This is a genomic window from Paenibacillus sp. P5_B5 (assembly GCF_056400365.1).
In genome coordinates this window covers 115,343-227,116 of sequence record NZ_JBFULK010000007.1, presented here as the reverse complement: position 1 = coordinate 227,116, position 111,774 = coordinate 115,343, and the positions used below count along the sequence as shown (strand labels likewise).

Sequence of the window (111,774 nt, the reverse complement as noted above, 5' to 3'; positions counted from 1 at the left end):
ACCGTTATCGTAAATGATGGTAATGGTGGAACAGCAACATCTTCAGTTAAAATTACAGTTGAAGAAGTAGTTCCTGAAAACCAAGCACCAACAGTAGGGGATTATAACGAAACAACACCGGAGAACACGCCAGTGTCAGGTAACGTGGTGGGAGCAGATCCGGATGGAGATACGTTAACGTATGCCGAGGGAACAGCACCAACAAACGGAACTGTGGTTGTAAAACCAGACGGTAGTTGGACATATACACCAAATAAAGATTATGTAGGTAATGACAGCTTTACGGTAACCGTAAATGATGGTAACGGCGAGAGCGTAACATCGACAATTACGATTACAGTTGAAGAAGTAATTCCTGAAAACCAAGCACCAACAGTAGGGGATTATAACGAAACAACACCGAAGAATACACCAGTAAGTGGACAAGTTGTAGGGCAAGATGCAGATGAAGCAGATACATTAACGTATTCGGAAGGAACGCCACCGGCTAACGGAACAGTAATAGTAAACCTAGATGGAAGCTGGGCATATACACCTAATGAGGATTATGTGGGTGAAGATAGCTTTACGGTAAATGTAAGTGATGGCACAAACGAAAGTGTGACATCGACAATTACGATTACAGTTGAAGAAGTAATTCCTGAAAACCAAGCACCAACAGTAGGGGATTATAACGAAACAACACCTAAGAACACACCAGTAAGCGGACAAGTTGTAGGACAAGATGCAGATGAAGCAGATACATTAACGTATAGTAAGGGCAGTGATCCAGGCCACGGAACAGTAGTAGTAGGATCAGATGGAAGCTGGACATACACACCTGCTGAGGATTATGTAGGTGAAGATAGCTTTAATGTAAACGTAAGTGATGGTAAAGGCGGAAGTGCAAAATCTACAGTTAAGATTGAAGTAACTGAAGTAGTTTCCGAAAATCATTTACCTACAGTGGGTAACTATAATGTAAGCACGCAGCAAAACACACCAGTATCTGGGCAAGTTGTTGCAGCAGATCCGGATGAAGATCTACTAACATATGTAAAGGGCAGTAATCCAAGCCATGGATCAGTAGTAGTAAACGGAAACGGAAGTTGGACATATACACCGGATACAAATTATGTAGGGAACGATAGCTTTACGGTAGTAGTTAGTGATGGTAAGGGTGGAACAGCAACTTCAACCATTACAATTACAGTTACTAGAATTCCAGTTAGACCAAATCCAGATGATAATACGACAGACAATAATTCAGGCTCAGGATTTAATCCATTGCCACCTCTGCCACCACTACCTGCAGTGCCGCCAAAGCTAGAGTTTGATCTTCACTTTGACTATATTGCAGGTTACCCAGATGGGACGATTAAGCCTGAGAATAATATTAGTCGTGAAGAGGTAGCTGCGATATTCTACAGATTGATGGAAGATGACAGCCGTAAAGAATATCTAGCTAGCACAAATTCCTTCTCAGATGTAAGTAGTGACCGTTGGTCTAACAAGCACATTTCAACAATGAATAAAGCAGGAGTAATCAGCGGATACTTGGATGGCACCTTTGCACCAGGCAAAGCGATTACAAGAGCTGAGTTTGCAACAATAGCTTCTAAGTTCGATGAGCTTGATCTAAGAGACAATGATTTCTTCACGGATATCAAAGGACACTGGGCAGAGAAGTATATCGCATCGGCTGCAAACAAAGGTTGGATCAAAGGCTATGCAGACAAGACCTTCAAGCCTGACCAGAACATTACTCGTGCAGAAGCAATGGCTTTTATCAATAGTGTATTGAATCGTAAAGTTTCAGTCGATGGTATTCATAAGGATACAAAACAATGGCCAGATAATACATCAGATAAGTGGTACTATAGAGATGTATTAGAAGCGACTAACTACCATGATTACACTAGGGAAGATGATGATTTAGAATCATGGGATCAAATCAAACCTAATCGTGTGTACCCTTAATAACTAAATGACAAAACTCCAATCCGGTTAACTTAAACCAGGTTGGAGTTTTTCTTTTGCAAACAACAAAGTTCCTCCTTTACCATTTAACCTGGTATTAGAGGAACTTCTATTTGTATGACATTCAATTAAAGGTTCGTGAACAGCTTGTCCAAGAAATCGTAAGTTAGAGGCATGTCTTTCTTAAGTCCATCACGTGTCTTGTCATTGTATAGATATAAGGTAGCTACTTCTGCAAAATACTCCGTTGGATAAACCGATACGTAGCCATCGTCTTTATACTTCACGTTAGCTTCTTTCTTCCATACTTCTTTGAATTCTGCAGTAGCACTAATCTCATTAAGAACGATGCGATCAACGGCATGTAAGGTTTCGTGAAGCTCTAGATTGTAACTGTTATGACCTTTGCCCTTCTTACTGTGGCCAATACTTACAATTACATTGTTAGTGCTAACGCCAGGAACATCGTCCCAAGTAAGGCCAGTGCTTTCCCAACCTCTTGGCGTAACACCTTTATATTGTGCAAATTCAGGATCGTCTGTAATTTTGCCATTAACGAGTTTAACTTTTACGCCTTTAGCGTCTAAACCCTTCAATAAAGCTGCTGGTATCTTAGCTAGACGTTCCATCATTGCTGTAGCTTCAGTTTCGTTATAGTCACCTTTAGGTAGAACTACGATATTATCAACATAACCATTTGCATTGGTTTCAGCAAAAGCAGGTGTTGCTATAAAAGCTGTGAATATGAAGGTAGCAGCTACAACTGCAGTTAATAGACGTTTCATTGTAATTCCCCCGTTACTTGTCGGTTAATAATAAGAAATCTTCACCGAAAGGAAGGGGTCGAAAATGAAACCAATCTTCCATACCGGTAACTGGCTGGCATAACAGATGAACCGTCTTAGCCCCTATAGCTTTGCGTCTCCATTTTTCAATGGATTTGCCTTTATCAATACGTTGCATATGTAGTTAGTTATAGAAAAAATAAAAAACACTTCTTTACCAAGCAAAGAAGTGTCAAATAACGTAGTTAACGTTAAGCTTCAATACCGGTAACTGGCTGACTTAGCGAATAATCGCTGTAGTCCCTATAGCTTTGCGTCGCCATCTTTCGATGGGTTTGCCTTTATCAATATGATAAATTATGTAGTTGATAAATCTATAAATCTATTAATAGATTAGTACTATTTTACTAGAAAGTCAAGCGGAATATTTTGAAAATTATGTAATTTGCCACGTATCCAAAATGCCAGTTGCACCTTTAAAAATCCGAATATTAGATCCGTATAATTGTTCACCAACTTAATTTACTAACAGAAAAAAGACCCAAATAAATTTGGGCCTTTCAACTCAGTTGCGATTGATTAGTTTTTCTTCTTGCGGAACAAGAGGACAAAGCCACTAATGATCAAAATGAGTGAGACTACTGATATGTTGAAATAATCACGTATCAAATAATAATAGTTTGTATTACCGAAGACTTTTTCATAAAGTAGCGGGCTTATCCGATCAAATACAACGTACAGACCAAGAAGCAGCATGCCGACTCCTATCCATCTATGGTAGTTTTGAAGTCCGCTCACAATAGGTATATCTTTGACCTCACCGTGTTCCAGTCGGGAAATACCCTGCAGAGCATCGAAGAAGGAGAAGAACCAGAACACCGGGATTAGGAACAGGAAGAAAGAGAGACGCAATACATCCAGCATATACAAGGAAAGTAAGAAGCCGATCATTAGCTGAATACCACGAATTTGCATCCCAATATATAGGTGACCGGCGCCAGGGAAGATGGACAGTAATGTAGCGACTGTACGATTCTTTTGGTTGGAACGATTATGATAGAAATCATCAAAGAAAGAACAGTCAATCAGTTCAAGGTTTGCTTGTTTGCGTTTAAGAAGATTAAGCGCATCGTACATCCCATAGAATAAGATAACAGGTAATGCTAGTAAGAAGGCTAGAAACGAGTCTCCCCCAGTCATTCCAACGACGAAGAAGATGAAAATAGGAATTCCGAAGAACAAGACCATTATCGATAATCCACGCTTCATGAGTCCGAGATGGAAATGAGCAAGACCAGGGATGAACGACAGTAGCAATACCTTGGAGCGTTCAGGATCGTACACTGGTGGACTAGCTGGTGATAGGTGTTGATAAGAAGGTCCCTTCATAAATGGTGGTTGCTGCGCTGCCTGATTGGAGCTATAAGCTGCTTCAGGTGCGAATGGATCTCTTCCATAACCTGTTGTTGTGTACGTTTGTTGAGCTGGGTTAATGAAAGCTTGTGCGTGATATGCCTTTAACTTCCGTATGGTGAGTATCATATCAATGAAACAAATACTCCATAAGATAACACCACCTGCAAACAGTAAGAGTAATGGATCAAAGTCAGGGCTATCAAATAAGATAACAAAAAACATTAGAACTGCCGTCCAGAACGGAATGCCATAACCCAGTGCTTTCACAGGTCGTTGCATATATAAATGCCCCAGACCAGGAAACAGGGAAATAAAATAAGGGAAGAACCCTTGTATTTGAACCATGATGAAACCTCCTTCACTCAATTAAAATTTATTATTTAAGGCTTCTTGGGATGTATATCATTTAAAAAGATAGCGGTCTGATCCACTAGTTTCTCAGATACAGAAGTTTCTCGTTCAGCTGTACGGCTCTGTAGACCATCAACTTGCTCAAACAGTCCATTGAAGACACCTGTAACCATGAGAATAATCGTTGCTGCTGCAGCAATTAGATAGTTGCGAAGTGAACGCCAGTGATCGATCCTTACAGGTTCGATGTTAGAAGAAGGGGTCTCAATTTCTACCTGCTCTATATTTGGGCCGAATATTGTAGTTAGAATGTCGTTTGTTAACGCATCACCATCTAATGGACTAGGCAGGCGTGATGAATGAAGCTCCAAATAGGTTGTATAGGTGAATAAGCAGACATCACACTGATAAAGATGATCCTCAATTTCAACTGCAAATTTATCTGGCAGATCTCCTCGAATGTAGCTTTCCCATATGTCTTGCTCGTAATGGCTCATTCAAAATCCTCCTCCTTCCAACGTTTACGCATCCACTGTTTGGCACGGTATAGCTTAGATTCTACTGTTTTGGTTGCTACGCCTTGCTCGTCAGCAATTTCTACATAGGTTTTATTCTCAAAATAATAGGCTTCGACGACTTCACGATAATTGTCCGGCACTTCTTGAAGTTGCGCATGCACAAGCTGCCTTGTTTCTTTCATAACTACTTGTTGCTCGGTTGTAGGGTCAAGGTCGAGATATTGCCTTTCGAGATCTGAGGCGGTTAATTGATTCGGATCTGTCAAAGCATTCTCCCGCAATTGTATACGTTCGGACTTCCGCAGATGATCGATTGCTTTATTCATTGCGATGCGGCTAATCCATGTCTTGAACCCCTTGAACTCGTACTGAGGGAGGGCGCGATAGATTTTCACAAAGGTTTCTTGTGTGACGTCTTCTGCATCGGCATGATTCTTAACTACGGAAAACACGAGCTTGTAAATATACGCTTGATACATGTGTATCAGTGTGCTGAAAGCACGTTGGTCGCCGGACAAGATTCGTTCGATCAGAACGTGTTCTTCGATTGCGTCTCCCCCCTCTCCAATTTAATAGACGTACATATATTTAGATAACCCTGCACTTACTTTTACTTCTATTATATTTGCTTGTATACCCACACTTTTGATGTTACAGATTCATATTTTATTAGTAGGATTTAGGATTCTATAATCAGAAGAGGGGAGTATGATGCAAGTGAGTACTAATTATCGTCAATGCCAAAAGTATCTCAATAAAGAAGTGCAAATTAGAACGACACAAGGTGTATATGAAGGAACAATTACTAAAGTAGATAGAGATAAAGTATACCTGAAAGTTAATTCGGGTAATAGAGATGATAGAAAAGCCTATACATCGTGGTTCTTCGCTCCTTTTATTTTACCTCTTGTATTGTTTGATTTACTTGCAATTGTGTTGTTAGAGCCTAGGAACCGCTTTAGAAATGATCGTCGACACCAATGCTGCTGCTCTAGATGTTGCGGTCGTCGTTTTTAACAAAAAATCCCTCAGCTAAGAGGGATTTTTGTGTTTGATCATTAAGTTATTCAGCCACGTTTCCCTGAAAAGTGACTACACCTTCTGAGGCAGGGATTTGTCCGATAACCATATGTATGAGTAAATTGCCTAGCTCACTGTTACATTGAATAACCGAACATTGACCGAGATCAATCTGCATATGAATAGGTGGGAAGAGTGTAGAGTTACCTCTCTTTTTGGAAACATGCTCGAGTTTAAGTAAAGCCATAGTGGAATCGCGCCATTTATAAGATTAGTTGTGAACAAAGTCAGGGTAACCTTGAATGACGCCATACGTCAATAGAAGATTGAATGAAATGAATAAATAGAAAAAGAAGGAGAAATGAACGATTCTGTTGAAAACACTTTCATCTAAGTATTCCTAAAATTTCCTGATAGGGGATGGATTAATAATGACTAGACAGCATGTGCAAATGGGTTATGCACCGGAAGATAAATTGCTAATCATTAACGCAGACGACTATGGAATGTGCCACTCGATGAATGATGCTGCGCAGCAACTGCTATTAGCAGGAGCCATATCATCTGCAACGCTTATGGTGCCATGTGCATGGGCTAAGGAAGGAGCTGCCTTTGCTAAAGCGTATCCTGGGCTTGATATTGGTGTTCATCTCACATTTACAAGCGAATGGGAGCATTATAAATGGGGTCCCGTTACACGGAATACAGAAGTAGGAAGCCTTATAACAGATGATGGATTCTTTCCTGAGGATTGCTTGACATTCGAACTGAATGCGGATGACGAGCAAATACGAACGGAAATTAGGAATCAAATTGAGCAAGCAATTGCATGGGGTGTTGATCCATCACATTTAGATATTCATATGGGTAGTTTATATGGACTAGCGACAGGTAGAGACTTTCTCGAAATTGTTCTAGAGGCTTGCGAACATTACGGATTACCACTTCGACTCCCGCGCGGTTTCACGGCTATGGCAGAGCTTCCGCAGGTGTTGAAGGATATGGCTTCCGCAAGGATTAAGCTAGCTGAGGAGAAGGGAATCATGATTCTAGATGATCTTCTTACACATCCGTTTCATTATACACCTGGAGAAACCTATGATGAGATGAAGCAAGGGATGATGCAGATGATTCGTGGCTTAAGACCTGGAATTACGGAAATTTACATTCACCCTGGATTTGCTACTGAAGAGCTGAAGGCGATTCAACCAGATGCACCTAAACGTGATATGGAAGCGCGATTGTTCCTTGATGAAGAGATTCGTGCGTTAATTGTTAGTGAGAACGTACGCATGATTACTTGGAAAGAACTACGCGATCATCAGCGCCAAATAAAGGTGGAGCGGGACTAGCTGGTCTAATTGTATTGATGGATGTCATGCTAGCTGAAATTATTGATGAAGATGAACGAAGAACAGGTGAGCGTAGAGAAGGTATGTTCTTCGGTATGAACGGCTTTATTATCCGCTGGGGGGTATCCTTGCAAGCTGTCATCATGGGGCTTATATTAGAATGGACGAAATATAATTCTGATCTATCGTCGATAGATACGAAGAAGAAACAGACTGGCAGGCCAGTTTAGGAGGACTAAGGATGAAGAGAGCCATACTGGTTACAATTAGCTGTGTATTATCTATTATGACTGCTTCAGGTGCTGCTAAGGCCGAGGAGTCGATTCAATTTACTGATGTACCAAGCAGTCACTGGGCGATGAAGTCTATTAAATGGGGCATAGAGAAGCAATCAATTAGTGGTTATGGTGATGGGAAATTTATGCCGGATCAATATGTAACTGAAGCTGAATTTATAAGAATGTTGCTGTCGACCTATCAATTACAGGCCGAAGGCAGTAAGGATGACCACTGGGCTAACAAATACTATGACTATGCGGAAGCTAATCAATGGATAGCACTCACAGGACTTAGTGATGCAAGCGTTAAGGACAAGCCAATTAGTAGAGGCAATACAGCTATGATCATGAATAATGCACTTGGTATTGATCCACAGTCAGTTGATACTGCGATTCTTAAATTGTATGAGTTGAATCTATCGAGTGGTAAGACAGAGAAAACAATCGTTGGCTTTCAGGCAAACCAATATCTCACTCGTGCTGAGGCCATTACGTTCATTCGTAATTATGCGAATCAGTATGATGGGGTTAAATCTGTAAAACGTATGATTCGTGAAACATCAGTTGAAGTAAGAAATAAGTTAACCATCTTTGGAGTTACGGATCTTGTTCAGCGAATCGCGGCGCAGAAGCAGTACCGTGTCACCGTATCTGGGGTGACGATCATTGGCAATGAAACGGTCGTACCAAATGCCAAAACGATATATGTAGAACGAGTTGGAGATGCGAATGAAGTAACGCAGCTTGTCACGATCAATATGAATGCAAGTCCGAGTGATCGTAAGCTTATATTCACATTAAGTAATGTAAATGGGACGAAGAAAGAAAGTCTGCAATTCGTATATGAACTCATTAAGGAGCTTGCAGTTGGCGGCTTAGTTTCACAGGACGAGATCTATAAAGCCCTAACGGAGAATAAAGAAGCTTATATAGGTGGTATCTATCTACAGTCACATCCTAATGAGGATGGAACATACCCTGTGTTTACAGCTGATCGAATTGTAAGCGAGACGATAGGGAGCGTTGAAATTGTACAATAAAGGAATAACCATACTGATAGGTGCTGCTTTTCTATTCGTAACCTATGCAACTAAGGATGCGATTGGAACGAACTTAATATTCATTTACTTAGCTATTATTAATGTCATCGGCTTAATGATTATGGTAAATGACAAGAAGAAAGCTCAGCGTAATAGCAGACGTATACCTGAACAGGTGATGTTTAGAGTGGCTGCAATTGGCGGTGGAATTGGATCGCTGGTCGGAATGAATATGGCACGCCACAAAACAAAAAAGTGGTATTTTCGATTGTTTATCCCCTTACTTATGATTGTTGATTGTGTTTGGATTATATATTGGTACCTGTAGGGTTAATAGAAATACGAATCATGATGTAGTCACATAGAACAACGAGCGTCGAAGTCGGAGCTCGTTGTTTTTGTTTTTCATTATCACGGTATCATTGAGTCATTTGTGAAGTAGATTAAAGTAGATTAAAGTAGATTTACAATAATAGCTGTCGAAAATTGACAAAACTTTCTAATCTAGTATACATTTATTATATTATTTTGAAATTAAAAAATTATTTGGAGGTAATGTTATGAAAAAATCTTTAAAAATGATCGCAGCTACTATGGTGCTATCCCTGAGTATCTCAGGAATTGTTAGTGCTAAGACTGTAGACTTCACAGATGTAAGCAGCCACTGGGCCAAAGAAGCTATTAATTGGGGCGTAGAACATGGTGCTGTTAATGGGTATGAGGACGGCACGTTTAAACCTGATGCGAACATTAATGAAGCTGAGTTCTTGTCGATGTTCTTACGTGCATTCGGTGCGGAAATCGCAAAATCAGATACTAATTGGTCAGATCCAGTCTATGAAACGGCTAAATCTCTCAACTATCCCGTATTAGGTGAGAAAGACAATGCAATTCGCAATCAACCGATTCTTCGTTCACAAGTGGCTGAAATTATTGCAGGTGCAAATGGTGAGAGCTTAACAGGTAACGATGCAATCACTTATTTACTAAACCAAGGTTATACAGCTGGTAAAACTGCACCAACAGTTGAAGGTTATGCAGGTGGAGATTCACTAAGTCGTGCGGAAGCAATCCAGTTTATTAAGACACTAAATTCCAAAGGATTTACGGAGTTGCAGGCACGTCCTGAAGCAGGTAAGACAGAAGAGGTAAAAGAGCCAACAGAGGCAACAGCTTTTGGCAAAACTGTTATTGCACTTGTTAACAAGCTTGTAGCAAATCAGCCAGCGTATAAAGTGGTTGAACACCCTACTTATCTTGAAATCCAAAAAGATGATAAACTGATTGCTTCATGGATATGGTATGCTTTTGATCGTGAGTGGAATGAGATTGGCTTAAGTGATGCGGGTAATAAAGAAAGCATTGCATTTGTAACCAAGTTAGCTCAACAAGGCGGCATTCCTGTCGATGATAAATTCGGCGAGGTTATTGCTCAAGTAAATAAATCTGGCAAAGATCAGAAGGTTGAAGCTGGTCAGTTTAGTATTAATGTAATTGCAGGCTATGTGAAAGATCAAGTCAGTATCGTAATGTATATTAAACAAAAATAGATGGAATCATAGAGTTGTAAAATTAGATGTAACGAATGGGATCCTCTAGGGGATCCTTTTGTTATATAGAGGTACTTGCAATTCGTTACAAATTGTCTATTAAACTATTTAATATTAAAGTTAGGTCGATCTATCATTGTAAAATAGTCTGTCATCATGATACCATTTAGAATGGGTCAATTAATTCAAATATTTGTAATTGTATTGAAACCTTTTGGTCTTGTTATTCGTCTAATATAGGGCTATGTGTCTCTAAAGAGAGGGTGGTGAAAGGATGGGGTGGCTAGCTAAGGTTAGAAATACCATACATAAAGAAAAAGAGTCAGAACAATCAACTCAAATAGTAACCGAAATAACAGCTGATATAACAAATGACATAGCTAATGACATAGCAACTGAAACCGTAACTGACCTTGTAGATGATAACGCAGCAAACCGTGCAGAGAAGATTACAACAGAAGAGACTGTAGAAGAGACTTTAACCAAAGAGATTGCAGAAGAGACTATAACCCAAAAGACTGTAACCAAAGAGGATTTGAAGAAGGCTAAGAAAGAAGCTAAGAAAGAAGCTAAGAAAGACAAGAAAACTTCTAAGAAAGCATCCAAGAAGAATGCTGATAGTGAGGACGTATCTGAGGATTTAGAGATGAGTGCTTACGATCAGGCACCTATTGATGAAACACAGCCTCTGCTTACAATCAGAGATGTTGAACGCTCATTTCAAGTGGGTAGCCAGAAGCTTGAAGTGTTAAAAGGAATAAATATGACACTGTATCCTAAGCAGTTAATTATGCTGCGAGGGCGATCGGGTTCGGGTAAAACGACACTCCTTAATATTCTCGGGGGATTAGATCAACCGAATGAGGGTGAAGTGTTATTTCGGGATCATCCTTTCCATTTATGGAACGATGATCAACGAACAGAAGTAAGACGTAGAGAAATTGGGTTTATTTTTCAGACTTTTGCACTAATGCCATTACTTTCTGCTTATGAAAATGTTGAATTAGGATTACGTATGGCCGGTGTACCTCGCCATCTTTGGAAATATAGAGTTCGACATTGCATGCAGTTGGTTGGTCTTGAAAAAAGAATGCATCATCGCCCTTTCGAAATGTCAGGGGGAGAACAGCAGCGTGTAGCAATTGCCAAAGCGATTGTTCACCGTCCTAATTTACTCTTAGCGGATGAGCCGACGGCTGATCTTGATTCACAAATGAGTGCGCAGATTATGTCTGTATTTCGCTCAATTATAGAGACGGAGAAAGTCACAATTTGTATGACGACTCACGATCCAACAATATTGGAGGTTGCAGATCATGTCCTTGAAATGGTGGACGGGAAATTCAAGCAAGTCTAAGCTGCATAAAGGAAAAGTGCTGCTAGTCAGCATGCTTAGTCTTGTGCTAGTACTTACTTCGGGGTGCTCTTTGCTGCCTAAAGAGGCTGATGAGGAAGTACTTCCAACGATTAATCCGCCGAAGCTTTCCAAGAAGCCTGAGTATGAAGTGAAGCTTGGAACCATGGAGACTGCCGTTAAAGGTGTAGGCAGGGTTATGTCGACAAGGGAGGAACAGCTCTCCTTTACGCAAGATAATAAGCGTGTTAAAGCTGTACATGTGGAGTCTGGTCAACAGGTGACAGCAGGGCAATTAATTGCTGAACTCGATATTGCGGATTTGGAGTCGCAATTACGAGTTATGCGCCTGGAGAGGAAGAAAGCTGAGCTTACACTCAAAGAGTCTTATCGTAGCAGTGAGAAAACGATTGAACAACTAGAACAGGATAAGCTTGATCTCGAAATGCAGTTAGAGAAGCTCACTGAAATGGAAGAAACGGTTAACAGCGCGAAGATTTATGCTCCATTCGATGGAACGATGTTTGGTGTATACATACAAAAGGGTGATACAGCCAAAGCTTACACACCAGTAGCTGTTATCGCTGATCTATCGGTTCTAACCATAGGGGTTACAGTTAGTAACGCTGATGATTTGAAAAAAATCACACTGGGTATGGATGTTACGGTAGATATTAACTCGGCCGGTAAGGTACAAGGGAAAGTGAAGCAGCTTCCAAGTCCTAAGTCCGAAGATAGTAACAACAACCAAAATAAATTTGGTTCAGATAAGCAATCTATTACTGATTTTCTCTTGATTGATGTTGACCAAATGCCTGAGGGTGTAACACGTGGAACGCCGCTTGAAGCCAAATTCGTCATACAGAAGAAAGAAAATATTGTTGTGATTCCTCCTTCAACTCTTCGTACTTCTGGTGGTCGAAGCTATGTGCAGGTCGTTGATAAAGATGGCAATAAACAAGAAGTAGACGTAGAAGTTGGACAGCAGGAAGCAACACAAGTTGAGATTATTAAGGGATTAACAGCCGGGCAGAAAGTCGTAGGTCGATGAGCGTATGTTGATGCTGCGGTTTCTTTTTCGAAAAATGTGGAAAACCCGTTGGCTGACAGTTAGCACGTTCTTGGGACTTATCGTGGCAGTTGCATTTACGACAAGTATTCCTATGTATGCGGATGGGGCACTCAAAAGAGTCGTAGCCAAAACATTGGAAGAAAGCGAAAGTGGTATGCCTCCAGGCTCGCTGTTGATGCGTTATCAGGCAACAGGCTCTGTACGTGCTGAGATGGATGCTTTTAATGATGTAGATACATACATACGTGAGGAAATTCCAACAGATATTGAATTTCCACAACAAACTTATATACGTGCTCTATCCTTACGCGGTGCAACAATAACGCCCACCGATCCAGCTAAAATCGATGGTAGCAAACGCAGACAAATGTCAATTGCGACCTATAGTGGTTTTAAAGATAAGGTGGAATTAGCTTTAGGTAGATGGGCCTCCGATAAAGTCACGGATGGTGTTATTGAAGCCGTAATTCTTGAAGAAACGATGTTTCGTCTGGATATGCATGTAGGGGATATTTATAACTATCCGATTACGGCAGTTTCCAAAGGTAAGCCGCTTAAGGTCAAAATTGTCGGTACGGTTAAGCCAATTAATGAGAATGATCCCTACTGGTTCCAAGGGTTTGAGGCCATTCTTGCAAACTTAATCGTAGATGAACAGATGTTTATCGATCAATTACTGGTGAAGGATAAAATTCCGCTTAATTTAGCTAACTGGTATTATGCTTTTGATCTTAAGGAAATCCAAACCAGTAAAATTCCTGCACTAGAGAAAACACTAACTCGTCTGGATATGAATTTATTTGCCAAGTTAACGGATACGAAGGTAGATCAGTCGTTCCTTGGCTTGCTAAGCGAGTTTAAGACGCAGGGCCTTCAGTTGCAGCTCTTATTATTTACACTTGCAGCCCCAATTCTGGCAATGGTGCTCTACTACATTGTTATGAATGCCAAGCAATCACTTGATCGGCAAAGAACAGATATTGCTGTAATCAGGTCGAGAGGTGGAAGTACCAAGCAAATTATTTGGATTTATTTACTTGAAGGGCTAATCCTTGGTGCTATTGCTATGATCATTGGTCCTATCCTTGGATGGTTCTTAGCCAAAAGTATTGGATCAGCGAATGGGTTCCTTACATTTGTTGATCGCAAATCCATTCCTGTAGCATTCACATTAGATGCTGCGTTATACGGTTTAGGTGCGGTTGTTCTAGCTATTGTAGCAAGTGTTGTCCCTGCTATTATGTACGCTAAGTCCTCTATTGTTGGGAATAAACAAAAGCAAGCACGAACCGATCGCAAGCCTTTCTGGCAAAGATGGTTTATAGACATCATATTAATCGGGTTAGTGTCATATGGGTGGTATTTATTCAATAGCCAGCAGATGCTATCACAGCAGACAGGGTTAACCACGGATCAAATGCAAGTACAGCCTGTATTATTCTTTGTACCTGCGCTCGCTATTTTTGCATTAGGTATGTTCTTCTTAAGAATCTTCCCGTGGATCCTTAGGTTTTTTAGTTGGATTGGCAAGAAGGTTCTACCTGTATCTATGTATTTAACCCTAACTCAGCTATCTCGAAGCAGCAAATCTTACTATCCACTTATGCTGCTCCTTACACTAACAATAGGTCTTGGCGTTTATAACGCTTCAGCAGCCAGAACGCTGGACTTAAACTCCACAGAACGAACGCTTTACAGTTATGGTACTGATGTAGTATTGGAGTTAGGCTGGGAAAGTGTAAGTGATGAAATACCTACTGGTCAAGGTAATGGTCAGAATGGTAACGGTGGTAAAGGTAATGGCACAGGCGGTAACGGAAGTGGCGGCAATGGCGGCACTGGTGGTGGTAACAACGGTGGCACTGGTGGAGGTAATGGTGGTAATGGAGGAGGCAACGGCGGTGGAACTGGCGGTGGCGGACAGAAACCAGGTATTGAAGCTCCGAGGAAGGTTCGATTCATTGAACCTCGCTTCCAAATGTTTAGTGATTTAGACGGCGTTGAGCATGCAGCACGAGTGTTACGTACCAAAGGAAATGCAGTTGCTGCAGGTAAATCGCTAGGACAAGGAAATGTTATGGGAATTGATAATGATCAATTTGCTCAGGTTGCTTGGTTCCGTAACGATTTATTCCCAACTCATCCGTTTAAATATTTAAATTTACTTGGGACGTACGAGCAAGCAGTAATTGTCCCTGAATCTTTTGCAGAGAAGAATGGACTTAAGCAGAATGATGTTATAACGATATCGATTAATCAACAACCGCTTGAGTTTGTCATTGTTGCAACTTTGCCTTATTGGCCAAGTGAGTATCCAGATGATAAACCATTCTTTATTACGAATTTAGAATACATCTATGATCAAATTCCTGTTATACCTTATCAAGTTTGGTTAAAGGTCAAAGAGGGTGCCTTGGTAGGACCGATGATAACTGAATTGCAGGATAAAGGTGTAGTGCTTGCATCGGTTAAGGATGTAAATAGCGCACTTGCTATTCAAAGTAAACATCCGTCTAGAGGCGGCGTGTTTGGTATTCTGAGCTTAGGATTCCTAGTGTCAGTATTAATCTCCCTGATCGGTTACTTGCTCTACTGGTATTTCAACCTGGCGAGCAGGGTTGTACAATTCGGTGTACTTCGTGCGATGGGACTTAAACGTAAACAGCTAACCGGTATGCTTCTGTTAGAACAAATACTGACTGGTGGGCTCGCTATCGGAATTGGGATTGGTGTTGGTAGACTTGTGAGCTTACTCTTCCTGCCATTCTTGCAAACGGCAGATAATGTAAAAACACAGGTACCTCCATTCCGAATTATATTTGAGGCCAAGGATACCCTTCAATTGTACATTGTCGTCGCCGTCATGATGGTGACAGGTGCAAGTCTACTATTCGTGCATATTCGTAGCTTACGTGTTCATCAAGCTATTAAACTCGGAGAGGAGCGGTAAGGGATGATTGAATGCGAAAGTTTAGTCAAAATCTATAAAACCGATGATATCGAAGTCGTCGCTTTGCAAGGCCTGAACATTAATGTTAAGCCTGGTGAAATGATGGCTATTATCGGTAACAGCGGTAGCGGTAAATCTACCTTACTTAACATATTGGGCGGTCTTGATCGCCCTTCCGCAGGGCAAGTACGCGTAGGTGAATGGGATCTACTCAAGGTAACCGATGAACAGCTAGTAGAATATAAACGCAATACAGTTGGTTTTATCTGGCAGAATAATGCGCGTAACTTACTTCCGTACTTATCTGCCTTGGAGAATGTTGAAATGCCCATGCTGCTTAGTGGCAAAGTAGATCGTCCATATGCTAAGCAACTGCTCGAATGGGTTGGGCTTAAGCATCGGATGAATAATAAATTACAGCAGCTATCTGGGGGAGAGCAGCAGCGTGTGGCTATTGCGATTTCACTTGCAAATCGCCCGCAGATGCTGCTTGCCGATGAACCAACTGGCTCAGTAGATTCACAGACATCCGATATGATTATGGATATTTTTCGTCGTTTGAATCAGGAACTGCAAGTCACGATTGTTATTGTTACGCATGATTTAGCTTTAGCAGGTAAGGTTGATCGTGTAGTTGCCATTCGAGATGGACTGACCAGTACGGAATTTATTAAACGCAATCAGCACTTAGATGATCCACTTACTGGATTCCATGGTGGTTTAAACGAAGCGCATGAGGAATATGTTGTACTTGATCGAGTAGGACGTTTACAAATACCAAGAAATCTTTTGGAAGCCTTGCAGATCAGCAATAAAGCAACGCTGGAGTTCGATGGTGAGAAGATTTTGATTAAGCCACCTAAGAACGCTGAATAGCTGGTAAACCAATAACAACTTTTAGAGGGGGAAACGCAAATGAAAGGGAAGAAGTTAGCTTCTATCATCTTAACAGCTGTCATGGTCGTACCGTTACTTGCTGCTTGCTCAATGGGAGCTAAGGGTGATGATAAGACAGAGCGTGTTCTGCGTATTGCAACAAGTGATGGTTATAGTGGAGATGATGAATATTTCCGCCAACAATTCACCGATATTTTTGAGTTCAATAACCCGAATATCAAGATTGAAATCATTTCCACCCGTGATGATAGTGAAAGGTATAACTACAACAATGGCAGTGGCAATGAGCAACCTAAGACTTTCAAAGATCCTTTTGTGAAAATGCAGGAGTTAATGGAGGGCGATAATCCACCTGACATCGTCATGATGAACTATGATCAAATGTCTGAATTGCTGGAGAAGAATTTACTTGCACCTCTCGATAGCAAAATGACGGAAGATAAGTTTGATACGACTGATTATGTGCCAGTCGTTTATGATGGTATTAAGAGCTTGAGTCCGGACGGCAAAATCTATGCGTTAGCACCACTCTTTAATTCGTCTGCCCTTGTATATAATAAGCAGCTTTTTGCAGATGCTGGCGTTGAGCCTCCAACAGATAATATGAGCTGGGATGATGTTTTTGCACTGGCTTCGCGTGTGTCTAAACCAGAAGGCAATAAGCCTGTATATGGATTCTCTTTTAACTCGCAGAAGTGGCGCGATCCTTTCAACGAATTTAATATGTACACAGCTCCATTGAAATTAAGTTATTTTGACGAGGCCGCAGAGAAAATGACGGTTGATACAGATGACTGGGAGAAAGTATGGAATAAGATGTATCAATTGCAGCAAGATAAAACAGTTCCACCGATGCAAGATCCGAACAACCCTAATAGTTTTCAGGAGAATCCTGAAGAACAGGGTCCATTCTCTTACGACAGCTTTATGATGGGCAAATTAGGAATGACGATCATGAGCTATGGTCAACTCGCACAAATTATTGATGCTAACAAGCATGCAGAACAAATCAAGAATTATAAAGCGATCGATTGGGATGTAGTGACGATGCCAAGTCATCCAGAGCAACCAGGCGTTGTTCCTGGCGTGTATATTAGTGGATTAATGGGGATTAACACGAAGGCGACGAACGTAGATGACGCATGGAAATTCATCAAATTTATTAATAGTCCGGAATGGGCTAAATTAAAATCAAATGGCTCTTATCAGTTGCCTGCTCGTAAAAGTTATATTAAACCCAAAGACGGAGCGGACTTCCATATTGAAGCCTTCTATAACATCAAGCCATCTACTTTCTCGGAAAATGATTACTATAAGCTGTATCGTGAAAAACCAAGCATAGGCATGGCAATCGATCCAGGTCGTAATCTACTGCAAGAGGTTCTGCTTGGTAAGAAGAAAGCTCGTGAAGCGCTGAAAGAATGGCAAACACAAGGGGATGCGGTCCTGCAGCAAATTAAAGCAAATCCGAATGGTCCCATTAACATGCAACAAGGCGCCTCAAGTACAATGATGAGATAAATGATGATGGAATAAATAATACATGACAGAGCCACTGAATCTATTTCAGTGGCTTTTGTGTTCTAGGATATGTTATATACAACCACTGGCTAGGCAGACTGAATCTCTCATGTGCTAGAATAGAAGATAATTGGATTACATGCGAAGTATGCAATAACGAGGTGTGAAATGAACAAAACGATAGGATTATTTGCACATGTAGATGCTGGCAAAACGACATTTGCTGAGCAGTTGCTTTACTATACACAAAGTATCGGACAACCCGGGCGTGTCGATCACCGGGACGCCTTTCTTGACAGTCATGCGATTGAAAAAGAACGAGGCATCACGGTATTTGCCGATCAAGCAGTTATGAACTTTCAAGGATCGACATACTATTTGATTGATACCCCGGGTCATGTTGATTTCTCACCAGAAATGGAACGCTCTATTCAAGTCATGGATTATGCAATTGTTATTGTTAGTGCTGTTGAGGGTGTTGAAGGACATACCGAAACTGTATGGCATCTACTAAGAAAACATCAAGTACCGACGTTCTTCTTTATTAATAAAACCGATCGAATCGGTTCCGATATCAACCGGGTACTAGAAGAGATTCAGGTCCAGTTGACAGAGAACGTCTGTGATATGAAGCAATCTTTGGAACAAGGCATGCAAGAAGAACTGATTGAGTTCCTTGCTGAACGAAGTGATTCCTTATTAGCAATGTATATGGATCAAGGTTATGATGCGCAGGTATGGCTTGCAGCCATGTCAGCCATGATTCGGGATAATCAAATATTCCCTTGCTTCACTGGTTCCGCCTTACACAATGTTGGGGTTACAAGCTTCATGGATTCTCTGGAACTACTTACTTCAACGGAGTATGAGGAGCAAGCACCGTTTGCAGGGCGAGTGTACAAGATACGGCATGATGAGAATGGGACTAGGGTTACGTTTATTAAGGCTTTAAGTGGTTCCTTACAGGTCCGAGATGAGCTTACATATGGCAACGGTGAGAATCGAATAACCGACAAGGTAACTCAAATTCGAATGATCAATGGGAATCGAATGAAGCCGGTGAATCAGGTGATAGCGGGTGATTTATTTGCTGTGACGGGATTGTCATCGGCAGTGACTGGTGATGGATTAGGAACATTAGAGAATAGTGCCACTTATGAGCTAGTTCCAACTCTACAATCTAAGGTGCTGTTTAGTCCCACGGTTCATGCCAAGGATATGCTAAAATGTTTTCGGATACTCGATGCTGAAGATCCATCACTCCACGTGATGTGGAATGAACAGCTACAGGAAATTCATATTCATGTCATGGGAATGATTCAACTAGAAGTTCTTGAGCGGATTGTTAAAGAACGATTTGGCTATATCATTACGTTTGGTAGACCCGAAATCCTATATAAAGAGACGATTGCAAATGCGGTTTATGGCTGTGGACATTTTGAGCCGCTCAAGCATTATGCTGAGGTGCATCTAAAGTTAGAGCCAGCGGATCGTAATAGCGGCATTACATTTGTGAATGCTTGCCATCCAGATGTATTAGGGGCCAATTACCAGAACCTTGTGGGACAGCATCTGTTAGAACAAGACCATCATGGTCTATTAACAGGTTCAGCGGTTACAGATTTGAAGGTTACGCTTCTTAAAGGTCGCGCGCACAATCAGCATACGCATGGCGGGGATTTCCGTGAGGCGACATTTAGGGCGCTGAGACAAGGGCTTGAGAAGGCAGAGAGTATCTTACTTGAACCGTATTATGACTTTAAAATTAAAGTTCAATTAGACCATATAGGCAGAGTCCTTGCAGATATTCAACATGCAAGTGGGAGTTTTGATCCGCCTGAAACAATGGGGAATAAAGTTATTTTGACAGGTAAGGTTCCTGTAGCAACCTTTATGGACTATAGCATAGAGCTTGCTGCTTTTACCCAAGGCAAAGGGGCAATTAGCTTCTTATTTGGCGGCTATGATCGTTGCCACAATCGGGGTGAAGTGATAGAGAAGAGGGGATACGATAAGAATGCCGACCCTGAATACTCTTCTTCATCGATCTTTTGTTCGAAGGGACTAGGCTATACCGTCCCATGGGATCAAGCAGAACAACAAATGCATGTGTGAGCGAACTGGAGGTAGGGGAGCATCTAATCAGTGCGTCGTTCCTCCACCCTGGGCAATATCTACCGGATGCTTAATAGTAGCCTCAATCACGATGCGCAGTGCTGTTACAATCGTACCGAGCTCCATGCTTGGTTGATGTGGGCGATCAATTACTTGTTCAGGCAGGAATGGAATATGGACAAATCCGCCTCGTGACTGATTCTTACTATGAGCCAGTTCATGCATTAAACTGTAGAATAAATGGTTACAGACGAATGTTCCGGCAGTATTCGATACCGAGCTGGGAATGCCATTCAGCTTGAGTGCGCTAACAATGGCTTTGATCGGAAGCGTTGACCAGTAGCCAACAGGTCCATTAGCTATAACTTCCGTATCAATAGGCTGATTGCCTTTGTTATCTGGGATGCGAGCATCATCCTTGTTAATGGAGACACGTTCGATACTAATATCAGCCCTTCCGCCTGCTTGACCCACACAGATGATAAATAGGGGATTAAGCTCTCTTACATAATCGATGAGCTGTGCAGCAGATTCTCCAAATACGGTTGGAATTACACGTGAAATAACGGTATGCCCCTCTATTATTTCTCCCTCTAATTTCATCACTGCTTCGAGTGATGGATTGGCTGTCTCCCCACCGAATGGATCGAATCCAGTAAGTAATATGGAAGTCATCTTCTACATCCTCCAACTTCGTTATTAGCTCAAAAGCATCCCAACTGCCTAATTAAGGCACATACTTAAATATTTCAACCATCAATATCGTGTCATCGTTTAAATCCTTTTGCAATCTCTTCTTGCCACGCGCGTTTATGCTGTTCTTTGAAGGTATCTATATCATTCCCATTGCTATAAGCTTCACTCTCTATCAACCGTAAGTCTGGATTTCCATAAGTAGTTTCAAAAATATCAATCATATAAATATTAACTTAATTCCAAAATAAAATAAAGTATGCTAAAATTAAAGTTAGAACAAGCTAATCCAGAACAATTGGAGTGGGTAAACATGTATGATAATTTCAAAAAGAACTTAAGTGTTTTGTTTCAAATTTTCACAACCTTTGCCAAAATAGGCCCCGTAACCTTTGGTGGCGGTTATGCGATGATTTCAATGATCGAGAAGGAGGTTGTCCATAAGAAGGGTTGGGTCAAAGAAACCGATGTTGCGGATGTATTTGCACTATCACAATCTATTCCAGGCGCGATTGCAATTAATTCGGCTACATTTATTGGATTCAAAATTAGGAGAACACTCGGTGCTATTGCTGCTCTACTAGGCATCCTATTACCTACCTTTTTAATCGTATTGGCACTATGTATGGCTTTTATATATGTTCAGGATAATCCCTATATTGTTTCGGCCTTTAAAGGCATTGGGGCAGCAGTCGTTGCACTCATCGCTTACGCAGGTTTCAAGACAGCTCGTACAGGTGTAATTGATAGAAGCACGCTATTCATCACCATAGCTACAATCGTGCTTCTCTTATTTTTTCATGTGAACTCTATTATTGTGATTGTATTAGGCGCTTTGGTAGGGATAATTGTCATGCAAATGAAGAATCTCCGAACAATTAAGCTGCACGGAGAGAACGGTAAGGAGAAGAGCATATGATTTTGTGGGAGTTATTTTTTACTTTTGTAAAAATAGGATTTGTGTCCTTTGGTGGCGGCTATGCGATAATTCCAGTTATCCAACAACAAGTCATTCAGAACGGTTGGATGACGACGAAGAATTTTACAGATGTAATTGCCGTTTCTGGCATGTCCCCAGGTCCGATTGCAACGAATAGTGCGATTTTTGTAGGTTATCATACGGCTGGACTAGGGGGAGCTATCGTATCTGCAGTAGGTATGGTCATTCCATCTCTACTCATTGTGATTCTAGTAGCTACTTTCTTCTATAAAATAAATGATAATGTTTGGGTGCAGAATGCTATGTATGGCTTGCGTGCGGTTGTTACAGGTTTAATCTTCTATGGCGCCATTCAGTATGCACAGAGTAACGGGATAATTGGTGAGATTACAACTACGTCTGTGCTTCTAATTGGTCTATTCGGCGTTTGTTTATTTGTACTAGCTAGTACGCGTGTGCATCCCCTAGTTATCATTCTAGCTTCAGGTCTTGTAGGGGTTATGGTGTTCTAAACATCATTTGCTCACACACCATGTCGTCATACAGCGTTTTCCCGCCACAATAGTCGTCTTAATCGGTTCGAATAAAGTACTCTTTAGCGACTCTGTCATCCCTATCAGCAATTCCTCATCTACTAAGAAGCGAGTACTCCCATCAGGCAAGCGATAGCGGCCATTCTGCGTAGGTATTACTAGCTGCTCCATACCAATAGAGGATGCGAGACGTACAAATAGACTTCCTCCTGGTTTAAGCACACGCCACATTTCATGAACCATCCGCTCAAAATGATGCTTATCTTCAGCAAAATGCAGCACAGCGCTACTGATCACCCAGTCAAAGCTCTCTTCCGCAAAGCTTATGTGATCTACAGCCTCGACACGAGCCTGTTCGCTCGACCAGTTAGGTGATAGCTTCTCTCCGAGTAATTGAACCTCCCAAATAGCCTCTTCTGATTGATCAATCGCATAGACATCATAACCATTTCGCAGCAAATAAACGAGATTACGACCCGTACCGCATCCAGCATCCAAAATTCGCATATCAGGTGTAATCCGCCCTTTTAACAACTGATCGAACAAGTAAATATCTATATTGCCAAACTGCTCATGAAGACTCTGCATCATATTCAACTCGCTTTCCGTATAGGATTTACTTGTATTGTAATACATGTCTTATTGTCATCATACAAAAATAGCTAATTAGGCATTATGACGTCGGTGCTAAGGTCCATCAACGAGTTTAGTATGAGTTAAACACCGAATGGGTTGAGTTGATATTTCCTTTGGTTCTAACAATGATTTATGATATAATATCAATTGTTGTGGCTCCGTAGCTCAGGGGATAGAGCGACGGTTTCCTAAACCGCAGGTCGGAGGTTCAATTCCTCTCGGGGCCGCCATATTGAATACTGTGAACCCTTATCGCATAAGGGTTCTTCTTTTTTATTAGGAACCTCTAAAGTAGCCGAATGACTAAGCCAATTAAGAAAATAATTAATTTCAGAAGTCACTCCTAACCGAGTGGCTTTTTTATATACTTATAGAGGAAAATCCTTCCTAATGTCGAAGTGTGACCGTATAGGAGGTGTAATGGATGTTAGATGAGAATCGCACCATAGTTGTTACCTTTACTTTTATCAATGGCATGAAAAAACAAACACAGTTTCATAACACAACTTTACAATCAGCAATGGAGAATTATTTACAAAATAGTACTGGTACGGTGTATGCACAAATTAATCTTGGAATAATTTATTTAGATAAAGTTTTATATGTCGATTTTGAAGAATATTAAGCGCCCAAGCGGTGCTTTTTCTTTTTGCATAAACCTAAACGGCTGAATAACCTGTACTTTCATCCAATCAAAATCATTTCAAGGACATATTATGTTATTAGTTGGAGAAAAGGAGGTATTTCAAATGGGTGAATGTTGTCGTGAAGAAAGACGTGAAGAAAGACATCATGGTATGTTTACTAATACAGGTGCGATTCTAGTTTTATTTATCCTTTTAGTTATTATATCTAGAGCATTTTTATTCTAAGAATGAATAGTTGAGAAGGTAGGATGTAATACGACTACATTTATAACCTTCATAGGGCATTCTCTCAATTGATTTCCGATTGAGTTTGTAGCAATCAAAGAAACATCAATTCATCCTTAAAGCCGCTCTTAACCGAGTGGCTTTTCTTCTTTTCTTGATTGCATGTTCTATTTGGCAAAATGCTTCAACGCTTCCCTCTGGCTTAACGCAGCGAGTGGAGTTTGCTCTACAAACTGCCGCACCCGATTAGGATCGGTCTTCGCATATTCACGCAGTGCCCAGCCAATGCTCTTTTGGATGAAGAACTCTTTGGATGACGAGCAGTGCTTTACATAACGAAATAAACGCTCTGCATCTGTCCGTCCTTTATATTTCAGTTGAAATAGAATGGCTGAACGCTGCAGCCAAATGCTATCCGATGTAATCCAAGCTTCAGCATAAGGCTCAATAAGATCGGGGTATCTGGTGAATAAATCACCAACCAAGTTGCTTGCTAAGAAGTCTACGGTGTCCCACCAGGAACGGGTGACAATGAGGTGTTGGGCTAACTTTATATGCTCACGTTCAAGCTGCTTCGCACGTTTACCGAGAAGATGCATCGCCATATTAGCATATTCGCGCTCAGGTAGAAGCCATAGCTCACGCGCAATGGTATCCAGTTCAGATACATCAGGCAGTCCGTGCAACTTCGTAAACTCACGAATGAGTGCTTCGCGTTCGGGTGTTTTAATGCCGAGAAAAGGGAAAAGATTTTTCATATATTTAGCCATTGGTTCTGCTTTCTCCGGATTGCGATGCGGTTCCATGTGGGCTTGCAGGGCTTGTACATAGGGATGAGTCATACGGATTTCCTCATTTCAAATGGATTGGCGGACAGTAGCAGACAGTAGCATGACAAATCAATTTAAATTGATTTGATTTCATTGTACAGATGAGTTGATGGATTTGCTAGATAGGTTATTACTTGTTAAGTACAATGTGCTTAATTTCCTGAGTTTAGTCCTTTAGTTGTGCTAGTAGCCTTCATGAGATAGACGTATAGACCTATCTTTGGGTGTAAGACCTTGATATGACTTGACCGACAGGAATCGCCCTCGTTAGAATTGTCTGGTAACAATAAGAAGATTTAGGGGGATTAGGAATGTCAAGGTTTCGTACATTTTGTACATATCTGCTGTCGGTAGTTTTATTTGTGATAGGCGTGGGAAATGCATCTGCGGAAGTAGTGTTTCGTGATACGGATAATCACTGGGCTAAGACGACGATTGAATGGGGAGTTTCTAAAGGTATTGCATCAGGGTATGGTAATGGCACATTTATGCCTAACCAGAATGTCACGGAAGCAGAGTTTATTCGGATGCTGATCGTTGGGATTACGGGTAAGGATCTGGAGAATACGTTCCTGACGGATCGTTGGTCGGACAAGTATTACAACCTGCTTCATTTTAAAAATTATCCCGTAGCTGGATACGCTGAATTAGAGCTGCGTGGGAAGTTCATCACTCGTAAGAATGTAGCGGAGCTGGTGTCTAGCGCAGACGGGGTCAATTATAGCGGCGATCAAGCTATTCAATATGTACTCGGTAAGAAGTATGCGTTAGGACGAGTTGCTGGAGAAAATACAGTGAGCAGCTTTATGGGGAATGAAACAATTACACGTGCTGAAGCCTTACAGCTTATCAAAAATTTAACGAATCACGGCTTAATTAATTTATATGATCGCCCATTAGAACCGACTTCGGCGGAGAAGTTGCCTAAGCTGCCAACAGCTTGGGATGTATTCCGTGATGAGATGCATATGGTGATTCGTCAGAAGGTTTTTGCTAAATATGATGGCTACCGGGTCTATGATGATGGTGACGCTAAGATTATCATGACGAAGTCTGAGCAACTAGGGCAAATGGATAACGCGGTGTCTGTTGAATTTGAGCAGCAAATTAAAGCCTTCAGCGGAGTTACAGTAACCGATATTAGCGATAAGCAGCAGAGAGGCATGCTGACGGATATCTTGAATCTGTATGGCTTTAAGGCGGATGACACGCTGCTTACGAAGATTGATGCAGTCGTGAAGGATAAGAAGGAAGCTGAGTTAACCATTAGTGGCAAGAAGCTAGTCATCGCACCGAAGCTAACGGGTCCTTCAGGTCAGGTCACGATCTATCATAAATGGTGGGAAGTCGCACGCTCGTAATAAGACAGTTTTAATTAATAGTTCTAATCAAACAAAAGACGCTTTAGAAGCACTTATGTGCTGCTAAAGCGTCTTTTTTACATAGAGTTTATATCGCTGAACATATCGCATTGAAACCGTCTCTTCGTGTATCCTCGAAAACTACTTCGCTACCGTCTTATTATAAACGTCTATCTTCTTCGTAATATTGCTTGCCGCACCGTCCAGGGCATCCTTAGGTGATTTTTTGCCTGTGATAGCCTCTTCCATTGCGCCTTCCATGATTTGTCTTGCTTCAGGGAATACGCCCATTACAGCACCTTGTGTAGCTTTGCTTATTTTGGTTGCATGAAGCTGATCGACTGCTGTTTTGAATTGTGGGAACTTCTTCATGTTCTCTTGAATCGCTGGTTGCTCATATGCTTTTTTGGTAATTGGGAAGTAGCCTGTTTTGGTATTCCAGAAAGCTTGCTGCTCAGGCATAGCCAGGAATTTGATGAATTCCCATGCGGCATTCTGTTCAGCTTCGGGGCGGTTGTTCATCATGTATAGACTTGCACCTCCAACAACTACGCCGCCATCCTTGGCATTCGCAGGTTTAGGTAGGAAAGCTGTTCCAACTTCGAATTTACTGCCAACAGCATCAACGATTCCACGTAGTGAAGCAGTTGAATCAAGTGTGATGGCTACTTGGCCGGCAACAAATGCTTTTTTGGTATCATCGGTTTTGCGGCCGAGGTTAAGTGCTGTTTTGTTATCTACCATTGATTTGAGCCAAGTAAGCGTCTGTACACCTGCTTCTGTGTTTGCAAGTGATTCTGTTGCGCTACCGCCTCTACCATTTCCGTTATTGATATATTCAGCACCTTGGTTAGCAAAGAATTGCTCCATGAACCAGCCATAAAGTGCGAATGAAGCGCCAGTAACACCGTCTTTGGTAAGCGCTTTGGTTGCTGCGGCTACTTCTTCATAGGTTGCTGGTGGTTTCTCTGGATCGAGTCCTGCAGCTTTAAACAACGTTTTGTTGTAGTACATGATTGGATTCGAAGTGTTGAACGGTACGGAATACAATTGACCATCGAATGTGTAGTAGCTAAGAATATTTTCTTCTAGCTGTGTTAGGTCAAACTTATCTTTATCGATAAATTTCTGCATCGGTGTAATCGCTTTGGAGTCGATCATGAACTTGGAGCCAATTTCGTATACCTGAATCATAGTAGGACCGCTTTTGGAGTCTAGTGATGCTTTCATTTTGTTCAAGCTCTCGTCATAGGTGCCTTGGAAAATTGCTTCAACTTGAATTTCCTTGTGTGAGCTATTAAAGTCACCAACTAATTTATCTACTGCTTTACCAAGCTCACCGCCCATGGAGTGCCACCAAACGACTTTAGTCGCTTCCGTACTCGCTGCTCCTTTTTTAGGCTCGGGTGTTGGTACTTCTGGGGTTGATTTAGTTGCGCTGTTTGAAGGTGAGCTTGCTGGTTTCTCTTGTGCAGTTTGACCACATGCGGATACGAATAACATCATGAATACCGTAACGAGTAAGACCCAACTTTTAGCTTGCAATTTTCTCAATTTCTTTCACTCCTCAGTAGTTGTTTAGGATTGGTTGTTTATATGAAGGTACACCTAGAACAGGGTGGACCGAATAGTTCTATCCTTTAAGCGCTCCGGCTGTAATGCCTTGAACGAGCTGCTTGAGGCCAAATATGAGCATGATAAAAGATGGCAGCAGCACTAATGTGACTCCTGCGAGTACGAGATTCCAGGAGGTGAATTCTTCGAATTGGAGCATGGAAATGCCGATTTGTACGGTTCGCATCACATCGCTATTGGTCACAAGGAGTGGCCATAAATACATATTCCAAGCATTCAGGAAGCCATAAATACCGAGCATACCAAGTGCGGGAAGCGATAGCGGGATGACGAACTTAATAAAACTTCGGAATAGTCCACATCCATCGATTTTGGCGGCATCAAATAACTCGCTGGGTAGCTGTAAGAAGAACTGACGCAGCAGGAATGTCCCAAATGCAGTGGCTATAAAAGGAATGGTTAAGGCTTGGAAGGAATCTAACCAATCCCAAGATTTAATGGTTAAGTAGTTCGGGATGATGGTAACTTCCCACGGGATCATCATGGTTGACATGAACGTAGCGAACCAGAATGTCTTACCTGGAAACCGTAAATGTGAGAAGGCATATGCTGCGGTTGAAGCTAGGATTAGCTGTCCAAGTGTGATGACGCTCGCCATAACGAATGAATTAACGATAAAGCGAATAATCGGAACCGTATCGAGTACGACCATGAAGTTGTTCAAATATAAGCTTGTAGGTAATAGCGGTGGTGGATATACGCCTGCTTCCTCAGGTGTCATGAAGGAGGATGAAATCGTGAAGAACAAAGGGAAGAGAATCGCAATTGCACATACCGTTAACAAGAGATAGTGGAGTGATCTAGGAACAACTCGGTTCATTGATAGTGGACCTTCCTTTCTACAAAGCGGAATTGAATGAACGTAAGCAGAAGGATGATGACAAATAGGACAAGCGCTTTGGCGCTTCCCGAACCGAATTGAAAGTTAACGAACGCATCTTGATAAATCGAGTTCACAATCACATCAGTTGACTGTGCAGGACCGCCTTTGGTTAGGATTTTAATTTGACCGAAGGCTTGGAATGAGCCAATGATCGATATAATCGAAACGAAGAATAGCACAGGTGATAATAACGGAATGGAGATGGTGAAAAAAATGCGATATGCGCCAGCTCCGTCCATTCGTGCACTTTCATAAATTTCAGAAGAAATGCCCTTTAATCCGCCAAGCACCACAATATAAGTAAATCCGAGGTTCATCCAGATCGTCATGATGGAAACGGATATTAACGCCCAGTTCGGATCGGTTAGCCAGGCAATAGGGTCTATCCCGATTAGGTTAAGCAGATAGTTTAATATTCCAATACTCGGATGGTACAGCATCGCCCAAATGACGGAGCTAGTTCCAACAGACAGGATAACGGGTAAGGAGAAAATCCATTGAAATAACTTCATCCCTCTTGCAGGATGATGAGTGAATGCAGCGAGTATGAGTGATAGGAGAATGACTGTTGGAACCGTTAGGAGCATGAAGAGTGCTGTTACCTTTAAGCTCTGATAGAAGTCTGGAGAGGTGAACATTTCCTGATAGTTATCGAGTCCGACAAATAAAGCGACTTTTCCTCGAGGATCGGTTAAATGTAAGCTCAAGTACACCGATTTGATCATAGGGTAGAACAAAAAAATTGTAAAAACAATGAGTGAAGGCGCTAGTAGCGTATAAGCTAGGCTAATTTCTCGCCAGTTTTTTAGGTTCTTCAGGATACTCAGGCCCCCTTGCTAGTTTACATTCATTGTAATTCTAGCTTGTAAAGGCAATGTTATCGGTAAGTTAACTGAGTATTAAATTAATTATTATTACGAAGTTAAATGAGGTTGTAACTGTTGGGTGATTTGCTGCAAGAAGGTGGCTATCGAACTGCATTAGTGGGGAAAGCGTACCTGCGTTTTGCCGGGATACAGCCTCCACTTGCGATGACAGGAGTCGATCAATCACAAGTGTGGCAGAATCCCGAGTTATCTGCTCGCGTTTCGCACGGTTAATTAATCGTGATATTGGCTTGATATAACTCCGCATTCCAATCTAATTTTGCGCCAAGCTTCTCTGTTACAAAGCGGAGCGGGATATAGGTGTATCCACCTCGAAGCTCGGGTGCAACTGGCATTTCTACGGGTTGTCCGTTCATGTAGGCTGTACGACTGCCAATGGTAAGAAGGAGGCTCATAGAGCCTTTGGAAGCTGTTATCTGCTGATTCGCTGCGTCCCATTTAAATGAGGCTTGGACGCGTTCGAATAACCCGCGGAACGGTACCATGGTCCAGTCATCCGTTGTAAATCCGCGGAACTCATGAACAAATTGTCCATTAACAGTCAGTTGTACCTGGGCTTCATCTACATATTGCACAATTAATGCATTACTCAGGTTGCGTCCTGCTGCACGCTTCATGACACCGTTATAATACAGGCCAGAGCTTGCTCCACCGTCCATATTCATCGCTTCAACAAGACCGAATTCGAGCAGTCCCTGCGCCATATTGTGCATTGTTATAGCAGGAAACACACCCATAACAAGTTGTCCTTGTTGATCTATACCGACAAAGCTACGTCCTGCGGCAGTAGTTGTAATTTTGGCCTCATTAAATCCATCTCGCTCATAATTAATATCGAGTTTGCCATCCGTAATAAGCTTGGGCCCGACACCCATAGCAGCGATCCAATCTTGAGCGCTTATTTTCTCTTCTCCTTGATGGAATTGCAGGGATTGATCAAGCTCTACCTCATCACCGACATGTAGACTCGGAAGTACATATTCATTCTTACCTTGTACGTAGATTACAAAGCCTTGGCTTGGAATATCAGCTTCATTCGTAGTTATTGCTTTAATCTTACCATGTTCTACAATGATGTAGGTTCCGTTCGGATAGGACACCTTGGAGCCATATTCCGGTGTAAAACAAATAATTTGTCCGTCCGTACCATCATAATAAACATTTACCGCCCATGGAGAGAACTCATAAGTTTTCTTGCCTTGCTGCGATACGACGAACTTCATCCCAAGGCTAGCTTGCTCAATTGCTACTTTCCGATCTGTCTTAACGATCAGCGATTGGTTCTGACCTGTGCGCTTAATCCAACCGTTATCGAGGATCAGACCGTATGGATATTGCTTTGTTTCATCTTTATTATAAGCATCAAAGAAAGTTCCGTTGATTGCAGCAACAGCTTCAGTTCGCTTCACCATGGATGCGAACTTCTCGGTGCGCCCAATTCCACCTTCTGCGATGACAGGAGATACACGGACACGGGGATCGGTTAGATCGACGGTTACGTAATCGAAGGTTAGTTTCTTACCATTGATAGTTACAGTCCCCTGGCTCGATTGAATGGAATCCTGTGCAGCCGCCTGTACTCTTGGAGCAAGTAGAAGAAATGCACACATGGTTATAGCGGTACACGTTAACGTTACTCGTCTTACTAATCTCATTGTGATCATATATAGAAACTCCCCATTTCCACTCATTAATCTACACCATCTAAATTTTCAACAAAATTCGACTAAATCCTGCCTAAACATAAAGAAACCGTCACCTCCGCTTCGCGCGGACAATGACGGCTCTTCTTTCACGATTATTTATATAGTGAGATCTATTTATTAAGCGTTATACCTTGTGCATGACGTTGATTACGCCCTAATGGATAGAAATAATAGAACAGAATGCCAATTAATAAACAGATGACAGGAATACCGCTTAACATCATGCGAATTCCGAATACAGTAGCATCGGGCTGAACAGCAATATCTGCATTGTATCCCGTTCCCTCTAGGATTCCACTCATAATGACAGCTTGCAATGATACACCCCAGCGCATAATGAAGCCATTCATGCCATAGTACATGCCTTCGCGCCGCTCACCCGTACGCTTCTCATCGTCATCGACGATTTCGGCAATTAGTACATCAAGCAGTACGATGAGTCCAGCTAAGCATAAACCGACGCAAGCAGTCGTAATCACAGCGCCAACTGAACCTGTGACGAATGCAAATGGGATTAGTGCTACCATATAGAGTGCTGCTGCTGCCATTATCGTCTTGCGTGTACCGTATTTGTTGGTCACAAGTCCCCATACATAGACCATTGGCATTGCGATCACGAATATAGATCCTAACAGAATTGTATTAAACGTATCGTCTTTGTTCAGCAGTACATACTTGGTGAAGAAGGGGATTGCAGCAGGTAATAGGGCGAACGTAAGCTGAACAAAAAAACTACCAATTACATAGGTCACGAAAGCCTTATTCGTAAATGTGTAACGCAGCGCTTGGAATAACGGTATAGTGTGAGCGGCTGTTCTTGTTTGCTTCGGTTCCTTAGATCCGAGTAAAGAAATGGCAAGAAAAATAAGCGAAAGACATCCGAACAGGACTCCCATTGCCGCCCAACCAATTGCACCATAAATAATAGGAGGTAAGGCTACACCTAAGATCATGCCAATAATACCGATCATTTGCCGCCAAGAGGAGGCTGATGTACGGTCCTTAAGTTTTGTGAACATTTCAGGAAAAAGAGAAGTCCAGTTTAATACAACCAGAATGTAGAAGAAGTCATAAAGGAGGACAACGATGAGGAAATACCAGAACAAGCTAGAGGTAGCTACGATAGGAATCCAAATCATCGTAAATGCAGCAGCTAAAGGAATCATTCCGAATGCGATGTACGGTACTCGACGACCCCATTTGGATCTTGTGTTATCTGAAATATAGCCTATCAGCGGATTAAGAATAGCACCAAAAATCCCGTGAATAACCATTGCAAGCCCAATCAAAGCGGGTTTAACACCCAGATGATCCACATAATAAAATACAACATACGTAGCAAACATCTGTGCCATTAGATTAACAGAGAAATTACCACCGCTATACGTAATCTTATGCCATGTCTTCAGCTTTACCTCTTGTTCATTCATCGACATATCGCCTCCCATAAAATCTAGTTCGTTACATGAAAGTTCACAACATGAAAACTAGGCTTGGAAATTAATATACCAAGTATATCCTTTTGTGGTAAATGATCAAGAAAAATAAATAGTAAATAGCCCAAGCAATTGCCTGGGCTACTGTTGTCATCGGGCTATTGTGAACAAGAAGCTGCTAGTAAGAATGATTAGAGCGACTTATGTTTACCATGTTAATGATGGAAATGATTAATCCGATAATACGTGGTATATAACCAATGATCGGAATAAAGCTGAGGATAGACATCACGACGTTAGCGATGGTCATCGGTAGCGTCCTGTTCCCTAATACAAATGAGAAAATAACGCTAATAATCGTTACGGGGATAATCCAGCCTGCTACCCATAAATACAGGAAAGGAATTAAGCTAAGAGAAAATCCGATCACAATAAGTAGCTCTACAACAAGGTGTAGTCTGTTCCACATGGGATTGATGTTTGCTTTCAAGTAAATAACCTCCTCCTTTAACCATCGTACTAACACATGATTATATTTTCACCAAGATCGGTCCTTTGTTATTCATATTTATTTGTGTAGTGTCAGACTAACAATTAAACAAAGAGGATTCGAAGTAGTTTTCACTGACTCTTACGGCGTAATTGACGAAAAAAATTGGTAAGCATTGAGCTGCATTCTTCTTGAAGTACCTGATTAATGATTTCAACTCGGTGGTTAAACCGTTCTTCTTGAAGTAAATTCATTAGAGTTCCTGCACATCCTGCCTTTGGATCAGTCGTTCCATAAACAACCAAAGGGACTCTAGACTGTACAATCGCTCCCGCACACATCGGGCAGGGCTCTAATGTAACATACAGGCTGCAATCTAGCAGCCGCCACGCATTAAGATATTCGCTGGCCTCGCGAATTGCGACCATTTCGGCATGTGCCGTAGGGTCCATGGTCGTTTCCCTGAGATTGTGACCACGCCCGATGATCTCACCATTTCTTACAATTACTGCGCCTATCGGGACTTCGCCGAGTGCTTCTGCTTTACGAGCTTCAGCAATCGCTTCTTGCATCCACACAATATGGTTTTCCACAGGCTATTCCTCCTTTGTAAAACTAATCAACATGTGGATAACAAGTCAGAACAAGCATTCTTGTTAATAAATTGTGTATAATCATGTGGATAAGTTGATAACTTTGTGGATATCTCCTCTTATATTAGATTAAATACGATATAAGAATCAAGAATGTTATTCTTATGTGAATAAGAAAAGTTAAGTATTTGATTCATTTATCCTCAAAAAAATATATAATGGATACTAAAAATACGCTTTATTTGGATTAAAACCATTACTTCTTGTAAAAATCGCACTTATAAGGTGGTTATCTGATGAAATCCAGCAATTTATATCACCATAAGCACTCCACATCCTCCAGTAAAATCGGCAAAAACTCATTAACCAATGTAATAGAATCAAAAACGGTTCTAGAAAAAAAGCAATTTGTATCTACTGGAATTTTAACCTACATAGAAGGCGATATTGTTGAGGTTGAGATATCCGACTGGCAAGTGTTTTTCCTTGGGGATAGTTTGAAGGTAACGATCTATTCTCCTCTTGGTATTTTAACTTTTGAATCAACTATTGTTGCCAAAGATATCGGTTCTGTTATTATCCTTCTTCCTCCGGAAATTCAGAAGCGATTCATGGATAAAAGGGAGCATCCACGAGTTGAGGTAAGTCAGACTGGAACGATTAACACTGCTTTCCAAACTGCTACAAGGCAGAAGGCAATCGAGCTTTCTTCACCGATTCAGTTTGTAACAACCGATATTTCGATGGGTGGAATTGGGTTTGTCCTTCAGATCGGCGAACAGGATTTACATAAGTTCATGCATATAGAAGTAGAGATTGAACTCGGATTCACCTTGCCTTCCTACTTAGAATTAATCCGGAAGACACCTGTAGAGGATGGTATGTTCTATGGGGCCAAATTGATCGATACTCCACAGGATAAACTAATCTCGCTACGTTCCTTTATTATGCGTGCTCAAGTGGCAAACTATTTTAAACAGAAGAAGTCATATCAGTAGCTTTGTAACCAAGTCATAGTAACCAAGCCATAGTAACCAATTATAGTCAACAAACCAAAAATTCGAAATCAATTGTAAAAAAGGGGAAATTGTTATATAATGTAGGGTGGTAAACATAGGGGTGGTATTCGTCTTTTTTGTGAAAGATGAACTTATAGCCTTTTGAATCATTATGATAATCTAAGGAGTGTCTCATACATGGCTTTAAAAGCAGGAATCGTCGGCCTTCCGAACGTCGGCAAATCGACTTTGTTTAACGCAATCACACAAGCAGGTGCCGAATCGGCTAACTATCCTTTCTGTACAATTGATCCAAATGTTGGGGTAGTGGAAGTGCGGGATGAAAGACTGCAGAAGCTAACTGAAATCGTAACGCCTAACCGTGTCGTGCCTACTGCATTCGAGTTTGTGGATATCGCAGGACTTGTGAAAGGTGCGAGCAAAGGGGAAGGCTTAGGAAATAAATTTCTAGCGCATATCCGTGAAGTGGATGCCATCGTACACGTGGTACGTTGCTTCGAAGATGAGAATATAACACATGTATCGGGTAAAGTAGATCCAATTGGTGATATCGAGACCATTAACCTAGAGCTAATCTTGGCGGATCTTGACTCGGTAGAGAAGAAGATTGAACGTTCCCGCAAAAATAACAAAGGTGGCAATAAGCAGTCGGCTGCTGAAGTTGAATGCCTAGAGCGCGTTAAAGAAGCACTTTATGCTGATAAGCCTGCTCGTAGCTTGGAATATACAGCAGAAGAACTACTTATTTTGCGCGATTTGCACCTACTAACGATGAAGCCAGTACTATACGCGGCGAATGTTAGCGAAGCAGAAGCAGCGAATTCCGATAGTAACCCTTATGTGGCTAAAGTCCGTGAGTTTGCAGCAGCTGAAGGTGCTGAAGTAGTGCCGATCTCTGCTCGTGTAGAGATGGAAATTGCTGAGCTTGAAACGGACGAGGAAAAAGAGATGTTTGTTGAAGAACTTGGGCTATCTGAATCCGGTCTGAACCGATTGGTTAGAGCTGCTTACAAACTACTTGGACTATACACGTACTTCACAGCAGGTGTGCAAGAGGTTCGTGCTTGGACGATTTATAAAGGAACTAAAGCGCCACAAGCAGCAGGTGTTATTCATACTGATTTTGAACGCGGCTTTATCCGCGCCGAAGTTGTTTCTTATGATGACCTAGTTGCAGCAGGTTCCATGGCAGTAGCTCGCGAACGCGGTCAACTGCGACTTGAAGGTAAAGAATACATCGTTAAAGACGGCGATGTTATGCACTTTAGATTTAACGTTTAGCTACTAATTAATCGAGCTCGTAGGCGCGTTTTTGAAGAAACGAGTTGCGAGCTCGTCTGTATGTCAATTTTAAGTAATATAAAGATCAATTATACAAGGGGTGAGGCAAATGTTAGACCGTCTACAATCGCTTGCAGACCGCTATGATAAGCTTAGTGAAATGCTATGCGATCCAGATGTAACAAGTGATACGAAGAAGCTACGTGAGTATTCCAAGGAACAATCTGATCTACAAGAAGCTTATGACGCTTATATGGAATACAAAGAAGTTCATCATGGACTAATCGCTGCTAAGGAAATGCAGAATGAGAAGCTAGATGACGATATGCGTGAACTTGTCAAAATGGAGATTGATGAGCTCTCCGGACGTAAGGCTGAGTTAGAGGAACGCATTAATGTTCTTATGATGCCTAAGGATCCGAATGATGATAAGAACGTTATCGTCGAAATTCGTGGTGCTGCTGGTGGTGATGAGGCTGCATTGTTCGCAGGTGATTTATACCGCATGTACACGAAGTATGCAGACCTACAAGGATGGCGTACAGAAGTACTTGATGCCTCTTTCAATGATCTTGGCGGTTTCAAGGAAATTGTGTTCATGATTCAAGGTAAGGGTGCTTACTCGAAGCTCAAATTCGAGAGTGGCGCACACCGTGTTCAACGTATTCCAGTAACGGAATCTGGCGGACGTATTCATACATCCACATCGACAGTCGTCGTCATGCCAGAGGCAGAAGAAATTGATTTTGAAATCAAAGATAACGATATTCGTGTCGATACCTTCTGTTCCAGTGGTGCAGGTGGACAGTCCGTTAATACAACGAAATCAGCTGTTCGTGTAACGCATGTTCCTACAGGAATCATTGCGACTTGCCAAGATGGTAAATCGCAGAATGATAATAAAGCGAAGGCATTGCAGGTTCTGCGTGCACGTGTATTTGATATCGTTCGTCAAGAAGAGGAAGCGAAGTATGCGGGCGAGCGTAAGAGTAAGGTTGGTACAGGTGACCGAAGCGAACGTATCCGTACGTATAATTTCCCACAGAGCCGTGTGACCGATCACCGTATTGGTTTAACCCTGCATAAGCTTGATGCTGTGCTTGGTGGCGACATGGATGAGATTATTTCAACGCTGACGATTGCAGCACAAGCAGATCTACTCGACAAAGGAGATCAAGCGTAACATGATGTCTTTGAACGGCCTAGCGGGCCGAAGTATAAGAGAAGCCTATGTAGAGGCTTCTTCTTTTTTAAAGGAGCACGAGGTGCGGGATGCGGCAGTGTGCGCGGAGCTAATGCTCCAGCACATGCTAGGCTGGAGCCGAAGCGAGCTGCTCTTGCAGTGGCAAGAACAGTTTCCAGTGGAACGCGAAAAAGAATGGTACGCTCTTGTTCAGCGTAAAGCTGATGGCGAGCCCGTTCAATATATTATTGGCGAGACCGAGTTCTACGGTCTGAATCTGCATGTCGGTCCAGGTGTACTTATCCCAAGACCGGAAACCGAACTTCTCGTAGAGCGTGTGCTTCAGGAGGCGGAGAGGTTATTGGGTGGAGTGAATAATACGAAACGCAAAGATCGTATTGGAATAGCTGGGAATGATGAGAGCGCTGAGGAAGCCGAGGGTGCCAATACAACCATTACCTTTGCGGATATTGGTACTGGCAGCGGTGCGATTCCAATCTCGATTGCGAGCAATCGGCCTGATTGGCGCGTGTATGCAAGCGACATTTCAACTGCAGCGCTTGCAATCGCGCGAGACAACGCTGTACGCTGCGACGTTCAAGATCGGGTCGCCTTCTTCGAAGGCGACTTACTTCGCCCATTCATAGAGGGCGAGATCGAGGTGGATGTGCTGGTAAGCAATCCACCGTATATTCCAGCGAGTGATGTTCCCTCGCTGCAGCCAGAGGTGCGGCTGTATGAGCCGCACTTGGCATTAATCGGCGGTGAAGACGGCCTAGGCCTATACCGCCGTTTAACGGAGCAGCTTGCTGAGCTGCCCAAACTGCCGACGATTGTCGGCTTTGAGGTTGGCATCGGGCAAGCCGAAGCAGTCGCAGCCTTGCTACACGGCTGCGCGGATTGGGACGAGGTCAGCTTCGTTCGAGACCTTGGAGGCATTGATAGGCACGTAATCGCTGTGCGTAATCCAAATCGAAACTAGTTTGTGAGAACACGACTATAGTACAAACCCTGCTTCCACCGACTCTCGTAATTTTTGCGAGATTTACTAGATTGCTAGTTTAGATCCTTTCTTTCTTGTCCATACTTGGACTATTGGGATGAGAGGGGCTTAAAGAGATGAATCAACAGGAACGGAAGCAGGGGTTTTGGAGCAGTGTTCTATATGTATGTTTTGCACTTATTCTATTAATTGTGATTTGGGATACCAATAAGACGAATGCAGCTGTAAGTTCGACGACAATTCCGAAGGAAGCCATTCGTTTACGTATACTTGCTAATTCAGATTCAGCAGTAGATCAGTGGGTGAAGCGTGAAGTACGTGATTCCGTTATGAATGAGATGGCATCTTGGCCTGTTGGTCAGCAGTCACTTGAGGAGGCACGCAAGACGATTGAAGCGAATTTGCCGAGAGTGCAGCAGGTTGTTGGAAAGACGCTACAAGCGTACAATGCTAGCTATCCATTCAAAGTAGAGCTTGGCAACGTACCATTTCCGTCTAAAGTTTATAGTGGTAAAATTTATCCAGCTGGTGATTATGAAGCACTGCGCATTACGCTTGGTGGTGGGGATGGTCAGAACTGGTGGTGTGTGTTGTTTCCGCCATTATGCTTTGCTGATGTTGTGTCCGCCCAAAAAGCTGGTGTAGATGTAAACGAAGCAGGTACTATAGAGACAGATAAACCTGTGGCTGCTGTTGAAACGGAATACCGATCCTTTGTGTGGGATTGGGTGAAGAATATATTCTGAAATAAAGAAGTTAATAAGGATCATTGTGATAAGAACTCATCTATGAATATAAGGTTGTGACCAATCATGACGAAGCTTTGGACTATCGGAATCAATCAAATACAGGCACCTGAACAATTAAGAGAGTCGCTTCAGGAGGCAGCGGATATGCTGCGCGCGGGGCAGACGATCGCCTTCCCGACGGAAACCGTGTATGGACTTGGCGCTGATGCGACCCAAACGGAGGCGGTTCGCGGTATTTATGCAGCGAAAGGACGTCCCTCTGACAATCCGCTGATCGTCCACATTGCTGATCGCTCGCAGCTTGATGAGTGGATCAGCGGTGTGGTGGATGAGCCGATTGAGCGACTTCTCGCACAGTTCTGGCCTGGACCGTTAACGGTCATTCTGCCTGTTAAGCCGAATGCACTTTCCCCGCTGGTTACAGCGGGGCTTTCTACCGTCGGAGTGAGGATGCCCGACCATCCTATTGCCCGCGAACTCATTCGACTCGCGGGTTGCCCTGTGGCTGCCCCGAGCGCGAATTCCTCGGGCAAGCCCAGCCCTACGCGTGCTGAGCATGTGCGCGAAGATCTCGACGGCCGCATCGGCGGCATCGTCGATGGGGGCTCCGCCGGCGTCGGCCTCGAGTCGACGGTGGTGGAATGGTCGCAGGATGCTCTGCATATCCTGCGACCTGGTGGCATCACCGCCGAGGCTTTGCGCGCTGCGCTGCCCGGCGTGACCGTGCATACCCCGGCGGAAGGCGGCGAGGCAGAAGCGGAAGCTGCGCTTTCCGCTGAGACGCCCCGTGCGCCGGGGATGAAGTACCGCCACTACGCCCCACGTGGGCGTATGTGGCTTGTTGACGGCGCTGATCCAGCCGCCGTCACAGCTATGATCCGGCGCGAGCTGCGCGCCGGGGCTGCCCGAGGTGAGCGCACAGGTGTGCTCACCTTTGAGGAACGGTCGGACCTCTACGAGGAGGCCGACCTCGTAATTGCCTGCGGCTCTCTTCGCGAGCCGCAAACCATCGCGCAGGGCTTGTTCGCGGCCCTGCGTCAGTTCGACCAAGATGGCGTGACCTTCATCTTGGCCGAAAGCTGCCCCGAGCAAGGCATCGGGGCGGCAATTATGAACCGCCTGCGCAAAGCGGCTGGTAATCATATCCTCCATGTAACGCAAGACTAAACGATTGCGATGATCTTATCGGTCTCTATGATCTCAATATCTCAATGATCTTATTGGTCTCTATGATCTCAATGATCTCAATGATCTCAATGATCTCAATGATCTCAATGATCTTAATGATCTCAATGATCTCAATGATCTTATTGGTCTCTATGTCTCAATGATCTCAATGAACTTATTGGTCTATGATCTCAATGATCTCAATGAACTTATTGGTCTCAATGATCTATTGGTCTTTATGTCTCTATGTCTCTATGTCTCAATGATCTCAATGATCTCGATGATGAAGCTAATGCATTTTTCCTAGTTTGTCCGCATATGTTGTTTAAGAACTATCGGACATAGGAGGTGCAGACGCGTGATGGATAACCTGCTGATTGGGCAAATTCTGACCGTTCTGCTCATGGCCTTTGCGCTCGGAATGGATGCTTTTTCTCTCGGGCTTGGCATGGGCATGAAAGGGATTCGTTTATTACATATCATACGGTTATCGATAATTATTGGAATGTTTCATATTATTATGCCGCTGGTCGGTATGCTTACAGGTAGTTATTTATCCTCCTTAATCGGACATATCGCTACGATTGCAGGCGGTATTTTACTTGTTTTGCTGGGTGGACATATGGTGTATTCATCTTTGCGCAGCAATGAAGAACCTGCTTTTGACACCCGAACCATATGGGGGACGAGCTTATTTGCGCTAAGTGTTTCTGTGGATTCGTTCTCCGTAGGGGTATCGCTCGGCTTATTCTCGACGGACTGGATTTTCACCATCCTATCCTTTGGCTTCATGGGTGGATTGATGTCTGTCATCGGATTACTTATCGGTAAACGGGTGCGCAGCTGGGTCGGTGAGTATGGTGAGGCATTTGGGGGCATTATTTTATTAGCCTTCGGATTGAAATTCATATTGGTTTTCTAAGGTAAGGATGGCGAAACCGTTTCTTCTTGGTGGCGGCAGGTTAATGCAGCGTTTGCTTCCCATCTTTAATAAGTATGATATGATCTTCCTATATAATGGGACGTAATCGTGCGGATCATAGGGACGGTGAAGCCGTTTCTTCTTAAATGTCACAGAAGGAGGTGGAGACATGCAACACATTTTGTTCGTATGCACAGGGAATACATGTCGTTCCCCGCTCGCTGAAGGATTAATGCGTAAGCTGGCGAGGGAAGCTGGATTAAGTGTGGAAGTTCGCTCTGCAGGTGTGTATGCAACAGATGGCGGTTCGATTTCCAATCACTCGGCTGCTATTTTACAAGAACATGGGGAGAAAATCGATGATTTTGGCTCCAGTACACTTACGAGAGAATTTATTGAATGGGCCGATTTGGTTTTGACAATGACGCTTGGACATAAAGGGATTGTGCTTCAACGTTATCCGAATGCTATCGACAAGACTTATGCACTCAAGGAGTTCGTTGAACTCAGTCCTGATGTATTTGAAGTGCTTGAAGAGCGGGGAAAGTTATTGGCGGAGTTTCAGATGAAGCTATCCTTGTCACAACCGATTACGGCTGAGGAGAAAAAAAAGCTTGCACAATTAGAACAGCTTATTCCTAATTTTGATATTATGGATCCATTCGGTGGGTCATTAGAGATGTATCGGGCGACTGCGCTGGAAATTGAACAAGGGCTGCGCAAACTGATTCATCAAATTGGGCAATAGTTGAATCAATTTCATAACTGATCTAAATGGTTATATTGAAACTATATATAGACAAATTAAAGCATTTTGATCTATATATAGTCCGGATTGAAGCAGCTAAAGGTATTATGAAATTGATTCAGTTGCATGAGGATAGATAAATTCCGCTTTATTCCAACAACTTCTATTTGATGTTGTTTTTTTGCTTTTGGCGGGAACAAAAGGAAATGTACTTTTAAAATAATGTTCACACAAATATCTGAAAGTTATTGGAATAGCATCTTTACAACAAGCAGTAGAATGCGCTAAGATAAAATCAATTTCAATGACCTTCATGTAACTGGCGACGAGTGGGTAACCACAGTGGAGCATGGAGGGATACGGCCGGTCGCCTGGGCAAGAGCAGCATGAGCTTTGAACATCGATTCGATGTTAAGGGAACAAATTTGTTTCCTAAGAAGCCATGCAGTGCTCTTTTTTGTTATTCAGAAGTTATAGGTTTGTTAGTTTGGTATAATAAGTTACAGAACGTACTTTGAAAGGGGATCTATACAACATGAAAATTGCAATTGGTGCAGATCATGCAGGTTACCGTCTAAAAGATGTCGTTGTACCTTTTATTCAAGAACTAGGTCATGAAGTAGAGGATTTAGGTGTATTTACAGCAGATTCTGTAGATTATCCTGATTATGCAGCTGGTGTATGCGATAAGGTGGTTTCAGGAGCTGTCAATAAAGGTATACTGATTTGCGGAACTGGAATTGGCATGTCCATCACAGCTAATAAAATTCCGGGCATAAGGTGCGCTCTGGTACATGATTTATTCTCAGCTAAAGCGACAAGAGAACACAATGATACGAATGTGCTTGCACTTGGCGAGCGAGTAATTGGACCAGGGGTTGCACAGGAAATTATTCGAGTGTGGCTTGAAACGGAATTCTCTGAAGGGCCACGTCACCAAGGCCGTATTAATAAAATCAAGTCGATTGAAACGAAATATACCCAGCAGTCTTGATACTCCAAAGGGAAGAGGGAAACTCTCATGAATCCAAACGAGATTGACAATGAGAAGGCAGCTCACGAGAGGAAAGAAGAACTGTTAAGTGGTATAGCCGCAGCGGTGGCAACTAATTTGCATGAATTGTTTAATGCAGGTAAATTGCATGCAGGTCAGCTGATCGTAATAGGTGCTTCAACATCTGAGGTGCTTGGTCATCAGATTGGGACTGCAGGAGCAATTGAAGTTGCAGAGCGGTTGTATGCAGGAGTTCGAGCGGCGTGTGATGAGCATGGTCTAGTGCCTGCATTCCAGTGTTGTGAGCATCTCAATCGTGCTCTTGTGATAAATGGAAGGACTGCTGAGAACTTATCGCTGGATCCTGTTAGTGTGGTTCCTGTACCGAAGGCAGGCGGATCAATGGCTGCGTATGCTTACAGCCATTTGCCTGGTGCAGTCGTTGTTGAACATGTACGAGCTCATGCAGGGATTGATATCGGTTCAACCTTAATCGGCATGCATCTTCGAGAAGTCGCTGTTCCTGTGCGTCCATCCATTCGGATGATCGGCAGTGCCTATGTCACCATGGCATACTCAAGAGCGAAACTGATTGGCGGCAATCGTGCAGTATACACAATGCCTATGCCTTGTTCAACTTAGCATTAACTTTAAACAATAGATCATGGGGAAAAAAGAGGAGGAATTATTGTAATGGAATTTTTAAGCAAGCAAGATCCTAAAATTGTCGAGGCCATCGGTCTTGAGCTTGGTCGCCAACGCGACAAAATTGAATTAATTGCCTCCGAGAATTTCGTTTCCCGTGCTGTGCTTGAAGCTGCGGGCACAGTATTAACGAATAAGTATGCTGAAGGCTATCCAGGCCGCAGATATTACGGCGGCTGCGAGTATGTCGACATTGTCGAGGATATCGCTCGCGATCGCGCGAAGGAATTGTTTGGTGCGGAGCACGCAAACGTGCAGCCACATTCTGGTGCACAAGCGAATATGGCGGTTTACCTAGCGGCCCTTAAGCCTGGTGATACGGTACTCGGCATGAACCTGTCGCATGGTGGTCACTTAACACACGGAAGCCCTGTGAATGCTTCCGGCATCTTGTATAACTTCGTCGATTATGGCGTGAGTGAAGAAGATGGCCGTATCAATTATGATGATTTGCGTAAAGCTGCGTTCAAACATCGCCCACGTATGATCGTTGCTGGTGCAAGTGCATACTCCCGCATAATCGACTTTGAAGCCATTGCTTCAATTGCTAATGATGTAGGTGCTCTCTTTATGGTAGACATGGCGCATATAGCAGGTCTTGTTGCAGCAGGATTGCATCCAAACCCAGTGCCGTATGCGCACTTCGTAACGACGACAACGCATAAGACACTTCGTGGTCCACGCGGCGGCTTGATTCTGACTCGCAAGGCCTGGGCTCCTACAATTGATAAAGCCGTATTCCCTGGCTCACAGGGCGGTCCATTAATGCACATTATTACAGCTAAAGCTGTTGCGTTAGGTGAAGCGCTGCAACCAGAATTTAAACAATATGCACAGAATGTAGTTAATAACGCGAAGACATTATCCGAAGCTTTAATGGCGGAAGGAATTAACATTGTATCCGGTGGTACAGATAATCACTTGATGCTGATTGATCTTCGTGGCTTGAACTTAACTGGTAAAGTCGCTGAGCACATCCTGGATGAAGTTGGTGTAACGTGCAATAAGAATACAATTCCTTATGATCCTGCTTCACCATTCGTTACAAGCGGTATTCGGATCGGTACCCCTGCAGTTACTTCCCGCGGTATGGGTGAAGAAGCTATGAAGACAATTGCACAAATCATTTCACTTACTTTGAAGAATCCTGAAGATCAAGCTGTTCATGATAAAGTACGCGGCATGGTGAAGGATCTGAATGCACAATATCCGCTTTACCCAGGATTATCTTACTAAGATCAAGAAGATATTGTTTAACCCTCCTTATAAAGAGGGCACTTCTTCTTCAAGGTATTATAGTTGAGTCATATAAATTTATTATCCAAATAAAGCGCTCTGTTACCCCCTCATTTGATGGGTCAGAGCGCTTTATTGTCGTTATGCTTCTTGAATTCGCAATGTGGTTACGCCATTAATTCTATAATTTAGCAATTCAAACCAAAAAGAGCCTTCCCAAGGTAAGAATACTTACGCCCTGAGAAAGCTCTCTAATTGATCAAACTAGATTAAATCAGGTACACCCTGAAATGTCACTTGGCAAAGCTCACAGTTGATATAAGCATAATTGATGCAAATAATGCCGCTTTTATCGCGTACGACTTGTTTCAACTGTAGGATAGGGTTATATAGTGGGCATTGCATTGCCTTACTGAGTATCTGATCAGCTGTTCTTATATCCACATCGGTCTTATCGACCTTATAACGAGTAGATAGGGTAGAAGAAAGTAAGGCATCAAGTGTTAAATTTTGAGCGATTGTATCGACAGGTAATGGAACTTGTACCGAAAAGAAGGTTTCAAAATAGACGGGTATTTCATTCTGGTTGGTTTGCATAAATCTCTTAACCTTGTTGATTTCTGCGTTAACCTCAATATTGAAGTCCTCTGCCAATTTGTTGTCTGCCTGACTGATCAGTGGACGCAGCCAATTCAGCTCATATTTATCTCCATACTTTAACTGGTACAAGCCATGACCTCCAATTTATCTTACGTATGCTTTGATCGTCATCAGGGTTTGACCTTCAGACCGCTTTGTTGGGCGAATGATATAACTGCCTACGCTAGCAGGGATAATAAAGGTTTCTGCATAGTGAACTATAAACGGTTCAAATGCATTCGTTGGACTTACGACCTCAGCTTCTTCACCTTCCACAAGATTTAACATATTCACACTACCCATGTTTTCATGTGTAACTGCTTTAGTAAATGTATGTCTTCGGCTTTCGATAAACTCTCTTTCGTGTAATCCCGTTTTTTCTTCCATAATGCCAGACTCGGATGATAGTTCTTCAAAACGATTCACTAACTGATTATAACACCAATCTGTTGTTCGATCCCACTGAATCGCTTGTTCACCGTGCTCGATATGAATAGGTCGCGGCAATCCATCTAGTCCGAGACGTCCCCAGTCCCATAGCTTAAACGTAAAGATATAAACACTGGCACTAATCTCAAGCACCATCGTATTTGTTCCGGAGCAGTGGATCGTACCTGCTGGAATTAGAATATGATCATGCTTTTTAACAGGGATTTTATTGACATACTTCTCAGCGTCAAATGTGACGTTTGGCTGGGTAGCAGCTTTTAATTCAGCTATCATTTCTTGTTGATTCACATTATCTTTAAGACCTAAATAGACGTAAGTATCCTCATCTCCACAATCCAATAAATAATAGCTTTCATCTTGTGTATAGTGCATACCGAAATTATCTTGAATATAATCAGTCAGCGGATGCACCTGCAGGGATAAGTTCTGGCCTTCCATCGTGTCTAGGAAATTAAACCGAATCGGGAATACAGGGCCAAACCGGGAATGAACCTTCTCACCAAGCAGTTGACGTGGTTGATAGAATATAACATCCATGGATGGAATCTCTACGCGAACATCCCCAAATCTTAAATAAAGGCTGTTCTCTTCAGGCACGCCATCAAAGCTCCATGCATAATTCGGCTTACTCGGATCCAGTCCGCAAACATCTTTCATCCATTGACCACCCCATACGCCAGGGTCAAAATAAGGAACAACTCGGAAAGGCTGTGCAGCAGCAGCTTTAAGACTATGGATAAAAGCTTCGCCAGTTATCATTTTAGGCGAATTCTTAACGTTCGTATCAAGTACATAATCTATTTTCTCAAAAAGTTGTTTCTTGTGACGGTCTGCTAGTCGCCAGTCTACAAAAAAACCTCGTTTGTATTTGCTAAGGAAAGGCTCGTCTACGTTTATTCCTTTGTAGTTAGACATGCCTTGTTTATATCGAGTTTGGATTTCCCATCTTGCTAAATCACAATAGATGAGCAGATCGCCTCGAGTGATTAGGGAAGCACCTACACCATAGACCAGAATGACTCCCTGCTGGACTTGCTCGATTAATTGTCTAACCTCTTCAAGTTTATCAGCAATAAAATAATCTTCTAATTTCTTGGTGGTGAGCACTCCGAATACGCGATCATCGGTTAGGTTATCTTGAATCATCGCCTCGTAGGTTTCTCTGTCATAGGTACATAGATCAGCAGATACAGAGATTGCAGGAACCATCTTCGCAAAATGCTGCAAAACCTCTTGCTCATCAACGCCAGGATAGAAGTCGAGAACGACTACGGAGCGGTTTTTGTTTTGTAATGATTTCTTTATTTCAGCAAGGATTGCATCATAGCCTTCAAAAGCGTGATCATCAAATCCGCTTATACGGACTTCTGGAAACTTATCATAGTTGTTATATTTTGCATACATACATATCAACTCTCCTATCCATATCTTTGAGTAAATCATAACATATGTCATTACATATAACAATTAACTTTATGGTTTTAGTCTAAAGTATTAACATATTGGGAGTTTGCCAGTATAATAGAGTCAATTAAGGAAAAATGGTTTTCATACACACAAAGAGGTGATTTGGAAATGACAAATTATATTGCTTTAGATGTTGGGGGCACTAGCATAACAGCAGCAGTCGTGACATCGGACGGGAATTTTATCGTGTCTCCACATAAATTTAGCGCTTACTCGAATTCCGATAAAACTACGATCATAAATAACCTTGCAGACATTATCAACCAAATGATTGAAGCGGCCCTTAAATTAAATTTGAATTTGAATGGGATCGGGATCGGCTTTCCAGGTCCATTTGACTATGAGAACGGAATTAGTCTCATTCAAAATATCAATAAATTCGATAGCATTTATCAGGTTAACTTAACTGAAGAACTGGTGAAATTATTACGGTTGCCACTACAGATCCGTTATGCTAATGATGCAGATTTATATTGTCTTGGAGAATGTACATTTGGTGTCGGACAAAATCATAAGCGAATTATGTGCATTTGTATCGGCACTGGAATCGGCTCGGGCTTTTTTGCGGACGGCCATCTTGTTAAAAGTGGTGCGAATGTTCCTGCAAGCGGATGGATTTACCCTACTCCTTATCGAGATGGAATTGCAGATGAATATCTTTCTGCTACTGGAATTCGTAAAATGATGAAACGATATCCTGAAACTGCTATACTGAGCGATGTGAAGGAGCTTTCACAAACAGCACGGATCAATATGCCAAGAGCACGAGAGATATTTGGTGAAGTAGGCAGGATATTAAATGATATCGTGACGCCCTATGTACTAGACTTCCAAGCAGAATGCCTGATTGTAGGTGGAGATGTGGCACGCAGCTTCGATCTTTTCTCGAAGCCCGTCACTTCTAACTTGAGAAAGCATGGGATTAAAGTGCTAAGCTCGCGCAATTTCTCAAATAACACTTTACTTGCGGCTTCTCTTTTATTTACATGAAGGGTATTGAAGCATTTTATCTTGAGCGTTTGGAGTGGAGATATGCCTTTATACGATCAAATTATTGACAGCGTTTTGGAACAGATTCATAACAAATCGTTAAAAGAGGGAGATATGCTTCCTACAGAAGTAGAGCTAAGCCAGCAGTTTGGCGTAAGTCGCCCTACGGTTCGTACTGCTCTTCTAAAATTGGTTAATGCAGGTTATCTGACTCGTACCAAAGGTCGCGGAACCTTCGTTACCAAGCCTAAAATCATTCAAGAATCTACTCAATTTATTGAAAGCTATAATGAGGAAATGGTGAATAAAGGTCTTACACCTAAAACCGTTGTATTAGAATTCGAGGTAATTCCAAGTAATGAAGCCATTAGCGACAAGCTGAGCATTCCTTGTGGAGATCAGGTGATTAAGCTTACCAGACTTCGTTATGTACAGCCTAATGATGAGGAGAGACCAGTTGTACTGACAACTGTCTATGTTCCTTATGATTTTGCACCAAATTTATTGAATTATGATTTTGAGAGCTTTTCGCTCTATGAGGTTCTCAGCAAAAATAATCTTGTTATCACTAAGGTTGTCCGTGAACTAGAAATCAAAATGCTATTTGGCAAAACAGCTCGCTTATTGGAAGCAAAGGATAATTCCCCAGCTCATTTTATTTCTTCAACAGGCTATAATGAATCGGGGAGCGTTGTGGAATATTCCGAAAGCTTTTATCCAGCTGATCGCAACAAGTTTATCATTAAAATTACGCGCTAGTTTACAAAAATCAAACAGGCATTTTTTGCACAATCTATTTGTGCGAAAGATGCCTGTTTTACGTATGAAGGCACAAAATGTAAGGCCTATTCAAGGTAGCGGAGGGGACGGAATTGTCCTGGAGAAGCGAAGCGTTCGCCTTTGCCACCGGATTTCTACCGCTCTATGCGGTATATAATCAAGAAATCTGGAGGCAACAGCGATCGCAAGGACAATCCGTACACGCAGCGGTCCACTATCGAGATCATCACAATTTCCAAGTACTAATGTTTGGTTGAGCTGAAATAGCGAATTAAAACTGAAAGTAGATAAAGCTACTATGCTCTCCACCAATATTGAACAGAAGGATCATGATGATGATGGTATAAACGACAGCTCGTACCAAAGTCGGTACTCGTAGCTGCCATAGGAGAGAGAAGCGTCTGAATCTCTTGATGATGAAAGCTTCCAGCATGTGAAGTAGGAATAGGAATGCGACGAAAGCAAAATATTTGTACAAGATAGGCGGTATAGTAAAAGGATTCATAGTTAACATAACCTTGATCATGTGCAAGGCATTCGAGAGACCTTCTGCCCGGAAGAATACCCAGCCAATGACGACCAGATGAAAGAAGATGAGGATAGCCGCAATACGATATAGCTTGCTTGTTTGAAGCTTGGACCAGCCTAGTCGCTTGAGCGTATCTTTATATAGATGATGAGCAACCTGCAACATGCCGTGATAGAAGCCCCATATGATGAACGTCCATGCCGCGCCATGCCATAGACCGGATAAAGTCATGGCAATGACTAGATTTGTATAACTTCGGAGTTTGGGGACTCTTGATCCGCCAAGTGGGATATAGATATAATCGCGAATCCAGCCCGATAGAGTAATATGCCATCTCCGCCAGAACTCACCGCTATTTGCGCTTAAGTAAGGAGTTCTGAAATTGAGGTCTAGCCTCAAACCTAGCAAATACCCGATTCCAACTGCCATATCGCTATAGGCCGAGAAATCTAAGTAGATCTGGAAGGCGAACAAATAAGCAGCAACCCATGCTTCTGCACCACCGAGCTCTGCGCTGCGAGCGAAGAAGGAGTTTACATAGGGTGAGATTTGATCGGCAAGCAGCAGCTTCTTACCAAGACCCATTGTGATATAGGCCAATCCAAGCTTAAACCGTAGAGGATTAAATCGTAGCCTCGGCATATTGCGGAGCTGTGGTAAGAATTCTTTACCGCGTAGAATAGGCCCAGCAGCGGAATGAGCAAATAACGAAATGAAGGTCCAGAATTCAAGTAATGAAGTAGCTGGCTCTAGTTTTCTTTTATAAACATCTGTCACGTAAGCGATAATTTGAAAGGTATAGAATGAGATTCCGATCGGCAATACAAGATTTGCCCAGAATGTAGCCTCAAGTCCTAAATCAATAGCTAGCATTCGCTCAACATTATGCAGCATAAACAAGGCGTATTTGAAAAAAATAAGATTTCCTAGTACCAAGCTAATGGCGGCAATTAGAAACAGTTTACCGTGTTTACCCAGCAAGCTACGAGATAGTAAATAAGACAACGAAACAACACAGAAGAAAACGACAAAGTAGCCTGCGCCTGCAGCAATATAGAATGCCACATTCGCTAAAGCGAGCAAGTATAGTCTTAGGCGGGGGAAACTGTAGTATAGACAGCATACAATAGCAAGAAAGCCTAAGAATATAGGCGTATGAAAAAGCATAATGAATCTCCCCTATTCGGGCAGTGTTTGCCACTTGTCCCATAGAATACTTGCCATTTGCTCATAGCCTTCTTTAGTGAAGTGAGTATGATCGGAGAATAAATCCGGCTTAATCGTACCGTGCAGGTTCATGTAATTGACTGGTTGGTTAGCCATATAAGTATCAATCGACTTTAGATTGTCCTTATAACCTGAGTTTTCAATATATTCTTTGGAAAGCTCTTCATTGGTTCCGGATAAGAACACAAGGGTTCGTGTATTCTCTTGATGCTTGATGATTTTGTTCATGAATAGGACGTGAAGATTCTGTTCGCTCATATCAAAGGGTTTAGGATCAAAGGCACTTACATATTCTTGTCCTTTGAGTATTTCCTTCAGATTCTCTTTCATGAACCAAGGTCTCACATCGCCAAGGGCGTCGGAAGGTCGCTTGCCATAGACCATTGATTGCCAAGTGAGATTAAGCTTTTGCTTAATAAAGTCCTGATATTTGTACAAAGGGATGTTCATTAGGACAGGCTTAACAATGTAATTCTCATAAATGGCAGATAAGCCTTGCTTGTCTTCATATCCGTTCTGCTTTAAATGAGATGTAATTTGATTATAACTTGTGGTGTCTAGTTGCTTTAATTCCGGCCCAAGCCAGAACACAATTCGGGGTCCGGGATTCCGAGCCACAAAGCTGGAGTAGCGAGTATCCATGATGACATTCTGTGTGGATATGTTTCTTGCATCAAGCATAAGTAGTAAGGTATAGAGGTCTCCGGCTTGCATGGCTGGCATTGATAGATTAAAAACGGTTTGAGCGGCCCCGGCATCTTCTTTCATTCGTTGTTCTAAATAATAGGCGACGGAGTTGTCCGAGCTTTGCGGTGTACCATAGGTTACGGAGTCACCAAGAACAAGGAGATAGTCTTGTAAATTCTGTTGTTCGATTTGGATTGCGATTTTATCTAGTGCTGTACTTAGAAGCCTGGGATCGTCTTTGAATAAATTGTATTCCACTCGGTAGTGGTGAACATCGTCTGAGGAAATGAAATAGTTAATAGGAATTTGAAGTAAACATAGGAGTAGGGCCAGATAACCAATCATTCGCAGACTTTTACGAGATTTTCTAGCTTTCTTAAGTAGTGTGGTTTGAGGGTTGCGGGCGGTATAAGGTAATGATTCTGGATGAGCTTTACTAATAGATTTGCTCTCGTTTATCAAATATCATGTTCCTTTTCAATTTAATGTAGGATGTCATGGGATTCTTTTCGACAAATTAAGAAAAAATCCTTTATCTAATACCAAAAATAGTGGTATTGAAAAAAGCTAAGCATTAATTCATAGCATTTAGTCGTTGATTGTTTTATAATGCTTTTCCAAGAAGACAGAAAAACTTTATTTTCGCTTATACTTACCTTGATTTGTCTATATGTACATTAATTTGTATGTATGGGGTAATCTTTTGGTTAGGATAGGGGAAAAGGCTGTGTTATAATATATTATTGTAATTATTTTGTGCATGTGTTTACACACTGAGGAGGATTTAGTAATGGGTAAAGTGTTTGTCTGTGATCACCCACTGATTCAGCATAAGCTGACCTACATAAGAGACGAGCGAACGAATACTAAAGATTTTCGTGAATATGTAGATGAAGTGGCAACTTTAATGGCTTATGAAATTACACGTAACATTCCACTTGAGAAAGTTATCGTGAAGACTCCGGTAACTGAAGCGGAATGTTCGATTATATCTGGGCGCATGCTCGGTCTTATACCGATCTTACGTGCTGGACTTGGCATGACAGAAGGTGTTCTTAAATTAGTTCCAGCAGCTAAAGTTGGTCATATTGGATTATATCGCGACCCAGAGACACTTAAGCCCGTAGAATACTATGTGAAACTACCAACTGATGTTCAAGAGCGTGAGCTTATTGTAATTGACCCGATGCTTGCAACCGGAGGCTCGGCCAATGCTGCAATTACAGCGCTGAAGAATCGTGGTTGTACACAAATTAAACTGATGTGCTTAATTGTTGCACCTGAGGGTGTCGAGGCTGTTCAAAAAGAACATCCAGATGTCGATATATATGTTGCTGCAATCGACAGTTATTTGAATGACCATGGTTATATCGTACCTGGACTAGGCGATGCAGGAGACAGATTGTTCGGGACAAAGTAAGGGGATGAATTTGATAATGAAGCGTTTGAAAGTAATCACGATTTTCGGAACTAGACCTGAAGCGATCAAAATGGCTCCACTAGTGCTTGAGTTACAAAAGCACTCTGACCAAATTGAATCACTTGTTTGCGTAACTGCGCAGCATCGGGAGATCCTCGATCAAGTTCTTGAGATATTCCGAATTACACCGGATTATGACCTGAACGTCATGAAGGCTCAACAGACATTAAATGAACTCAGCGTTCGGGTGCTGCAAGGGCTAGAGCCAGTGTTTCGCGAGACACAGCCAGACCTTATCCTTGTTCATGGCGATACATCAACGACATTCCTTGCCAGCTACGCTGCATTTTTGCAACAAATTAAGGTAGGACATGTCGAAGCTGGTCTTCGTACATGGAACAAGCTTTCACCATATCCAGAGGAAATGAATCGCCAGCTTACGGGCGTAATTGCTGATTTACACTTTGCGCCAACTTCTTGGTCGGCAGACAATCTTCGCCGTGAGAATAAATCGGATAGTACGATTTATGTAACAGGTAATACGGTAACGGATGTATTCCAGTACACCGTGAATAAAGAATTCGCCCATCCGGTACTCGAATGGGCGAAGGGTAAGAGACTTGTTCTTATGACGGCGCACCGCAGAGAATCGCAAGGTGAACCGCATCTTCGGATTTTCCGTGCTGTAAAACGACTTGCCGATGAGTTCGAAGACATTGCGATCGTATATCCAGTGCATCCGAGTCCTGCTGTGCGCGAACCAGCTCACGAGATGCTTGGTAATCATCCGCGCATTAAACTAATTGATCCGCTCGATGTGACAGAGCTACACAACTTTTTCCCGCATACCTATATGATCTTAACTGACTCTGGAGGTATTCAAGAAGAAGCGCCTTCATTTGGAGTTCCTGTTCTTGTACTTCGAGATACAACGGAGCGACCAGAAGGAATTGATGCAGGAACACTAGAGCTCGTTGGATCAGATGAAGATAAGGTGTACGAGCGTGCGCGTGTATTATTGACAGATACAGCTGAGTATCAGCGTATGAGTCAAGCTGCTAATCCATATGGTGATGGCAAGGCGAGCGAACGCATTGTCCAAGCAATTCTTCACCACTTTGGGAAGGCAGAAAGTTCTCCAGAGCCTTTTTTGGGCTAATCTTTTGAATATATTATGACAATCACTAGCAATAGTGCAATTAATTTGACAACTAACTAGGATTATGAATTGACAATAGAAACAGGCTTTAGATACAATGTATTGGGATAATTGTGATAATTGTCATAGCTCTGATTTAGGAGTGTGTGTGAATGAAGACACCTCGTCGTTCAGATGATCCATGGCGTGCAGCAGGACTTGTCACTGCACTTGGTCTCGATCTGGTTATTTGCATGGGTGGAGGCTATTTGTTAGGTGATTTTGTTAGCCGCTCTATGGGTGGCAATAAGCTCTGGACTGTAGCTGGCATCGTACTAGGCTTGATTATTGGGATCTACAGCATTGTACTCGTGCTTCGCAAGATTATGGGAGGATCTCAATGAATGAATTACACACTCACATTCAGCGATTATGGAAATTTACATGTCTGTTTTTATTCCTTTGTTTTATATGCTGGGTGTTCCTTACTTCGTATCGACCGACTATTGCAGGTTTGATGCTCGGGACAACTGTATCCGTAGTAAATGTTTGGTATACCGCCCTCAAGGTTCGTCAGTTCACTGAGGCAGTAGCTGGACAACAAAAGCGAGTTAGCTTAGGCTTTCTTACTCGGATCGCAATTTCCCTGCTAGCCGTAATGCTAGCTATTAAATCGGCTCACTTTCAGGTCATTACAACAGTAATTGGTTTAATAGTAGCGCCAATGGCCACAGTACTTCTGGGTTTAAGGTATGCCAAGAAAGTACGAAAGTAGTAAGTCAATCATGAACGACAGCGGAAAGGGGTGAAAACAATAATATGCATGAGGTACCGGTATTCAAATTATTGGGCATTGATTTCGATCTTTCGGTTTTATTGTCAACCATTGTAACGATAATTATCGTCTTCATTATTGCCATGCTATGTGTGCGTAAACTTTCTGTCGACAAACCAAGTAAAATGCAGAATTTTTTGGAATGGATCGTTGAGTTCGTTGCAGGCTTTATCAGTAGCGTTATGGATATGAAAAGAGGTAAAGGCTTTATTACACTAGGTGTTACCTTGATCCTATTTATTTTTATAGCGAACTTACTTGGATTGCCGTTTAACATTGCGACCGAACCGACTGAGCCGTTCTCTTTATTTGGTAATCCAGTGATTACACAGGCGATGTTAGATGAAGCTCACACGAGTGGTAAGCACTTATCCATCCTATGGTTTAAGTCGCCAACGGCTGATGCTTTGTTTGCAATGGGATTAGCAGGTATGGTGATTTTCATGGTGCATTTCCTTGGAATGACTCGGAATACCAAAGGATATTTCAAACATTACTTTGAGCCGTTCTGGTTCTTCGTTCCACTCAACTTAATCAAAGAATTCTCCAAGTTGTTAACATTAGGTATGCGTTTGTTCGGTAATATTTTTGCCGGTGAAGTTATGCTTACCGTTATTCTAATGGCGGGGGCTTGGGGTATTGTTCCGTTGATTGCTTGGCAAGGCTTTAGTATTTTCGTAGGAGCTATTCAAGCATTTATCTTTACGGTACTTACGATGGTTTATATTTCTCAAGCTGCCGAGAAACATCACGATTAAGCTTAGGTTATGTCCCGAAGGTCTATATGGACTCAGGTGAAGAATAATACAAAAACTTTTAATTTATTGAGGAGGATTTTAAAGATGGATATGGCTATGTTAGCAGCAGCTATCGTTGTAGGTTTAGGTGCACTTGGTGCAGGTATTGGTAACGGTTTGATCGTAAGTAAGACAGTTGAGGGTATCTCCCGTCAACCTGAGTTAAAAGGTGCTCTTCAATTAACAATGTTTATCGGTGTTGGTATCGTCGAGGTTGTTCCAATTATCGGTGTTGTATTCGCATTGTTATTCTACTTCGTTAAGTAACAAAGTGAAGCTTTGGCGGGGAAGGTCTAAGCCATCCGCGCCTTCATTTTGTAACTTTGTGAAGCGGAAACTGACTTACACCTCTCAGAAGGGAGTGACTCTTGAATGGAGTTTATTTTAGGAAATGCCATAATCGCAATCGTAGGTTTTGGAGTTTTATACTTCTTACTTCACCGTTATGCACTTGGGCCTTTACTAGGTATGATGGAAAAACGCAGAGAATTGATCACAAGTCAAATTGAATCTGCTAAGAAAGACCGTCAAGATGCTGAAGTATTCATTGCTGAGCAGAAAGAAGCTTTAGCTCAAGTGAAGAAAGAAGCTTTCAATATTGTTGAGACTGCTAAAACAAATGCTTCTCGTCAAGCAGATGAAATCATTGAGAAATCGAAGCTTGAAGCGAGCCGTATTAAAGATGAGGCTTTGCGTGATATTGACAGTGAAAAGAACAAAGCCATTGCTGCATTACATGCAGAAGTGGGTTCATTATCTGTGGCTATTGCTGCAAAAATTATCGAAAAACAAGTTACCGAACAATCACAACAAGAACTTGTTGACCAATACCTGAAACAGGTAGGAGGAGTTCAATGAGTGACATCGTTGTAGCTAAAAGATACGCTAAAGCTCTTTTTGAAATTGCTCAAGAAAAGGGCAAAATCGCTGAGTATGAGGCTGATTTGAAGTTAATTGTCGATGCAATTCGGGAGAACGTTGAATTAGGAAGTATCCTTTCACAACCTAATATCGATATTCAAAGAAAGACTGATTTAATTAATGCTATTTTTCAAGGTAAAGTCTCAGATGATGTAGTGCAAACTTTGAAGCTTCTTGTAACAAGAAGACGCGAAGGTATTCTTAGCACTTTACTTATGGATTATATCCAGATTTCTAATGATGTTCTTGGACAAGCAAACGCGATTGTATATACACCGTTTGCCATTTCAGATGCACAGCAACAAGAAATCGCAACTGAGTTCAGTAAAATTACGGGTAAAACCGTTCGTGTAGAAATTGTGATTGAACCGAGCCTACTTGGTGGGATTCAGGTTCGAATCGGCAATCGTTTATATGATGCAAGTTTTTCTGGCAAATTGGATCGATTGCGTAAAGCTATGATCTCAAGCACTGTAGATAGGGGTGAGGTTCGTTGAGTATCAGACCTGATGAAATCAGCTCGCTAATTAAGCAGCAGATTGAAAATTTTAAATCAGAGTTGCAAGTTGTTGATGTAGGGACAGTCATTCAAGTCGGTGACGGGATTGCCCGCGCACACGGTTTGGAGAACGTTATGGCAGGAGAATTACTAGAATTCTCTAACGGCGTCGTTGGTATGGCTCTTAATTTAGATGAAAACAATGTCGGTATCGTTATTTTAGGACCTTACAGCGATATTCGCGAAGGCGACCAAGTTAAACGTACAGGCAAAATTATGCAAGTACCAGTTGGTGAAGAATTACTAGGCCGTGTAGTTGACTCACTAGGTCAACCGGTTGATGGCAAAGGACCTATCAACACGACTGAGTTCCGTCCAGTTGAATCCCAAGCTCCAGGCGTTATGGCACGTAAATCCGTTCATGAGCCAATGCAAACAGGTATCAAAGCGATCGACGCTATGATTCCAGTAGGCCGTGGTCAACGTGAGCTTATCATTGGTGACCGTCAAACAGGTAAAACTGCAATTGCGATTGATACAATCATTAACCAAAAGGGTAATGGTGTTAAATGTATCTATGTTGCAATCGGTCAAAAGCAATCAACTGTAGCGAACGTTGTTGAGACTCTTCGTCGTAATGGCGCGTTGGAATATACGATCGTCGTAACTGCGAGTGCGTCTGATCCAGCTCCGTTATTGTTCCTTGCTCCATATTCAGGTTGTGCGATGGGTGAGTACTTTATGTATAAAGGTGAGCACGTGCTCATTATTTATGATGATTTGTCCAAACAAGCAGCTGCTTACCGTGAGCTTTCACTATTGCTTCGTCGTCCACCGGGTCGGGAAGCATTCCCTGGTGACGTATTCTACTTACACTCCCGTTTACTTGAGCGTGCAGCTAAGTTGAATGATGAACTAGGTGGCGGTTCCTTAACTGCACTTCCGTTCATTGAAACACAAGCTTCTGACGTATCAGCTTATATCCCAACGAACGTAATCTCGATTACGGACGGTCAGATTTTCTTGGAATCTGACTTGTTCTACTCCGGTCAACGTCCTGCGGTTAACGTTGGTATCTCCGTATCGCGTGTAGGTGGTGCGGCTCAAATTAAAGCAATGAAGAAGGTTGCTGGTACTTTGCGTCTTGATCTTGCAAGCTATCGTTCACTTGCAGCGTTCGCACAGTTCGGTTCCGATCTAGATAAATCAACTCAAGCACGTTTGAACCGTGGTGTTCGCATGCTTGAAATTCTTAAGCAAGGCGTTAACGAGCCTATGCCAGTTGAAAAGCAAGTTGTTTCTCTTTATACAGCAGTTAAAGGTCACTTGGATGATATTCCAGTACATGACATTCAGCGTTTTGAGAAAGATTTCCTTGCATTCGTTGACACGACTCATCCTGGAATCTTTGCATCCATTCGTGATACGAAAGATCTTGTTGCTGACAACGAGGCTGCTATGAAAGCTGCAATCGCTGAGTTTAAGAAAAGCTTCGCAACAACTTAAATCATCTTTTCAGGCTTGCTAGTCAAGCAAGCCTTTTTATGTGAATAAGAAAGTATAAGTCATGCGCCTATACTTTCTAGTATTCATCTTATGAAACGCATCCGTCCTATAAAGACGGCGTAGCCGTTTCATCTTGGTGAATAAGTAAGAATACGTTAAATTGTTATACCCCAAGGTGGTGAAACGATTGGCCAAAGGCATACGCGATATTAAACGCCAAATCAAGAGTACTCAGAGCTCCAAGCAGATTACCAAAGCGATGGAAATGGTTGCGGTATCTAAGTTACGCAAAGCTCAAGAGAATGCGGAATCTGCAAGACCTTACGCGGATAAGATGAGAGAAGTGATCGCGAGTATAGCAGCAGGCACTACAGGGATCAAGCATCCTATGCTGATGACACGTGAGATCAAGAAGACGGGTTACCTCGTCATGACATCTGACCGTGGTTTAGCAGGTGGTTACAATGCGAACCTACTTCGTATGATCGCAAACTCGATTCGTGAAAAGCATAAATCCGAGGATGAGTACACGATCTTCGTATTGGGGCGTAAAGGCCGTGACTTTTTCCGCAAACGGAATTTTCCGATTGCTAGTGAAGTCATTGGTGTAGCCGACACTCCTGTGTTTGCAGATATTAAATCCATTGCTAATGAAGCGGTACGCAATTTTGAGAATGGTTCGTACGATGAGTTGTACGTAGTATATAACCAATTTATCAACGTATTGACACAAGTACCAGTATCAAAACGCTTATTACCTTTGGAGGATTTGCAAACTTCGAATAGTGGACCTACAAGCAGCTATGAATATGAGCCATCGGCTGAAGAAGTGCTTGAAGTACTTCTTCCGAAATATGCTGAGACCATGATTTATAGTGCGCTTATGGAAGCTAAGGCAAGTGAGTTCGGTGCTCGCATGACAGCTATGGGTAGTGCGACGAAGAATGCTGATACATTAATAAATTCGTATACATTGCAATATAACCGCGCTCGTCAAGCAGCGATTACACAAGAAATTTCTGAAATCGTTGCAGGGGCGAATGCATAAAGGAATAACTTTGGATGTAGGAGGGAAAAAAATGAACAAAGGACGCATTGTGTCCATTACGGGACCGGTTGTCGACATCGAGTTTGAACGCGGTCAGCTTCCTGAGATCCTAAATGCGATCAAAATTGTTAAACCGTCTGAAAAAGAAGGCGAGTTATCAATTAACTTAACGGTAGAAGTTTCGCTACATTTGGGCGATAACCTTGTTCGTTGCGTAGCAATGTCCACAACTGATGGACTTGTACGTGGTTTGGAAGCAATTGATACGGGAGCTCCGATCAATGTTCCAGTAGGTCCTGTTACACTTGGACGTGTATTTAACGTATTGGGTGAGCCGATCGATGGTACTGAGGACGACCGTACTTTGACAAGTCCAATTCACCGTGCGGCGCCTTCTTTCGAGGAATTGTCCACACAAGCGGAAATTCTTGAAACAGGTATTAAAGTAATTGACTTACTAGCTCCTTATACTAAGGGTGGTAAGATCGGTCTTTTCGGTGGTGCGGGTGTAGGTAAAACCGTTACAATTCAAGAGTTAATTAACAACATTGCACAAGAGCACGGTGGTATCTCCGTATTCGCAGGTGTTGGTGAGAGAACTCGTGAAGGTAATGACTTGTTCCACGAGATGAGCGATTCCGGCGTTATTAAGAAAACAGCGATGGTATTCGGTCAAATGAACGAGCCTCCTGGTGCACGTCTACGTGTTGCCTTGTCAGGTTTGACTATGGCTGAGTATTTCCGTGATGAAGAAGGCAAGGACGTGTTGTTGTTTATCGATAACATTTTCCGCTTTACTCAAGCGGGTTCTGAGGTTTCAGCACTACTCGGACGTATGCCATCCGCGGTAGGTTACCAGCCAACGCTGGCAACTGAAATGGGTCAATTGCAAGAGCGTATTACATCAACTAAAAAAGGTTCAGTTACTTCCATTCAGGCTATTTACGTTCCTGCGGATGACTATACTGACCCGGCTCCAGCTACTGCATTTGCTCACTTAGATGCAACAACTAACCTTGAGCGTAGAATTTCCGAGATGGGGATTTTCCCAGCGGTTGATCCGCTTGCTTCCTCTTCCAGAATTCTAGCGCCTGAGATTGTTGGCGAAGAGCACTATGCTGTTGCACAAGGCGTAAAACGTATTTTGCAACGTTACAAAGAATTGCAAGATATCATTGCGATCCTTGGTATGGACGAATTGTCTGAAGAAGACAAGTTGACTGTACAACGTGCAAGAAAAATTCAAAACTTCCTATCGCAATCGTTCCACGTTGCAGAGCAATTTACTGGCCGTAAGGGTCAATATGTGCCTGTTAAAGAAACGGTTCGCAGCTTTAAAGAAGTGCTTGATGGTAAGCATGACAACCTACCTGAGGATGCATTCTTATATGTAGGTACTATCGAAGAAGCTGTGGAAAAAGCGAAGACTCTATAGAATGACGTGTTATGCTTTCTCGATACAGATTTAACTAAAGTCTGTACTCACAAAACTTTTGGGAGGGATGGACCGTGAGCACTTTCCTATTGGAAATCGTCACTCCGGAGCGTAAAGTATATACACAAGACGCATCGATGGTCATCGTCAAGGGCGTTGAGGGAGAAATGGGTATTTTACCTAATCATGTCCCTCTCGTCACTCCTTTGAAAATTGCGCCAATTATCGTTAAGCATGCTGGTGGCCAAGATGAAATTCTTGCTGTGCACGGCGGTTTTATGGAAATTCGCAAAGACAAAGTCGTTATTCTTGCTGAGAGCGCTGAAGGTCCTAGTGAGATCGATCTTGATCGTGCTAAAGCAGCTAAAGATCGTGCGCAACACAGATTAGATGCGATGACGAAAGACAACATTGATTATGCTCGAGCAGAACGTGCATTACACAGAGCAATTAATCGTATTGAAGTAACTGAGCGAAGAATTTAAAGTAAAAGGCTATCCATTATGAGGATAGCCTTTTTTCTATTAAATGAAGTTGTTAGTGTTAGTCTTTATTCGGTATTCTCTGCTGGCTGAATCTCAGCTACATTCACTTTGTATGCGCTGATTAGTTCGGAATTGACCACAATATCTTCCTTGCCAACCCAAGTGCCGATAATGGTTTGAGGGCCGAGGTTAAAATCAAAGTTGCCACTTAGAAGAATATAGGTATCTAGATAAGGGACTAGGGCAGTGGAGCCTTCTACTGAAGCAACATCTGCTTGAAATCTGACTTTGGTTTTGGTGTATTTCTCTAACTGGTCCAGAAGAATATCGATAAAGTCGGTTTTGACCTTGGTAAACACATACACACCGCTTGTATATTCATAATAGGATTCTTTATCGCTGCCTTCGCCAGTCGCATTATTCGCGATAATTACGCCTTTGCGATCTAGTTTGATACTATCTGCGTCAAGTACAAGGATCTGGTTCAGCTGGGTATCCTCTAACTCGAAGATAAGCGTCCGTTTCTTGCGGTTTGAAGAGTCTCCCTCAACAAGAAGTGCTGGTAAGCCTTGTCCACTATATTCAGATGCGAACTGGATTTCTCTGACCTTCCAGTTCTCGTCTAACGTAGTCTCTGATTTGACTACTTGTTTATCTGACATCATGCGAGCATAGGTAAGTGTGTTCCCATGAATCCCTGCCGCTTCGAATAAAGTATCTTTCTTCCCTTTTTGGCCAATGACGTTAGTGAAGGTTTGACCAGGCAAAGCGGTAGATAAGAGCCGACTTGGATCATTTTGGAGCCATGCTGTTTCGGCTGCTTGGATTTGATCCTTCGCATCCTTATAGGTACCAAGTACGGTGTAGAGTTCAATCGCTTCAGCATACTCTTTGCTTTTAACAAGACCATCTGCCTTCTTAAAGGCAGCATTTACCTGCTTGGTAATAAAGGAGTAGAGCTTGGACTTAGATCCAATCCAACTCTTATTCGACTCTGCTAGCTTCGCGTATTCAATAAATTGGGTTAGAGTGGATAACTCGTCCTTTTCTATTAGAACCGTTAGCTCGGTTTGGGTATGCTGCTCGGCAATTGGGATTAGCCAGCTTGCCTTAATTTCTTTGGTCTGATAGATACTCCATAGATCTGCGGTTGCTTTCAAATATTCGGGCAAAGATTTATGCTTAGCCCAGTAGCCGAGCTTAGCCTTATCGTATTTCTCGAATAGAGCACGAACTTCTTTATCTTTCTTCTTCTGATCCCCGAATAGGTCAGCAGGTAGAGCAGCGAACTCCGTTATGTAGTTGTCCTCTTCAAAGGTAAGATTCTTGATACTTGCTTCTGCAGTTTGGAGGATATCCTCTTTAATCTTAACTAAGGCTTCGTTCAACTCCTTGTCTAATTGCAGTTCACCAGACATACGCTGAAATAAAGCGGCAATCTCGGCATCTTCCTTCGCGTAATCTACTTTGGCTTGCTGATAATTTGTATGAACTAAAAGTAATTTATCTAGCGCATTATTTTTGCTATAACGTTTAACATCATCACTGAGCGTGGTTAATAAGGATTTCATCTCTGTAACAGGCTTTAGTTGATCCAGATGAGAGGTGACTTCGGTTTCTTTATAGTTAATCCAACGATTCTTATAGGTTCGCATAAGGTTTTCTTCGGCTGACATTAGATCTTTATTTTCAAGATAAGCTACACCTTCGTTGTAGTAATAGATTTTGTCTGCTACACGAATAAGTTTATATCCAACTAATACAAGAGCTAGACAACAAATCACTAGAGCGATATTTCTCATGCTACAATCCTTTCTATAGTAAGCCTGAAAAATCAGGATCATAGTTGTATTTAACGTGAACGATATCTTTGGTTTTATGGTACAGCTCAGGCCATTGCCCTGAATCTGATTCAGATAGGAGTTGACATAAGCGCAGAAGCCGTTCTTTGGGCAGATAATCAACGTACTCAATGAGAAGTACTTGGTATTTGGTTACGTATTGCTTCACGCGAAGTGCTGCTCCTGCGATGCTGGTTAGTATCTCGTGATTACGGTCCAAATTCTTAATTTGCGTGCGGTGAGTCATTACATAATCCAAAGCACCACTTTTGATCAGGCTTTTGTTTATTTTGGATACTTCATATAAATAAAGCACAAATCCAGGATCGTACGTATTCGGAATGAGTGAATCTAGTTCAAGATCCATATCTTTGCGGATTATAAAATGATACAAACACCACAGTTTATGATGCTTAATGGGCTCGTTTAATAGGAAATAGCCGATTTCACGCAGCATCTCATAAGCTACCTTATACTGCTCATCATTGATCTGTTGAATGGCACGTTCCATGTCTACCTGGAGACCCTTGCTAATACTTGGTATCTGCCCTTTTAGGGTTTTGTGAAACCAAACCTGCTCTATACCCGTCTTATATTTATAGCGTAAGTATAAATATAAGCCGGAGAGGCCAAATGCAGCGATTATCGTAATGATGATTTCCGTTAGACTTCGAGCAATTAGAATGGTTAAACAAAAGAAGGTGACAAAAGCTAGTACCTCTGTATGGACCTTCTTACGGTTCAGGGAAGCGATGTGTTCTGTGGCAGGGATGAAATTCTGTTTCCCACATTGCTCGCATTTATCGTCCCATAAGACAGAGTATTGATTGCAGCTCTTACAATAGCGGAGTCTTTCGAATGCATGTATATTTTTGGGTGATTTTCGAAACTGAACGGCTGATTTGGTTTGCATGAATTATGACCCTCCACTCATGTGATTATGGGTATTCAGCTCTACAATGAGGTCTGAGTCAATTTGTTCATAGGTAGGGTGATTCTTATCGTATTTGCGAAACAATAGCCATTTACGAAGGACATACACAGCTGCGCAGCTAAGTAATAGGTAAGTTATCATATCATTCTCCTAATCATATAATAAGTTCGTACATGTCATCCTACGGCAATTTTCAATCAATAGGAATTTGTAGAAAAATAGGCGACAAGCCCTATTATAGTTTATAATATATCATAGTCTAATATTACGATTTTAGCGAATAATGGGCTTCAATAGATAGAGCATAAGTGAAGTCGGAAATTGGTGTGGAGGTAGAGTACAATGATTCAGAGAAAAAATAGATTTTTGTATATAACAGTGGGTTTAATAATGGCTTTGATGATTTCTTTAATAAGCCCGATGACGCTGCAAGCAGCCACTAGCACGGATACCAAGATGGATGCGGTACTTGCTGTTGATATGAGTACATCGATGAACAATAGTGATAAGAATAAGCTCAGTAATGAAGCTATGAAGATGTTCATTGATATGGCATCTGTATCCGGAGATAAAATCGGGATTGTCGGTTATACCGATCAAGTCATTCGAGAGAAAGCACTTCTCAAGATCGATTCTCCGAAAGATAAGCAGAATTTAAAAACTTTCGTTGATCAATTGACGAGAGGTCCCTATACAGATGTTGCAGTAGGTGTGAGTGAAGCACTCAATATTCTGGAATCTGGACGTGAAGCAGGTCATGAACCGCTCATCATCCTGCTTACCGATGGCAATAATTCACTTAACAAAGATCGCACGCAACAGGAATCCGATCAAATGCTGGAAGAAAGTATTAAGAAGGCGAAGGATCAAGGGGTTCCGATTTATACGATCGGGTTAAATGCTGACGGCACCCTGAATAAGGATGTTCTTCAGAAAATATCAGACGAGACGAATGGCAAAATGTTCGTGACCAAAGACGCTGATTCACTACCGCAAATTCTTAGTGAAATTTTTGCTAATCATATGAAGCTCAAGGTTGTGCCAATCACGACACTTGGAGCTAACGGACAATTCCAAGATGTAACGCTAACCATTCCGAATGCAAGTGTGCTTGAAGCTAATATTTCGATCATGTCGAGTAAGCCAGTCGAGGTTAAGCTGTTTGATCCAGCAGGGAAAGAGCGGGTCATACCATCCGATGACACACTGTTGTCAAAGTCTAGTGCATATTCACTCGTGAAGGTATTAAAGCCAGACCAAGGCGACTGGAAATTACAGGTTAAAGGTGTAGATAAACAAGAGATTAAGATTAATCTACTGTTCAATTACGACTTGCAGGTTGTGATGAGTCCATTAAATAAACAGAAGTATAAGACCGGGGATACCGTCGACATTACGGCCGAGCTTCATTCGGATGGTAAGGTGGCTAGCGAGCCCGAGCTATATAAGAATTTAAAGTCTACTTTGCTAGTGAAGGACTTAGATACGCAGCAAAATACAGAAATTCCATTAACGCAAGCTGATCAGAAATTCAAAGGAAGCTACAAAGTAGCAGATGAGCATGATTATGAGTTAACTGTAAGGTTAGAGGATGCAAGCTTATTGCGCGAATCGGAGCCTGTATCTATTACGGCTAAGCCAGATGGTGCTGTTAAGCCAAGCTCTAGCCCTAGTCCAACGACAACGCCTGATGCACCTAAGGATGAGAAGCCATTCCCATGGCTGTATGTGGTGCTTGGAGTCGTAGGGTTACTAATTGTTATACTTGCGGCACTCTATATTGCGGCTATGATGAAGAAAGCGAATAAAGGCTTTTATGGACAGATGGTTATTGAGGTTCGTGATGAGAATACAGGTGAGAGAAGTAATCCACAATATAAGAAATTAAATACATTTAAAGGAAAATTTAACTTGCATCAAATCCTTCAGCTTGCGCCAGAGTTTGCTGAGACGAGCAAAATTAGCTTTAGTCCGGGTAAGAATGATACGATCATTGTAACTAACCAGACGAGTTGTGTGATTGAGATCGGTGGTCGAGCCATCGATGCAAGCAAGGGCAAAGAAATTCGTAAGAATGACCGCATGAAAATAACCCTACAGAACGTCAATAAATCGATAAGTATTGAATATATCATTTAGGAGGCTTCACCACTATGAAAGCAACGGTCAGGGAGCATATCCAGCAATTAGATGTATCATTGGGCGGGGGAATCGTCAGTGATAAGATCCGTGTAGATACGATCGACAATCCGATGCTCGTGATTGGACTCGGCGGAACAGGAATTGACGCATTACTGCGTTTGAAGTATCAGATCAATAGACGTTTTAAATTACCAGAAGATCCGATTTCTAAGAAAAAGAAAGATAAACCCGATAACGTAGAGTTCATCGCCTTTGAGACGAATGAACATGATCGTAATAAGAAGTACAAAGGGATCGGACTTGATCCCTTAACTGAATTTGTCTTGTTATCGAATGCAGAAATCGGTGGATTACTGCAGAATAGAAGTATTCTAGAGCCTTATATAACCGATTGGTTATCGAATGAACTAATCATTACCGATGGAATTAGCGGAGCTTCAGGTGTCAGACAAGCAGGTAGACTGCTCCTGTTCACGAAGATTATTCAAGTTGTTCAAGCGATTGAGAAGAAAATCTCGATGCTCTCAGTAGGTACGAATAAGAAGCTGATGGTATTCCTGTTAACTGGACTTTCAGGTGGGACAGGAAGTGGTTGCTTCTTGGATATTTCCTATATCGTGAGAGGCTTAATGGAACGTGAGCATGGTGTTTCCGGAGTAGATAAGGTGAGCTTGCTCGGTTATTTATTCACTCCGGATGTAAATTTGTCCAATAAGAGCCTATCCGATCATTCCAAAGAATATATTAAGAAAAATGGCTATGCAGCACTTAAAGAGCTCGATTACTGGATGAATGTCGATGAGCGCGGAGAAAGATTCCAGCAGCGTTATGGCAACATTCTAACCGTGAATTCACCGATGCCGCCATTCAACTTGGCACATCTGATTTCAGCAACTAATCTAGAGGGCAAGCTGCTAGAGAACGCCTACGACTATTGCATGAATGTCACAGCTGAGAACATCACGAACTTTATGGCTAGCGAAGAGAAACAGTCTGGTGAAGAGTTCGCGATTCATGATTATATCAGCAATATTCGTACGAATATCAATCAAATGCCGAAGGCATATGCGGCAAACTATCAATACAATATTCTCGGTGCTTCTTCAGCCGTACTTCCAATCGAGGAAATGACGACTTATCTCGCTTATCGTGTATTTAATAAGATGGAGAAAATGTTCGACTCAGCGCCTTCAATGGAAGATACGGAGAAATTCGCGCGTAAGCTAGCTATTGATCTCGATTCTGTTCACCGTGTATTTGAACAAAGAGTGCCTGAACCGATTCCTGGTTATCAGAATAGTGAGCGGCTAAGCTACAACAATGTCATTAAGCAACAGGTTGTTCACATAGACACGGAGCTAGAGCAGAATTTCCTATCAAGAGCTAGGGAAGAGTATATCAAGACAAGAAAACAGCTTCCAGCTCAGAAGGTGGATGAGCTTGCTGACCAAATTAAGCGTGTGTTCCTACATCCTGAGCAAGGTCCTTTCTATGCATCGCGCATTATTTATTCAGAGAAGGGTTATTGCATTCTGAACTTAATTTCGTCTTATATCGAGACATTACGAGAGAATCTAGCTAGAATTCCACGTGATATCGATACTGTTCGTGAGCAAGCCAGTATGAAGATGGCGGATGCGCGAAGTGCGTTTATTTCCAAGGATAAGAAGAAGGATGCATACATTGAAGCTAAGATCGAAGAATATTTAATGCTAGCTGATATGGAAAGAATGGAGCAGATGATCGACTTCTACGAGGATCTGCACAAGCTAATTAACGATCATAATTCCCGTATCTATCAAGTGTTCACGGAGCTTCTGAACGCACTTAACCAGATTTTCGAGAAGAATGGCGATATCCTGATTAATGGCGAAGAAGAGATTGATCATAAGGGAAATAAGACGTATTACTGGAATGTAGTAAGTGTTCCGGATATGGTCAAAGTGATTGGTAATATTATGGATGATCGCAATGTCGATGATCTCATTCGTGATTTTACAAGCGAGCTGCTTGATAAGTCAGGTAAGTGGATCAAAGAACAGGAAGTGGATGTCGTCGGTTCGATTTCCGATTTCTTATCAGATCAGTTCGGTGACTTGATTACGAAGTCGATGGAAGATTTCCTAGTTATTAAATATGGTAACGAAGATGCAGTTGATAAAGTTGTAGAACGCAAAATTGCTGGACGTCTAGATGACGAGGCAATCCCAGTATTCCATTTGAATAATAGCTTAGGCAATCATCATTTTCCTTCATGGGGCTTTGTGTCTGTACCGGTGCATGCACCGAATATTTTCAAAGGAATTCGTAGCTATCAAGATACATCGATCGCTAAGTCACGCTATACGGTGAAGGAAAGCCAAGTGAAGAACCGGATCTTCTGGCTGAACACGAAGAATGGGATTCCGCTCTTCTTATATACACCACTGAAAGTATTTGAAGAAAGCTATGAGCGTACGATTCTAGAGCAAGAAGGCGTTGGTCGTCACCTAGTACAGACCGATAAAATCAATTGGACTAACTTGCCATCTCCGATTCCTGAGAGATCATGGGGAGACACCTATGAGAATAGACGTGTTAAGAATTATAATGCTGAAGTTAGAAGCCTATTTGAGAAGGCTCTTTCATTCAAATGTATTTCAGTTAAATCAAGTGATATTGGTACTAGTAGTAGATACGAGGTTATTTTCACGAAGCCTTTGCAGCTGAATGAATTGACCGATAAATATGACATGCAGCTTAACAGCCAAAGACCCAACCTAGGTGAGGTAAAACGTTGCAGTAGCGAGCTTGCAAGCCTGCTTGAGAATGGACTCGAAAGAGTATCCTCCAAAGACATTTTCAGTAGTGTTGATGAAGATATGGCGAAGGAAAACTTGATTCGCTCACCTGAATTGTTACGTGCTCTGAAAGAAGAAATTCGCAAGTATGAGCAAATTACAGCGAAGAAGAATGAGCTAGATCGTGTGTTAAGCTCGTTCCAAGACGAAGAGAAGCTTGTTGATCAGTTTATTGAAGCCATGTATACAGACACGATAACGAAGAAGGGTGCTTTGATCGTCTACGATCATGATGCTGATGAAGATGCATGGACACCACTTCTGAATCTCATTCAGGTGAACAAATTTGTGGACTATGAGATTTATAATGTGATGCGTAAGTACGATGAGAAGCATATCGGTCTGATTCAGCGTAAATCATTGAAGCGTGCTACGCAGGTAGCATCTTCAACTGATATTTCTCGTCTATTATCGAAGCTGCATGAAATGCTCGAGAAATTCCAAGAAGCCAAGTCGAGCCTCGATTATGGACGTAACGAGCTCGTGAATGGTGAAGAAATGTATGCTTTCTATAATCAAGTTGCGACCAAAGTCAAAGATATGATTCGCACTTTAAAATAGCTTATTCCGTAAGAAGAGGGGGATGGCGGTTGAAACAACGATTGCTTGATTTTTCCAAGGAATTTGCTGCTAACCAAGAAAAACTCAATCATGAGGGCGACGAACAACGTAACATCTCTAATCCGTTAGTGTTTTTATTTGTAGGTGATAAATCACTTGAAGCATTGCGAAGCATTCATGAGTTAGTAGATGTGAACTGGAACAATGCTTCAGGTGTCCTATACTTTCATGTTGGTGTGGAGGAAACGATCTCGCTTCCGAACACCTACCAATTTCAATTGCCTGGTCCGTGTGAAGACCGTAAAGTACTTCGCACGGGTCTGCATGAGCGCTTCTATCAAGATGAGCAGAAGTTAATTGAGCTGAACCAGACGATACGCCAAATGAGCATTCGAATCGCGGAGCTAGGGAGTATGTATGATTCCTTCCAGCGGTTGAATATTGCGGTTGTGACAAATGTAAGCGATCCTTGTAATGTTCTGCTACCCGAGATTACCCTGCTGATGCAGACGGTTCTAAGTGAAACGTTCAAATTCATTCAAATCGATCTCTATGGATTGGTGCAAGAAAAGAGTGAAGGCGAGCAGCTCGCTTTGCCTATTTCATATGGAGTTAGCTTTCTTCGAGAGCTGGATCGTTATCAAGCCAAGGATTATCAATTCCAGGCTATGCTGCAAGTAACGGAGGATCAAATTAAGTTCCCTGTTGTGCATGCACCTTCACCGCTCTTTGACCTTGTCTATTTACTCAGTGACAAGAATGAAGCAGGCATTGTTCCAGAGAACAGCATGGCGATCAATTATGAGATCATTTGCAGACTGAACCTGCTTAAGAATGGCCGGGCGGTTCGAGGTATTGATTATCAGTACGACACCTACAATAACACGCAGTTTAAGCAGAATATTGGTGCTGCAAGCAGCGAAGCAAGTGTATATGCTACTGCAGGCTTTGCTAAGCTGCTACGCCCAAGCCGGGCAATTGCGGCAACGGTTGTGCATCAATTCTACAATAAAGTTATCAATCAGATGAAAGAGCATGGCGATACTCAGCGAAGAGAAATGATGGAGCTCTTGCAGCTTGATTTACCTTCGATTGAGCGTAAAGTAAATACATTACTGCCAAACGCAAGTAAAATTGAAGAAATGAATAGTCTACTTTACCGTAATCTATCGGTCACTGAAATGGATCAGTTCACCTTACAGCAGGCTGAGGAAGCGATGTATAGTGATACATGCAAAGCCTTCTTCGCAACCTACTTCAGAGATTCGGCATACGCCGCACTGGTGAGCTTGAATCCTGCTGAGGAGCTTGATCGAATCATTGAGCAGCATGTCATTAAGCATCCGCGATATGGGCTCTACTGTGCCTATATGTGGACGACAGACGATTCCGCTGTGTTAGGTGAACTACGTGCGATGATCAAAGATACCGTGAAGGATCTAGATCAGGTCCGTGAGGAGCTATCAGATGCTTATCGCGAAAGGGTAGAACAGCAGGATTTTCAGCGAATGCCTTTGTTCAAAAAAGGAAATACGAAGCGGTTTATTCGCCACTTTTTCAATAAAATCTATGGGACTCAGCATGCATTACTTGAGCTTGAGATCAAGCTGAAGCTGCTAGAATCCTATGAGCGAACTTTAGAGGAGCTACATGCCAGCTACAGCAAGCAGCTTGCACAATTAGAGGAAATCGGTAAATGCTTGAAGGATGTTTCTAGACAATGCATCTCGGATACGAGCGAACATTTGGGACGCAATATTCCTGAGTATTACGAAACGGTTGTGGATCAAATTACGAAGGATCTGGAGCAGAAGCATGGTCCGCAGTTTTATTTTGATGATCGGTTCATGGGCAATATTTCGGAGCAGCTTCATGGTCAATCAGAGCGTTTATTGCAACGATTAATTGATGTGTGTCGCAAGGAAGTATTCCCTTCACAACGGCTTCAGCTATCGTTCGAAGAAGAATTGCTTGCTCGTGCGAATGTAGCTGTGAGCTTCGATAATCGGGAAGTCCTCTCTAAAGAGGTGCTGTTCCGTGATTTGTATGAGACGCTGGAGCAGGATTCAACCATTCATATGGATGTATACAACTACACACATAAGCATCGGCATGATGAGAAGTATTTCTTAGGGGATAGCCAGAGCGAGTTCATCCAATATGCCTTCTCGGTTGATAGTGGTAGTCGGAGATATAAGCTAGGCTGTTTACATGAGAACAAGAATAGTGGAGTTGAGAAGTTAAACCTGATGGGTGGATTCCGCATTCAGGATATGATGTTTTACCGCAATGGCAAGAAGTATTATGAAACTTACCAGGAGAATGGCTATCAGTTCCACTGTAAGGAAGAAGAATTTACGTTGTAAAGATGGGGAGTGTCCGCGTAATGGGGGAGAGAAAAATAAGTGGATTGATGGTGCTTTTTAGCTTGCTAGGGGGAGCTGTTGGATTCGCAATAGGCGAGCTTGTTCTCAGCCAGCTAGAAGGAAGTCTGTCTCCTATTCTGCTGATGGCGATTTATTTTGGTCAATTCGCTTTCGTGGTAGGTTTATTTATATTCCTTGCTGAAATTATATCGCCGGACTTGAACGGAATTGGTTGGCGTACAAGATATACAGGTCAGGGCTGGATGTGGCTGATCCCAGCAACATTCGTTATGCTGTTTGCAGCAGCAGCCCTTATGCAATTCGTGTACGGCCTTGATTTTGGCAAAAATCAGCGTGCACAGAACCTTGTGCTCGTGATGGACGTGTCAGAAAGCATGATTCAAACCGATCCAGATCGTGAAAGCTTTCAAGCAGCTAAAGACTTAGTTCAGCGAATGGATAAGGATATGAAAACCGCTATTATTACCTTCAATGAAGAATCTTCTATCTTACAGCCGCTGATTTCACTTCGTGATCAAGGAGCTAAGGATCAGGTTATTGCTTCGCTAGAGGGCTTCGGTAAATACGAGGGTCAGACAAATATTGGTCTAGCGCTTGGAGAGGCTGTTAAGCAGATACAATCAGAGACCGATCCGAAGCGCAAGAGCGTTGTGATTCTACTTTCTGACGGTTATAGCGATGTCGACCTACCTGCAACATTAGCGCCATTCCATAGCGACAGGATTGCTATTCACACCGTTGGTATGAGCCTTGCGAGTACTGATGGTGAGCGATTATTACAAAGCATCTCGGATCAAACGGGAGGAAGCTATAATAATGTAGAGAACGCCAAGAGCTTAACTGGTGTATTCGATCAGATTTATCAGGAGCAGCAGCAACGTCATTTAGTTGGCGAACGCTATGGAGAAGCGGCAGATAGCGCTGTCTATGCTGTATTACGCATTCTGTTCCTTGCCCTCATCGGTACCTTACTTGGATTGTCGCTTGGCATTATATTTGATAATCGACATTTAGCTCTTAGCTTCGCGATTGGGGGAACCATTGCAGGGCTGATTGCAGGGCTGATATTAGAGTTCGGTCTAAGGATTCATTTCATGCCGGCATGGGGCGATCGTTTCTTTGCGGATATCGTACTTGCTGTGTTACTTTCTGTTTCAACTCTGATTATACCGATTAAACGTAAGTATGTGCTGAATGAACAATCAAGGCCAATCGGCGGCAGGGCATTACAGAATGACCCATACCGTCCTAAATCGAGTAAAGGATTTCGGTAGATGAGAAACTTAGCTATAGAATGGATTGAGGCAACGTCAACAGAATCGCGTATTACAGGGGTTTCCTATCAGCTTCAAGATCATGAATGTACGCTTACTTGGCTATGGCCGGAGAATGTGCAAGCGGTGTACATTTATAGCTATGCAGTGGATCATGAGCTTCCTGCCGCAGAGCGGTCTGCTAAGTCGATGAGGCTCTATACACGTGAGGAATATAAGGCTAGTAGCGGTTATCGAGAGCGGATTGATGCAATCGAGCGTCATGCGTACCGTGTATATCCGTGTATGAGAAAAGAAGGTAAGCTTGTGGTGGTTGAACAAGAGGATAGTGATAACCTGGTGCAGTTTAGCATGGGTAAGGCCATTATTCGCTATGGGATACATTACCGCAAAAGCTTATTCAGTAAATACCAAACGGTTCGTATTCAGATTACGAGCGAGGTACATGTTAAGAAAGAAGTGCTATGTTTTGTGAAAAAAGAAGGCAGCTTTCCCCTTCATAAAGATGATGGCATCGTTTATCCATTTGTTCATGATTTTGAGCCAGGACGAAACGTCATGTCTGAGATTCAAATTCTCAAAAGTGAATCCATCAAGCTGTTTTTTACAGATGGTAAGAAATATGGCCAGATCTATGAGCTAATGCCAGAATAAGGAGGAGGATGCGAAATGTTCGGCTTTTTGAAGACCCTATTTGATAAGAAACCGCCTGTTAAAGAGCGACCACCATTCTATCCCATTGTGTGCCCGTATTGCTTCAGTAAATTCAACCCTGAAGATGTCGTGTTTCGGGCTACACATGTGAGTGAAGTGGATGATGATTATATGCTCCAAGATGATGAAATCCTGAATAACCACCGGGAGAAATTTGGCCTAGCTCCGCTCGCTGATATGGAGGCAATTATTTATCCGGATCATATTCCACATGAGAATAGATTGTATTCTGACAATGTATTAGTTGGCGTTGTGGATGGACATGGTTACGAGACGAAGAAACGGTTATGTCCTAAATGTCATAATGAATTGCCACTTCCTTCGGGTAAGTTCCCAAGCAATATTATCTCGATTGTCGGTGCATCGCAGGTAGGTAAATCTGTATACATGACTTCGCTGATCCATACACTGCAGCATTCGACTGCATCGAACTTTGATGCGGCTTGTATGCCGCTGAATGCTGAGATTAGTAGAAAGTTCCGATACAATTATGAAGAGCCTATTTTTGAACGAGGCCGGATGCTTGATAGCACACAGAAGGAACAACGACAAGAACCGTTTATTTTCCAATTCGTATTCAAAGATCAGTCTCAAGCACCGCTGACACTTGTGTTTTTTGATGTAGCGGGTGAGGGTGTCGTTGATAAAGAATACCTTGATTTATACGCATCTCATATTAAGAACTCAGCAGGTATTCTGTTCCTGATCGATCCGCTCCAAATTCGGATGATTCGGGAGAAGCTGCAAATTAATATTGGCGATCGCCAAGGGGAATTTACAGAGCGATATGATGAACCAAGGGATGTCATTATCACGATGTTCGAAAGCTTTATCGGTCATCAGGAGAATAGTAAAACGGATATCCCAACCGCTGTCGTTCTGACGAAGAGTGACATGCTAGAGTATTTGAAAGAAGATGATGGTAATGGCTATATCAAGTCTAACAGTAATGTGTTCCGTAATTTTGTGCATAAGCAGTATATGAATATAGACGAAATCGAGAATATTAACGGAGAAATCCGGAGATTTATTGAGAAGGTTGATCGTCCATTCAAGGATGCGGTTGACGTTTATTTTACGAATAATGCTTACTTTGCTGTTTCGGCACTAGGGAGTAATCCTGTGAATCAGCAAATCACTGGTGTGGTTAATCCGATTCGTGTAGACGAACCATTCATTTGGCTGCTTAATCAGCTTGATTATATCGAAGGGAGAGATGAATAAGTGGCGACATCAGGCCGAATATTTCAACAGATATATACACGCGACCGAGAAGGAATATTTAGAACCAACGAGGGGTTAGATACCGTTGCCAAATCGCCATCACTCGACAATAGCTTTATCAAAAAGGTACTGCATCCATTCTGTTTCTATAATGCGCCGCAAGAGCTCCGCAGTAGAGGAGAACAGGATCTAACGCAATATCCGGAATCGCTTATGATGTTCCCAGTGGAAACTGGAGAACTGATTATTGGCCGAAGCATATACGCGGGATCTGATTTTACAGGGCAACGAAACACCTTTTTTACTCATAATTTTGTTATTCCGTCAGAGCTCAAGGATGAATTCATTAAGAATCCAGCTATGATATTTGGTATTCGTAACTTTCTGGATCGATATGATATTCAAGATGGCAAGGAATTGCCAGAACTAGCTCAGCTTGATTATGAAAGGCATGCAGCGGGTAGTGTATCAGGTAAGTTCCTGGACCAATTGGGGATTACGGAAACTATTTTTAAACAATTGCTAGCTTCTATTATGTTGTCGATTGCAGGCAAAAAGAAAGTGTATATTATTCTTGATGTCAATATTTCAGATACATCCATTATGGCGACGAAGCTGCTAGAAATTCTCTATCAGTGTCTCCCTTATGAAATGCGTAGAAATTACGGATTCATGACCTATAACAATGAACCTCAGGGCAAGAAGTACATCAACGTCATGTTTGTGGAAAAAGGCAGCATTAGAGCAATGGACCGCAACATCGATAAGGATTATTTGTTCGACTTCCCGAATGGACGCATTGCGAATATAGATGCTGCTAGTGTGAATAGCGAGTATTTAGACTATGCTTGGCGCTATAAAGATGAGCCTGACATGTTGAATGGCTTTTTTGAATTTGTGGAGCAAGCGTTTAATGGTGAGGATGACAATGATCGTCTTGCTTTAGCGACTTACTATAAACTATTTGCTTTATATCAGATTGAACAAGGTCACGAAGCCATTTATGAAAGCAATAAAGAGGCTATACTTGAATCACTTAATAGCTTCTTAAACATTCAGAATGTATCAGGTAAAACAAGACTGAACAAGATCATGCTAATGCTGCTGGACAAAGAGCATCGGTTGATCCGAACGGAATACACACCTACACTTCAATCGATTCAAAGTACGATTAACTATGCTTTGCTAGCAGATGAAGAAACGGGAGCCCGTTTACTAGAGCTTTGGGTGATGGCCATCTACAATGGTTGGCAGAAACAAGATACGACATATACAACAGAGATCTATGATAGTCTGATGAAGCAAGGCAATTTGTTTAACGATTGTCTGCGTTTCATAATTGGACAACCTTATCTAGAGAATATGCTGCTGGATTACTTACATACGCGTTTGGTGAAAGTCAAAGACGCTGAACGCTTTGAACAAGAGCTGTTATTCTGGGCAGAGCATCTACCTGAGATGCTGATCTCTCAACCTTTTGAAGAACAGGTATTGAAGAAAATCGAGCAATTGTTTACGAAGCAAGCAGCTTCAAGAGATAGTAGAGCGATGTATGATGCAATTACACGTACGTTTGATGCGCATGAAAAGCTAGGGATCGATAAACTGTGTGCTGAACTCGTGAATAAGCTGATCGTACAGACGCTCAATGAAATCGAATCAAATCCGACCAATGAACAAGAATTGAAGGATTTGAAGTTCTTATTCATTATTCCTCGTGCCGAGCTGCTTCCTAATCTCACAAGCAGAGGACGAGCTCATTGGAAGATTCTTCACACCGTTATACAAGTGGTTACAAGAACCGATATACAGCAATCGGAGCTGGTCAAGGAATTTGAGGATTTATCGTCGAGTGAGCTGCATAAAGTTCAGGAATTAATGCAAAAAATATATCGTGGAAATGTGAATGAAAGTCTCTACAGTAGACTGATCTATGCTTTCTATGAAAGTAATCAAGATAAATATGCCAATGATTCCTATGATCAATTCCAATATGATATGTTGCTAGAGTACTTGTATATCAATGCAGATGAAGAGGGTGTACATAGTTTCTTGTTATGGTCCTCTCATCAATCTGGCTTCACTATTGGAAGACAAGTAATTGCTGGCTATGATAAGGCCATTCGCACTTATTTCCATAATCATGATCCGAAGGCATTCAAGGATAAACAAACGACAGCAAGTCTGATGCAGGTACGTCATCCAGGGATGTTGAATCTGTTCAAGTCAATTAAACTAGATCAGTCCAATCCATTAATCCGATTTGTAGCTAGGCATAAGAAAGGATTTCGGCTGACCGTACTCTTAACTATGGCCTTAGTACTACTAGCAGTTGTCGTTATTTTGGTATGGACATTAATTTCTGCCTTTACCTCAGATGATAAACCGGAAGGTAATGTTGTGACACCTTCGCCTAATGTGGTAACGTCGTCACCAGATGTATCACCATTGCCTGGAGTGTCGCCAAGTCCGAATGGATCTGTGTCTCCATCGCCACCAGCTTCATTAGTGCCATCGGCGACACCTACTGAGGGTGCAGGTACAGGTACAGGTGCGGGTTCGGGTGCAGGTGCAGGTACAGGCGCAGGCACAGGCACAAGTACAAGTACGGGTGCAAGTACAAGTACAGGTACAAGTACAGGTACAGGTGCAGGTGCAAGTACAAGTGTAAAGCCAAGCGCGACACCAACGCCAAAACCGTAATAAATTTGGCGGATTAAGTAGGAGTAACGATTGGGTTGAACATCGAATGAACATCGAATGAACATCGAGTGAACATCGAGTGAACAACAGGAGAGCGTTAGATAAACATTAGACAAGCATTAGATGAAACCTATAATTAGTAGATCAACATCAGATTAATTCAACATCAAACAAACTCAGAACAACAACAATCAAAGACAAGTGACTGTCCTCTGGTAATTTTCTACTAGGAGGGCAGTTTTTTTATGGAGAAAAGGGCATTTAACGATTTTGCATAGGCAAGCGGAAGCAAACGACGGTATAACGGAAGGAGCTTCCGGAATAACGCCCAAACGTGCCGGATCTACAGGAGTAACTAGTGAAATGAGCAGATAGGAGCAACAAAGCGGAAGTAAACGACGGTATAACGGAAGGAGCTTCCGGAATAACGCCCAAACGTGCCGGATCGACAGGAGTAACTAGTCTAAGGAGCTAATATGAGCAACAAAGCGGAAGCAAACGACGGTATAACGGAAGGAGCTTCCGGAATAACGCCCAAGCGTGCCGGATCTACAGGAGTAACTAGTGAAATGAGCCAATATGATCAACAAAGCGGAAGCAAACGACGGTAGAGCGGAAGGAGCTTCCGGAATAACGCCCAAGTGTGCCGGATCGATAGAGGTAACTAGTGAAATGAGCTAATATGAGCAACAAAGCGGAAGCAAACGACGCTATAACGGAAGGAGCTTCCGGAATAACGCCCAAGTGTGCCGGATCGACAGAGCTAACTAGTGAAAAGGGCTAATATGAGGATTAAAGCGGAAGCAAACGACGGTATAACGGAAGGAGCTTCCGGAATAACGCTCAAGCGTGCCGGATCTACAGGAGTAACTAGTCTAAAGAGCTAATATGAGCAACAAAGCGGAAGCAAACGACGGTATAACGGAAGGAGCTTCCGGAATAACGCCCAAGCGTGCCGGATCGAACGAAGTAATTAGTGAAATAAACTAATATGAGTATCAAACTAGAAGCAAAAGACGCTACTACGGAAGGAGCTTCCGTAATAGCGTCGAAAATTTCCGCATAACCGGGTGTTTTATTTTTGCTTAAGTAACCAAGTCGCAATATCATCAATTACATTAGCAGGTACGTTACCAGGAAGATTGTATTCTTCACCTGTAGATGGCTGATCGACGGATACGTAGAAGTGATTCAACTTTGGATACGATTTATAGGTAACATCTTTACGTGCACTTAGTGCTTTCTTCCATGAATCAAGCTGATCGGGCAATACTTGCATATCGTTCTCGCCTTGAAGGATGAGAAGTGGTCCAGCTTGTGTTTTAGCAATGTTGCCAGCATAATAATCGCGGAAGTCAAACCACCAATAGGCATTCGGCATAGTAAAGGTTGATGGAATATTTTTAACTGAATATTGAGGGTCTTTTAGTATTTTGACTTGCTGCTCCCACGCTGCAATTTGTTGTTTGCCAACTGCAATGACTTCTTCAGGCTGCCCTGCTTCAACCAGACGGTCAAGTCCTGCCTTCATTTGATCGGTCAATACATCTTCAAGTGGTTGATTTGGAGATGACATGATAATCGTTCCTGCGATTGCTTGATTCTTGTCTTGCTCGATAATTCTAGGTACGAGCATACCACCTTGGCTATGTCCAATTACGAATACACGCTTATTATCTATTCGTTTATCTGATTGTAGCAGAGAGATCGCTTGGAGAGCGTCGTCAACAGATTCTTCTTGAACGGTGAATTTTGGATTCATAGCACTACTTATTGGGTTTTCATGCGTTTGCTTTTCATAGCGAAGCACAGCGATTCCCTTAGCAGCTAGCCCGACAGCTAGATCGCGGAATGTTTTGTAGCCTCCGACGGTCTCGTCGCGATCGCTTGGACCAGAACCATGAACAAGAACAACAGATGGAAAAGGTCCATCCCCTTTTGGAAGCGTTAATGTACCAGGTACAGCAGTTGCTCCTTTGCCAACGACAACTTCTTCTTCTTTGTATTGATCAGCCTTATCATAAATAGGCTTCTGATAGTTGCTCGGTGTTGCGATTTCGATATATATATCGTCAACCTTACCTTGGTCATCAAAGCGAATATCAATTTGAAGTGGAATGGATTTATCAGTTGTATAAGTAAGTAGGGCATTATTATGTACTTTATTTTGCTCTTGTTGAACAGCGACTAGATCTGTCAAAGCACCATAAGGAGAAGCACTAAAATTGAAAATAACTGGCATCAATGCTTCAGGAATTAGACCTTGAAGCTTCTCATTCATCATCGTTCTTGCTTCAGGAAACTGACCATTCAATAAAAGATGAACGAAATAACTACCTAATGTAGGCACATCATTTGAATCAATGGCTAATCCCTTCTCTGAATGCCAGTCCACGTTAATCTGCAAAGCCTCTTCCAGTGCATCTAAGGGTACAGTCATTCTCTCATCGATCGTTGTTGCATTACCACTCATCGTAACTGGCTTCCCATTGACTATAGCTGTATTGCCACCAATGGTCACGGTGAATTGTAGCCCTCCACGCAGAACAGTTGCTTGCTGTTTCGCTGGGTCCCAAGTTACCTTAGCCCCAATCGATTCAGCAATGGTACGAAGTGGTACGGTAAGTGGTGCTTCCTTGCTTTCTGCCATCGCTTGAAGAGGCATTGCTAGTGTTAAGGTTAGCATGGAGCCAGCGATCAGTGTTTTAAAGCTTTTGGTTTTGAATAGTTTCATCCTATTTTCTCTCCTTATTTAGGAATCGCTTAGTCGAAGTTTTACTCCTGACTAAGCTGCTGGTGAAGCTATGATTTAATACGTTCAAGCAATCCCTTTCGTTTCGCGCATGTTTGATTGCACAGATCACTCGCCTTTACGATCTTACTTGAAGTTAGATCATATTACATTTGGCTATATATGTAAATTATAAATTGACTTAATGACGCTATCAAATAACTTAATATTAACAAGATAGAGCATAATTACTGCGTTCTATCCTTGATAGACGAATGAATAGAAGGGCCTGAATACCCAATGAAACTGCGGGATTTTATATACCGAAAAAAATTATGCAAAAATTTCATCAATTCCTTATCGTATTTTAGAAGGTGTGCTATAATTGTTTAGTGATAATTGCCATAATATTGATGTCATCTCGATTGAATTGGAGGCGGTTACAAGCTAATGTATACTAATCATTACGTTATTCTTGCAATTTTCGTAGTTTTTGCTATCATACTCGCGGCTGCTGCGTTTGTAATGGGTAGATTTCTTCGTCCGTACAAGCCGAGCGATCCCAAGTATACAACTTACGAAAGCGGTAACGAGCCAGTAGGTGAAGGGCAAATTCGTTTTAACATTAGGTATTATCTATATGCCTTAATGTTCGTAATCTTTGATGTGGAGACTGTTTTCTTGTACCCGTGGGCAGTTGCTTATAACCAGCTCGGGCTTTTTGCACTAGTTGAAATGTGCATTTTTGTCGTTTTACTGGCAGTTGGCCTACTATACGCATGGAAAAAGAAGGTGTTTGAATGGAACTCAGTTTAGACAAAATTACTCCTGAAGAAAGACAGGAGCTAGAACGCAATGTATTTATGACGACACTTGAACAGGTCAAGGCATGGGCACGAAGTAATTCACTTTGGCCTCTTACCTTTGGGCTTGCTTGTTGTGCGATTGAAATGATGAACACAGGAGCTTCACATTATGATTTGGACAGATTCGGCGTTATTTTCCGGACATCACCACGTCAGTCTGATGTGATGATTGTAGCGGGTACCGTTACGAAGAAAATGGCACCTTTGCTTCGTCGTCTATATGACCAAATGCCTGAACCGAAGTGGGTTATTGCAATGGGCTCATGTGCGACTGCAGGTGGTCCTTATGTGAAATCGTATGCTGTCGTCAAAGGTGTGGATCAGATTGTTCCAGTTGATGTTTACATCCCTGGCTGTCCACCTAATCCTGCGGCATTAATCTACGGAATTAACAAGCTTCAAGAGAAGATTCGCTATGAAGCGAAGACTGGGAAGCAGGTGACTGGTTAATGAGCGAAGACAACAAGTTAGCTGAATCGGCAGAACCTAGCCAAACAGCTCAACCTGCCGATGCTGCTGAGCCTGCTGGATCAGCTCAGTCCACAGACGCTGCTGAATTAGTTCATTCGACAGAAGCTGCTCCATCTGCTGAAGCAGCTCAACCTGCAGAATCAGTCCAGTCTGCCGATGCTGTCAAGCCAGCTGTTGAACCAGCAACTGAACCATCTGCTGAAGCTGCGAAGCCAGAGAAGGCGGAGCGACCTGCTAGACCAGAGCGCCCAGCAAAGGCAGCAGCAACGGACGAGGCGCCAGCTGTTCCAGTCGTGTCTCCTAATCAACCTTTACTGGATCAACTCATTCGTATACTTAGCACTGAAGTAGCGGAGGATGCAGTTACAGCCTCGCTAATCAATGAGCCGAATGGGCATTTGCCAACCGTGACCATTGCAGCAGAGCACTGGGCGAGTGCAGCATTAACACTGCGAGATCATCCCGAGCTACGGTGTAATTATTTACGCAATCTGTCTGGAGTTGATCAGGAAACACATCTTGAAGTGGTGTACCATCTGATCTCACTCACGACCAGAACGAATTATTGCGTCAGAGTCACTACGGATCGTGAAACACCATCCATTCCTTCCGTTACATCCGTATGGGAAGGTGCGAATTGGAATGAGCGTGAAGTATTTGATCTATTAGGTATCGACTTTCCAGGCCATCCCAACATGACACGTATTATGATGGCAGACGATTGGGTCGGACACCCACTGCGCAAAGACTATGAACCGTTAGACCCGGAGGTGTAGCTCTTGTTACGGACAGAAGAACTTATACTTAATGTCGGACCACAGCATCCGAGTACACACGGTGTATTTCGTGTCATCGTTAAGCTTGATGGCGAAGTGATTCGGGAAGCAATCCCAGTAATGGGTTACTTGCACCGGGGTACAGAGAAGCTTGCTGAGAATTTAAATTACACACAAATTATTCCTTATACAGACCGATTGGATTATATTTCTGCAATGACTAATAATTACGTGCTCGTCAATGCCGTTGAGAAGCTCATGGGATTACAGGTTCCTGAGAAAGCGGAGTATTTGCGTGTCATCGTAATGGAAATGCAGCGCGTTGCTTCACATTTGGTGTGGTGGGGAACTTACTTACTAGATATTGGCGCACAAACTCCTTTCTTATATGCATTCGTCGAGCGTGAGAAAATTATCGACATGTTTACGGAGTTATGTGGTGCACGTCTTACATACAATTACATGCGTGTTGGAGGCGTTAAGTGGGATGCCCCTGATGGCTGGATTAATAAAGTTCGCGAGTTTGTCGCGCAAATGTACGATAGATTAGAAGAGTTCGATAGACTTGTTACGGGAAATGAAATTTTCTTATCAAGGATCAAAGGCGTTGGTCAATATGATGCCCAGTCAGCGATCGATTACAGCTTAAGTGGTGCTAATCTGCGTTGTACAGGTGTGAAGTGGGACCTTCGTAAAGATCAGCCTTACTCCATTTATGATCGTTTCCAGTTCGATGTGCCTGTAGGTAAGAATGGTGATTGCTATGATCGCTATACCGTACGGATGGAAGAGATCCGTCAATCGTTACGAATTCTCGAACAGGCGATTGAACAGTTCCCTTATCAAGGTGAAATTCTGAAGGCACCTCGGGCGATTAGACCGCCTGCTGGTGAAGTATATGCCGGAATTGAATCACCACGTGGTGAAATTGGTTGCTATATCGTATCTAAGGGTAAAACAGAACCGTTCCGTTTGAAATTCCGCAGACCGTCCTTCGTTAATTTGCAAATATTGCCGAGGCTACTCGTAGGCGAAACGATGACGAATTTAATTACCATTCTCGGCGGCATTGATATTGTGCTTGGGGAGGTCGACGGCTAATGCTTGGTTTGCTTACCGAACAGCTAACTTGGGTCAACTTTGCGATCTTTTGTGCGGTTGCTGTAGCGTTGCTGTTATTCATTCTAGTCTGGGTTATGCTCGAAATTTATTTTGAGCGCAAAGTACTGGGTTTCATGCAGTTCCGAATTGGACCCAATCGCGTAGGTCCGTTTGGCTTACTCCAATCGGCTGCTGACGTGTTTAAGCTATTAATCAAAGAAGATACAATTCCGCATAAGGCGGAGCGACAGTTATTTATATTCGCGCCAATTCTGACTTTCCTTCCCTCATTCTCGATTATGGCAGTACTGCCGTATACAGAAGGATTCCTACATGCGGATATTAATGTTGGTCTTTTATATGCATTATCCTTGTCAGGTATATCGACAGTTGGGGTTATTCTAGCTGGCTGGTCATCGAACAATAAATATGCGTTAATCGGTGGGATGCGTTCCGCAGCTCAGATGATTTCTTATGAGATTCCAATTATTATCTCTGTTGTCGGTGTTGTCATGATGACAGGATCTATGAATATTCGCCTGATTGTAGAAGGTCAAGCCGGATATTTCTGGCACTGGAACTTCCTGCCGCAAATCATTGGTTTTATCGTATTTGTCATTGCAGCTGTATCCGAGCTTAATCGTACGCCATTCGACTTGCCTGAAGCAGAGTCGGAGCTCGTTGCAGGTTATCACGTTGAATATAGTGGATTCAGATTCGCCTTCTATATGTTAGCGGAGTATATTTACATGTTCGTTTTCTCTGCATTAATCGTACTTATTTTCTTGGGCGGATGGCACGCGCCATTTCCGCAGCTTGATTTTATACCGGGCGTCATTTGGTTTGGACTTAAGGTGTGCTGTATCATCTTCTTCCTAATCTGGCTTCGCGCGACAATGCCGAGGGTACGACTCGATCAACTCATGGGACTCGGTTGGAAAGTGTTACTGCCGCTTTCGCTGCTTAACATTTTTGTAACTGCTGCTTACATGGGCATCAAATCCTGGATAATAGGAGGGTAACCGATGAAGGGGCTTATTAAAGGGATGGGCGTTACGCTCAAAGCTTTTGGCGCAAAGAAAGTGACTTATAAATATCCGGATGAACCGCTAAAGCTACCGGATCGTTTCCGTGGCATTCAGTATTTGGACGTAGATAAATGCATCGTATGTAATATGTGCGCCAAAATCTGCCCTACGGATTGCATTACGATCCAGGGCAAGCCTAATCCGGACCCGGAGAAGAAAGGTAAAGTGCTCGAAACATTCGATATTAACTTCGAAATTTGCATTTTATGCGATTTATGTACAGAGGTTTGTCCAACGGAAGCAATTGTGATGACGAGTAACTTCGAGCTTAGCTCTTACTCCCGTGATGACTTATTTAAGAATATGCTTTGGTTAAATGAGAATGACAACCAAGTGCGCAAAGAGAACACTCCGATTGTTATCAAAGGAGGCGAGGGTAAAGATGTTTAGTGGTCTCGGTGAGTTTCTGTCGAGTGGTGCTAACTGGGTTTTCCTCTTGTTCGCGATGATGGCGATCGGTGGGGCTTTGTATATGATCTCATTCACGCGAGTGGTTCATATGCTCATGGCTGCAGCACTTACCTTTATTTCTTTGGCAGGGATCTACTTCTTACTTGAAGCAGAATTTGTTGCTGTTGCTCAGATTTTAATCTATGCAGGAGCAATTTCAATCTTAATGATTTTTGGGATTATGATGACGAATCACAGAAGTGGAGACGAAGGACTGACACCACCTCTTCATACAGGTATGGCATTTGTTGCTGTATTGGCATTCTTCGGTATTCTGTTCTACGCGATTCAGAACACGTTGTTTAAAGCAGCACCGGTGTTTGATCCGGGGAAAGACAATACGCTTGAACTCGGTAAATTGTTCTTCAACAATTACGTCATTCCATTTGAACTGATGTCTGTACTCCTCACTGTTGCCTTTATCGGAGCCGTCATTATCGCTAAAAGGGAGGATGGTGGATTATGAGTGGATCGATTACTCCCTATCTGATGTTAGCTGCGATTCTGTTCTGTATTGGACTATTCGGTGCATTAACCAAGAAGAACGGTGTAGTTGTTCTATTATCAGTCGAATTAATGCTGAATGCCGTTAACTTAAACTTAGTGGCTTTCTCTAAATATGGAACGATACCGTCGCTGACTGGACAGATTTTCACCTTGTTCAACATCTCAATTGCTGCGGTAGAGGTTGCTATTGGTATTGCGATTCTTATTTTACTGTATCGTAACAAGGGAACAGCCGATGTCACAGAGATCAATTCAATGAAACGATAAGGAGGAACATAAAGCATGGTATCTGATTACTCACAGTACGCCTGGTTAATCCCGCTCTTTCCTCTGATCGCGTATTTCATATTGATCGCAATGGGCCGTCAGTGGAAATCAGTTGGTAGCCTCATTGGCATCATCGCTATGCTTGCATCATTCGTGATGTCCATCCTTATTCTTCTTGGACGCATGGGTGATCATGTAGCAGATTATGCTTGGAAAGATTGGACATGGATTACGGTAGGGGACTTTTCATTAACAATGGGCTTTGAAGTGACGAACTTGAATGCTCTAATGCTAGTCATTGTTACATTTGTAGCCCTGCTAGTTAATATTTATTCGCGTGGATATATGAAGGATGATGAACGGATCAATGTGTTCTTCGCATACATCTCTTTATTCTCGTTCTCCATGCTAGGACTTGTTATTTCTGCTAATTTGCTTGAATTGTACATATTCTGGGAGCTTGTTGGTGTGTGCTCCTTCTTACTGATCGGATTTTGGTTTCATAAACCAGAAGCACGTGCAGCAGCCAAAAAAGCGTTCATCGTTACGCGAATTGGTGACGTTGGTTTATTAATTGGTATTCTACTGCTGTTCTGGTATATGCCGAATCATTCACTAGATTTCAGCAATATTCACAATGCATTTGCCAATGGAGCTGCTGGGGAGTTTACGGTAGGATTAACTGCGGCAATTGCCATTCTCATCTTCGTTGGTGCTATGGGTAAATCGGGTCAATTCCCGTTACATACCTGGCTGCCTGACGCAATGGAAGGTCCAACGCCGATTTCTGCATTGATTCACGCCGCAACGATGGTTGCAGCTGGTGTGTATCTGGTCGCGAGAACATATGATATTTTCCTTGCATCACCAGATGCACTTCTTGTAGTGGCGATTGTCGGAGGGTTTACAGCGATATTCGCAGCGACGATTGGTGTGGCACAGAACGATATTAAGCGAGTACTGGCGTATTCAACCGTCAGTCAGCTTGGTTATATGATGATGGCACTTGGTATCGGAGTATCTTATGCTTCCGGAATGTTTCACTTATTCACTCACGCCTTCTTCAAAGCCTTGCTCTTCCTAGCAGCAGGTAGCATTATTCACGCTACAGGCACACAGGATATTAGAAAAATGGGCGGCTTGTCAGGCAAAATGAAGATCACAACCGTGACCTTCGCCATTGGTGCATTAGCTCTGGCTGGTATTGCGCCATTGTCTGGTTTCTGGTCGAAGGATATGATCTTAGCTGAAGCTTGGGATAACAACCAGATCTTGTTCTGGGTAGGTCTGATCGCAGCATTCTTCACTGCTTTCTATATGGCAAGAGTATTCTTCCTCGTATTTGTAGGGAAGAAGCGCTCCGATTATGAAGCACATGAGTCACCTGCTTCTATGACATTCCCACTTATTGTTCTAGCTATACTAGCAGTCGTTGCTGGATTCGTAATGACACCATTTAACTCGTGGTTTGGTGGCTGGATAACGGGTCATGAACATGTTGAAGTGGCGAACTGGCCTGTTATTATTCTATCGACGGTAGTTGGACTTGCTGGAATTATACTCGGCTACTATATGTATGGCAGACGTTCTAGTAATGTTGAATTTAACGAGAATCCAAATTGGTTGCATACACTTGTTTATCGTAAGTATTACATCGATGAAATCTATGACTGGATCATTGTCAAGCCACTTGGAGGTCTTGGCTGGTTACTGAAACGCTTTGATCATTATGTGGTTGATGGTGTCGTTCGCCTTGTAGCAATATCTGTTGTTGGTCTAGGCAAGGCTAGTTCGAGACTTCAGAACGGTCAATTACAACGTTACGGACTTATCATGATATTTGGTATTATCATACTCACCTTGGCTATCGTGGGAAGGAGGTTCTTCGACTAATGCTGGACAACATTCCAATCTTAAGTCTGATTGCTTTTTCTCCTCTCCTCGGAGTACTTATTTTACTCTTCATACCTAAGCATTTGGGTTATTTGCACAAAACAGTAGCGATCACCATTTCGCTTGTGTCGTTAGTACTTGCAGGATGGGCTTTCGTTCAATTTCAGACAGATGCGAGCGGCATGCAGTTCAAAGAAAGCTATGACTGGATTAGCTTCCCTCTAAATCACGAGTGGGTTAACCAAATTACTTCCTTATCTTTTGATCTTAAGTTCAGCTTAGGTGTAGATGGATTATCGATCTCGATGGTGTTCTTAACGGCACTCGTTGCAGCAATGGCTGCCATCGCATCGATCTATATTAAGAAGCGCTGGAAAACATACTTCATTCTTTTCTTACTTCTTGAGACAGGAATGCTCGGTGTGTTTATGGCACAGGACTTATTCTTATTCTTTATCTTCTTTGAAATAACACTTGTCCCTACGTTCTTCCTCATTGGTATTTGGGGATATATGAACAGAGAGAAGGCTGCGAATCGATTCTTGATTTATAACGGACTAGGTTCAGCGATAATGTTCATAGCTTTCCTAATCTTGGTTAGTACAGCTGGCTTTAGCCAAATTCAGACGGCTAGTCAGTGGGATGTGTTCTATAGTGGTGATATTCAGAACATCTTGAAGAATATGGCTGACAGCCAATCCTATGCGAATTTCGTTGATCCGAATAACGGTTTCTTCTTAAGTTCAGGAATGAAATGGACGCTGTTCATCATGATTCTCGTAGCATTTGGTATTAAGCTTCCGATATTCCCGTTCCATACGTGGATGTTGAAGGTACATACAGAAGCTCCGCCAGCGATCGTTATGATCCACTCCGGTATTCTACTTAAGATGGGTGCATATGGTCTCATTCGTTTCGGAATTCTCTTCTTCCCAGAGGAAGCGAAGCAGTGGGCATGGGTACTCGCTTTACTAGGTGTCATTAATATTCTGTACGGAGCGATCCTAGCTTTTGTGCAAAAAGAGTTCAAGCTCGTCCTTGCGTATTCATCCATCTCACATATGGGAATTGTGTTACTAGGACTTGCCGCATTTAACGAAATCGGGATGCAGGGCGCTATATTCCAGCTCGTATCACATGGATTAATCTCTGCTCTAATGTTCCTAATCGTTGGTTCCATTCATGAACGAACCGGTACAACAGAGCTGAACAACTTGGGTGGGCTAGCCAAATCAGTGCCATTCATGAGTGGAATGCTACTGATTGCAGGTCTAGCATCGCTTGGTTTGCCAGGCTTGTCCGGATTTATATCCGAATTCCTAGCGTTCCTCGGCTTGTTTGAGACACATAAGGTATACACGATTGTGGCCTTACTCGGTGTCATTTTGACAGCCGTATATATCTTACGCGCTGTGCTCAAAATTACGTTTGGTCCAGTATCGGAAGCGCATAGCAAATTGCAAGACGCCAGATTAAGCGAAGCTATTCCGATGATTACACTAGTTGCTTTCATCGTGTTAATTGGTATTTATCCGAGCGTTCTTAGCGGGGTGCTTGAACAAACTGTAGGCGACTTCGATCAACTTATTTCAAGCGTCGCTGCGAAGATAGGGGGTTAAGCCGGTGGAATCTATGCGCTTACAGGTTGCTGATTTACTACATCTACTACCGGAATTAACGTTAGTCGGTGCGGCTGTCGTGTTGTCAGTTCTAGATTTGCTATTACCGGATAAGGTTAATCGCAAATTTATTGGTTGGCTTACACTCCTAAGTTTAGTTATAACGGGGATTTTAGTCGTACTTCAGCTGAACCCAGACAAATCGGTTGAACTACTCGCCAATTCTTATCGAGTCGATGATTTTGCTTCATTGATGAAGCTTGTGTTCTTAACCGGAACGGGGTTTGTCGTTTATATGAGCTTTGCTTATGTGAAGAAAGATGAAATTCATCATGTAGGCGAGTACTACTACTTCATGCTTCCTGCTACACTTGGTGCGTTCGTTATGGCCTCGTCAGCAGATTTAATTACCTTATATGTAGGTCTTGAACTGTTAAGCATAACGTCTTACATTATGGTAGCTTTACGCAAGAAAAGTCATAGATCGAATGAGGCAGCATTCAAGTATTTAGTCATGGGTGCAATTGCTTCGGCAATTATCTTATATGGAATGTCATTCCTATACGGAATTTCAGGCTCGACTAACTTAGTGGATATACGAACAGCACTTATAACTAGTTTTGATGCATACGAAATGATTATTTACATTGCTGTATTCCTATTAATATCAGGTCTTGGCTTCAAGATTGCGGCAGCTCCATTCCATGCTTGGGCTCCTGATGTATACGAGGGTGCACCTACGACAATCACTTCTTTCTTAGCAGTGGTATCGAAGGCAGCGGCATTTGCAATGATCTTCAGAATCATATACGCCTTGTTTGCAGTGGATGCTAATCCGCAATTATTCAAGGATGTTATGTTGGTGTTAGCTGTAATAGCAGCAACTGCGATGGTCGTCGGTAATGTGACGGCAATGCGTCAACGCAATATGAAACGCTTGCTTGCCTATTCGGGAATTGCTAATGCAGGATACCTGTTAGTGCCAATCGCTACGCATTTCTCGACAGCTCATTTCAGTAACTTTGCTGAGTTCATCTACTACTTGATCGCTTATATGTTCATGAACATCGGTGCATTTGCTGTGTTAATGATCATCGAACGTTCTACAGGAAGTGAACAACTGAGCGGATTCGCAGGCTTGTATCATAGAGCGCCATACACGGCTACTGCTATGACACTGATTATCTTATCACTTGCAGGCTTCCCAATTACCGGTGGTTTCTTCGGTAAGCTGTATATTCTACTAGGAGCGATGGAGACGCATAATTATTGGTTAGGTGCGGTCATGCTCGCTACAACAGTTATCGCTTACTACTACTATTTTGGCGTTATCAGGCAAATGTTCATGCGAACTGGTAGTGAATCAGAGGTCGTTAAAGTACCATTACCTCTTGGTGTTACTGCTTGGTTGTGTGCGATCATTGGGGTTCTACTTGGATTCTTCCCAGATGTTCTACTAAACTATCTAGAAAAAATATTTACTTTATCCAAAGATCTCCTACTCCTATCATAACTTTGCTATAATATAAGCACCCCCTATCAATAGGGTGGTGCTTTTTATTTTATAAGTAAAGGACATAGAAGCGATGAACAAATTTACGATCCGATTCCTATTTGTTATTATTCTCGCAATCTCACAAGTGTTTACATCAAGTGCGGTGGAAGCGGCATCTTATTCGTCTTCGAACGATCCACTTCGAGGCAAGCAGTCTTACTTAGATCGAATTAAAATCGATTCTGCGTGGGCGTCGACTCCTACAGGTGGTAAACCACTTGTCGTAGCTATCGTTGATACGGGTATTGATCTCGAACATCCAGACTTAATTGATAATCTGATTCCAGGTATCAATTTAATAGATCGCAATAAGCTGCCACAAGATGATTTTGGTCACGGAACGAATGTCGCTGGAATTGTTGGTGCAACCGTAGGCAATGACAAAGGAATTGCCGGCATTGCAAGGAACGTCCAAATCATGCCGATCAAAGCGCTTGCCAGTGATGGCTATGGCGGTGAGAAGGAGCTTGGCGAAGGGATTCGCTATGCGATTGATCATGGAGCGAACATAGTACTTTTATCACTCGGATTAAATAAGCAATCTACATATATGGATCTAATCGTACGTTATGCTGAAGAGAAGAACGTGCTGCTTATTGCAGCGGTAGGTAATGAAGGGAACGCAATTAAATATCCAGCAGGCTTCAAAACTGTACTAGCAGTTGGTGGTATAGGAGAAGATAATGAAATGGAATCCCGGTCTAATCATGGACCAGAACTTGATCTAGTAGCGCCTTGGAATGTGTATACAACTGCTCTTGGCGGTAGATACGAGTATAAGGAAGGCAGCTCAATGGCAGCACCTCAGGTTGCGGGGGTTGCAGCACTTGTATGGAGCAAATATCCTGAGCTCAAAGTGAATCAGCTCCGCAATTTGCTAACCCAGACAGCAGAAGATGTGAACACACCAGGATGGGATGCATATACAGGAAACGGTGTGCTGAGAGCGGATCGTGCGCTTAATCAATCTATCAAAACAGATCCATTCGAGCCAAATGATGTTATAGAACAATCACAGTCATTGTCTGTGGATACGAATGTAGATGCTTCATTCAGTTCGGGGGAAGATCAAGATTGGTATGTACTTGATTCTTTCTATGAAGGTATGCTAACCTTGCGTACGACTTGGGATGGTCCAACTAAACTTGTTCTACGTCACGCTCAATCGAGTAACACTTTCAAGGACTATGCCTTAATTGAAAGTGGCAAGCCCGCTCAGCTCAAAGTTAAAAAAGGAAACAACTACTTCATGCTGCATGCACCCAATATGAAGAAGGGTTTGCAATTGCCATATCATGTGTCAACCAAGTTTACTATTAATGCGGATCCTTTCGAGGATAATGACCGCCAATATAAAGCATTCGTACTTCCTGCACGCTATCAACAAATTGTAGGAACCTTTGATAAAACCAAAGATCAAGATTGGTTCAAAATACCGATTCGGAAGTCAGGTAAGCTGCGTGTAAGTGTATCGGTCGATACGAATCGCATTGACCCCGTCTTACTCTTACAGAAGAAGAACGAGAAGTCGATCATCATAGATAAGAAAGGCGACGGAGCAACTGAATCGTCACAGGCGATGAACTTAACGCCTGGTGATTTCTACATACGCGTGTCTAATATCAAAGATTACTCACAACCAGTTGTCGGCGAGTATTCCCTATCAATTGAATTCACAGAACAAATGATTGATCCTTATGAACCTAATGATAAGAAGTTTCAGTCTACTTCTATGACCTTAGGCAAGTCCTATCAAGGAGTTATTGACACGAAGAAAGATGTCGATTGGTTCCAATTTGATGTGGAAGATAGTGGTACAGTCCAAATTGATGTTACAGATATCGGTTCAACGGGTAAACTTCAAGTAAAGCTATATAATTTAGCCAATCGAGAGATAGGCAGCTATGAGCAGTGGTCTTCTGGGGATCGTATTCAGATCAAGCAGAAACTGAAGGAAGGCACCTATTTTATTAAGGTGGAATCTGAGAACTGGAAAGATAGACAGCCTTATTTATTATTCATTCAATGAATAGAACGACAGAAATAAAAAACGTAGGTGGCGAGTCGATATGATGGATTCAATAAAAGAGACGGAGCTTGGTGCTTATATTCCTCTACTCAACATGGTTGTCTATTTACTATTAATTGGATTGTCATGGTGGGGTCTTCAGGAGGTAAGGTTCGATGTTTTTCTCAAAAGACCCAAAGGCCCTGCGGCCAAGCTGTTGCAAATTTTTCTATCCATTGCTTTAGGTTATATGGTAGGTAACTTCTTTATTGATTACATGCTAAACTCCATTCAATTCGGATTTTTTCGTGGCGCTGTCGAATAAGGAAGTAATAAAACGTAAATACTGGAAAATAGGATGAGGTTCCTACAATATTTAGACACAAATCCATCTAATCTCCAATATTTCGACGATTTTATGTACGTGTTATTTTCCATTGAAAGAAATTTATGTTACACTAATATTAAAATTTTTTGCGCGGAGGGACCAAGATGAGCAAAATTATCGTCCGCGGTGGTCGACAAGTAATGGGGAGAGTCAAAGTAAACGGCGCTAAGAATGCTGTGTTGCCGATAATCGCTGCATCCCTGTTGGCTGCGGAAGGAGAAAGCGTCATTCAGGAGGCGCCTCCGTTACATGATGTATTTACGATCATTCAAGTATTGAATAAATTGGGCGTTGCGATAGAATACAACTCAGAAACGATCAAAGTAAACGCATCACATATAGCTACCTGCGAAGCTTCGTACGATTTAATTCGTAAAATGCGAGCTTCTTTTCTTGTGATGGGACCTTTATTAGCAAGAATGGGCAGAGCTCAAATTTCACTACCAGGTGGTTGTGCAATTGGAACTAGACCGATTGATCAGCATCTCAAAGGCTTTGAAGCAATGGGAGCTGTTATCGAGCTGGGACATGGTTGCATAGAGGCTAGAGTAGAAGGAAAGCTGAAAGGTGCCAAGATTTATTTGGACGTAGCGAGTGTTGGGGCAACTGAGAACATCATGATGGCGGCAACTCTTGCAGAAGGTACGACAATTATTGAGAATGCAGCAATGGAGCCTGAGATTGTTGATCTTGCGAATTATTTGAACGCTATGGGCGCTAATGTTCGCGGAGCAGGGACAGCTGTCATTCGCATTGAAGGTGTAGAGAAATTAACAGGTGTCACACACACCGTAATACCAGATCGAATCGAAGCTGGTACTTATATGATAGCTGCAGCAATCACGGGCGGTGACTTGTACATAGAAGGTGCAATTGGTAATCACTTGCGTCCTGTTGTATCCAAGCTACAAGAAATGGGCGTTATCGTGACTGAAGACGAGAATGGGATACATGTTCGTACGGACGGACCGCTACGCGCGACTGATGTCAAAACATTACCATACCCTGGCTTCCCAACAGATATGCAATCTCAGATGATGGCATTGCTTCTAGCTGTAAATGGTACAGGACTCGTTACTGAAACAGTTTTTGAGAACCGCTTCATGCACGTGGATGAATTCAAGAAGATGAACGGCAGCATCAAGGTGGATGGTCGCACAGCTATTATTAGCGGTGGCACACCACTAATCGGTGCTAAAGTTAGCGCAACTGATTTACGCGCAGGCGCAGCACTGATCCTTGCGGGTCTGGTTGCGGAAGGTGAGACTGTAATTTCTGAGATTTATCACATCGATCGCGGTTATGTGAATATTGCCGAGCGTCTATGTGAGCTCGGAGCAGATATTAGACGAGTGGAAGAAGCAACAGCTTCCCCACATGAAGTTTCGACAACAACAGCTGAGTTGGAGCCGGAAGCCATCGTAGAGCCAGTTGCTTCGCGGACTAATGACGTAGGAGTGCTTACTGCACAGCCTACATGGGCGTAAAATCATACAAGACGTGTCAGTTGATATCAACTGGCACGTCTTTTTTGTGTGTAAATCAGAAATAATAAGTCATGCAAAGCTATTTCCAGTTGCATTTCTTCTCTTACTTTCCGTACCTCTCGTACTTCCTCAATCCCTAGAGACAACTATTACATTGTAAATTCAGTTCTATTCTATTAAATGCATTCATAAATTTTATAAGTGAATAAATAAGTATAATAGGATGGCGATTGCGAAGCTGTTTCTGTTTGTCATAAGTTATTGTAGATGAATTAATAGAATGGGGCGTTCTGATATGTCTGTGACTAAACTGCGTAAGATGAGAAATAAGAGGCAAAACTGGGCTCGGTTGAACATCTTCCTATGGATACTGGTAGGCTTATTTGCCTTTTTTATCGTAACCATTATGATACCCGGAGTTCTCGTCAAACGAATAGACAAGCCAAGTTCCATTCATAACACAGTATCGATCCCTAGTAACCCTGCGGGAGTGAATGATCCAGTAGTCAAGCAAGATGCTACAGCAGTGCTGAAACAAGAGATTCTGGTTCCTGTTTACTTATCAAAGCAAGCCAAAGTAGAGTCTATTGCGCTTGAAGATTACGTGCGAGGTGTATTAGCAGCAGAGATGCCGGCAGGTTATGAACTAGAAGCACTTAAAGCACAGGCTTTAGCAGCACGTACTTATATATATAGACGCATGATTGACCAGGACACGAGTAATGTTCCTACAGAAGGTAGAGGTGCACTCGTAACAGATACAACAGCACATCAAGTCTATTTAACAGAAGAGGCGCTAGCAGAACGATGGGTCGGAGCAGATTATACACGCAATATGGTCAAACTGACACAAGCTGTGGAAGAAACTCGTAATCTAATCCTTACTTATAATGATAAACCGATCAATGCTACCTTTTTCTCAACAAGTAATGGTTACACGGAAAATTCCGAGGAAATCTGGCTGTTTACAGTCCCTTATCTCAAAAGCGTCCCCAGTCCATGGGATAAGCAGTCACCTAAGTTTAAAGAAACAACGACTCTATCCTATGCAGATGTCATTCGCAAGCTAGGTATTTCTTCTATTACATTTAGCGCTAACGAGAGTTCGTCTAGTTCTGCCTCAACCTCAAATTCTAGCTCAAACTCAAATAACAAGACCTCCTCATCTACCAAGAATGGAATGCGAGTGTTAGAGCGAACAAAGGGTGGAAGGATTAAGAATATAACTATTGGTGGAACAACGTTCACTGGTGGTGAAGTGAGAGAGAAGCTTGGACTACGGTCAACGAGCTTTGACTGGCAGTGGAAAGGTTCAGGCAAAAAGGCTGCGCTCGAAATTACAACCTACGGCTATGGGCACGGTGTTGGTATGAGTCAATGGGGCGCTAATGCAATGGCTAAACAAGGGAAGACAGCGGAGGAAATTGTTCGCTATTACTATCAGGGGATATCCGTTTCGAAAGCTTCGAACATAGTAAACTAAAACTTTTTATATAAAAAATAGAAAGCTAACGTATAAAACTCTTGGACCTGTCAACAATGGTTGATGAGGTGATAACCATATGAGTGACCAAAAGCAAGGGTTTGACAACAAAAACAATGCTCCTAAATCGACGCAAGGAGCAGAGCAGTCTAGTTCAGCATGGAAGAGGCTGTTATCCAAAAGATGGGTTTTCCCAGCGGTTTATTTGGTAGCAGCGGCAATTATCGTAACCATTGTGTGGGGGGCCTATAATAATGCTAGTAAGTCGGCAGATCCGGCTAGTAGCGAAACAACACAGACAGAACATACTGGCGATTCCGCAATCAATGGTGTCCTGACTGTCAATGGCAAGCAGGAAACAATGAAATGGCCTGTCAAAGATCAGAAGGAGATTGAAGTCGTTTTACCGTACTATGACGTTAATGCTAGCTTAGAAGCAAGAGAGTTAGCGACAGTTCAGTATGGCGACACATTTATCCCCAATAAAGGTCTAGGATTGGCTCGCAAAGACGATCAACCATTTGATGTTGTTGCTGTCTTAACAGGTAAAGTAACTAGAGTGGAAAAAGATCCGATTGTCGGTAATCTCGTAGAAGTTACACATGCGAATGGTCTCGTAACCGCCTACCAAAGCTTACAGAATGTCAAAGTGACCAAAGACACAGAAGTGAAGCAAGGCGATCTACTCGGCACAGCCGGACGTAACGATCTTGAGAAAGCCCAAGGTGTACACTTACACTTTGAAGTTCGCCAATCTGGTGGATCTGTCCTAAATCCTGAGCAGTATCTTGGTTTGAATGATATTAAAGATACCAAGCAGGGCGAAGCTAAACAGGATGCCACTAACAAAGATACTACTAAAGACACAACCAAAGACACAACCAAAGACACAACCAAAGACACAACCAAAGACACAACCAAAGATACGACTAAGCAAGATACTAAAGTGGACCAAAAAGGAACAACGAAAAGCGATAACAAGGATGCTAATCTAGATACCAAAGCTGACGTTAAGGCACCTGAAGACGGCAAAGTAAAACAACCGGAAGCAAACAAAGATAAAACTACTGATCCTGGTAAGGAAAAAGAGTAGTTCCAATTGATAGCTGTAAGTACGGATATTCGTTAAGCTAGAATGATAATCATGAGGTAAACGATAATCTTATATAGTTTAATGACAACCTTATGTAGCTTAACAATTACCTTATGTAGTTTAATGATAACCATGATAATCTTATAGCTATACCAACAGATCCGCACTATGCGCGATCTGTTTTTTTGTGTTTTGGTATATTTAATTGTTAGTCTTGGCGAAGGAATGTGCTAGTAACAGTGGCGTAAGTGCTAGCAGCGGCATTGCACTGCGGAGCAAACGACGCTATAACGGAAGAAGCTTCCGCAATAACGCCCAAACGTGCCGGATCGATCCGAGTAACTAGTCGAAAGAGCTAATGCGATCGTCAAAGCGGAAGCAAACGACGCTATAACGGAAAGAGCTTCCGCAATAACGCCCAAATGTGCCGGACTGCTCCAAGTAACTAGTGAAAAAAGTTGATATGAGTATCGATGCGGAAGCAAACGACGCTATAACGGAAGGAGCTTCCGCAATAACGCCCAAACGTGCCGGATCGAACTAATTAACTAGTAAAAAGAGCTAATATAAGTATCAATGCGGAAGCAAACGACGCTATAACGGAAGAAGCTTCCGCAATAACGCCCAAACGTGCCGGATCGACCGGATTAACTAGTCGAAAGAGCTAATATGAGTATCAAAGCGGAAGCAAACGACGCTATAACGGAAGGAGCTTCCGCAATAACGCCCAAACGTGCCGGATCGACCGGATTAACTAGTCGAAAGAGCTAATATGAGTATCAAAGCGGAAGTAAACGACGCTATAACGGAAGAAGCTTCCGCAATAACGCCCAAACATGCCGGATCGATCCCAGCAATTAGTCGAAAGAGCTAATGTGATCGTCAAAGCGGAGGCAAACTAGCGTTCAATATGTTTCAATAGCCTTTGATATGATAACCAACTATTCTTTTCTTCGGTTGAACAGGTATTAGTAACCCATCTTTAATAAAACGGGTTGTCCAGCTGCGCGCGGTACGGTCTGATATGTTAAAGTAGTTAGCTATGTCTAGCGCTCGAATATAGCCATTATATCTGGTAGCTAGTTCAATAATTAGGCGTTTGCGATACGTCCATACTTCGGAGTCTTGGATTACGATAGTTTTATTGATTTGTGTCCACCAATGTCCGATAGCTTGAGTAATTCTGCTTTGACATAACATAGGGTGCTTTTCCACTAGATTGGGAGAGAAGCGAAGGATGATCCAGCCTTGGAGCATGAGATCATTTTGTCTGAGAAGATGATCATCGAATTCTTTCGTTGATAGATCACGAGCATGTGTGTGGAAACCATCAATTTCTATCAACAAGCGAATGCCACTTTTGATATACACAAAATCAGCATACCGATTCCCATTAGCAAAATCCTTCAGCAAATACTCCGGTTCTAATCCGGTGAAGTCATAGTTAAATGCAGGTCCCCATACTTGCTCCAAAAATGCAATTTCAGATTTGCCTATCTTGTTGCGATGACGTCCCATCTGACTGGCTTTCATTTCGAATCTCTCGATAAACTCCGCGATTTCTATTCTCATTACGCTTCCTCCTCAAATTTGGTTGTTTTTCCACAACACCCATCGCATACAAAAAAAGCACACCTAGTTGCCGTAGCAACGGGGTGTGCTTCACTCCATAAGCCAATCATAGAGCACTCTTAAAGTTTGTGCAATATTTAGTCTGTTTGTCCAAGATTGTACAAATGTTAACTCGAACTTATTCTACCCTGTACCAAGAGCAAGCACAAATATTAAATCAGCCTACCCTTGTAATCTTCGAATGAAAAATTAGCATTTTTAGTTTTTGAATGGCTCCGGATAGCTTATTTCAATTCTTGATGCTGATTTTACCTATCCGTTCACGTATTAAACATGGTATTTTCCCTGGATTTATTGTGGACAGGGAGGGGTCTTTTTGATCGATTTCCCATTATTTTGTACAAATTTAGCTTGTCAGGCTTGTATATAAAGAATATTAGCCCTTGCCCCTCATATAATGTACCAATCTGACTTCGAGTAGGGAGGCGAGAGGAGTGCACGATTACATCAAGGAACGGACGATCAAGATCGGAACTTGCATTGTGGAGACGAAAAATACAGTTCGAACGATCGCGAAAGAATTCGGTGTCTCGAAAAGCACGGTGCACAAGGATTTGACGGAGCGGCTCCCAGAGATCAATCCGGATCTAGCCAACCAGGTGAAACTGATTCTGGAGTATCACAAATCAATTCGACATTTAAGGGGAGGAGAAGCCACCAAAATTAAGTATCGTAAGACCAAAAACACCAGAAATTCGGAACCACTTGTCTCGGTAAAAGCATAATTTGGCTTAAAGACTTTTCCTTCCCTAATGAATTTTGTCGATTTAGATAAAAAAAGAGGATTTAGTGTTTTTCCAGCGAATTTAGCTTATAATTAAGATTGATACAATTATGAGTTCCGGCTCTTTTTTTGTTGGCAGTTTGGTTAGGGAGGATAGGTTTACAATGTTAAATAAAGATATTGGTATTGATCTCGGTACGGCGAACGTTCTTATTCATGTAAAAGGACGTGGTGTCGTTCTGGATGAACCTTCAGTAGTCGCGCTTGAGAGCGAATCGAAGCGAGTGCTAGCAGTAGGTGAAGAGGCTCGCCGAATGGTCGGTAGAACACCCGGTAACATTGTGGCGATACGGCCACTTAAAGATGGTGTAATTGCAGATTTTGATGTGACAGAAGCGATGCTGAAGCATTTTATTCAGAAGGTTGGCGGTAAGTCATGGTTCTCGTCACCGAGAATACTGATCTGTGCTCCCACGAACATAACCTCTGTGGAACAGAAAGCGATTCGCGAGGCTGCAGAACGTTGCGGTGCTAAGGATGTCTTCATGGAAGAAGAGCCGAAGGCAGCTGCGATCGGAGCCGGAATGGACATTTTCCAACCGAGCGGAAATATGGTAGTGGATATTGGCGGAGGAACGACGGATATCGCCGTATTATCAATGGGCGACATCGTTACCTCCTCTTCTGTTAAAGTCGCAGGGGACAAGTTCGATTCGGCAATTGCGAAGTACGTGAAGAATAAATATAAGCTGTTAATTGGTGAGCGGACTGCAGAGGATATTAAAGTGAATATTGCGACTGTATATCCGAATGCTAGAAGTGCGGAGATGGATATTCGTGGTCGTGATATGGTGTCAGGATTACCGCTAACAATCAGCATACATTCATCTGAAATATATGAGGCCTTATTTGATTCCGTTGCGACAATCGTTACGGCAGCTAAATCTGTGCTTGAACGGACACCGCCTGAGCTATCGGCGGATATTATTGATCGTGGCGTTATCCTAACAGGTGGTGGCGCGTTATTGCATGGTCTTGATCAATTGCTTACAGATGAATTAAAGGTGCCAATTATTATCGCTGATGATCCAATGTTCTGTGTTGTTAAGGGAACGGGTATCATGCTAGACAATTTAGATAAAGTATCTAAACGCAAGTATAGCTAATAGATCAGCTTCTTGCTTCCGATAAAGTAAGTAGTAGTTCATTATAGGAAGTTCGGGGTGTATACAAGCATGTTAAGAGGATTATATAGCGCTGCATCGGGCATGCTTACGCAGCAGCGTAAGCATGATACCGTAACGAATAATATATCGAATTTGAACACACCTGGTTTTAAGCAAGCTAATACAGTAGCTCGCTCTTTTCCTGAGATGCTGATTGCAGCTATGGGGACTGATAAACCTGGAGCATCGCCTTATATCGGGACCATGTATAATGGTGTATTTGGAGAAGAAAGCATCGCGCTTCAACTTCAAGGCGATTTACAAGAAACGCATAATCCGCTGGATTTTGCTCTGAAGTCGAATATTCAGGTTCTAGATGGAGCGGGTGTACCATTAGCTTTTGATGCAACAGGTAAGAATCTAGATGCAGATGGTAACGTTACATATCAGCCGCAGGCTTTATTTACGGTACAGAATGCACAGGGCGAAACACGCTATACGCTGAACGGCAAATTCTCTGTGAATGAGCAAAGACAATTAGTGAATATATCTGGTAATTTAGTCTTAGGTGATGATGGAAAGCCGATCGTACTTGTCGATGCGAATGATGAAGCGATTAGCGACTTTAATGTGACATCTGCCGGATATTTCTTGGATCGTGAGGGACAACCACTTGCGAATGCGAATGGCGATCCACTCAGATTGATGCTCATGAAAGCGCAGAATCCGAATCAGCTTATACTTGAAGGCAATGGACTCTATACCATTAATGCAGAGGATCAGGCTTCAATAGTTGTTTTGGACCCGAATAATCGGCTTGATGATGTTGAGGTTAATCAGGGATTTGTAGAGCGTTCGAACGTCGACAGTACACAGTCTATGATTGATTTAATGTCTGCGATGAGAAATTATGAGGCGAACCAGAAGATGGTTCAATATTACGATAAAAGTCTAGAAAAAGCGGTTAATGAGGTTGGCCGGATTTAAGGGGGTAGAGCATGAATCGTTCAATGATAAGTGCATCCGTTTCGATGCAGGGTCTGCAGCAAAGGCTGGACGTTCTTTCTAATAATGTCGCGAATGTGGACACAATTGGATATAAGAAGAGGCAGTCCTCCTTTGAAGACGTGCTAACAAGTATTCAGCAGCAAGGTGCTGACTTTCGTCAACCAGGTAGAATGACTCCGCTTGGGTACAATCAGGGCTGGGGCGCGAGAATGAACAGCATACAGTTAGACATGACGCAAGGAACACTTACGCCAACAGATAATCCACTTGATTTAGCTGTTGATGGTCAAGGGTTAATTGAGATTGGAATCACAACAAAGGATGCTGCTGGTAATGATGTGGTGAAGCCAGTGTGGACTAGAAGTGGTTCTTTTAATATTAGTATCGATGTGGATGGAAATGCGGTTCTAGCAACTAAAGACGGACATCCTGTTCGTAATACGGATGATCAATCCATTATGATACCTGACAATCATCGTCTTGTAATTGATGAGAATGGATACGCAAGGGCATATGATAAAGCTGATGCTTCGGCAAGTCCAGTTGATCTTGGTCAGATTAAGCTGGTACATGTAACGCGTCCACAATTACTTAATGATCTGGGTAATGGCTTGTTTGATGTATCTGTTCCAGATGGAGAAGATCCACTAACATGGATTCCGGCGAATGTGTTGCAGGATTCAACGATCTTACCTGATGGTGATCCGAATAAAATTAAACTGATGCAGGGTTTCTTAGAGAAATCGAACGTGAATATATCTGATGAAATGACGGATCTGATCATGGTTCAAAGAGCTTTCCAATTGAGTTCGCGAGCGCTTGCTAATGCGGATTCCATGCTAGGGATGGCAAATAATCTGCGAGGTTAATGGTGATATATGATGAATAACGAGCAGACACGAGGGTATAGAAGTGAAGCCCAAGGCAATCCATCTCAGACGAATAGACAGGCAGGCTCACAGAACTCCGCACAACCAAAGAAGAAGAAACCAGTTCAATCATCTAGACCTAAGTGGCTTAGAGTGACATTACGTATTCTAAAAGCCTTGGTTATCCCAGCTATATTCGTGATTGTGATTATCGCTGGATTATGGGTTGGCTATACGAAGTTAGGTAAACAGCCAAGCAGCGAAATTTTCCATCTTGAGACTTGGAAGCATTTATTCGATCTAGTTTTTGCCGAAAAATAATGATTTACATGATAGGAGAACTCCCAGTTGGGAGTTTTATTTGTGACTGAGCAAGAAAATATAGGTTGTGCACCTATACTTTTCTAATATTCAACTTATGAAACGTATCCCTCTATACAGACGGTGAAGCCGTTTCTTCATCTTGTTCTAGCTTTTATCTTGGAAAAGACGGTAAAATTGTTTATTCTTGTTGTACAGATATGTATAATAGGTGACAGACGATAATTGATATACGGTATTTGATCGGGGGAGAGGGCTTCTTGAACGTGCCTAACGCGTTAACATTAAGTAGGTTTATCCTCGTGCCTATATTTCTCCTGTGCTTTTTTGGGGGATATATAAGAACGTCTTTCTTTATTTTGGCTTTTGCAGGATTAACCGATATCGCGGATGGTTATTATGCTAGGACGCACAAACAAGTGACAGTAATGGGGTCAATGCTTGACCCACTTGCTGATAAGCTGATGATGATTGCTGTAATTGTTTCCTTGCTTATTTCGGGGATGATTCCTTGGGCAGCGGCGGCGGCAATGTTCATTCGTGATATAGGAATGATTGTGGGTTCGGCTTTTTTCCATTTTAGAGGTAAGAAGACAGTTCCAGCAAATGTCATGGGTAAACTCACAACAGTTCTATATTATTTAGCTATTCTATTTATTATTTTTGAGTTCTCGTTTGCAATACCTTATTTGTGGGTTGTTATTGCTTTCTCTTTTATAACCTCGTTTGTTTACGTATTTCAATTCAACACATTGAATAGAATTAAAGGAGAATGAATTCTTATGTTAAATATTCAGCAGATTCAAGAGATTATCCCGCATCGCCCTCCATTCCTACTTGTAGATCGCATCCTTGAAGTAGAAGAAGGCGTACGAGCAGTTGGTATCAAGAATGTAACGATGAATGAACCATTCTTCGTAGGTCATTTTCCAGGGTATGCTGTTATGCCGGGTGTGCTAATTGTTGAGGCACTTGCACAAGTGGGAACTGTAGCTATGTTAATGAAGGAAGAGAATCGCGGCAAGCTTGGATTCTTCGCTGGAATTGATAATTTCCGCTTCCGCGGGCAAGTAACCCCAGGTGATACACTTCGCCTAGAGATGGAAATTACTCGTATGAAGGCAAGCATTGGTAAGGGCAGAGGCGTTGCGACAGTTGATGGTAAGGTTGTCGCCGAAGGTGACTTTATGTTCGCGCTATCGGACAAACAATAGCAAGCTGTACATATCGAATATGATTATGGAGAGGATGATGACTAACAATGACACGCATAAACACTCTATATGAACTTTGGCTCAATGATGCAGAAGTTGATCCACAAACCAAGGAAGAATTGTTAGCTATCCAAAATTCACCTAAAGAAATCGAGGATCGCTTCTACAAGGATCTGGAATTTGGAACAGGTGGCTTGCGCGGGGTAATGGGCGCAGGGACGAATCGCCTGAATCAGTACACGATCGGCAAAGTTACACAAGGCTTGGCACAATATGTGCTTGCCCAAGCCCAAGCTCAAGCAACTACGACTGAATCAACAGATGTGCCATCGGTTGTGATCGCGCATGATTCGCGTCGCAACTCCGCGGAGTTCTCACTTCAAGCTGCGCTCGTGCTTGCGGGCAACGGCATCAAGGCGTACCTGTTCGATGCGCTACGCCCAACACCTGAGCTGTCCTTTGCAGTGCGTGATCTTGGCGCATCCGCCGGTATTGTCGTGACGGCGAGTCATAACCCACCGGAATACAACGGCTACAAGGTGTACGGGCCGGATGGCGGACAGCTGACAACCGAGGGCGCGAACGAAGTAACGCGTCAAATTCAGTCCATCACGACCTTTGATGCGGTGAAGAGGGTTTGCCGCGAGGAAGCGGAAGGTCGTGGCTTGCTCGAGTGGATTGGGGAAGCGACGGATCGCAAATTCATCGACGCAGTACTGGCGGTTAGTCAACGTCCGGAAGTGGCGAAGAAGATGGGTGAAGACTTCCGTATTGTCTTCACACCACTGCACGGAGCAGGTAATCTCTCCGTACGCAACTCGCTTGCTGCCGCTGGATTCACTGGTGTGCAGGTGGTTCCACAGCAGGAGCTGCCTGACCCGATGTTCTCGACAGTCGCATCGCCGAACCCAGAGGAGCGAGCAGCATTTGCACTCGCGCTTGAGACGGCGCAGGAGTACAATGCAGACCTGATCATCGGGACTGATCCTGACTGTGACCGTATGGGCGCAATCGTGAAGGACAAGAACGGTGAATATCAGACCTTAAGTGGCAACCAATCGGGTGCCCTCATGATGAACTATATATTAGAAGCAATGAAAGAACGTGGCGAGCTTCCGGCTAATGGAGCTGTGATTAAAACAATCGTGACAAGCGACTTCGGTCAAGCGATAGCAAGCTCTTACGGTGTAGAAACGCTGAACACGTTAACAGGCTTCAAATATATCGGCGAGAAAATGACCGAATTTGCGCAAACCGGCTCCAAAACATTTATTTTTGGATACGAAGAAAGCTACGGCTATCTAGCAGGGATGCATGCTCGTGATAAAGATGCAGTTGTCGCATGTCTATTGATTAGTGAAGCAGCGGCTTACTACAAATCACAAGGCAAGACACTGGTGGATGTACTAAACGAGCTGTATGAGAAGCATGGCTTCTACTTGGAGAAGCTGGAATCCCGCACGATGAAGGGGATTGAAGGCGTTGAGCGAATTCGTTCGATAATGGAAGAGTGGCGCACGACTCCACCGACGGATATCAGCGGCATTGCAGTAAGTGAGGTCGAAGACTTCCAGCAAGGCCTATACGGATTGCCACGTGAGAACGTGATTAAGTGTAAGCTTGCGGATGGATCATGGATCTGTTTAAGACCATCAGGTACAGAGCCGAAGATCAAGTTCTATTTTGCTGTTAAAGGAACGACAAGTGAAGACGCCAAGCAGCGTCTGGATGCAGTTGTTCAAGCGGTTATGGAACGAGTAGACAATTAACCATGGTTTCTTGTTTGACGAACTGAATTCAGGAACCTCTCTTGGTGCAAACTGCAACTTGAGAGGTTTTTGCACGTAAATACCAAAAAGATGTACAATGGGAAAGATGAGGAACTCGCACCCACGCCTATCATATGAATGGGGTGTCCAAGCTGTTTCTATTGATATTATACATAAAATGAAGCGACATGCATCTATCTTATGGATGCGATCAAAGGAGAGAATGAAGAAGATGAAGTTATATAAGTCATGGAATCGGAGGATACGTCCTATCCTATGGTGGCTTGTCATTATTGGACTTGTAGCGGCGATGCCTCTGGCGATCATGCGCGAGCACACTGAAACATCCACAAATAAAGTTGAATTTGTATTTAACTATCGTTCTTTACTGGAAATATCGGACTCACAGCCTAAGCCAGATCAGTTTATAGATGAGAATTTGGGCAAAATGAAAGATATCGGCATTACGTCTATGTCTGTGTTTGAATCGACACTGAACGAGCTGAAGATGGGCCGTCGAATCGATGTATTCACATCTCATGAGGCGATGTTGCTTACGCAAACAGTTCTACCTGTGAATAATAACTTCACGTATATCTTGTTTAATAATAAAGAAGCGCAGGACAAGCTTGAGCCGATTATTAGACAAGCGTTTACTGAGGATTATGGAGTCCAGGTTCAACCGTGGTCTTACAAAGAACGTAACGGTTTAATTATCGAAATGGGAATGGATGACGCTTTATTGCGTCCTATGGATCCAGACCCAATTACCATGCAAGCTTTGAAGGACAAAGGCTTCAATATCGTAGTCAGAATGTCCAATAAGCGTCCTTTTGACACTAAACGGATGGATACACTTCTTGGAGATCTCCATAATAAATATGGGGTCACTCGAATTATTCCAGACTCCGATGCTGTTCCTGGATTCACACAAGATGAAGATGACCTTCTTCGATTTGCAGATAAAATGCGTAAATATGATATGGGATTGGCAACAATTGAAATGCTGAAGGAGCCGCAAAAAGGCTTTAACAGATTAGCCAATGCGATCAATTACAATGTTGTTCGCTTGCATTCTTTCACAGAGAAAGATACAGAGAAGTTCATGGTGCCAATGATGAGTGGCGATCTGAACGGTCTTATTGAAGCAACGGCAGATCGCTTCGTGCTAGCGGTGAAGGACCGCAACATTCGGATGATCTATCTGAATGCCAAACCTGCCAAAAGTTTAGATAAGAAACAAGTGGATCAGCCGCTTGAAGCGATTTATAAAAGCTTGGAAGGCCCTAATGGAGCCATTCAGCGTATTGAAAATCTGGGCTTTACACCAGGACCTGCTGAAGCGTTCCATGTTGATCAGACTTCCTTTATCAAGGTATGGCAAAAAATTGCCGCTGTCTTGCTTCTGCTTGGTGGAGTTGCGCTTATCGCGCTGATGTTCTCCTATTTTGTTCCTGAATCGACGCTTCTGGTATTCGGTATTGGACTCATCGGAGCAGCAGGTCTCAACATCCTGTCCAGTTCGCTGTACGCGACAATACTTGCGCTGGCTACATCTATAGCCGCACCAACCGTCGCTATGATGATGGCAGTCAGGAGTGCAACTAAAGCGAACCCAATTGAACAAAAATCAAGCGTCTTGTTCGCTCTCTGGCTTGTTATTCGCACAACTGCAATTTCCTTGATCGGTGCTGCTTTTGTAGTCGCGCTGCTTAACCAAGTCAAATACTTCCTGGTTCTAGAGCAATTCCGCGGTGTTTCGATGCTGCACTTGATGCCGATTGTACTGGTTGGCGTGTATGTCCTATTATTTAATGATGATGTTACGTATGCGAAGCGATGGAATAATTTAAAAGGTATTTTTAATTACCGGATCAGTGTGATTTGGGTTGTACTCGCCGTACTAAGTGGCGTTATCATTTGGTTCTACCTCTCCCGTACGGGGAACGAAGGAAATGCTTCATCGTTTGAGCGTATGCTTCGCTCCTTTTTGGAGGATTGGCTTGGTGCAAGACCGCGGAATAAAGAGTTCCTGTTTGCACATCCAGTCTTCCTGTTAGGTGCTTACTTGTCGGTTAAGCACAAGAAGGCGATATACTTAATGATTATTGGTGTAATCGGACAGCTGTCCGTCGTCGATACATTTGCGCATTTGCACACACCACTTGATATTTCAGCGCGTCGCGTTGTCTATGGTTTGATATTAGGCTTAATTATTGGTCTTGCACTGATTGCAGCTTGGGAAATCATCACTAGGAGTTGGAAGCGATGGGGAGCACCCCTATTCAGAGAATAGTTCTATCCGGTTATTACGGTTTTGATAACAGTGGGGATGAGGCCGTCCTGCAATCGATCCTGTTTGCCCTTGAGGCACAGGGTCGCGAGCAAGGCATTCAGATCGAGCCCATTGTGCTATCTGCGAACCCTGCTCGGACAACTGAAATGTACGGCGTACGCGCTGTGCCGCGTATGAAGCCAGGCGCAGTCATTAGCGCCTTGCGTGAGAGTAACGGGCTTATCTCTGGCGGTGGTTCCTTATTGCAAGATGCTACGAGTTCAAGGACGATTCCGTATTACCTTGCGATTTTGAAGTTAGCGCAGTGGCTTGGCAAACCAACATTCATCTACTCACAGGGCATCGGTCCCGTAAGTCGCCGGATGTTCTGGCCTTGGATTCGCTCGACGATGAACAAGTGTGCTTACATCTCTGTCCGCGATGAGGAATCTGCTGATTTGCTCACTCAAATGGGCGTAAAGCGTGACCGAATCGAGGTTACCCCCGATCCGGTAATGGGATTGCCGCTGCGTGGTGATGTGCAGCAGCCAAGTGCTGTTGCCGCTTCTGAATCAGCGGCAAGCAGCACCCACGCACCCGCCACTGGTTCAGTGGCAGGTGAAACACTAACGCCCGCCGCGGATGCTACGGCAAGCGGAACTTTTACGCCTGCCGCTGCTTCATCGGCAAGCGGTAACTCCGCGCTCGCCTCTGATCCAGAGGCAAGCGTAACCCAAGCGCCTGCGCCTGATGCAGTCGCAGGCGAAACTGGATCACCCGCCCCTGCGGGGCAGCGGGTGATCGGCGTCTCGGTCCGCTTCTGGGAAGCGGACCGCAGCGAGCTTGCGGCGCTCGCGGACAGCCTGCGCCGCATTCAAGCAGCAGCATCCGTACGTATACGGATGCTCCCGTTCCACCATCCGACGGACGAAGAAGCGTCGGAATATGTGCAACAGCGGATGGCGCAGTCAGCCGCTGGGAGCGTAAGCACCACCAACAGCCAAAGCGAATCGGCATCGCCTACCGGCGATGTGATCATCGCCCGCGGCATTAGCCATCCGCAGGATATGCTCGCAGAGGTAGCCTCCTGCGATCTCATTATCGGGATGCGGCTGCATTCACTTATTTACGCCGCATCTCAGCATGTGCCCATGGTTGGCATCTCATATGATCCGAAGATCGATCATTTTATGCACCGCCTGGGCATGGAACCGGCCGCATCGACGCGCAGCATCGATGCGAAGCAGTTTAGCGAGCATGTTCTACAGCTGCTCGCCTCATCAGAACAGTGGCGGACGCGGACTCAGCCCGTCATCGAAACACTCAAAGCGCAGGCACAGCAGCCTGCGCAACAAATATGCAGACACCTACGTCTAAAGCTCTAGAAGGATGCGATTCCATGAACATGAATGAAACCAAAGGTTCAACGCAAGCTTTAACTCAATCTTTTCCAACTGTATCGATTTACGGTGTACCCGTTTCCCGAATGAATATGAAGGAAACGGTCAAGGTACTAACGAATGCGATCGAACAGCGTGTGCCGCATCATGTGGTCACAGTCAATCCGATTATTATTATGGCTGCACTTGATGACTCACAGTTCTACAAAGACTTGCTCGCAGCAGAATTAATTGTTCCTGATGGCACAGGTGTCGTATGGGCAGCTAATTATGTTGGTCAGCCAGTACAGGAACGCGTCCCGGGTATTGATTTGGTACATGAACTCATGAAGGTTGGCGAGCCAAAACGGTGGAAGGTGTACATGCTAGGCGCATCACCTGAAGTTATTAAGGCTGCGGCTGCTAAGCTGCAAGAGAGCTATCCAGCGATTCGCGTGGTTGGTTACCGTGATGGTTATTTTGCAGATGCCGAAGATCAAGACGTAATCGCATCCATTCGTGAATTAGAGCCAGACATTCTGCTCGTTGGTCGTTCTACTGATAAACAAGAGCCGTGGATTGCAAAGTACAAGAAGGAACTTAATATTCCCATCGTGATGGGGGTGGGTGGTACATTTGATATCCTTTCGGGTAATCTTAAACGTGCACCTAAATTGTTTCAAAAGCTTCAAATAGAATGGCTCTATCGTCTATTGCAAGAACCCAAACGGTACAAGCGTATGCTTGTATTGCCGAAATTTGCACTTAAAGTCATCCGAGAGCGAGATAAAGTGCTTAAACCTCGTTAATTTACGTTAATATGGTCCGAAATAAGCCTATTTGCGTCAAAAATGCCAGTGGTATTTATTCTTTATTGAGAGTATAATTTGTTCGTGAATCAGATTGAATGAATTAGCAATACTATTCTTGGATATAAAAAATTTATAATTTTGTGGCATTGAGTAAGTAGAGGGGCAGGGAATTAATATTATGGAATGGTTATATATAATTGGATTTGTAACATCGTGCCTAATTGCATTACTACTAACACCGCTTGTGAAGCGGTTTGCATTCTGGGTCGGGGCTACCGATCAACCGAACGGACGTAAAGTGCATACGAAGATCATGCCACGGTTAGGTGGACTAGCTATTTTTCTAGCTTTTGTTGGTGCTTTCTTCGTTGTCTCGCCTGTTCTGAACGATTATAACTATGATGCAGCACTTGGTCTTCTACTTGGTGGAACCGTCATTGTGATAACTGGTGCGCTTGATGATCGTTTTCAACTTAGACCTCGATATAAATTGCTAGGACAGCTTGTAGCTGCGGGAATTGTTGTTGCTTTTGGGATGCGTATTGAGCTTAGCAGCCTACCATTCATAGGTGACATGCTTGCAAATGCAGAATGGATTTCGATACCTGTTACGATTCTATGGATCGTTGGTGTATCCAACGCACTTAACTTGATTGACGGACTCGACGG

Annotated in this window: 105 protein-coding genes, 1 tRNA gene and 3 riboswitches (1 of these 109 running past the window's edge); of the genes, 82 read left to right on the top strand and 24 right to left on the bottom strand. The window is 42.8% G+C overall.

Annotated elements, in window-relative coordinates; translation table 11 throughout:
- Positions 1–1,959 (top strand): S-layer homology domain-containing protein (locus AC1DOK_RS12180; protein WP_477554547.1); only part of this gene is annotated, 1,959 nt, incomplete at its 5' end.
- A 128-nt stretch (positions 1,960–2,087) separates the two neighbouring features.
- Here the strand turns inward: AC1DOK_RS12180 and AC1DOK_RS12175 are convergent.
- The 4 genes from AC1DOK_RS12175 to AC1DOK_RS12160 form a co-directional block, all read right to left on the bottom strand.
- On the bottom strand, positions 2,088–2,744 hold the full coding sequence (locus AC1DOK_RS12175) for an anthrax toxin lethal factor-related metalloendopeptidase (RefSeq protein WP_477554546.1): 657 nt from the start codon (positions 2,742–2,744) through the stop codon (positions 2,088–2,090).
- A gap of 82 nt (positions 2,745–2,826) precedes the next feature.
- A riboswitch (cyclic di-GMP riboswitch) is annotated at positions 2,827–2,914 on the bottom strand.
- 93 nt (positions 2,915–3,007) lie between these two features.
- Positions 3,008–3,094, bottom strand: a riboswitch (cyclic di-GMP riboswitch).
- 229 nt (positions 3,095–3,323) lie between these two features.
- Positions 3,324–4,505: a hypothetical protein gene (locus AC1DOK_RS12170; RefSeq protein WP_477554545.1), complete on the bottom strand. Its 1,182-nt coding sequence runs from the start codon at positions 4,503–4,505 to the stop codon at positions 3,324–3,326.
- Positions 4,506–4,540: 35 nt separating this feature from the next.
- The gene (locus tag AC1DOK_RS12165) at positions 4,541–5,008 is read right to left on the bottom strand and encodes a hypothetical protein (protein ID WP_477554544.1); all 468 of its coding nucleotides are present in this window, start codon (positions 5,006–5,008) and stop codon (positions 4,541–4,543) included.
- Entirely contained in the window at positions 5,005–5,559 is a 555-nt protein-coding gene (locus AC1DOK_RS12160; RefSeq protein WP_477554559.1) for an RNA polymerase sigma factor, read from the bottom strand. The genes AC1DOK_RS12165 and AC1DOK_RS12160 overlap by 4 nt, the downstream gene beginning before the upstream one ends.
- Before the next feature lie 181 nt (positions 5,560–5,740).
- Here AC1DOK_RS12160 and AC1DOK_RS12155 point away from each other — a divergent pair, with 181 nt between their 5' ends.
- Positions 5,741–6,046 (top strand): hypothetical protein, encoded by a 306-nt coding sequence (locus AC1DOK_RS12155; protein ID WP_477554543.1) that lies wholly within the window; start codon positions 5,741–5,743, stop codon positions 6,044–6,046.
- 46 nt (positions 6,047–6,092) lie between these two features.
- Here the strand turns inward: AC1DOK_RS12155 and AC1DOK_RS12150 are convergent, their stop codons facing one another.
- Entirely contained in the window at positions 6,093–6,296 is a 204-nt protein-coding gene (locus AC1DOK_RS12150; protein ID WP_477554542.1) for a hypothetical protein, read from the bottom strand.
- Between the two features lie 184 nt (positions 6,297–6,480).
- Here AC1DOK_RS12150 and AC1DOK_RS12145 point away from each other — a divergent pair, with 184 nt between their 5' ends.
- The 11 genes from AC1DOK_RS12145 to AC1DOK_RS12095 all read left to right on the top strand — a co-directional run bounded on the left by AC1DOK_RS12145 (position 6,481) and on the right by AC1DOK_RS12095 (position 20,178).
- Positions 6,481–7,401: a polysaccharide deacetylase family protein gene (locus AC1DOK_RS12145; RefSeq protein ID WP_477554541.1), complete on the top strand. Its 921-nt coding sequence runs from the start codon at positions 6,481–6,483 to the stop codon at positions 7,399–7,401.
- Positions 7,350–7,631, top strand: coding sequence for an MFS transporter (locus AC1DOK_RS12140; RefSeq protein WP_477554540.1), 282 nt, complete (start codon positions 7,350–7,352; stop codon positions 7,629–7,631). The genes AC1DOK_RS12145 and AC1DOK_RS12140 overlap by 52 nt, the downstream gene beginning before the upstream one ends.
- An 11-nt stretch (positions 7,632–7,642) precedes the next feature.
- Positions 7,643–8,719, top strand: a complete 1,077-nt coding sequence (locus AC1DOK_RS12135) for an S-layer homology domain-containing protein (protein WP_477554539.1) — start codon at positions 7,643–7,645, stop codon at positions 8,717–8,719.
- Entirely contained in the window at positions 8,709–9,047 is a 339-nt protein-coding gene (locus AC1DOK_RS12130) for a DUF1294 domain-containing protein (protein WP_477554538.1), read from the top strand. Before AC1DOK_RS12135 ends, AC1DOK_RS12130 begins: the two co-directional genes overlap by 11 nt.
- Before the next feature lie 232 nt (positions 9,048–9,279).
- Positions 9,280–10,269: an S-layer homology domain-containing protein gene (locus AC1DOK_RS12125; protein ID WP_477554537.1), complete on the top strand. Its 990-nt coding sequence runs from the start codon at positions 9,280–9,282 to the stop codon at positions 10,267–10,269.
- 646 nt (positions 10,270–10,915) lie between these two features.
- Positions 10,916–11,626 (top strand): ABC transporter ATP-binding protein, encoded by a 711-nt coding sequence (locus tag AC1DOK_RS12120; RefSeq protein WP_477554558.1) that lies wholly within the window; start codon positions 10,916–10,918, stop codon positions 11,624–11,626.
- On the top strand, positions 11,586–12,674 hold the full coding sequence (locus AC1DOK_RS12115) for an efflux RND transporter periplasmic adaptor subunit (protein WP_477554536.1): 1,089 nt from the start codon (positions 11,586–11,588) through the stop codon (positions 12,672–12,674). The genes AC1DOK_RS12120 and AC1DOK_RS12115 overlap by 41 nt, the downstream gene beginning before the upstream one ends.
- Before the next feature lie 4 nt (positions 12,675–12,678).
- On the top strand, positions 12,679–15,645 hold the full coding sequence (locus AC1DOK_RS12110; protein ID WP_477554535.1) for an ABC transporter permease: 2,967 nt from the start codon (positions 12,679–12,681) through the stop codon (positions 15,643–15,645).
- A gap of 3 nt (positions 15,646–15,648) precedes the next feature.
- Positions 15,649–16,521, top strand: a complete 873-nt coding sequence (locus AC1DOK_RS12105; protein ID WP_477554534.1) for an ABC transporter ATP-binding protein — start codon at positions 15,649–15,651, stop codon at positions 16,519–16,521.
- A 39-nt stretch (positions 16,522–16,560) separates the two neighbouring features.
- Positions 16,561–18,063, top strand: a complete 1,503-nt coding sequence (locus tag AC1DOK_RS12100; protein WP_477554533.1) for an ABC transporter substrate-binding protein — start codon at positions 16,561–16,563, stop codon at positions 18,061–18,063.
- A 168-nt stretch (positions 18,064–18,231) separates the two neighbouring features.
- Positions 18,232–20,178 carry a GTP-binding protein gene (locus AC1DOK_RS12095; RefSeq protein WP_477554532.1) on the top strand — a complete coding sequence of 649 codons (1,947 nt, stop codon included), beginning with the start codon at positions 18,232–18,234 and terminating at the stop codon, positions 20,176–20,178.
- A 27-nt stretch (positions 20,179–20,205) separates the two neighbouring features.
- On the opposite strand, the gene pcp is transcribed toward AC1DOK_RS12095, so the two are convergent.
- Positions 20,206–20,853: a pyroglutamyl-peptidase I gene (gene pcp / locus AC1DOK_RS12090; RefSeq protein WP_477554531.1), complete on the bottom strand. Its 648-nt coding sequence runs from the start codon at positions 20,851–20,853 to the stop codon at positions 20,206–20,208.
- Between the two features lie 277 nt (positions 20,854–21,130).
- On the opposite strand from pcp, the gene AC1DOK_RS12085 reads away from it, so the two are divergent.
- Positions 21,131–21,790 carry a chromate transporter gene (locus tag AC1DOK_RS12085; protein ID WP_477554530.1) on the top strand — a complete coding sequence of 220 codons (660 nt, stop codon included), beginning with the start codon at positions 21,131–21,133 and terminating at the stop codon, positions 21,788–21,790.
- Positions 21,787–22,323 (top strand): chromate transporter, encoded by a 537-nt coding sequence (locus AC1DOK_RS12080; protein WP_477554529.1) that lies wholly within the window; start codon positions 21,787–21,789, stop codon positions 22,321–22,323. Before AC1DOK_RS12085 ends, AC1DOK_RS12080 begins: the two co-directional genes overlap by 4 nt.
- Before the next feature lie 3 nt (positions 22,324–22,326).
- On the opposite strand, the gene AC1DOK_RS12075 is transcribed toward AC1DOK_RS12080, so the two are convergent.
- The gene (locus AC1DOK_RS12075; protein ID WP_477554528.1) at positions 22,327–22,935 is read right to left on the bottom strand and encodes a class I SAM-dependent methyltransferase; all 609 of its coding nucleotides are present in this window, start codon (positions 22,933–22,935) and stop codon (positions 22,327–22,329) included.
- A gap of 199 nt (positions 22,936–23,134) precedes the next feature.
- Here AC1DOK_RS12075 and AC1DOK_RS12070 point away from each other — a divergent pair.
- From AC1DOK_RS12070 to AC1DOK_RS12060, 3 genes are all read left to right on the top strand, one after another.
- Positions 23,135–23,210: transfer RNA gene (locus AC1DOK_RS12070), tRNA-Arg, on the top strand.
- Between the two features lie 194 nt (positions 23,211–23,404).
- Complete coding sequence (locus tag AC1DOK_RS12065) at positions 23,405–23,605, top strand: hypothetical protein (protein ID WP_477554527.1); 201 nt, start codon at positions 23,405–23,407, stop codon at positions 23,603–23,605.
- A gap of 124 nt (positions 23,606–23,729) precedes the next feature.
- Positions 23,730–23,852, top strand: coding sequence for a YjcZ family sporulation protein (locus AC1DOK_RS12060; RefSeq protein WP_477554526.1), 123 nt, complete (start codon positions 23,730–23,732; stop codon positions 23,850–23,852).
- 167 nt (positions 23,853–24,019) lie between these two features.
- On the opposite strand, the gene AC1DOK_RS12055 is transcribed toward AC1DOK_RS12060, so the two are convergent.
- On the bottom strand, positions 24,020–24,694 hold the full coding sequence (locus tag AC1DOK_RS12055) for a DNA alkylation repair protein (RefSeq protein ID WP_477554525.1): 675 nt from the start codon (positions 24,692–24,694) through the stop codon (positions 24,020–24,022).
- A 299-nt stretch (positions 24,695–24,993) separates the two neighbouring features.
- On the opposite strand from AC1DOK_RS12055, the gene AC1DOK_RS12050 reads away from it, so the two are divergent.
- Positions 24,994–26,043 (top strand): S-layer homology domain-containing protein, encoded by a 1,050-nt coding sequence (locus tag AC1DOK_RS12050; protein ID WP_477554524.1) that lies wholly within the window; start codon positions 24,994–24,996, stop codon positions 26,041–26,043.
- A 141-nt stretch (positions 26,044–26,184) separates the two neighbouring features.
- Here AC1DOK_RS12050 and AC1DOK_RS12045 read toward each other — a convergent pair whose 3' ends face one another.
- The 3 genes from AC1DOK_RS12045 to AC1DOK_RS12035 all read right to left on the bottom strand — a co-directional run bounded on the left by AC1DOK_RS12045 (position 26,185) and on the right by AC1DOK_RS12035 (position 29,388).
- The gene (locus AC1DOK_RS12045; RefSeq protein ID WP_477554523.1) at positions 26,185–27,597 is read right to left on the bottom strand and encodes an ABC transporter substrate-binding protein; all 1,413 of its coding nucleotides are present in this window, start codon (positions 27,595–27,597) and stop codon (positions 26,185–26,187) included.
- Between the two features lie 79 nt (positions 27,598–27,676).
- Complete coding sequence (locus AC1DOK_RS12040; RefSeq protein WP_477554522.1) at positions 27,677–28,498, bottom strand: carbohydrate ABC transporter permease; 822 nt, start codon at positions 28,496–28,498, stop codon at positions 27,677–27,679.
- The gene (locus AC1DOK_RS12035) at positions 28,495–29,388 is read right to left on the bottom strand and encodes a carbohydrate ABC transporter permease (RefSeq protein WP_477554557.1); all 894 of its coding nucleotides are present in this window, start codon (positions 29,386–29,388) and stop codon (positions 28,495–28,497) included. The genes AC1DOK_RS12040 and AC1DOK_RS12035 overlap by 4 nt, the downstream gene beginning before the upstream one ends.
- 114 nt (positions 29,389–29,502) lie before the next feature.
- On the opposite strand from AC1DOK_RS12035, the gene AC1DOK_RS12030 reads away from it, so the two are divergent.
- Positions 29,503–29,661, top strand: a complete 159-nt coding sequence (locus AC1DOK_RS12030; RefSeq protein ID WP_477554521.1) for a hypothetical protein — start codon at positions 29,503–29,505, stop codon at positions 29,659–29,661.
- Here AC1DOK_RS12030 and AC1DOK_RS12025 read toward each other — a convergent pair.
- From AC1DOK_RS12025 to tadA, 4 genes are all read right to left on the bottom strand, one after another.
- Entirely contained in the window at positions 29,658–31,103 is a 1,446-nt protein-coding gene (locus AC1DOK_RS12025) for a stalk domain-containing protein (protein ID WP_477554520.1), read from the bottom strand. The two genes, AC1DOK_RS12030 and AC1DOK_RS12025, sit on opposite strands and share 4 nt — an antisense overlap.
- A gap of 161 nt (positions 31,104–31,264) precedes the next feature.
- On the bottom strand, positions 31,265–32,584 hold the full coding sequence (locus AC1DOK_RS12020; protein WP_477554519.1) for an MFS transporter: 1,320 nt from the start codon (positions 32,582–32,584) through the stop codon (positions 31,265–31,267).
- A 184-nt stretch (positions 32,585–32,768) separates the two neighbouring features.
- The gene (locus tag AC1DOK_RS12015; protein WP_477554518.1) at positions 32,769–33,080 is read right to left on the bottom strand and encodes a hypothetical protein; all 312 of its coding nucleotides are present in this window, start codon (positions 33,078–33,080) and stop codon (positions 32,769–32,771) included.
- 131 nt (positions 33,081–33,211) lie between these two features.
- Positions 33,212–33,673, bottom strand: coding sequence for a tRNA adenosine(34) deaminase TadA (gene tadA / locus AC1DOK_RS12010; RefSeq protein WP_477554517.1), 462 nt, complete (start codon positions 33,671–33,673; stop codon positions 33,212–33,214).
- Between the two features lie 296 nt (positions 33,674–33,969).
- Between tadA and AC1DOK_RS12005 the strand changes: the two genes are divergently transcribed.
- The 11 genes from AC1DOK_RS12005 (at position 33,970) to AC1DOK_RS11955 (ending at position 44,680) form a co-directional block, all read left to right on the top strand.
- Positions 33,970–34,671 carry a PilZ domain-containing protein gene (locus AC1DOK_RS12005; RefSeq protein ID WP_477554516.1) on the top strand — a complete coding sequence of 234 codons (702 nt, stop codon included), beginning with the start codon at positions 33,970–33,972 and terminating at the stop codon, positions 34,669–34,671.
- A 198-nt stretch (positions 34,672–34,869) separates the two neighbouring features.
- Positions 34,870–35,973, top strand: coding sequence for a redox-regulated ATPase YchF (gene ychF, locus AC1DOK_RS12000; RefSeq protein WP_477554515.1), 1,104 nt, complete (start codon positions 34,870–34,872; stop codon positions 35,971–35,973).
- 109 nt (positions 35,974–36,082) lie between these two features.
- Entirely contained in the window at positions 36,083–37,156 is a 1,074-nt protein-coding gene (gene prfA / locus AC1DOK_RS11995; protein ID WP_477554514.1) for a peptide chain release factor 1, read from the top strand.
- 1 nt (position 37,157) lies between these two features.
- Positions 37,158–38,138: a peptide chain release factor N(5)-glutamine methyltransferase gene (gene prmC, locus AC1DOK_RS11990; RefSeq protein WP_477554513.1), complete on the top strand. Its 981-nt coding sequence runs from the start codon at positions 37,158–37,160 to the stop codon at positions 38,136–38,138.
- Positions 38,139–38,275: 137 nt separating this feature from the next.
- On the top strand, positions 38,276–38,905 hold the full coding sequence (gene spoIIR / locus AC1DOK_RS11985) for a stage II sporulation protein R (protein WP_477554512.1): 630 nt from the start codon (positions 38,276–38,278) through the stop codon (positions 38,903–38,905).
- Positions 38,906–38,971: 66 nt separating this feature from the next.
- Complete coding sequence (locus AC1DOK_RS11980) at positions 38,972–40,075, top strand: L-threonylcarbamoyladenylate synthase (RefSeq protein ID WP_477554511.1); 1,104 nt, start codon at positions 38,972–38,974, stop codon at positions 40,073–40,075.
- 361 nt (positions 40,076–40,436) lie between these two features.
- Positions 40,437–40,997, top strand: a complete 561-nt coding sequence (locus AC1DOK_RS11975) for a manganese efflux pump MntP (protein WP_477554556.1) — start codon at positions 40,437–40,439, stop codon at positions 40,995–40,997.
- 169 nt (positions 40,998–41,166) lie between these two features.
- Positions 41,167–41,745: a low molecular weight protein arginine phosphatase gene (locus tag AC1DOK_RS11970; RefSeq protein ID WP_477554510.1), complete on the top strand. Its 579-nt coding sequence runs from the start codon at positions 41,167–41,169 to the stop codon at positions 41,743–41,745.
- A gap of 305 nt (positions 41,746–42,050) precedes the next feature.
- A riboswitch (ZMP/ZTP riboswitch) is annotated at positions 42,051–42,129 on the top strand.
- 151 nt (positions 42,130–42,280) lie between these two features.
- The gene (gene rpiB, locus AC1DOK_RS11965) at positions 42,281–42,739 is read left to right on the top strand and encodes a ribose 5-phosphate isomerase B (protein WP_477554509.1); all 459 of its coding nucleotides are present in this window, start codon (positions 42,281–42,283) and stop codon (positions 42,737–42,739) included.
- Positions 42,740–42,766: 27 nt separating this feature from the next.
- Complete coding sequence (locus AC1DOK_RS11960; RefSeq protein ID WP_477554508.1) at positions 42,767–43,381, top strand: TIGR01440 family protein; 615 nt, start codon at positions 42,767–42,769, stop codon at positions 43,379–43,381.
- A gap of 51 nt (positions 43,382–43,432) precedes the next feature.
- A complete protein-coding gene (locus tag AC1DOK_RS11955) occupies positions 43,433–44,680 on the top strand; it encodes a serine hydroxymethyltransferase (protein WP_477554507.1) in 1,248 nt (415 codons plus the stop codon).
- A gap of 264 nt (positions 44,681–44,944) precedes the next feature.
- On the opposite strand, the gene AC1DOK_RS11950 is transcribed toward AC1DOK_RS11955, so the two are convergent.
- Positions 44,945–45,409: a UTRA domain-containing protein gene (locus AC1DOK_RS11950; RefSeq protein WP_477554506.1), complete on the bottom strand. Its 465-nt coding sequence runs from the start codon at positions 45,407–45,409 to the stop codon at positions 44,945–44,947.
- A 15-nt stretch (positions 45,410–45,424) separates the two neighbouring features.
- Positions 45,425–47,173 (bottom strand): class I mannose-6-phosphate isomerase, encoded by a 1,749-nt coding sequence (locus tag AC1DOK_RS11945; RefSeq protein WP_477554505.1) that lies wholly within the window; start codon positions 47,171–47,173, stop codon positions 45,425–45,427.
- 171 nt (positions 47,174–47,344) lie between these two features.
- Here AC1DOK_RS11945 and AC1DOK_RS11940 point away from each other — a divergent pair, with 171 nt between their 5' ends.
- The 3 genes from AC1DOK_RS11940 (at position 47,345) to AC1DOK_RS11930 (ending at position 49,263) form a co-directional block, all read left to right on the top strand.
- The gene (locus AC1DOK_RS11940; protein ID WP_477554504.1) at positions 47,345–48,226 is read left to right on the top strand and encodes an ROK family protein; all 882 of its coding nucleotides are present in this window, start codon (positions 47,345–47,347) and stop codon (positions 48,224–48,226) included.
- 42 nt (positions 48,227–48,268) lie between these two features.
- Entirely contained in the window at positions 48,269–48,985 is a 717-nt protein-coding gene (locus tag AC1DOK_RS11935) for a GntR family transcriptional regulator (RefSeq protein WP_477554503.1), read from the top strand.
- A 113-nt stretch (positions 48,986–49,098) separates the two neighbouring features.
- A complete protein-coding gene (locus AC1DOK_RS11930) occupies positions 49,099–49,263 on the top strand; it encodes a hypothetical protein (protein WP_477554502.1) in 165 nt (54 codons plus the stop codon).
- Between the two features lie 14 nt (positions 49,264–49,277).
- Here the strand turns inward: AC1DOK_RS11930 and AC1DOK_RS11925 are convergent, their stop codons facing one another.
- Positions 49,278–50,702, bottom strand: a complete 1,425-nt coding sequence (locus AC1DOK_RS11925) for an MBOAT family O-acyltransferase (protein ID WP_477554501.1) — start codon at positions 50,700–50,702, stop codon at positions 49,278–49,280.
- A 12-nt stretch (positions 50,703–50,714) separates the two neighbouring features.
- Positions 50,715–51,911, bottom strand: a complete 1,197-nt coding sequence (locus tag AC1DOK_RS11920) for a hypothetical protein (protein ID WP_477554500.1) — start codon at positions 51,909–51,911, stop codon at positions 50,715–50,717.
- Positions 51,912–52,239: 328 nt separating this feature from the next.
- Here AC1DOK_RS11920 and upp point away from each other — a divergent pair, with 328 nt between their 5' ends.
- The 12 genes from upp to AC1DOK_RS11860 all read left to right on the top strand — a co-directional run bounded on the left by upp (position 52,240) and on the right by AC1DOK_RS11860 (position 61,533).
- On the top strand, positions 52,240–52,869 hold the full coding sequence (upp, locus tag AC1DOK_RS11915; protein WP_477554499.1) for a uracil phosphoribosyltransferase: 630 nt from the start codon (positions 52,240–52,242) through the stop codon (positions 52,867–52,869).
- A 16-nt stretch (positions 52,870–52,885) separates the two neighbouring features.
- Positions 52,886–54,028, top strand: a complete 1,143-nt coding sequence (gene wecB / locus AC1DOK_RS11910; RefSeq protein ID WP_477554498.1) for a non-hydrolyzing UDP-N-acetylglucosamine 2-epimerase — start codon at positions 52,886–52,888, stop codon at positions 54,026–54,028.
- 152 nt (positions 54,029–54,180) lie between these two features.
- Positions 54,181–54,411: an AtpZ/AtpI family protein gene (locus AC1DOK_RS11905; protein WP_477554497.1), complete on the top strand. Its 231-nt coding sequence runs from the start codon at positions 54,181–54,183 to the stop codon at positions 54,409–54,411.
- Positions 54,408–54,782 carry an ATP synthase subunit I gene (locus tag AC1DOK_RS11900; protein WP_477554496.1) on the top strand — a complete coding sequence of 125 codons (375 nt, stop codon included), beginning with the start codon at positions 54,408–54,410 and terminating at the stop codon, positions 54,780–54,782. Before AC1DOK_RS11905 ends, AC1DOK_RS11900 begins: the two co-directional genes overlap by 4 nt.
- Positions 54,783–54,826: 44 nt before the next feature.
- Positions 54,827–55,600: a F0F1 ATP synthase subunit A gene (gene atpB, locus AC1DOK_RS11895; RefSeq protein WP_477554495.1), complete on the top strand. Its 774-nt coding sequence runs from the start codon at positions 54,827–54,829 to the stop codon at positions 55,598–55,600.
- 90 nt (positions 55,601–55,690) lie between these two features.
- The gene (gene atpE, locus AC1DOK_RS11890) at positions 55,691–55,906 is read left to right on the top strand and encodes a F0F1 ATP synthase subunit C (RefSeq protein ID WP_477554555.1); all 216 of its coding nucleotides are present in this window, start codon (positions 55,691–55,693) and stop codon (positions 55,904–55,906) included.
- 105 nt (positions 55,907–56,011) lie between these two features.
- The gene (atpF, locus tag AC1DOK_RS11885) at positions 56,012–56,497 is read left to right on the top strand and encodes a F0F1 ATP synthase subunit B (protein ID WP_477554494.1); all 486 of its coding nucleotides are present in this window, start codon (positions 56,012–56,014) and stop codon (positions 56,495–56,497) included.
- Positions 56,494–57,057: a F0F1 ATP synthase subunit delta gene (locus tag AC1DOK_RS11880; protein WP_477554493.1), complete on the top strand. Its 564-nt coding sequence runs from the start codon at positions 56,494–56,496 to the stop codon at positions 57,055–57,057. The genes atpF and AC1DOK_RS11880 overlap by 4 nt, the downstream gene beginning before the upstream one ends.
- Entirely contained in the window at positions 57,054–58,565 is a 1,512-nt protein-coding gene (atpA, locus tag AC1DOK_RS11875) for a F0F1 ATP synthase subunit alpha (protein ID WP_477554492.1), read from the top strand. The genes AC1DOK_RS11880 and atpA overlap by 4 nt, the downstream gene beginning before the upstream one ends.
- A gap of 187 nt (positions 58,566–58,752) precedes the next feature.
- Positions 58,753–59,613, top strand: coding sequence for an ATP synthase F1 subunit gamma (atpG, locus tag AC1DOK_RS11870; protein WP_477554491.1), 861 nt, complete (start codon positions 58,753–58,755; stop codon positions 59,611–59,613).
- Between the two features lie 31 nt (positions 59,614–59,644).
- Positions 59,645–61,048 carry a F0F1 ATP synthase subunit beta gene (atpD, locus tag AC1DOK_RS11865; protein ID WP_477554490.1) on the top strand — a complete coding sequence of 468 codons (1,404 nt, stop codon included), beginning with the start codon at positions 59,645–59,647 and terminating at the stop codon, positions 61,046–61,048.
- A gap of 74 nt (positions 61,049–61,122) precedes the next feature.
- The gene (locus AC1DOK_RS11860) at positions 61,123–61,533 is read left to right on the top strand and encodes a F0F1 ATP synthase subunit epsilon (RefSeq protein ID WP_477554489.1); all 411 of its coding nucleotides are present in this window, start codon (positions 61,123–61,125) and stop codon (positions 61,531–61,533) included.
- Between the two features lie 65 nt (positions 61,534–61,598).
- Here the strand turns inward: AC1DOK_RS11860 and AC1DOK_RS11855 are convergent, their stop codons facing one another.
- From AC1DOK_RS11855 to AC1DOK_RS11845, 3 genes are read right to left on the bottom strand one after another with little or no spacing between them, the layout of a single operon-like run.
- Positions 61,599–63,335 carry a hypothetical protein gene (locus AC1DOK_RS11855; RefSeq protein ID WP_477554488.1) on the bottom strand — a complete coding sequence of 579 codons (1,737 nt, stop codon included), beginning with the start codon at positions 63,333–63,335 and terminating at the stop codon, positions 61,599–61,601.
- 13 nt (positions 63,336–63,348) lie between these two features.
- A complete protein-coding gene (locus tag AC1DOK_RS11850) occupies positions 63,349–64,287 on the bottom strand; it encodes a hypothetical protein (protein WP_477554487.1) in 939 nt (312 codons plus the stop codon).
- A 3-nt stretch (positions 64,288–64,290) separates the two neighbouring features.
- A complete protein-coding gene (locus AC1DOK_RS11845) occupies positions 64,291–64,449 on the bottom strand; it encodes a hypothetical protein (RefSeq protein ID WP_477554486.1) in 159 nt (52 codons plus the stop codon).
- A 201-nt stretch (positions 64,450–64,650) separates the two neighbouring features.
- Here AC1DOK_RS11845 and AC1DOK_RS11840 point away from each other — a divergent pair, with 201 nt between their 5' ends.
- From AC1DOK_RS11840 to AC1DOK_RS11805, 8 genes are all read left to right on the top strand, one after another.
- Positions 64,651–66,447, top strand: coding sequence for a vWA domain-containing protein (locus AC1DOK_RS11840; protein ID WP_477554485.1), 1,797 nt, complete (start codon positions 64,651–64,653; stop codon positions 66,445–66,447).
- A gap of 14 nt (positions 66,448–66,461) precedes the next feature.
- Positions 66,462–69,851 carry a tubulin-like doman-containing protein gene (locus AC1DOK_RS11835; protein ID WP_477554484.1) on the top strand — a complete coding sequence of 1,130 codons (3,390 nt, stop codon included), beginning with the start codon at positions 66,462–66,464 and terminating at the stop codon, positions 69,849–69,851.
- Between the two features lie 29 nt (positions 69,852–69,880).
- Positions 69,881–72,217, top strand: a complete 2,337-nt coding sequence (locus AC1DOK_RS11830) for a hypothetical protein (protein ID WP_477554483.1) — start codon at positions 69,881–69,883, stop codon at positions 72,215–72,217.
- Positions 72,218–72,237: 20 nt separating this feature from the next.
- Positions 72,238–73,512: a vWA domain-containing protein gene (locus AC1DOK_RS11825; protein ID WP_477554482.1), complete on the top strand. Its 1,275-nt coding sequence runs from the start codon at positions 72,238–72,240 to the stop codon at positions 73,510–73,512.
- Complete coding sequence (locus AC1DOK_RS11820; protein WP_477554481.1) at positions 73,513–74,166, top strand: beta-mannanase; 654 nt, start codon at positions 73,513–73,515, stop codon at positions 74,164–74,166.
- Between the two features lie 15 nt (positions 74,167–74,181).
- The gene (locus AC1DOK_RS11815) at positions 74,182–75,450 is read left to right on the top strand and encodes a TRAFAC clade GTPase domain-containing protein (RefSeq protein WP_477554480.1); all 1,269 of its coding nucleotides are present in this window, start codon (positions 74,182–74,184) and stop codon (positions 75,448–75,450) included.
- The gene (locus AC1DOK_RS11810) at positions 75,451–78,153 is read left to right on the top strand and encodes a GAP1-N2 domain-containing protein (protein ID WP_477554479.1); all 2,703 of its coding nucleotides are present in this window, start codon (positions 75,451–75,453) and stop codon (positions 78,151–78,153) included. It begins immediately after the preceding gene.
- 476 nt (positions 78,154–78,629) lie between these two features.
- Positions 78,630–78,764: a hypothetical protein gene (locus AC1DOK_RS11805; protein ID WP_477554478.1), complete on the top strand. Its 135-nt coding sequence runs from the start codon at positions 78,630–78,632 to the stop codon at positions 78,762–78,764.
- Between the two features lie 464 nt (positions 78,765–79,228).
- On the opposite strand, the gene AC1DOK_RS11800 is transcribed toward AC1DOK_RS11805, so the two are convergent.
- On the bottom strand, positions 79,229–80,887 hold the full coding sequence (locus AC1DOK_RS11800) for an alpha/beta hydrolase family protein (RefSeq protein WP_477554477.1): 1,659 nt from the start codon (positions 80,885–80,887) through the stop codon (positions 79,229–79,231).
- A 447-nt stretch (positions 80,888–81,334) separates the two neighbouring features.
- Between AC1DOK_RS11800 and AC1DOK_RS11795 the strand changes: the two genes are divergently transcribed.
- The 16 genes from AC1DOK_RS11795 to AC1DOK_RS11720 all read left to right on the top strand — a co-directional run bounded on the left by AC1DOK_RS11795 (position 81,335) and on the right by AC1DOK_RS11720 (position 97,936).
- Positions 81,335–81,700 (top strand): NADH-quinone oxidoreductase subunit A, encoded by a 366-nt coding sequence (locus AC1DOK_RS11795; protein ID WP_477554476.1) that lies wholly within the window; start codon positions 81,335–81,337, stop codon positions 81,698–81,700.
- A complete protein-coding gene (locus tag AC1DOK_RS11790; protein ID WP_477554475.1) occupies positions 81,685–82,200 on the top strand; it encodes a NuoB/complex I 20 kDa subunit family protein in 516 nt (171 codons plus the stop codon). Before AC1DOK_RS11795 ends, AC1DOK_RS11790 begins: the two co-directional genes overlap by 16 nt.
- Entirely contained in the window at positions 82,200–82,997 is a 798-nt protein-coding gene (locus tag AC1DOK_RS11785) for an NADH-quinone oxidoreductase subunit C (protein ID WP_477554474.1), read from the top strand. The genes AC1DOK_RS11790 and AC1DOK_RS11785 overlap by 1 nt, the downstream gene beginning before the upstream one ends.
- A 3-nt stretch (positions 82,998–83,000) precedes the next feature.
- Complete coding sequence (locus tag AC1DOK_RS11780; protein WP_477554473.1) at positions 83,001–84,098, top strand: NADH-quinone oxidoreductase subunit D; 1,098 nt, start codon at positions 83,001–83,003, stop codon at positions 84,096–84,098.
- Complete coding sequence (nuoH, locus tag AC1DOK_RS11775) at positions 84,098–85,120, top strand: NADH-quinone oxidoreductase subunit NuoH (protein WP_477554472.1); 1,023 nt, start codon at positions 84,098–84,100, stop codon at positions 85,118–85,120. Before AC1DOK_RS11780 ends, nuoH begins: the two co-directional genes overlap by 1 nt.
- A gap of 3 nt (positions 85,121–85,123) precedes the next feature.
- Positions 85,124–85,576, top strand: coding sequence for an NADH-quinone oxidoreductase subunit NuoI (gene nuoI, locus AC1DOK_RS11770; protein WP_477554471.1), 453 nt, complete (start codon positions 85,124–85,126; stop codon positions 85,574–85,576).
- Complete coding sequence (locus tag AC1DOK_RS11765) at positions 85,569–86,102, top strand: NADH-quinone oxidoreductase subunit J (RefSeq protein ID WP_477554470.1); 534 nt, start codon at positions 85,569–85,571, stop codon at positions 86,100–86,102. The genes nuoI and AC1DOK_RS11765 overlap by 8 nt, the downstream gene beginning before the upstream one ends.
- On the top strand, positions 86,099–86,410 hold the full coding sequence (gene nuoK, locus AC1DOK_RS11760; protein ID WP_477554469.1) for an NADH-quinone oxidoreductase subunit NuoK: 312 nt from the start codon (positions 86,099–86,101) through the stop codon (positions 86,408–86,410). The genes AC1DOK_RS11765 and nuoK overlap by 4 nt, the downstream gene beginning before the upstream one ends.
- A 15-nt stretch (positions 86,411–86,425) precedes the next feature.
- A complete protein-coding gene (gene nuoL / locus AC1DOK_RS11755) occupies positions 86,426–88,303 on the top strand; it encodes an NADH-quinone oxidoreductase subunit L (protein ID WP_477554468.1) in 1,878 nt (625 codons plus the stop codon).
- Positions 88,303–89,922 carry a complex I subunit 4 family protein gene (locus AC1DOK_RS11750; protein ID WP_477554467.1) on the top strand — a complete coding sequence of 540 codons (1,620 nt, stop codon included), beginning with the start codon at positions 88,303–88,305 and terminating at the stop codon, positions 89,920–89,922. The genes nuoL and AC1DOK_RS11750 overlap by 1 nt, the downstream gene beginning before the upstream one ends.
- A 13-nt stretch (positions 89,923–89,935) precedes the next feature.
- On the top strand, positions 89,936–91,435 hold the full coding sequence (locus AC1DOK_RS11745; protein ID WP_477554554.1) for an NADH-quinone oxidoreductase subunit N: 1,500 nt from the start codon (positions 89,936–89,938) through the stop codon (positions 91,433–91,435).
- A gap of 73 nt (positions 91,436–91,508) precedes the next feature.
- The gene (locus AC1DOK_RS11740; protein WP_477554466.1) at positions 91,509–93,506 is read left to right on the top strand and encodes a S8 family serine peptidase; all 1,998 of its coding nucleotides are present in this window, start codon (positions 91,509–91,511) and stop codon (positions 93,504–93,506) included.
- 40 nt (positions 93,507–93,546) lie between these two features.
- A complete protein-coding gene (locus AC1DOK_RS11735; RefSeq protein ID WP_477554465.1) occupies positions 93,547–93,810 on the top strand; it encodes a DUF1146 family protein in 264 nt (87 codons plus the stop codon).
- Positions 93,811–93,977: 167 nt separating this feature from the next.
- Positions 93,978–95,360 carry a UDP-N-acetylglucosamine 1-carboxyvinyltransferase gene (gene murA / locus AC1DOK_RS11730; protein WP_477554464.1) on the top strand — a complete coding sequence of 461 codons (1,383 nt, stop codon included), beginning with the start codon at positions 93,978–93,980 and terminating at the stop codon, positions 95,358–95,360.
- A 295-nt stretch (positions 95,361–95,655) separates the two neighbouring features.
- Positions 95,656–96,843 carry a stage II sporulation protein D gene (gene spoIID / locus AC1DOK_RS11725; protein WP_477554463.1) on the top strand — a complete coding sequence of 396 codons (1,188 nt, stop codon included), beginning with the start codon at positions 95,656–95,658 and terminating at the stop codon, positions 96,841–96,843.
- Between the two features lie 79 nt (positions 96,844–96,922).
- Positions 96,923–97,936 carry a peptidoglycan DD-metalloendopeptidase family protein gene (locus tag AC1DOK_RS11720; RefSeq protein WP_477554462.1) on the top strand — a complete coding sequence of 338 codons (1,014 nt, stop codon included), beginning with the start codon at positions 96,923–96,925 and terminating at the stop codon, positions 97,934–97,936.
- 915 nt (positions 97,937–98,851) lie between these two features.
- Here AC1DOK_RS11720 and AC1DOK_RS11715 read toward each other — a convergent pair.
- Entirely contained in the window at positions 98,852–99,508 is a 657-nt protein-coding gene (locus AC1DOK_RS11715; RefSeq protein WP_477554461.1) for a hypothetical protein, read from the bottom strand.
- 494 nt (positions 99,509–100,002) lie between these two features.
- On the opposite strand from AC1DOK_RS11715, the gene spoIIID reads away from it, so the two are divergent.
- The 12 genes from spoIIID to AC1DOK_RS11655 all read left to right on the top strand — a co-directional run.
- Entirely contained in the window at positions 100,003–100,293 is a 291-nt protein-coding gene (gene spoIIID / locus AC1DOK_RS11710) for a sporulation transcriptional regulator SpoIIID (protein ID WP_477554460.1), read from the top strand.
- Positions 100,294–100,456: 163 nt separating this feature from the next.
- Positions 100,457–101,458, top strand: coding sequence for a rod shape-determining protein MreB (gene mreB / locus AC1DOK_RS11705; RefSeq protein WP_477554459.1), 1,002 nt, complete (start codon positions 100,457–100,459; stop codon positions 101,456–101,458).
- A gap of 69 nt (positions 101,459–101,527) precedes the next feature.
- Positions 101,528–102,445 (top strand): flagellar hook-basal body protein, encoded by a 918-nt coding sequence (locus tag AC1DOK_RS11700; protein ID WP_477554458.1) that lies wholly within the window; start codon positions 101,528–101,530, stop codon positions 102,443–102,445.
- Positions 102,446–102,456: 11 nt separating this feature from the next.
- The gene (locus AC1DOK_RS11695) at positions 102,457–103,335 is read left to right on the top strand and encodes a flagellar hook-basal body protein (RefSeq protein WP_477554457.1); all 879 of its coding nucleotides are present in this window, start codon (positions 102,457–102,459) and stop codon (positions 103,333–103,335) included.
- A gap of 12 nt (positions 103,336–103,347) precedes the next feature.
- Positions 103,348–103,656, top strand: a complete 309-nt coding sequence (locus AC1DOK_RS11690; protein ID WP_477554456.1) for a DNA-directed RNA polymerase subunit beta — start codon at positions 103,348–103,350, stop codon at positions 103,654–103,656.
- Positions 103,657–103,916: 260 nt separating this feature from the next.
- The gene (locus AC1DOK_RS11685; protein WP_477554455.1) at positions 103,917–104,432 is read left to right on the top strand and encodes a CDP-alcohol phosphatidyltransferase family protein; all 516 of its coding nucleotides are present in this window, start codon (positions 103,917–103,919) and stop codon (positions 104,430–104,432) included.
- 6 nt (positions 104,433–104,438) lie between these two features.
- The gene (fabZ, locus tag AC1DOK_RS11680) at positions 104,439–104,870 is read left to right on the top strand and encodes a 3-hydroxyacyl-ACP dehydratase FabZ (protein ID WP_477554454.1); all 432 of its coding nucleotides are present in this window, start codon (positions 104,439–104,441) and stop codon (positions 104,868–104,870) included.
- A gap of 47 nt (positions 104,871–104,917) precedes the next feature.
- A complete protein-coding gene (locus tag AC1DOK_RS11675) occupies positions 104,918–106,639 on the top strand; it encodes a phospho-sugar mutase (protein ID WP_477554453.1) in 1,722 nt (573 codons plus the stop codon).
- A gap of 232 nt (positions 106,640–106,871) precedes the next feature.
- A complete protein-coding gene (locus AC1DOK_RS11670; RefSeq protein ID WP_477554452.1) occupies positions 106,872–108,935 on the top strand; it encodes a DUF5693 family protein in 2,064 nt (687 codons plus the stop codon).
- Complete coding sequence (locus AC1DOK_RS11665) at positions 108,908–110,299, top strand: polysaccharide pyruvyl transferase family protein (RefSeq protein ID WP_477554451.1); 1,392 nt, start codon at positions 108,908–108,910, stop codon at positions 110,297–110,299. The genes AC1DOK_RS11670 and AC1DOK_RS11665 overlap by 28 nt, the downstream gene beginning before the upstream one ends.
- A 20-nt stretch (positions 110,300–110,319) precedes the next feature.
- Positions 110,320–111,102 (top strand): WecB/TagA/CpsF family glycosyltransferase, encoded by a 783-nt coding sequence (locus AC1DOK_RS11660; RefSeq protein WP_477554553.1) that lies wholly within the window; start codon positions 110,320–110,322, stop codon positions 111,100–111,102.
- A 181-nt stretch (positions 111,103–111,283) separates the two neighbouring features.
- Positions 111,284–111,774 carry the start of a glycosyltransferase family 4 protein gene (locus AC1DOK_RS11655; protein WP_477554450.1) on the top strand. The gene runs 610 nt beyond the window's last position, so 491 of the gene's 1,101 nt are visible here — the first part of the coding sequence; it begins with the start codon at positions 111,284–111,286; the stop codon falls past the right edge of the window.

What these genes read in the sequence shown, in the direction of transcription:
- AC1DOK_RS12135 (WP_477554539.1), top strand. Translation starts at nt 7,643, where the DNA reads ATGAAGAGAGCCATACTGGTTACAATTAGCTGTGTATTATCTATTATG.
- AC1DOK_RS11935 (WP_477554503.1), top strand. Translation starts at nt 48,269, where the DNA reads ATGCCTTTATACGATCAAATTATTGACAGCGTTTTGGAACAGATTCAT.
- AC1DOK_RS11690 (WP_477554456.1), top strand. Translation starts at nt 103,348, where the DNA reads ATGAATAACGAGCAGACACGAGGGTATAGAAGTGAAGCCCAAGGCAAT.
- AC1DOK_RS12025 (WP_477554520.1), bottom strand. Translation starts at nt 31,103, where the DNA reads ATGAGATTAGTAAGACGAGTAACGTTAACGTGTACCGCTATAACCATG.
- AC1DOK_RS11785 (WP_477554474.1), top strand. Translation starts at nt 82,200, where the DNA reads ATGAGCGAAGACAACAAGTTAGCTGAATCGGCAGAACCTAGCCAAACA.
- AC1DOK_RS11850 (WP_477554487.1), bottom strand. Translation starts at nt 64,287, where the DNA reads ATGCAAACCAAATCAGCCGTTCAGTTTCGAAAATCACCCAAAAATATA.
- AC1DOK_RS12175 (WP_477554546.1), bottom strand. Translation starts at nt 2,744, where the DNA reads ATGAAACGTCTATTAACTGCAGTTGTAGCTGCTACCTTCATATTCACA.
- AC1DOK_RS11750 (WP_477554467.1), top strand. Translation starts at nt 88,303, where the DNA reads ATGCTGGACAACATTCCAATCTTAAGTCTGATTGCTTTTTCTCCTCTC.
- nuoH (WP_477554472.1), top strand. Translation starts at nt 84,098, where the DNA reads ATGCTTGGTTTGCTTACCGAACAGCTAACTTGGGTCAACTTTGCGATC.
- AC1DOK_RS11975 (WP_477554556.1), top strand. Translation starts at nt 40,437, where the DNA reads ATGGATAACCTGCTGATTGGGCAAATTCTGACCGTTCTGCTCATGGCC.
- rpiB (WP_477554509.1), top strand. Translation starts at nt 42,281, where the DNA reads ATGAAAATTGCAATTGGTGCAGATCATGCAGGTTACCGTCTAAAAGAT.
- AC1DOK_RS11720 (WP_477554462.1), top strand. Translation starts at nt 96,923, where the DNA reads ATGAGTGACCAAAAGCAAGGGTTTGACAACAAAAACAATGCTCCTAAA.
- AC1DOK_RS11800 (WP_477554477.1), bottom strand. Translation starts at nt 80,887, where the DNA reads ATGAAACTATTCAAAACCAAAAGCTTTAAAACACTGATCGCTGGCTCC.
- AC1DOK_RS12100 (WP_477554533.1), top strand. Translation starts at nt 16,561, where the DNA reads ATGAAAGGGAAGAAGTTAGCTTCTATCATCTTAACAGCTGTCATGGTC.
- atpD (WP_477554490.1), top strand. Translation starts at nt 59,645, where the DNA reads ATGAACAAAGGACGCATTGTGTCCATTACGGGACCGGTTGTCGACATC.
- AC1DOK_RS11900 (WP_477554496.1), top strand. Translation starts at nt 54,408, where the DNA reads ATGAATGAATTACACACTCACATTCAGCGATTATGGAAATTTACATGT.
- AC1DOK_RS11675 (WP_477554453.1), top strand. Translation starts at nt 104,918, where the DNA reads ATGACACGCATAAACACTCTATATGAACTTTGGCTCAATGATGCAGAA.
- AC1DOK_RS11660 (WP_477554553.1), top strand. Translation starts at nt 110,320, where the DNA reads ATGAATGAAACCAAAGGTTCAACGCAAGCTTTAACTCAATCTTTTCCA.
- AC1DOK_RS11905 (WP_477554497.1), top strand. Translation starts at nt 54,181, where the DNA reads ATGAAGACACCTCGTCGTTCAGATGATCCATGGCGTGCAGCAGGACTT.
- wecB (WP_477554498.1), top strand. Translation starts at nt 52,886, where the DNA reads ATGAAGCGTTTGAAAGTAATCACGATTTTCGGAACTAGACCTGAAGCG.
- AC1DOK_RS11835 (WP_477554484.1), top strand. Translation starts at nt 66,462, where the DNA reads ATGAAAGCAACGGTCAGGGAGCATATCCAGCAATTAGATGTATCATTG.
- AC1DOK_RS12165 (WP_477554544.1), bottom strand. Translation starts at nt 5,008, where the DNA reads ATGAGCCATTACGAGCAAGACATATGGGAAAGCTACATTCGAGGAGAT.
- AC1DOK_RS11925 (WP_477554501.1), bottom strand. Translation starts at nt 50,702, where the DNA reads ATGCTTTTTCATACGCCTATATTCTTAGGCTTTCTTGCTATTGTATGC.
- AC1DOK_RS11820 (WP_477554481.1), top strand. Translation starts at nt 73,513, where the DNA reads ATGAGAAACTTAGCTATAGAATGGATTGAGGCAACGTCAACAGAATCG.
- AC1DOK_RS12085 (WP_477554530.1), top strand. Translation starts at nt 21,131, where the DNA reads ATGCTAAAATTAAAGTTAGAACAAGCTAATCCAGAACAATTGGAGTGG.
- AC1DOK_RS11945 (WP_477554505.1), bottom strand. Translation starts at nt 47,173, where the DNA reads ATGTATGCAAAATATAACAACTATGATAAGTTTCCAGAAGTCCGTATA.
- AC1DOK_RS12020 (WP_477554519.1), bottom strand. Translation starts at nt 32,584, where the DNA reads ATGAATGAACAAGAGGTAAAGCTGAAGACATGGCATAAGATTACGTAT.
- AC1DOK_RS12060 (WP_477554526.1), top strand. Translation starts at nt 23,730, where the DNA reads ATGGGTGAATGTTGTCGTGAAGAAAGACGTGAAGAAAGACATCATGGT.
- AC1DOK_RS11815 (WP_477554480.1), top strand. Translation starts at nt 74,182, where the DNA reads ATGTTCGGCTTTTTGAAGACCCTATTTGATAAGAAACCGCCTGTTAAA.
- AC1DOK_RS11940 (WP_477554504.1), top strand. Translation starts at nt 47,345, where the DNA reads ATGACAAATTATATTGCTTTAGATGTTGGGGGCACTAGCATAACAGCA.
- AC1DOK_RS11855 (WP_477554488.1), bottom strand. Translation starts at nt 63,335, where the DNA reads ATGAGAAATATCGCTCTAGTGATTTGTTGTCTAGCTCTTGTATTAGTT.
- AC1DOK_RS11695 (WP_477554457.1), top strand. Translation starts at nt 102,457, where the DNA reads ATGAATCGTTCAATGATAAGTGCATCCGTTTCGATGCAGGGTCTGCAG.
- AC1DOK_RS11740 (WP_477554466.1), top strand. Translation starts at nt 91,509, where the DNA reads ATGAACAAATTTACGATCCGATTCCTATTTGTTATTATTCTCGCAATC.
- AC1DOK_RS11960 (WP_477554508.1), top strand. Translation starts at nt 42,767, where the DNA reads ATGAATCCAAACGAGATTGACAATGAGAAGGCAGCTCACGAGAGGAAA.
- murA (WP_477554464.1), top strand. Translation starts at nt 93,978, where the DNA reads ATGAGCAAAATTATCGTCCGCGGTGGTCGACAAGTAATGGGGAGAGTC.
- AC1DOK_RS12095 (WP_477554532.1), top strand. Translation starts at nt 18,232, where the DNA reads ATGAACAAAACGATAGGATTATTTGCACATGTAGATGCTGGCAAAACG.
- AC1DOK_RS12125 (WP_477554537.1), top strand. Translation starts at nt 9,280, where the DNA reads ATGAAAAAATCTTTAAAAATGATCGCAGCTACTATGGTGCTATCCCTG.
- AC1DOK_RS12055 (WP_477554525.1), bottom strand. Translation starts at nt 24,694, where the DNA reads ATGACTCATCCCTATGTACAAGCCCTGCAAGCCCACATGGAACCGCAT.
- AC1DOK_RS11845 (WP_477554486.1), bottom strand. Translation starts at nt 64,449, where the DNA reads ATGATAACTTACCTATTACTTAGCTGCGCAGCTGTGTATGTCCTTCGT.
- AC1DOK_RS11970 (WP_477554510.1), top strand. Translation starts at nt 41,167, where the DNA reads ATGCAACACATTTTGTTCGTATGCACAGGGAATACATGTCGTTCCCCG.
- AC1DOK_RS11955 (WP_477554507.1), top strand. Translation starts at nt 43,433, where the DNA reads ATGGAATTTTTAAGCAAGCAAGATCCTAAAATTGTCGAGGCCATCGGT.
- AC1DOK_RS11735 (WP_477554465.1), top strand. Translation starts at nt 93,547, where the DNA reads ATGATGGATTCAATAAAAGAGACGGAGCTTGGTGCTTATATTCCTCTA.
- AC1DOK_RS12005 (WP_477554516.1), top strand. Translation starts at nt 33,970, where the DNA reads ATGAAATCCAGCAATTTATATCACCATAAGCACTCCACATCCTCCAGT.
- AC1DOK_RS12110 (WP_477554535.1), top strand. Translation starts at nt 12,679, where the DNA reads ATGTTGATGCTGCGGTTTCTTTTTCGAAAAATGTGGAAAACCCGTTGG.
- AC1DOK_RS11765 (WP_477554470.1), top strand. Translation starts at nt 85,569, where the DNA reads ATGTTTAGTGGTCTCGGTGAGTTTCTGTCGAGTGGTGCTAACTGGGTT.
- AC1DOK_RS11795 (WP_477554476.1), top strand. Translation starts at nt 81,335, where the DNA reads ATGTATACTAATCATTACGTTATTCTTGCAATTTTCGTAGTTTTTGCT.
- nuoL (WP_477554468.1), top strand. Translation starts at nt 86,426, where the DNA reads ATGGTATCTGATTACTCACAGTACGCCTGGTTAATCCCGCTCTTTCCT.
- mreB (WP_477554459.1), top strand. Translation starts at nt 100,457, where the DNA reads ATGTTAAATAAAGATATTGGTATTGATCTCGGTACGGCGAACGTTCTT.
- prfA (WP_477554514.1), top strand. Translation starts at nt 36,083, where the DNA reads ATGTTAGACCGTCTACAATCGCTTGCAGACCGCTATGATAAGCTTAGT.
- atpF (WP_477554494.1), top strand. Translation starts at nt 56,012, where the DNA reads ATGGAGTTTATTTTAGGAAATGCCATAATCGCAATCGTAGGTTTTGGA.
- pcp (WP_477554531.1), bottom strand. Translation starts at nt 20,853, where the DNA reads ATGACTTCCATATTACTTACTGGATTCGATCCATTCGGTGGGGAGACA.
- AC1DOK_RS11840 (WP_477554485.1), top strand. Translation starts at nt 64,651, where the DNA reads ATGATTCAGAGAAAAAATAGATTTTTGTATATAACAGTGGGTTTAATA.
- AC1DOK_RS11805 (WP_477554478.1), top strand. Translation starts at nt 78,630, where the DNA reads ATGAGCAACAAAGCGGAAGCAAACGACGGTATAACGGAAGGAGCTTCC.
- AC1DOK_RS12145 (WP_477554541.1), top strand. Translation starts at nt 6,481, where the DNA reads ATGACTAGACAGCATGTGCAAATGGGTTATGCACCGGAAGATAAATTG.
- atpB (WP_477554495.1), top strand. Translation starts at nt 54,827, where the DNA reads ATGCATGAGGTACCGGTATTCAAATTATTGGGCATTGATTTCGATCTT.
- AC1DOK_RS11715 (WP_477554461.1), bottom strand. Translation starts at nt 99,508, where the DNA reads ATGAGAATAGAAATCGCGGAGTTTATCGAGAGATTCGAAATGAAAGCC.
- AC1DOK_RS11980 (WP_477554511.1), top strand. Translation starts at nt 38,972, where the DNA reads ATGACGAAGCTTTGGACTATCGGAATCAATCAAATACAGGCACCTGAA.
- upp (WP_477554499.1), top strand. Translation starts at nt 52,240, where the DNA reads ATGGGTAAAGTGTTTGTCTGTGATCACCCACTGATTCAGCATAAGCTG.
- prmC (WP_477554513.1), top strand. Translation starts at nt 37,158, where the DNA reads ATGATGTCTTTGAACGGCCTAGCGGGCCGAAGTATAAGAGAAGCCTAT.
- spoIIR (WP_477554512.1), top strand. Translation starts at nt 38,276, where the DNA reads ATGAATCAACAGGAACGGAAGCAGGGGTTTTGGAGCAGTGTTCTATAT.
- AC1DOK_RS11825 (WP_477554482.1), top strand. Translation starts at nt 72,238, where the DNA reads ATGGGGGAGAGAAAAATAAGTGGATTGATGGTGCTTTTTAGCTTGCTA.
- AC1DOK_RS12155 (WP_477554543.1), top strand. Translation starts at nt 5,741, where the DNA reads ATGCAAGTGAGTACTAATTATCGTCAATGCCAAAAGTATCTCAATAAA.
- nuoK (WP_477554469.1), top strand. Translation starts at nt 86,099, where the DNA reads ATGAGTGGATCGATTACTCCCTATCTGATGTTAGCTGCGATTCTGTTC.
- AC1DOK_RS11700 (WP_477554458.1), top strand. Translation starts at nt 101,528, where the DNA reads ATGTTAAGAGGATTATATAGCGCTGCATCGGGCATGCTTACGCAGCAG.
- AC1DOK_RS11665 (WP_477554451.1), top strand. Translation starts at nt 108,908, where the DNA reads ATGGGGAGCACCCCTATTCAGAGAATAGTTCTATCCGGTTATTACGGT.
- atpE (WP_477554555.1), top strand. Translation starts at nt 55,691, where the DNA reads ATGGCTATGTTAGCAGCAGCTATCGTTGTAGGTTTAGGTGCACTTGGT.
- AC1DOK_RS12120 (WP_477554558.1), top strand. Translation starts at nt 10,916, where the DNA reads ATGAGTGCTTACGATCAGGCACCTATTGATGAAACACAGCCTCTGCTT.
- AC1DOK_RS12075 (WP_477554528.1), bottom strand. Translation starts at nt 22,935, where the DNA reads ATGATGCAGAGTCTTCATGAGCAGTTTGGCAATATAGATATTTACTTG.
- AC1DOK_RS12065 (WP_477554527.1), top strand. Translation starts at nt 23,405, where the DNA reads ATGTTAGATGAGAATCGCACCATAGTTGTTACCTTTACTTTTATCAAT.
- AC1DOK_RS11745 (WP_477554554.1), top strand. Translation starts at nt 89,936, where the DNA reads ATGCGCTTACAGGTTGCTGATTTACTACATCTACTACCGGAATTAACG.
- AC1DOK_RS12050 (WP_477554524.1), top strand. Translation starts at nt 24,994, where the DNA reads ATGTCAAGGTTTCGTACATTTTGTACATATCTGCTGTCGGTAGTTTTA.
- AC1DOK_RS12040 (WP_477554522.1), bottom strand. Translation starts at nt 28,498, where the DNA reads ATGAACCGAGTTGTTCCTAGATCACTCCACTATCTCTTGTTAACGGTA.
- fabZ (WP_477554454.1), top strand. Translation starts at nt 104,439, where the DNA reads ATGTTAAATATTCAGCAGATTCAAGAGATTATCCCGCATCGCCCTCCA.
- AC1DOK_RS12150 (WP_477554542.1), bottom strand. Translation starts at nt 6,296, where the DNA reads ATGGCTTTACTTAAACTCGAGCATGTTTCCAAAAAGAGAGGTAACTCT.
- AC1DOK_RS11880 (WP_477554493.1), top strand. Translation starts at nt 56,494, where the DNA reads ATGAGTGACATCGTTGTAGCTAAAAGATACGCTAAAGCTCTTTTTGAA.
- spoIID (WP_477554463.1), top strand. Translation starts at nt 95,656, where the DNA reads ATGTCTGTGACTAAACTGCGTAAGATGAGAAATAAGAGGCAAAACTGG.
- AC1DOK_RS12115 (WP_477554536.1), top strand. Translation starts at nt 11,586, where the DNA reads ATGTCCTTGAAATGGTGGACGGGAAATTCAAGCAAGTCTAAGCTGCAT.
- AC1DOK_RS11670 (WP_477554452.1), top strand. Translation starts at nt 106,872, where the DNA reads ATGAAGTTATATAAGTCATGGAATCGGAGGATACGTCCTATCCTATGG.
- AC1DOK_RS11790 (WP_477554475.1), top strand. Translation starts at nt 81,685, where the DNA reads ATGGAACTCAGTTTAGACAAAATTACTCCTGAAGAAAGACAGGAGCTA.
- AC1DOK_RS12170 (WP_477554545.1), bottom strand. Translation starts at nt 4,505, where the DNA reads ATGGTTCAAATACAAGGGTTCTTCCCTTATTTTATTTCCCTGTTTCCT.
- AC1DOK_RS12105 (WP_477554534.1), top strand. Translation starts at nt 15,649, where the DNA reads ATGATTGAATGCGAAAGTTTAGTCAAAATCTATAAAACCGATGATATC.
- ychF (WP_477554515.1), top strand. Translation starts at nt 34,870, where the DNA reads ATGGCTTTAAAAGCAGGAATCGTCGGCCTTCCGAACGTCGGCAAATCG.
- AC1DOK_RS12080 (WP_477554529.1), top strand. Translation starts at nt 21,787, where the DNA reads ATGATTTTGTGGGAGTTATTTTTTACTTTTGTAAAAATAGGATTTGTG.
- nuoI (WP_477554471.1), top strand. Translation starts at nt 85,124, where the DNA reads ATGAAGGGGCTTATTAAAGGGATGGGCGTTACGCTCAAAGCTTTTGGC.